The organism is Dyella sp. LX-66 (assembly GCF_018599165.1).
Lineage (GTDB): Bacteria > Pseudomonadota > Gammaproteobacteria > Xanthomonadales > Rhodanobacteraceae > Dyella_D > Dyella_D marensis.
Genome location: NZ_JAHFVJ010000006.1, coordinates 284,959 through 398,382, shown reverse-complemented (window position 1 = coordinate 398,382; position 113,424 = coordinate 284,959). Strand labels below are relative to the sequence as shown.

Annotated in this window: 98 protein-coding genes and 1 riboswitch (2 of these 99 cut by a window edge); of the genes, 57 read left to right on the top strand and 41 right to left on the bottom strand. The window is 68.1% G+C overall.

What is annotated here, in order from left to right; all coding sequences use genetic code 11:
- From KK141_RS14600 to ppa, 5 genes are all read left to right on the top strand, one after another.
- Positions 1-1,774 carry the 3' portion of a sodium-translocating pyrophosphatase gene (locus tag KK141_RS14600; RefSeq protein ID WP_214569813.1) on the top strand. Its footprint begins 278 nt before the window's first position, so only the last 1,774 of its 2,052 coding nucleotides appear in the window; the start codon falls outside the window, past its left edge; it ends in the stop codon at positions 1,772-1,774.
- A 433-nt stretch (positions 1,775-2,207) separates the two neighbouring features.
- The gene (locus KK141_RS14595; RefSeq protein ID WP_214569814.1) at positions 2,208-5,333 is read left to right on the top strand and encodes a TonB-dependent receptor; all 3,126 of its coding nucleotides are present in this window, start codon (positions 2,208-2,210) and stop codon (positions 5,331-5,333) included.
- Positions 5,334-5,544: 211 nt separating this feature from the next.
- Positions 5,545-7,614: a prolyl oligopeptidase family serine peptidase gene (locus KK141_RS14590; RefSeq protein WP_250901774.1), complete on the top strand. Its 2,070-nt coding sequence runs from the start codon at positions 5,545-5,547 to the stop codon at positions 7,612-7,614.
- Positions 7,615-7,723: 109 nt separating this feature from the next.
- Entirely contained in the window at positions 7,724-8,560 is an 837-nt protein-coding gene (locus KK141_RS14585; protein WP_214569815.1) for a 2OG-Fe(II) oxygenase, read from the top strand.
- Positions 8,561-8,675: 115 nt separating this feature from the next.
- Entirely contained in the window at positions 8,676-9,215 is a 540-nt protein-coding gene (gene ppa, locus KK141_RS14580; RefSeq protein ID WP_214569816.1) for an inorganic diphosphatase, read from the top strand.
- A gap of 161 nt (positions 9,216-9,376) precedes the next feature.
- Here ppa and KK141_RS14575 read toward each other — a convergent pair whose 3' ends face one another.
- Together KK141_RS14575 and KK141_RS14570 are read right to left on the bottom strand one after the other, a co-directional pair.
- Entirely contained in the window at positions 9,377-10,168 is a 792-nt protein-coding gene (locus tag KK141_RS14575; RefSeq protein WP_214569817.1) for an SDR family oxidoreductase, read from the bottom strand.
- 96 nt (positions 10,169-10,264) lie between these two features.
- Complete coding sequence (locus KK141_RS14570; protein ID WP_214569818.1) at positions 10,265-10,813, bottom strand: ester cyclase; 549 nt, start codon at positions 10,811-10,813, stop codon at positions 10,265-10,267.
- Between the two features lie 191 nt (positions 10,814-11,004).
- On the opposite strand from KK141_RS14570, the gene KK141_RS14565 reads away from it, so the two are divergent.
- The 3 genes from KK141_RS14565 to KK141_RS14555 all read left to right on the top strand — a co-directional run bounded on the left by KK141_RS14565 (position 11,005) and on the right by KK141_RS14555 (position 13,255).
- Positions 11,005-11,280, top strand: a complete 276-nt coding sequence (locus KK141_RS14565; RefSeq protein ID WP_214569819.1) for a metal/formaldehyde-sensitive transcriptional repressor — start codon at positions 11,005-11,007, stop codon at positions 11,278-11,280.
- A 42-nt stretch (positions 11,281-11,322) separates the two neighbouring features.
- The gene (locus KK141_RS14560) at positions 11,323-12,432 is read left to right on the top strand and encodes an S-(hydroxymethyl)glutathione dehydrogenase/class III alcohol dehydrogenase (protein WP_214569820.1); all 1,110 of its coding nucleotides are present in this window, start codon (positions 11,323-11,325) and stop codon (positions 12,430-12,432) included.
- A 97-nt stretch (positions 12,433-12,529) separates the two neighbouring features.
- A complete protein-coding gene (locus KK141_RS14555; protein ID WP_214569821.1) occupies positions 12,530-13,255 on the top strand; it encodes a hypothetical protein in 726 nt (241 codons plus the stop codon).
- Positions 13,256-13,259: 4 nt separating this feature from the next.
- Here the strand turns inward: KK141_RS14555 and KK141_RS14550 are convergent, their stop codons facing one another.
- The gene (locus KK141_RS14550; RefSeq protein WP_250901756.1) at positions 13,260-13,622 is read right to left on the bottom strand and encodes a glyoxalase superfamily protein; all 363 of its coding nucleotides are present in this window, start codon (positions 13,620-13,622) and stop codon (positions 13,260-13,262) included.
- Positions 13,623-13,937: 315 nt separating this feature from the next.
- Between KK141_RS14550 and KK141_RS14545 the strand changes: the two genes are divergently transcribed.
- Entirely contained in the window at positions 13,938-15,704 is a 1,767-nt protein-coding gene (locus KK141_RS14545) for a chloride channel protein (RefSeq protein ID WP_214570122.1), read from the top strand.
- 3 nt (positions 15,705-15,707) lie between these two features.
- Here KK141_RS14545 and KK141_RS14540 read toward each other — a convergent pair whose 3' ends face one another.
- From KK141_RS14540 to KK141_RS14530, 3 genes are all read right to left on the bottom strand, one after another.
- Positions 15,708-16,604 (bottom strand): PD40 domain-containing protein, encoded by an 897-nt coding sequence (locus KK141_RS14540; RefSeq protein WP_214569823.1) that lies wholly within the window; start codon positions 16,602-16,604, stop codon positions 15,708-15,710.
- Positions 16,605-16,865: 261 nt separating this feature from the next.
- Positions 16,866-17,690: a hypothetical protein gene (locus KK141_RS14535; RefSeq protein ID WP_214569825.1), complete on the bottom strand. Its 825-nt coding sequence runs from the start codon at positions 17,688-17,690 to the stop codon at positions 16,866-16,868.
- Positions 17,690-18,598, bottom strand: coding sequence for a LysR family transcriptional regulator (locus tag KK141_RS14530; protein ID WP_214569826.1), 909 nt, complete (start codon positions 18,596-18,598; stop codon positions 17,690-17,692). The genes KK141_RS14535 and KK141_RS14530 overlap by 1 nt, the downstream gene beginning before the upstream one ends.
- 136 nt (positions 18,599-18,734) lie before the next feature.
- Here KK141_RS14530 and KK141_RS14525 point away from each other — a divergent pair, with 136 nt between their 5' ends.
- Together KK141_RS14525 and KK141_RS14520 are read left to right on the top strand one after the other, a co-directional pair.
- Positions 18,735-19,472, top strand: a complete 738-nt coding sequence (locus KK141_RS14525) for an SDR family oxidoreductase (protein WP_214569827.1) — start codon at positions 18,735-18,737, stop codon at positions 19,470-19,472.
- Between the two features lie 32 nt (positions 19,473-19,504).
- The gene (locus tag KK141_RS14520) at positions 19,505-20,431 is read left to right on the top strand and encodes an SDR family oxidoreductase (RefSeq protein WP_214569828.1); all 927 of its coding nucleotides are present in this window, start codon (positions 19,505-19,507) and stop codon (positions 20,429-20,431) included.
- A 132-nt stretch (positions 20,432-20,563) separates the two neighbouring features.
- Here the strand turns inward: KK141_RS14520 and dkgB are convergent, their stop codons facing one another.
- Together dkgB and KK141_RS14510 are read right to left on the bottom strand one after the other, a co-directional pair.
- On the bottom strand, positions 20,564-21,367 hold the full coding sequence (gene dkgB / locus KK141_RS14515; protein WP_214569830.1) for a 2,5-didehydrogluconate reductase DkgB: 804 nt from the start codon (positions 21,365-21,367) through the stop codon (positions 20,564-20,566).
- Between the two features lie 28 nt (positions 21,368-21,395).
- Positions 21,396-22,607 (bottom strand): MFS transporter, encoded by a 1,212-nt coding sequence (locus KK141_RS14510; RefSeq protein WP_214569831.1) that lies wholly within the window; start codon positions 22,605-22,607, stop codon positions 21,396-21,398.
- 101 nt (positions 22,608-22,708) lie between these two features.
- Between KK141_RS14510 and KK141_RS14505 the strand changes: the two genes are divergently transcribed.
- Positions 22,709-23,599, top strand: coding sequence for a LysR family transcriptional regulator (locus KK141_RS14505; protein ID WP_214569833.1), 891 nt, complete (start codon positions 22,709-22,711; stop codon positions 23,597-23,599).
- Positions 23,600-23,682: 83 nt separating this feature from the next.
- On the opposite strand, the gene KK141_RS14500 is transcribed toward KK141_RS14505, so the two are convergent.
- The 3 genes from KK141_RS14500 to KK141_RS14490 all read right to left on the bottom strand — a co-directional run bounded on the left by KK141_RS14500 (position 23,683) and on the right by KK141_RS14490 (position 27,578).
- Positions 23,683-24,705: a DUF2333 family protein gene (locus KK141_RS14500; protein WP_214569834.1), complete on the bottom strand. Its 1,023-nt coding sequence runs from the start codon at positions 24,703-24,705 to the stop codon at positions 23,683-23,685.
- Positions 24,706-24,811: 106 nt separating this feature from the next.
- Positions 24,812-26,692, bottom strand: a complete 1,881-nt coding sequence (gene thiC, locus KK141_RS14495; RefSeq protein ID WP_250901755.1) for a phosphomethylpyrimidine synthase ThiC — start codon at positions 26,690-26,692, stop codon at positions 24,812-24,814.
- 80 nt (positions 26,693-26,772) lie between these two features.
- Positions 26,773-26,867, bottom strand: a riboswitch (TPP riboswitch).
- 60 nt (positions 26,868-26,927) lie between these two features.
- Positions 26,928-27,578, bottom strand: a complete 651-nt coding sequence (locus KK141_RS14490; RefSeq protein ID WP_214569836.1) for a TetR/AcrR family transcriptional regulator — start codon at positions 27,576-27,578, stop codon at positions 26,928-26,930.
- An 89-nt stretch (positions 27,579-27,667) separates the two neighbouring features.
- On the opposite strand from KK141_RS14490, the gene KK141_RS14485 reads away from it, so the two are divergent.
- The 3 genes from KK141_RS14485 (at position 27,668) to KK141_RS14475 (ending at position 30,184) form a co-directional block, all read left to right on the top strand.
- Positions 27,668-28,003 (top strand): hypothetical protein, encoded by a 336-nt coding sequence (locus KK141_RS14485; protein ID WP_214569837.1) that lies wholly within the window; start codon positions 27,668-27,670, stop codon positions 28,001-28,003.
- Between the two features lie 168 nt (positions 28,004-28,171).
- On the top strand, positions 28,172-28,831 hold the full coding sequence (locus KK141_RS14480; RefSeq protein WP_214569838.1) for a protein-L-isoaspartate O-methyltransferase: 660 nt from the start codon (positions 28,172-28,174) through the stop codon (positions 28,829-28,831).
- A 36-nt stretch (positions 28,832-28,867) separates the two neighbouring features.
- Complete coding sequence (locus KK141_RS14475) at positions 28,868-30,184, top strand: TolC family outer membrane protein (protein WP_214569839.1); 1,317 nt, start codon at positions 28,868-28,870, stop codon at positions 30,182-30,184.
- A 70-nt stretch (positions 30,185-30,254) separates the two neighbouring features.
- Here KK141_RS14475 and waaA read toward each other — a convergent pair whose 3' ends face one another.
- Positions 30,255-31,520: a lipid IV(A) 3-deoxy-D-manno-octulosonic acid transferase gene (gene waaA / locus KK141_RS14470; RefSeq protein ID WP_214569840.1), complete on the bottom strand. Its 1,266-nt coding sequence runs from the start codon at positions 31,518-31,520 to the stop codon at positions 30,255-30,257.
- 104 nt (positions 31,521-31,624) lie between these two features.
- Between waaA and lpxL the strand changes: the two genes are divergently transcribed.
- The gene (gene lpxL, locus KK141_RS14465; protein WP_214569841.1) at positions 31,625-32,551 is read left to right on the top strand and encodes an LpxL/LpxP family Kdo(2)-lipid IV(A) lauroyl/palmitoleoyl acyltransferase; all 927 of its coding nucleotides are present in this window, start codon (positions 31,625-31,627) and stop codon (positions 32,549-32,551) included.
- Between the two features lie 68 nt (positions 32,552-32,619).
- A complete protein-coding gene (locus KK141_RS14460) occupies positions 32,620-33,534 on the top strand; it encodes a DUF535 family protein (protein ID WP_214569842.1) in 915 nt (304 codons plus the stop codon).
- A gap of 12 nt (positions 33,535-33,546) precedes the next feature.
- Here the strand turns inward: KK141_RS14460 and KK141_RS14455 are convergent, their stop codons facing one another.
- The 4 genes from KK141_RS14455 to KK141_RS14440 all read right to left on the bottom strand — a co-directional run bounded on the left by KK141_RS14455 (position 33,547) and on the right by KK141_RS14440 (position 37,089).
- Positions 33,547-34,338, bottom strand: coding sequence for a glycosyltransferase family 2 protein (locus tag KK141_RS14455; protein WP_214569843.1), 792 nt, complete (start codon positions 34,336-34,338; stop codon positions 33,547-33,549).
- The gene (locus KK141_RS14450; RefSeq protein WP_214569844.1) at positions 34,328-35,593 is read right to left on the bottom strand and encodes an O-antigen ligase family protein; all 1,266 of its coding nucleotides are present in this window, start codon (positions 35,591-35,593) and stop codon (positions 34,328-34,330) included. Before KK141_RS14450 ends, KK141_RS14455 begins: the two co-directional genes overlap by 11 nt.
- A gap of 60 nt (positions 35,594-35,653) precedes the next feature.
- On the bottom strand, positions 35,654-36,781 hold the full coding sequence (locus KK141_RS14445; protein WP_214569845.1) for a glycosyltransferase: 1,128 nt from the start codon (positions 36,779-36,781) through the stop codon (positions 35,654-35,656).
- Positions 36,782-36,879: 98 nt separating this feature from the next.
- Positions 36,880-37,089, bottom strand: a complete 210-nt coding sequence (locus KK141_RS14440; protein ID WP_090423602.1) for a zinc-finger domain-containing protein — start codon at positions 37,087-37,089, stop codon at positions 36,880-36,882.
- 185 nt (positions 37,090-37,274) lie between these two features.
- On the opposite strand from KK141_RS14440, the gene KK141_RS14435 reads away from it, so the two are divergent.
- Positions 37,275-38,525, top strand: a complete 1,251-nt coding sequence (locus KK141_RS14435; protein WP_214569846.1) for a Yip1 family protein — start codon at positions 37,275-37,277, stop codon at positions 38,523-38,525.
- Between the two features lie 86 nt (positions 38,526-38,611).
- Here KK141_RS14435 and KK141_RS14430 read toward each other — a convergent pair whose 3' ends face one another.
- Together KK141_RS14430 and KK141_RS14425 are read right to left on the bottom strand one after the other, a co-directional pair.
- Positions 38,612-39,196: a YceI family protein gene (locus KK141_RS14430; RefSeq protein WP_214569847.1), complete on the bottom strand. Its 585-nt coding sequence runs from the start codon at positions 39,194-39,196 to the stop codon at positions 38,612-38,614.
- Between the two features lie 52 nt (positions 39,197-39,248).
- Positions 39,249-39,845: a malonic semialdehyde reductase gene (locus KK141_RS14425; protein WP_214569848.1), complete on the bottom strand. Its 597-nt coding sequence runs from the start codon at positions 39,843-39,845 to the stop codon at positions 39,249-39,251.
- A gap of 132 nt (positions 39,846-39,977) precedes the next feature.
- Between KK141_RS14425 and KK141_RS14420 the strand changes: the two genes are divergently transcribed.
- Complete coding sequence (locus KK141_RS14420) at positions 39,978-40,961, top strand: mitochondrial fission ELM1 family protein (RefSeq protein ID WP_214569849.1); 984 nt, start codon at positions 39,978-39,980, stop codon at positions 40,959-40,961.
- Here the strand turns inward: KK141_RS14420 and glnE are convergent.
- Positions 40,958-43,819, bottom strand: a complete 2,862-nt coding sequence (glnE, locus tag KK141_RS14415) for a bifunctional [glutamate--ammonia ligase]-adenylyl-L-tyrosine phosphorylase/[glutamate--ammonia-ligase] adenylyltransferase (RefSeq protein WP_214569850.1) — start codon at positions 43,817-43,819, stop codon at positions 40,958-40,960. The two genes, KK141_RS14420 and glnE, sit on opposite strands and share 4 nt — an antisense overlap.
- Before the next feature lie 239 nt (positions 43,820-44,058).
- Between glnE and KK141_RS14410 the strand changes: the two genes are divergently transcribed.
- Positions 44,059-45,951 (top strand): LTA synthase family protein, encoded by a 1,893-nt coding sequence (locus KK141_RS14410; RefSeq protein WP_214569851.1) that lies wholly within the window; start codon positions 44,059-44,061, stop codon positions 45,949-45,951.
- Positions 45,952-46,168: 217 nt separating this feature from the next.
- Complete coding sequence (locus KK141_RS14405; RefSeq protein WP_214569852.1) at positions 46,169-46,534, top strand: hypothetical protein; 366 nt, start codon at positions 46,169-46,171, stop codon at positions 46,532-46,534.
- 136 nt (positions 46,535-46,670) lie between these two features.
- On the opposite strand, the gene KK141_RS14400 is transcribed toward KK141_RS14405, so the two are convergent.
- The 3 genes from KK141_RS14400 to groES form a co-directional block, all read right to left on the bottom strand.
- Positions 46,671-47,876 (bottom strand): Fic family protein, encoded by a 1,206-nt coding sequence (locus KK141_RS14400; protein WP_345777555.1) that lies wholly within the window; start codon positions 47,874-47,876, stop codon positions 46,671-46,673.
- A gap of 238 nt (positions 47,877-48,114) precedes the next feature.
- Positions 48,115-49,758 (bottom strand): chaperonin GroEL, encoded by a 1,644-nt coding sequence (gene groL / locus KK141_RS14395; protein WP_214569853.1) that lies wholly within the window; start codon positions 49,756-49,758, stop codon positions 48,115-48,117.
- A 57-nt stretch (positions 49,759-49,815) separates the two neighbouring features.
- Entirely contained in the window at positions 49,816-50,109 is a 294-nt protein-coding gene (gene groES / locus KK141_RS14390) for a co-chaperone GroES (protein ID WP_026634928.1), read from the bottom strand.
- A 218-nt stretch (positions 50,110-50,327) separates the two neighbouring features.
- On the opposite strand from groES, the gene cutA reads away from it, so the two are divergent.
- Positions 50,328-50,651 carry a divalent-cation tolerance protein CutA gene (cutA, locus tag KK141_RS14385; protein ID WP_214569854.1) on the top strand — a complete coding sequence of 108 codons (324 nt, stop codon included), beginning with the start codon at positions 50,328-50,330 and terminating at the stop codon, positions 50,649-50,651.
- Here cutA and KK141_RS14380 read toward each other — a convergent pair.
- The 3 genes from KK141_RS14380 to KK141_RS14370 form a co-directional block, all read right to left on the bottom strand.
- A complete protein-coding gene (locus tag KK141_RS14380) occupies positions 50,615-51,052 on the bottom strand; it encodes a cupin domain-containing protein (protein ID WP_214569855.1) in 438 nt (145 codons plus the stop codon). The two genes, cutA and KK141_RS14380, sit on opposite strands and share 37 nt — an antisense overlap.
- A gap of 11 nt (positions 51,053-51,063) precedes the next feature.
- Positions 51,064-52,077, bottom strand: coding sequence for a TlpA disulfide reductase family protein (locus KK141_RS14375; protein WP_214569856.1), 1,014 nt, complete (start codon positions 52,075-52,077; stop codon positions 51,064-51,066).
- A 97-nt stretch (positions 52,078-52,174) separates the two neighbouring features.
- A complete protein-coding gene (locus KK141_RS14370; protein WP_214569857.1) occupies positions 52,175-53,617 on the bottom strand; it encodes a PLP-dependent aminotransferase family protein in 1,443 nt (480 codons plus the stop codon).
- Positions 53,618-53,725: 108 nt separating this feature from the next.
- On the opposite strand from KK141_RS14370, the gene KK141_RS14365 reads away from it, so the two are divergent.
- From KK141_RS14365 to purH, 12 genes are all read left to right on the top strand, one after another.
- Positions 53,726-54,421, top strand: a complete 696-nt coding sequence (locus tag KK141_RS14365; protein ID WP_214569858.1) for a glutathione S-transferase N-terminal domain-containing protein — start codon at positions 53,726-53,728, stop codon at positions 54,419-54,421.
- Positions 54,422-54,654: 233 nt separating this feature from the next.
- Positions 54,655-55,554, top strand: coding sequence for a DMT family transporter (locus KK141_RS14360; protein ID WP_214569859.1), 900 nt, complete (start codon positions 54,655-54,657; stop codon positions 55,552-55,554).
- Positions 55,555-55,657: 103 nt separating this feature from the next.
- Positions 55,658-57,862 carry a protein-disulfide reductase DsbD gene (locus KK141_RS14355; protein WP_214569860.1) on the top strand — a complete coding sequence of 735 codons (2,205 nt, stop codon included), beginning with the start codon at positions 55,658-55,660 and terminating at the stop codon, positions 57,860-57,862.
- A complete protein-coding gene (locus KK141_RS14350; protein WP_214569861.1) occupies positions 57,862-58,407 on the top strand; it encodes a TlpA disulfide reductase family protein in 546 nt (181 codons plus the stop codon). Before KK141_RS14355 ends, KK141_RS14350 begins: the two co-directional genes overlap by 1 nt.
- A gap of 151 nt (positions 58,408-58,558) precedes the next feature.
- Positions 58,559-59,008, top strand: coding sequence for a type II 3-dehydroquinate dehydratase (gene aroQ, locus KK141_RS14345; RefSeq protein WP_214569862.1), 450 nt, complete (start codon positions 58,559-58,561; stop codon positions 59,006-59,008).
- A 65-nt stretch (positions 59,009-59,073) separates the two neighbouring features.
- The gene (accB, locus tag KK141_RS14340; protein ID WP_214569863.1) at positions 59,074-59,532 is read left to right on the top strand and encodes an acetyl-CoA carboxylase biotin carboxyl carrier protein; all 459 of its coding nucleotides are present in this window, start codon (positions 59,074-59,076) and stop codon (positions 59,530-59,532) included.
- A gap of 19 nt (positions 59,533-59,551) precedes the next feature.
- Positions 59,552-60,922, top strand: a complete 1,371-nt coding sequence (accC, locus tag KK141_RS14335) for an acetyl-CoA carboxylase biotin carboxylase subunit (protein ID WP_214569864.1) — start codon at positions 59,552-59,554, stop codon at positions 60,920-60,922.
- 129 nt (positions 60,923-61,051) lie between these two features.
- Entirely contained in the window at positions 61,052-61,954 is a 903-nt protein-coding gene (gene prmA / locus KK141_RS14330) for a 50S ribosomal protein L11 methyltransferase (RefSeq protein WP_214569865.1), read from the top strand.
- A 93-nt stretch (positions 61,955-62,047) separates the two neighbouring features.
- Positions 62,048-62,842 (top strand): zinc-ribbon and DUF3426 domain-containing protein, encoded by a 795-nt coding sequence (locus KK141_RS14325; protein WP_214569866.1) that lies wholly within the window; start codon positions 62,048-62,050, stop codon positions 62,840-62,842.
- 166 nt (positions 62,843-63,008) lie between these two features.
- Positions 63,009-63,296, top strand: coding sequence for a helix-turn-helix domain-containing protein (locus tag KK141_RS14320; RefSeq protein WP_051548587.1), 288 nt, complete (start codon positions 63,009-63,011; stop codon positions 63,294-63,296).
- Positions 63,297-63,335: 39 nt separating this feature from the next.
- Positions 63,336-63,782 (top strand): GNAT family N-acetyltransferase, encoded by a 447-nt coding sequence (locus KK141_RS14315; protein WP_214569867.1) that lies wholly within the window; start codon positions 63,336-63,338, stop codon positions 63,780-63,782.
- A gap of 60 nt (positions 63,783-63,842) precedes the next feature.
- A complete protein-coding gene (gene purH / locus KK141_RS14310; protein ID WP_214569868.1) occupies positions 63,843-65,453 on the top strand; it encodes a bifunctional phosphoribosylaminoimidazolecarboxamide formyltransferase/IMP cyclohydrolase in 1,611 nt (536 codons plus the stop codon).
- Positions 65,454-65,559: 106 nt separating this feature from the next.
- Here the strand turns inward: purH and KK141_RS14305 are convergent, their stop codons facing one another.
- The gene (locus KK141_RS14305; RefSeq protein ID WP_214569869.1) at positions 65,560-66,558 is read right to left on the bottom strand and encodes a bile acid:sodium symporter family protein; all 999 of its coding nucleotides are present in this window, start codon (positions 66,556-66,558) and stop codon (positions 65,560-65,562) included.
- 95 nt (positions 66,559-66,653) lie between these two features.
- Here KK141_RS14305 and KK141_RS14300 point away from each other — a divergent pair, with 95 nt between their 5' ends.
- Together KK141_RS14300 and KK141_RS14295 are read left to right on the top strand one after the other, a co-directional pair.
- A complete protein-coding gene (locus KK141_RS14300) occupies positions 66,654-67,568 on the top strand; it encodes a LysR family transcriptional regulator (RefSeq protein ID WP_214569870.1) in 915 nt (304 codons plus the stop codon).
- Between the two features lie 43 nt (positions 67,569-67,611).
- The gene (locus KK141_RS14295) at positions 67,612-68,316 is read left to right on the top strand and encodes a glutathione S-transferase (RefSeq protein WP_214569871.1); all 705 of its coding nucleotides are present in this window, start codon (positions 67,612-67,614) and stop codon (positions 68,314-68,316) included.
- Positions 68,317-68,375: 59 nt separating this feature from the next.
- On the opposite strand, the gene KK141_RS14290 is transcribed toward KK141_RS14295, so the two are convergent.
- Positions 68,376-68,807, bottom strand: a complete 432-nt coding sequence (locus tag KK141_RS14290) for an EamA family transporter (RefSeq protein WP_167255230.1) — start codon at positions 68,805-68,807, stop codon at positions 68,376-68,378.
- Positions 68,808-68,814: 7 nt separating this feature from the next.
- Positions 68,815-69,273 carry a DUF2782 domain-containing protein gene (locus KK141_RS14285; protein WP_214569872.1) on the bottom strand — a complete coding sequence of 153 codons (459 nt, stop codon included), beginning with the start codon at positions 69,271-69,273 and terminating at the stop codon, positions 68,815-68,817.
- A 164-nt stretch (positions 69,274-69,437) separates the two neighbouring features.
- On the opposite strand from KK141_RS14285, the gene polA reads away from it, so the two are divergent.
- Positions 69,438-72,167 carry a DNA polymerase I gene (gene polA / locus KK141_RS14280; RefSeq protein WP_214569873.1) on the top strand — a complete coding sequence of 910 codons (2,730 nt, stop codon included), beginning with the start codon at positions 69,438-69,440 and terminating at the stop codon, positions 72,165-72,167.
- A gap of 335 nt (positions 72,168-72,502) precedes the next feature.
- Complete coding sequence (locus tag KK141_RS14275; protein ID WP_214569874.1) at positions 72,503-73,537, top strand: LacI family DNA-binding transcriptional regulator; 1,035 nt, start codon at positions 72,503-72,505, stop codon at positions 73,535-73,537.
- Positions 73,538-73,709: 172 nt separating this feature from the next.
- On the opposite strand, the gene KK141_RS14270 is transcribed toward KK141_RS14275, so the two are convergent.
- The 6 genes from KK141_RS14270 to KK141_RS14245 form a co-directional block, all read right to left on the bottom strand.
- On the bottom strand, positions 73,710-75,254 hold the full coding sequence (locus KK141_RS14270; protein ID WP_214569875.1) for an MFS transporter: 1,545 nt from the start codon (positions 75,252-75,254) through the stop codon (positions 73,710-73,712).
- On the bottom strand, positions 75,251-77,443 hold the full coding sequence (locus KK141_RS14265; RefSeq protein ID WP_214569876.1) for a Six-hairpin glycosidase-like protein: 2,193 nt from the start codon (positions 77,441-77,443) through the stop codon (positions 75,251-75,253). Before KK141_RS14265 ends, KK141_RS14270 begins: the two co-directional genes overlap by 4 nt.
- A 42-nt stretch (positions 77,444-77,485) precedes the next feature.
- Complete coding sequence (locus KK141_RS14260; protein ID WP_250901753.1) at positions 77,486-79,498, bottom strand: glycoside hydrolase family 13 protein; 2,013 nt, start codon at positions 79,496-79,498, stop codon at positions 77,486-77,488.
- 150 nt (positions 79,499-79,648) lie between these two features.
- Positions 79,649-81,928 (bottom strand): TIM-barrel domain-containing protein, encoded by a 2,280-nt coding sequence (locus KK141_RS14255; RefSeq protein ID WP_214569877.1) that lies wholly within the window; start codon positions 81,926-81,928, stop codon positions 79,649-79,651.
- Positions 81,929-81,975: 47 nt separating this feature from the next.
- On the bottom strand, positions 81,976-83,424 hold the full coding sequence (locus KK141_RS14250) for an alpha-amylase family glycosyl hydrolase (RefSeq protein WP_345777556.1): 1,449 nt from the start codon (positions 83,422-83,424) through the stop codon (positions 81,976-81,978).
- Between the two features lie 353 nt (positions 83,425-83,777).
- On the bottom strand, positions 83,778-86,675 hold the full coding sequence (locus KK141_RS14245) for a TonB-dependent receptor (protein ID WP_214569879.1): 2,898 nt from the start codon (positions 86,673-86,675) through the stop codon (positions 83,778-83,780).
- A 449-nt stretch (positions 86,676-87,124) separates the two neighbouring features.
- On the opposite strand from KK141_RS14245, the gene KK141_RS14240 reads away from it, so the two are divergent.
- Both KK141_RS14240 and KK141_RS14235 read left to right on the top strand, forming a co-directional pair.
- Positions 87,125-88,735, top strand: a complete 1,611-nt coding sequence (locus tag KK141_RS14240; protein WP_214569880.1) for an alpha-glucosidase family protein — start codon at positions 87,125-87,127, stop codon at positions 88,733-88,735.
- A gap of 69 nt (positions 88,736-88,804) precedes the next feature.
- A complete protein-coding gene (locus KK141_RS14235; protein ID WP_214569881.1) occupies positions 88,805-89,023 on the top strand; it encodes a hypothetical protein in 219 nt (72 codons plus the stop codon).
- Between the two features lie 84 nt (positions 89,024-89,107).
- Here the strand turns inward: KK141_RS14235 and uvrD are convergent, their stop codons facing one another.
- Positions 89,108-91,318, bottom strand: coding sequence for a DNA helicase II (gene uvrD / locus KK141_RS14230; protein WP_214569882.1), 2,211 nt, complete (start codon positions 91,316-91,318; stop codon positions 89,108-89,110).
- Between the two features lie 128 nt (positions 91,319-91,446).
- Here uvrD and KK141_RS14225 point away from each other — a divergent pair, with 128 nt between their 5' ends.
- On the top strand, positions 91,447-91,782 hold the full coding sequence (locus tag KK141_RS14225) for a hypothetical protein (protein ID WP_214569883.1): 336 nt from the start codon (positions 91,447-91,449) through the stop codon (positions 91,780-91,782).
- Between the two features lie 27 nt (positions 91,783-91,809).
- On the opposite strand, the gene KK141_RS14220 is transcribed toward KK141_RS14225, so the two are convergent.
- The 3 genes from KK141_RS14220 to KK141_RS14210 form a co-directional block, all read right to left on the bottom strand.
- Positions 91,810-93,069: a heme biosynthesis HemY N-terminal domain-containing protein gene (locus KK141_RS14220; RefSeq protein WP_214569884.1), complete on the bottom strand. Its 1,260-nt coding sequence runs from the start codon at positions 93,067-93,069 to the stop codon at positions 91,810-91,812.
- Positions 93,066-94,157, bottom strand: a complete 1,092-nt coding sequence (locus KK141_RS14215; protein ID WP_250901752.1) for a uroporphyrinogen-III C-methyltransferase — start codon at positions 94,155-94,157, stop codon at positions 93,066-93,068. Before KK141_RS14215 ends, KK141_RS14220 begins: the two co-directional genes overlap by 4 nt.
- 75 nt (positions 94,158-94,232) lie before the next feature.
- Positions 94,233-94,997, bottom strand: coding sequence for a uroporphyrinogen-III synthase (locus KK141_RS14210; RefSeq protein ID WP_214569886.1), 765 nt, complete (start codon positions 94,995-94,997; stop codon positions 94,233-94,235).
- A gap of 158 nt (positions 94,998-95,155) precedes the next feature.
- Here KK141_RS14210 and KK141_RS14205 point away from each other — a divergent pair, with 158 nt between their 5' ends.
- The 3 genes from KK141_RS14205 to KK141_RS14195 all read left to right on the top strand — a co-directional run bounded on the left by KK141_RS14205 (position 95,156) and on the right by KK141_RS14195 (position 96,655).
- Entirely contained in the window at positions 95,156-95,623 is a 468-nt protein-coding gene (locus tag KK141_RS14205; RefSeq protein WP_214569887.1) for a YiiD C-terminal domain-containing protein, read from the top strand.
- Positions 95,624-95,683: 60 nt separating this feature from the next.
- The gene (locus KK141_RS14200) at positions 95,684-96,100 is read left to right on the top strand and encodes a hypothetical protein (RefSeq protein ID WP_214569888.1); all 417 of its coding nucleotides are present in this window, start codon (positions 95,684-95,686) and stop codon (positions 96,098-96,100) included.
- A 111-nt stretch (positions 96,101-96,211) separates the two neighbouring features.
- On the top strand, positions 96,212-96,655 hold the full coding sequence (locus KK141_RS14195; protein WP_167255196.1) for a rhodanese-like domain-containing protein: 444 nt from the start codon (positions 96,212-96,214) through the stop codon (positions 96,653-96,655).
- A 64-nt stretch (positions 96,656-96,719) separates the two neighbouring features.
- On the opposite strand, the gene KK141_RS14190 is transcribed toward KK141_RS14195, so the two are convergent.
- Positions 96,720-97,778, bottom strand: a complete 1,059-nt coding sequence (locus KK141_RS14190) for a 2Fe-2S iron-sulfur cluster-binding protein (protein ID WP_214569889.1) — start codon at positions 97,776-97,778, stop codon at positions 96,720-96,722.
- A gap of 63 nt (positions 97,779-97,841) precedes the next feature.
- Here KK141_RS14190 and KK141_RS14185 point away from each other — a divergent pair, with 63 nt between their 5' ends.
- The gene (locus KK141_RS14185; protein WP_214569890.1) at positions 97,842-98,285 is read left to right on the top strand and encodes a hotdog fold thioesterase; all 444 of its coding nucleotides are present in this window, start codon (positions 97,842-97,844) and stop codon (positions 98,283-98,285) included.
- A gap of 199 nt (positions 98,286-98,484) precedes the next feature.
- Positions 98,485-99,435, top strand: coding sequence for a serine/threonine protein kinase (locus tag KK141_RS14180; RefSeq protein WP_214569891.1), 951 nt, complete (start codon positions 98,485-98,487; stop codon positions 99,433-99,435).
- A gap of 24 nt (positions 99,436-99,459) precedes the next feature.
- Here KK141_RS14180 and KK141_RS14175 read toward each other — a convergent pair whose 3' ends face one another.
- The gene (locus tag KK141_RS14175) at positions 99,460-102,417 is read right to left on the bottom strand and encodes a LysM peptidoglycan-binding domain-containing protein (protein WP_214569892.1); all 2,958 of its coding nucleotides are present in this window, start codon (positions 102,415-102,417) and stop codon (positions 99,460-99,462) included.
- A 240-nt stretch (positions 102,418-102,657) separates the two neighbouring features.
- Here KK141_RS14175 and KK141_RS14170 point away from each other — a divergent pair, with 240 nt between their 5' ends.
- The 6 genes from KK141_RS14170 (at position 102,658) to rmuC (ending at position 108,672) form a co-directional block, all read left to right on the top strand.
- A complete protein-coding gene (locus KK141_RS14170; protein WP_214569893.1) occupies positions 102,658-103,218 on the top strand; it encodes a DUF1190 domain-containing protein in 561 nt (186 codons plus the stop codon).
- Positions 103,218-104,396: a glutathionylspermidine synthase family protein gene (locus KK141_RS14165; RefSeq protein WP_214569894.1), complete on the top strand. Its 1,179-nt coding sequence runs from the start codon at positions 103,218-103,220 to the stop codon at positions 104,394-104,396. The genes KK141_RS14170 and KK141_RS14165 overlap by 1 nt, the downstream gene beginning before the upstream one ends.
- Before the next feature lie 142 nt (positions 104,397-104,538).
- The gene (locus KK141_RS14160) at positions 104,539-104,976 is read left to right on the top strand and encodes a hypothetical protein (protein WP_214569895.1); all 438 of its coding nucleotides are present in this window, start codon (positions 104,539-104,541) and stop codon (positions 104,974-104,976) included.
- 46 nt (positions 104,977-105,022) lie between these two features.
- Entirely contained in the window at positions 105,023-106,201 is a 1,179-nt protein-coding gene (locus KK141_RS14155; RefSeq protein ID WP_214569896.1) for a class I SAM-dependent rRNA methyltransferase, read from the top strand.
- Positions 106,202-106,248: 47 nt separating this feature from the next.
- The gene (locus tag KK141_RS14150; protein WP_214569897.1) at positions 106,249-107,160 is read left to right on the top strand and encodes a hypothetical protein; all 912 of its coding nucleotides are present in this window, start codon (positions 106,249-106,251) and stop codon (positions 107,158-107,160) included.
- Positions 107,161-107,220: 60 nt separating this feature from the next.
- On the top strand, positions 107,221-108,672 hold the full coding sequence (gene rmuC / locus KK141_RS14145) for a DNA recombination protein RmuC (protein ID WP_214587346.1): 1,452 nt from the start codon (positions 107,221-107,223) through the stop codon (positions 108,670-108,672).
- 105 nt (positions 108,673-108,777) lie between these two features.
- On the opposite strand, the gene KK141_RS14140 is transcribed toward rmuC, so the two are convergent.
- Complete coding sequence (locus tag KK141_RS14140) at positions 108,778-109,593, bottom strand: shikimate 5-dehydrogenase (protein ID WP_214569899.1); 816 nt, start codon at positions 109,591-109,593, stop codon at positions 108,778-108,780.
- A gap of 156 nt (positions 109,594-109,749) precedes the next feature.
- Between KK141_RS14140 and KK141_RS14135 the strand changes: the two genes are divergently transcribed.
- The 5 genes from KK141_RS14135 to KK141_RS14115 form a co-directional block, all read left to right on the top strand.
- Positions 109,750-110,544: a hypothetical protein gene (locus tag KK141_RS14135; protein WP_214569900.1), complete on the top strand. Its 795-nt coding sequence runs from the start codon at positions 109,750-109,752 to the stop codon at positions 110,542-110,544.
- A 59-nt stretch (positions 110,545-110,603) separates the two neighbouring features.
- On the top strand, positions 110,604-111,203 hold the full coding sequence (gene folE / locus KK141_RS14130) for a GTP cyclohydrolase I FolE (protein WP_214569901.1): 600 nt from the start codon (positions 110,604-110,606) through the stop codon (positions 111,201-111,203).
- Positions 111,203-111,538, top strand: coding sequence for an EF-hand domain-containing protein (locus KK141_RS14125; protein ID WP_214569902.1), 336 nt, complete (start codon positions 111,203-111,205; stop codon positions 111,536-111,538). Before folE ends, KK141_RS14125 begins: the two co-directional genes overlap by 1 nt.
- A 101-nt stretch (positions 111,539-111,639) precedes the next feature.
- Positions 111,640-113,004, top strand: coding sequence for a TCR/Tet family MFS transporter (locus tag KK141_RS14120; RefSeq protein WP_214569903.1), 1,365 nt, complete (start codon positions 111,640-111,642; stop codon positions 113,002-113,004).
- Positions 113,001-113,424: the 5' portion of a DUF1993 domain-containing protein gene (locus tag KK141_RS14115; RefSeq protein ID WP_214569904.1), read on the top strand. The gene runs 83 nt beyond the window's last position; only the first 424 of its 507 coding nucleotides appear in the window; its start codon is at positions 113,001-113,003; its stop codon lies off the right edge, out of view. The genes KK141_RS14120 and KK141_RS14115 overlap by 4 nt, the downstream gene beginning before the upstream one ends.

Here is a 113,424-nt window from a genome sequence, read left to right as displayed (position 1 = left end):
CGGCTATATCGGCATGAATGTCTCGGTGCGCGCGAACGTGCGCACCGCCGAGGCGGCGCGTTCGGGCCTGGCCTCGGCGCTCAACGTCGCGTTCCGCGGCGGCGCCATCACCGGCATGCTGGTGGTCGGCCTGGCGCTGATGGGCGTGGCGGCGTACTACGCGGTGCTGCGCCACCTGGGCTACGAGGGCATGCGTGCCCTGCACGCCCTGGTCGGCCTGGCCTTCGGCTCCTCGCTGATCTCGATCTTCGCGCGCCTGGGCGGCGGCATCTTCACCAAGGGCGCGGACGTCGGCGCCGACCTGGTCGGCAAGGTCGAAGCAGGCATTCCCGAGGACGACCCGCGCAACCCGGCGGTGATCGCCGACAACGTGGGCGACAACGTCGGCGACTGCGCCGGCATGGCGGCCGACCTGTTCGAGACCTACGCGGTAACCCTGATCGCCACCATGCTGCTGGGCGGCGTGATGGCCGAGCAGACCGGCGCCAACGGCGTGCTGTTCCCGTTGCTGCTGGGCGGCGCCTCGATCATCGCCTCGGTGATCGGCACCTTCTTCGTGCGCTCGCGGCCGGGCGGCAAGATCATGAATGCGCTGTACGCCGGCGTGGCGGTGTCCGCCGTGCTGGCGGCGATCGCGTTCTGGCCGATCACCAGCCAGCTGATGTCCGAATCCGCCTACGGCGTGGGCAAGCTCTACGGCTGCGCGCTGATCGGCCTGGCCCTCACCGGCGCCATGGTGGTGATCACCGAGTACTACACCGCCACCGAATACGGCCCGGTGCGCCACGTGGCGCAGGCTTCCACCACCGGCCATGCCACCAACATCATCGCGGGCATCGGCGTGTCGATGAAGTCCACCGCGCTGCCGGTGCTGGCGGTGTGCGCGGCGATCTGGGGCGCGTTCTCGCTGGCCGGCCTGTACGGCATCGCCATCGCGGCCACGGCCATGCTGAGCATGACCGGCATGGTGGTGGCCCTGGATGCCTACGGCCCGATCACCGACAACGCCGGCGGCATCGCCGAGATGGCCGAGCTGCCGCCGGAAGTGCGCGGCGTCACCGACCCGCTCGACGCCGTGGGCAACACCACCAAGGCGGTGACCAAGGGCTACGCCATCGGCTCGGCCGGCCTGGCCGCGCTGGTGCTGTTCGCCGACTACACGCACAACCTCAGCCAGCACCTGGGCGTGAGCGACTTCCGCTTCGACCTCTCCAACCACTACGTGATCATCGGCCTGCTGATCGGCGGCCTGATCCCCTACCTGTTCGGCGCCATGGCGATGGAAGCCGTGGGCCGCGCGGCGGGTTCGGTGGTGGAAGAAGTGCGCCGCCAGTTCCGCGAGATCAAGGGCATCATGGAAGGCACCACCAAGCCGGACTACTCGCGCGCGGTGGACATGCTGACCAAGTCCGCGATCAAGGAAATGCTGGTGCCCTCGCTGCTGCCGGTGCTGGTGCCGGTGCTGGTGGTGTTCGGCTTCAAGTGGCTGGGCGGCGCCGAGGCCGGCGCGCAGGCGCTGGGCGGCGTGCTGATCGGCACCATCGTCACCGGCCTGTTCGTGGCCATCTCGATGACCACCGGCGGCGGCGCCTGGGACAACGCCAAGAAGTACATCGAGGACGGCCACCACGGCGGCAAGGGCTCGGACGCGCACAAGGCCGCGGTCACCGGCGACACCGTGGGCGACCCCTACAAGGACACGGCGGGCCCGGCGGTGAATCCGCTGATCAAGATCATCAACATCGTGGCGCTGCTGCTGATCCCGCTGCTCTGAATCCGGCGCCATCCATTTAGACGTCTAAACTTCGGACGTCCATACACAAGAAGCGGCCCGCAAGGGCCGCTTTTTCTTTGCCCGTCACGTTCACGCAAGCAGCCAGCAAGTCCGGCGTAAGTTTCAACGATCGCCACGCAAGGCCCTACGGTCGCGCATGTCTCTGTAAATCATTGACGTCAAAGCACTGTGAAAAATACCTATACGTTTTTTGTTACGAACGTGTTGACCCATTCGTAAGTCTTCGCTAGAACCGATCTAGGCCGGAAGTCATCCGGCCACGGGGAAAACGCAATCCGACGCGCATTTCTGGTTCCTGGGGAGGAACCGGAGCAGGTTCTTGCGGCCTGCTGCCGCCGGAGTGCGTCCCTTTTTGACCGCGCGGGGCCCGCACCCGCGCCTTTCGAATTCATCTCTGGGGGAGTCTGTTGTAATGACCATCACCACCTTCACGGCGGCGCGTTCGCTGCGCTATTCCGCACTGACGCTCGCCATGGGCCTCGCGTTCGCCAGCACCGGCGCACTCGCGCAGTCCAACACCACCGGCTCGATCTTCGGCCAGATCGCCGCCAAGCAGGGCACCACGGTCGTCGCCGAGAACACCGAGACCGGCTTCAGCCGCACCGTCACCGTGGACGACAGCGGCCGCTACCGCTTCTCCACCCTGCCGGTGGGCAAGTACAAGGTGACGCTGCAGAACAACGGCAGCTCCGTCAGCACCCGCGACAACATCGTGGTGGCCATTTCCAGCGGTACCGAAGTGTCCTTCGGCGCGGCGGCCGCGGCCGGCGGCGACGCGAAGAACCTCGAAGGCGTGTCGGTGGTGGCCTCCGCGCTGCCGGCGATCGACGTGTCCTCGGTCGACACGCGCACCGTGCTCACCTCCGAGCAGCTCAACAAGCTGCCGATCGCGCGCAGCGTCGGCGCCGCCGCCCTGCTCGCACCGGGCGTGGTGGAGAACTCCAGCTACAGCACCACCGGCTTCGGCAACATTCCGAGCTTCGGCGGCGCGGCTTCGTCGGAGAACGCGTACTACATCAACGGCTATGCGGTGACCAACCCGCTGCAGTCGCTGGGCGCCACCACCCTGCCGTTCGACGCGATCGACCAGGAGCAGGTGCTCACCGGCGGCTACGGCGCCGAGTTCGGCCGCTCCACCGGCGGCGTGATCAACATCGTCACCAAGCGCGGCTCCAACCAGTGGAAGGGCGGCGTGTACGCCATCCTGCGTCCGGAAGCGCTGCGCGCCAACCCGCGCAACAACTACTTCCCGAACACCGGCTTCTACGGCGCGGGCAGCACCACGCCCACCGACGGCACGCTGTACTGGTACCGCAACAAGAACCAGTACTCGTACAACACCTACGGCGCTTACTTCAGCGGCCCGCTGATCAAGGACAAGCTGTTCTTCTACGTCGACGGCGAGATGACCAAGCAGGACGGCAACTCCGTCGCTTCGTTCTCCAACTCGTCCACCGCCGTGGCCAAGACCGGCTGGAACGACTACACCTACAAGATGCCGCGCTGGACGGCGAAGATCGACTGGAACATCACCGACAGCAACATCCTGGAGTTCACCGGCGTCCAGGACAACATCGTCTACGACTCCAGCCGCTACGCCTTCAACTACAAGGACTCCTCGCACGGCGACGTCAAGAACGGCGGCGTGCACCAGAAGGACTCCAGCCGCCTCTACATCGCCAAGTACACCAGCTACATCACCGACGACCTGACCGTGTCGGCGCTGGTCGGCAAGCAGAACATCAAGCATCTGCAGGAGCCGTTCGGCTATGACCCGAACTGCCCGTACATCTCGTCCTCGGCCACCGTGCAGGCTCCCGGCCTGACCTACGGCGCCTGCCAGCAGGGCGCGGTGTCCTCGCTGCTGCTGCCGGGCGCGAACGACAAGACCCATGGCTGGCGCCTGGACGTCGAGTACCGCCTCGGCGACCACACCCTGCGCGCAGGCTACGACGCGCAGACCGCCGAATCGCTCACCGGCTCGGCCTATCCCGGCGGCTACGCCTGGGTGTACGGCTGGCAGAAGAACGCCAACATCGGCATCGACGCCAGCCACGGCGTGGCCTCGCCGGCCTCGGCCGGCGGCCTGGGCACACAGGGCTATTTCGTCTCGCGCGCCTACAGCACGCAGAACGCCAAGGTGAAGACCGAACAGCAGGCCCAGTTCATCGAAGACCGCTGGCAGATCTCCGACCGCTGGCTGCTCTCGCTGGGCCTGCGCAACGAGCAGTTCACCAACTACAACGGCAACGGTGAGCCCTATGCCCGCCAGCGCCACCAGCTCGCTCCGCGCATCGGCGCGGCCTGGGACGTCTACGGCGATTCCTCGCTGAAGCTGTTCGCCAACGCCGGCCGCTACCACCTGGCCATGCCGAACAACGTCGCGGTGCGCGGCGCGTCCGGCTCGCTGATCACCAACGAGTACTACACCTACACCGGCGTCGACCCGACGACCGGCGCACCGACCGGTCTCACCCCGGTGGCGGTCAACCGCGCGCTGGGCTACACCTGCGGCAATACCAATGCCGTGTCCACCAACCTGGAGTGCGGCGAAGCTCCCGATCCGCGCACCGTGGCGGCCAAGGGCCTGAAGTCGCACTTCCAGGACGAGTACATCGCCGGCATGGAGCAGCAGCTCAGCCCGACCTATAACTGGGGCGCCAAGCTGACCTACCGCAAGCTGCGCAGCGCGATCGACGACACCTGCACCCCGGCCCTGGGCGGCCGCTGCTTCCTGTTCAATCCGGGCACCGGCAACACCTTCCTGGAAGAGCAGACCGACGGCAGCTTCAAGGAAATCCACTACAGCCGCCAGGAGCTCGGCCTGCCGGAACTGAAGCGCAAGTACTACGCGGTCGACCTGTTCCTGGAGCACCCATTCGCCGACAAGTGGTACGGCCGCGTCGACTACACCTACTCGCGCAACTACGGCAACACCGAAGGCCAGCTGGCCTCCGACCTGGATACCGGCAACGGCGGCCAGGCCGACGTGTCGACCACCCAGGACTGGGACCTGCCGCAGCTGATGGTCGGCTCCAACGGCCTGCTGCCGAACAACCGCAAGCACCAGATCAAGGCGTTCGGCTACTTCCAGGCCACCGAGGAATGGCGTTTCGGCGCGTCGCTGATCGCCGCCTCCGGCCGTCCGAAGAACTGCACCAGCCACTACCCGACGGCCGACAAGGGCCTGTACAGCGGTGCGGCCTACTGGTTCTGCGGCCTGTCCGGCTCGGGCACCACGCCGGGTACGGCGGGTTACGTCGCCCCGTCGGCGGACTACGCCTTCTCGCCGCGCGGCTCGCACGGCTCGGCGCCGTGGACCTACCAGCTGAACCTCAACGTGGCCTATTCGCCGGCCTGGCTGAAGGAGCTGACCCTCCAGCTGGACGTGATCAACGTGCTGAACCGCCAGGTGGCCACGGCCTACAACTATCGCTACGAAACCAGCGCGCGCAATACGCCGAACCAGCTCTACCTGCGCGAACTGAACGTGTCGGACCCGCGCTATTTCCGCATCACCGCGCGCTACGACTTCTAAGCCAAGGCATTACACAACAACCGAGCCCGGCGCCAGGCATGGCGCCGAGGTCTTCGGGTCTCCCCGAGTGCCGCCGGTTCTCCCGGCGGCTTTTTTTTGCGCGGCGGGACGGTTTCCTGTTCCACTGCGACCTGTTTGAATGCCCCGACCGCCGCCCCCACAAGGAACTCCGGTGAACAAGCTTTCCCTTTCCCTGCTGATGGCCTTATCCATGACCGGCATCGCCCACGCCGCCACGCCGCCCGCCACCACCGATGCCAACCTGTGGCTGGAAGACATCGACGGTGCGAAACAGCTCGACTGGGTGCGCCAGCACAATGCCGAGACGGTAAAGAAGTACGCCGACACGCCCGAGTTCAAGCAGCTCGACGCGCGCATTCTGGAAGTGCTCGACTCCAACGCACGCATTCCGTTCGTGGCGAAGATCGGCGACCACTACTACAACTTCTGGCGCGACAAGGAACACCCGCGCGGCCTGTGGCGGCGCACCTCGCCCGCCGAGTACGCCAAGGAACAACCCGCCTGGGAGACGGTGCTCGACCTCGACGCGCTGTCCAAGGCGGAGAAAGAGAACTGGGTGTGGCATGGCGCCGACTGCCTGAAGCCGGCCAATAAGCGCTGCCTGCTGATGCTCTCGCGCGGCGGCGCCGACGCCGACGTGGTGCGCGAATTCGACCTGGCGTCCAGGCAGTTCGTGAAGGACGGCTTCGCCCTGCCCGAGGCCAAGACCCAGGTCACCTGGAAAGACCAGGACACCCTGTACGTGGCCACCGATTTCGGCCCCGGCTCGATGACCGCCTCCAGCTACCCGCGCATCGTCAAGGAATGGAAGCGCGGCACGCCGCTGTCGTCCGCCACCACCGTGTACGAAGGCAAGCACGAGGACATGAGCATCTCCGCCGAGCGCGATCACACGCCCGGTTTCGAGCGCGATTTCGTGCATCGCCAGATTGCCTTCTACGACAGCGAGACCTTCCTGCGCGGCAAGGACGGCAAGCTCAGCAAGATCGACGTGCCCAGCGACGCCAGCACCGACGTGCAGCGCGAATGGCTGCTGGTCACGCCGCGCAGCGACTGGACGCTGGGCGGCAAGACGTATAAATCCGGCTCCCTGCTCGCCGCCCGCTTCGACGACTACATGGCCGGCAAGTACCAGGACGGCAAGCTGCCGCTGACCGTGCTGTTCGAACCGACCGAAAGCACCGCGCTGGACGCCCACTCGTGGACCCGCCATCACCTGATCCTCAACGTGATGGACAACGTGGTGAACCGCCTGGAAGTGCTCACGCCGCAGGCCGGCGCGTGGAAGCGCGAAAGCCTGGGCGGCGCGCCGCAGCTCTCCACCATCGCCGCCACCGGCATCGACGCGGACGACAGCGACGACTACTTCCTCACCGTCAGCGGTTTCCTGCAGCCGACCACGCTGTACGCCGGCACGCTCGGCGGCAGCGAACCGCAGGCGATCAAGCACAGCCCTGCGTTCTTCGACGCCTCCAAATATCGCGTGAGCCAGCACTTCGTCGCGTCGAAGGACGGTACGCGCGTGCCCTACTTCGAGATCGCCTCCAAGGATCTGAAAGCCGACGGCAAGAACCCCACCCTGCAGTACGGCTACGGCGGCTTCGAGATCTCGCTGCAGCCGGCCTACAGCGGCAGCGTGGGCCGCGCCTGGCTGGACAAGGGCGGCGTGTATGTCATTGCCGATATCCGCGGCGGCGGCGAATACGGCCCGCGCTGGCACAAGGCCGCGCTGAAGGCCAACCGCCTGCGCGCCTACGAGGATTTCGCCGCGGTCTCGCAGGACCTGATCAAGCGCGGCATCACCTCACCCGCGCACCTGGGCGCGATGGGCGGCAGCAACGGCGGCCTGCTGATGGGCAACATGCTCACGCTGTATCCGCAGCTGTACGGCGCGATCGTCAGCCAGGTGGCGCTGCTGGACATGCAGCGCTACACGCATCTGTCCGCCGGTGCCTCGTGGATGGCCGAGTACGGCGATCCGGACAAGCCGGAGGAATGGGCCTGGATCAAGACGTTCTCGCCCTACACCAATGCGAAGGCCGGCCAGAAGTATCCGCCGGTGCTGTTCACCACCTCGACGCGCGACGACCGCGTCGGCCCGGTGCATGCGCGCAAGATGTACGCGAAGCTGGCGGGGCTGGGCTACGACGCCGCGTTCTACGAGAACATCGAAGGCGGCCATGGCGCGGCGGCGGACAACAAGCAGTCGGCCTTCATGAACGCGCTGGGCTATACGTACTTGTGGGAGCATCTGAAGTAGGTTGGGTTGAGCCGAAGGCGAACCCCAACGGGCCTAGCACGGTCATCGCCACGTTGGGGTTCGCTGTGCTCACCCCAACCTACCCACCGCCCCGGCCGGCCGATATCGCATGAAATCCTTCCACAAGACCCGCCCCGAACTGCGCGACTGGATCCTCGCCACGGCCCGCGGCGGCCACACGCCGCTGGAAGTGGTCAAGCTGATGCAGGAAGCCGGCTACGACCAGCAGCAATGCCACCGCGCAGTGGCTGAAGTCCTGGGTGTGCCGCTGGCCGCGTTGAACGCGACCATCCCGCGCGCCGGGGCGAAGCGCACCACGCATCCGGCGGCGCCGTCCAGCATCGCGGACGGCCATCCGGTGCGCGTCAGCACCAGCCTGGACAGCCCCGTGGTGCGCGTGCTCGACGGCCTGCTCACCGACGGCGAATGCGAAGAACTGATCGGCCTCGCCTCGCCGCGCCTGGCCCGCTCGCTGACCGTGGACGAAGCCGGCCGCCACCAGACCGACGAGCGCCGCACCAGCAACGGCATGTTCTTCCGCCTCGCCGAGACGCCGCTGATCGAACGCATCGAGCGGCGCATCGCCAAACTGGTCGATCTGCCGATGGACCACGGCGAAGGCCTGCAGGTGCTGCACTACCAGCCCGGCCAGGAATACGAGCCGCATTTCGACTGGTTCGATCCCACCCAGCCGGGCTTTGCCGCGGTGACCGCGCGCGGCGGCCAGCGCATCGCCAGCATCGTGATGTACCTCAACACGCCCGAGGAAGGCGGCGGCACCGGCTTTCCGGCGGCCGGCCTCACCGTCACGGCCCTGCGCGGTTCGGCCGTCTATTTCGCTTACGACACCGGCGACCAGAGCTCGCTGCACGCCGGCCTGCCCGTGCTGAAGGGCGAAAAATGGATTGCCACCAAGTGGTTGCGCGAGCGTCCCTACCAGCGCTGAGCGCGCCGCGGCACTGACGCCGCCCTGAACCCGCCGGCCCGGCCTGCTGCGACGCAGCAGCCTTTGCCGTATGCTTGCGAGCTTTCCCCAAGCCTTATCCAGTCAAGGAATCACCATGGGTCTGCATCTCGTCTCCGCCGGCCGCGACGTGCCGAACGAAATCAACGTCATCATCGAAATCCCCAAGGATTCCGAGCCGGTCAAGTACGAGGTGGAGAAGGAAAGCGGCGCGATCTTCGTCGACCGCATCCTGTCCACGCCGATGCGCTACCCCTGCAACTACGGCTACGTGCCGGGCACGCTCGGCGGCGACGGCGACCCGCTGGACGCGCTGGTGATCCTGCCGCTGCCGCTGGTGCCGGGCTCGGTGATCCGCTGCCATCCGGTCGGCATGCTGAAGATGACCGACGAAGCCGGCGCCGACGAGAAGCTGGTGGTGGTGCCGGTGGCCAAGATCTTCAACGGCTACTCCCACATCAAGGACATCAAGGAAGTCTCCGGCCACTGGCTGGAGCGCATCGGCCACTTCTTCGAGCACTACAAGGACCTGGAGAAGGGCAAGTGGGTGAAGCTCGAGGGCTGGGGCGGCGCCGACGAAGCCAAGGCGGAAATCCTCAACGGGATCGAGCGCTACAAGGCCGAGAAGAAGGGCTGAGTCCCGGTCATTTCAGCCTTGCAAAAAAGCCCCGCATAGCGGGGCTTTTTTTGTGCCGATCTCATCAAAAGCACCTGTCCGCGAGATTCAACCTGGCGCTCCGGCCGGCCCCTCACCCCAGCCCTCTCCCCGGAGGGGAGAGGGAGCAGGTCGGGTTGCCGCTAGATCGTGTCGACCACGCCGCCATCCACGCGCAGCGACGCGCCGGTCGTTGCCGACGCCTGCGGCGAGCAGGTGTACACCACCATGTTCGCCACCTCTTCCGTGCTGGCGATGCGCTGGATGATCGAGCTGGAACGGTGCGCCTTGACGAACTCGTCGCCGATCTGTTCGTAGCTCTTGCCTTCGCGTTCGGCCTGCTCGCGCACGAGGTCCTTGAAGCCGTCGGACAAGGTCGGCCCGGGCAGCACGCTGTTGACAGTAACGCCGCTGCCCGCGGCCACCTTGGCCAGGCCGCGCGCGATCGACAGCTGCGCCGTCTTGGTGAAGCCGTACTGCACCATATCCACTGGGATATTGAGGCCCGACTCCGACGAGATGAACACCACGCGCCCCCAGCTGCGTTCCATCATGCCGCGCATGTAATGGCGCGACAGGCGCACGCCGGACATCACATTGGTCTGGAAGTAGCGCTCCCATTCCGCGTCGTCGATATCGAAGAACGGAATGAGCCCGAAGATGCCGGCGTTATTGACCAGGATGTCGACGCTGGGCACCGCATCGGTCAGCGCCTTCGCGCCCGCGGCGGTGGACAGGTCCGCCGCTGCGCCTTCCACGTTCGCGCCATGCAATTGCTTGCGCAGCTTGTCCACCACCTGCTGCACGGTGCCGGGGTTGCGGCCGTTGATGATCACGTTGGCACCCGCCTGCGCGAGGCCGGTGGCGATGGCCAGGCCGATGCCGGCGGTGGAAGCGGTGACCAGGGCGTTCTTGCCGGAAAGATCGATGTGCATGGGCTTACCTCGAAAGGGAAATCAGCGGGTGATGGAAGCTGCGCGGCAACGGGCCATCCTGTCGCAGGAGGTGTTGCAAAAAGGTGCATGCGGCACTCACGACGACTGGCCCGGCGCCGGCAGCTGCCCCAGCTGCTGCAGCACGGTGAGGTTGTCTTCCAGATGCCAGTTGTCGGTGATGCGGCCGTCGGCCACGCGGTAGATATCGGTGGCGATGAAATCGATCGCCTGGCCCCGGCCCTGCGTGTCCTTGAAGCGCCCGGTGAAATGCCCGCGGAAATGCAGGTGCGTCACCACGCGGTCGCCGGCCACGAGCATCTGCTCGATCTCGCAACTCAGGTCCGGGATCGCCGCGCGCATCGTCTTCGACGCCGCCAGCGGACCGGCCAGCCCCTGCGCGCGGCCCGGCGGCGGCGTGCGGTCGGTGAAGCCCGGTGCCAGCGCGGCCTTGGCCAGCGCTTCGTCGCCGGTGTTCCAGAACGTGTCGTAGCGGCGCGCGGCCAGCATCTGCGCCTCGGCCTGCGCCTTCGGCAGGCTGCCGTCGACGATCAGGGCGCGCGGCTGCAGCAGCGCGGATTCGGCATGTGCACCGACGGCGAGCGAAACGGCGGCGACGGCGGACAGCGCGCAGAGCGAGCGGAGCATGGGATCAACCTCGATAGTCGCCGCCGCGGGACGCGGCTGGCCGATGAGGGACATGCTAGCTTTTCGATTTGCGACGACATAGCGGCCCGAAGCGGAGACAGCTTTTCCAAAACGGAAAAGATCGGCCTCATGTTGACCCTTGCCGCACCGCCCCGGATACTCTACCCCAGTATAGATACCGGACCCCGGGCATGCCCCACTCTCTCCCCGAGAAAAAGCGCGTCCTCGGCCGCGTGCGCCGCATCCGCGGCCAGCTCGAAGCGCTGGAGCGCGCGCTGGAAGCCGGTGCCGACTGCGCCCCGGTGATGCAGCAGATCGCCGCCGTGCGCGGCGCGGTCAACGGCCTGATGGCCGAGGTGATGGAGGCGCACATCCGCGAGGAATTCGGCGCGCCCGCCAGCTCCGACGAACGCCGCGCCGAACGCGTGCGCGAGATGACCGAGCTGGTCCGCTCCTATCTGAAATAAGCCCCGCCCTTTCTTTGTTGCCGTTTGCTGGAGACACACATCATGAAATCACGCGCCGCCGTTGCCTTCGGACCGGGCCAGCCGCTGCAGATCGTCGAGATCGACGTCGCCCCGCCGCGCAAGGGCGAAGTACTGGTCCGCATCACGCATACGGGCGTCTGCCATACCGACGCCTTCACGCTTTCCGGCGACGATCCGGAAGGCATCTTTCCCGCGGTGCTCGGCCATGAAGGCGGCGGCATCGTGGTGAAAGTGGGCGAAGGGGTCACCAGCGTGAAGCCGGGCGACCATGTCATTCCGCTGTACACGGCCGAATGCCGCCAGTGCAAGTTCTGCCTCTCCGGCAAGACCAACCTGTGCCAGGCCGTGCGCGCCACCCAGGGCAAGGGCCTGATGCCGGACGGCAGCACGCGCTTCTCCTACAACGGCGAGCCGATCTACCACTACATGGGCACCAGCACTTTCAGCGAATACACCGTGGTGCCGGAGATCTCGCTGGCCGTGGTGAATCCGCAGGCGCCGCTGGAAAAGGTCTGCCTGCTCGGCTGCGGCGTCACCACCGGCATCGGCGCCGTGCACAACACCGCCAAGGTGAAGCCCGGCGACACGGTGGCCGTGTTCGGCCTGGGCGGCATCGGCCTGGCGGTGATCCAGGGCGCGGTGCAGGCCAAGGCCGGACGCATCATCGGCATCGACACCAATCCGGGCAAATTCGAACTGGCGCGCGAGATGGGCGCCACCGACTGCGTGAACCCGAAGGACCACGCCAAGCCGGTCCAGGAAGTGATCGTCGAGCTGACCGACGGCGGCGTCGACTTCAGCTTCGAATGCATCGGCAACGTGGACGTGATGCGCGCCGCGCTGGAGTGCTGCCACAAGGGCTGGGGCGAGAGCGTGATCATCGGCGTGGCCGGCGCGGGCCAGGAAATCCGCACGCGTCCGTTCCAGCTGGTGACCGGCCGCGTGTGGCGCGGCAGCGCGTTCGGCGGCGTGAAGGGCCGCACGCAGTTGCCGGGCATGGTGGAGCAGGCGATGAGCGGCGAGATCCGGCTCGATCCGTTCATCACGCACAACTTGCCGCTGGAGCGCATCAACGAGGCGTTCGATCTGATGCACGAAGGCAAGTCGATCCGCACCGTGATCCATTTCTGAGACCACCAGCGTCTTCTGACGCGGCAGCCATCACGTTTCTCTTGCGGGCGGGACCACAGCATCGTGGTCCCGCCCTTTTCGTTTCAGGAGTCCCGCGATGTCCGGCAGCCAGCGTTTCCTGATCATCTATTCCGGCGTGCTTACCGCCGTGTTCGCCGTCACCGTGCTGAGCGGTTTCGTCGATGCGCCGAAGAAGCTTTCGATCGAGCAGCTCGACGTGCAGCGCATCAATATCCGCGAACCCGATGGCACCTTGCGCATGGTCGTCTCCAACACCGACAAGGCGCCGGGCATCTACATCAAGAACAAGGAATACCCGCACCCCAGCCGCAAGACCGCGGGCATGATCTTCCTCAATGACGAAGGCACCGAGAATGGCGGCCTGATCTTCGGCGGCGAAAAGAGCGCCGATGGCACCAAGCAGAGTTACGGCCATCTCTCATTCGACGCCTACGAGCAGGACCAGACCATGACCCTGGACGCCAGCCAGGACGGCGACGCGCACAGCAACCGCATCACCCTGATCGACCAGCCGCCCTTCCCTATCCTGGAACTGATCCAGCTGCTGGACCAGATCAAGAACCTGCCGCCGGAAGAACAGACCAGGCGCATCGAGGCGTTCTACGCCTCGCACGGCGGCAAGCCAAAGACGCGCATGTCGATGGGGCGCGGCCAGGACGGCACGGTCGGGCTGGGCATGATGGACGCGCAAGGCCGCACGCGCCTGCTGCTGATGGTGGCGGCGGACGGCACGCCCAAGGTGCAGACGCTGGACGAGAACGGCAAGGTCACCGGCGAGCTGCCCGTCGCCGCCGCGCACTGAGGCGCTACGGCTGCGCGTAGAAGATCAGGCGGTTGCCGAACGGATCGTGCGCCGCCAGCTCGCGCAGCCCCCACGGCATGGTTTCCACGCCGGGACGGCCGTAGCGGTAGTTCTTCGCGCTCAGCTCGGCATGCAGTGCGTCGATATCGTCGATCGCGATACGCACGGTGGCGCCAGGGCTGGCGTCACCGTGATGTTCCGACAGATGCAATGCGCAGTCGCCGCGCGATACCTGCATGTACAGCGGCGTGCCCGGCTCGAAGCGATGTTCCCAATCCACCGCGAAGCCGAGGAAGTCGAGATAGAACTCGCGCGCCTTGGCGATATCGAACATGCGCAGAATGGGAATGACGGGGCCGAGCTTCATGGGCGGCGTCTCGCGGGAGGGCGGAGGCGCCATCGTACGCTCAGCGCTCGGCCTTCTTGCCGGCGCGGAGTTGCCTCTGTCGCATCTGGTTCGCGCAGCAGGGCGCAGGGTGCGAAAGAGCTGGTGCGCAGGAAGTTGCGGCGGCTTGGTTGCCTGTTCATTTTCCAGCCAGCTACGCGCCGCCGTTTTGCGTAACCTTGCACGGCTGCACGCCTTCCTCAGGGTTCTTTCCCCATGCATACGCCTCAAGAACCGCACTCGCGTGCGGCGCTTCCGCTCGCCCCTTCGCTGGACCCGTCGCTCGCCGATGCCCATATGCCGCGCCGGTTCCGGCCGCTCAGCACCCGCGTGGTGTGGATCGGTGCGCTGGCCATGCTGCTGGGCGCGCTCGTCGCCCTGGTGGCGCGCGCGCTTACCGGGCTGATCGGGCTGGTCACCAACCTCGCCTTCTACGGCCGCTGGAGCTTCGAGTTCTCCAGCCCCGCGGATAACCATCTCGGCCTGTGGGTCATCGCCATTCCGGTGATCGGCGGCCTGATCGTGGGCGTGATGGCGCGCTTCGGCTCGCGCGCGATCCGCGGCCACGGCATTCCCGAGGCGATGGAACAGGTGCTGCTCAACGAGAGCCGCATCCCGCCGCGCATCACCTGGCTCAAGCCCGTGTCCTCCGCCATCGCCATCGGCACCGGCGGCCCGTTCGGTGCGGAAGGCCCGATCATCGCCACCGGCGGCGCGCTGGGTTCGCTGGTCGGCCAGCTGCTGCATGTCACCGCGGAAGAGCGCAAGACCCTGCTCGCCGCCGGCGCCGCGGCCGGCATGGCGGCGGTGTTCAACGCGCCGGTATCGGCGGTGCTGCTGGCGCTGGAGCTGCTGTTGTTCGAACGCCGCGCGCGTTCGCTGATTCCGGTCGCGCTCGGCGCCGCGGTGGGCACCGGCGTGCGCTTCGCGCTGGAAGGCAGCGAGGCGATGTTCGCCATGCCCGCGCTGGCCGCGCCCGATATGCGGGCGCTGCTGGCCTATCTGGTGCTGGGGCTGATCATCGGCGCACTCAGTGTTGGCATCACACGCATCGTCTACGCGATCGAGGACGGCTTCGAGAAGCTGCCGATCCACTGGATGTGGTGGCCGGCGCTCGGCGCCGTGGTCACCGGCATCGTCGGCTATGTCCTGCCCACCACGCTGGGCGTGGGCTACACCAATATCAGCGCGGTGCTCGGCGGCCAGCTCGGCCTGGGCGCGATGCTGGCGCTGTGCCTGCTGAAGTTCGTGTCGTGGTCGATCTCGCTGGGCAGCGGCACCTCCGGCGGCACGCTGGCACCGCTGTTCACCATCGGCGGTGCGCTCGGCGGCGTGTTCGGCACGCTGGCCGTTACCTACCTGCCCTGGCTTCACGTGGATCCGCGCATGGCCGCGCTGGTGTGCATGGCGGCGATCTTTGCCGGCGCTTCGCGCGCCTTCCTCACTTCGGTGGTGTTCGCGTTCGAAACCACGCAGGAACCGCACGGCCTGCTGCCGCTGCTGATCGGCTGCGCCGCGGCGTATCTGATCTCCGGCCTGCTGATGCGCAACACCATCATGACCGAGAAGATCGCGCGCCGCGGCGTGCGCGTGCCGGCCGATTACGCGGCCGATTACCTCGACCGCATCCTGGTGCGCGACGCCTGCTCGCGCGAAGTGGTGACGCTGCCGGCGGAGCAGACGCTGGACGCGACGCGCGCATGGCTGGAGATCGGCGGTGTCCAGGCGCAGCACCAGGGCTTCCCGGTCGTGGATGCCAACGGCGCGCTGCGCGGCGTGGTCACGCGCCGCGACCTGCTCGACCGGCAGATCGCCGGCGACCGCACGGTGGGCGAGCTGGTGAAGCGTCCCGCGCTGGCGGTGCGCGAGGACCACAGCCTGCGCGAAGCCGCCGACCATATGGTCGAGGCGAACGTGGGCCGCCTGATCGTGCTGGGCGCGGATGGCGGCCACCGCATGGTCGGCATCATCACCCGCGGCGACCTGCTGGCGGCGCATGCACGGCGCCTGCGCGAAACCCACGTCACCAGCCAGACGCTGGGCCGCCGCCCCGCTACGCCCTGAGGCTTACTTCCGGCGCGGCGCGCCGGAAGTCTTCGCCTGGCCGCACATCGGCGGCCAGGCTTCCGCACCCTGCGGCTGCCACACGAAGAACTCACCCGACTTCGGCTCGCCCGTGTCGCGCGCGAACAGCAGCGACTTGCCGCTGGGCGAGAACGCCGCGCCGATCTCGCTGCCGTTGACGTTCACCTCGGGGCCGAGCTTTTCCTTCTTCGTCCACCGATGGCCATCCCAGTGCGACTGGTACAAGCCGCCGTCGGCCATCACGATCAGGCGCTTGCCGTCCGGCGACGGCAGCGGCTCGTATTCGTCGCCCGCGGTGTTGATGGCGGGGCCGGCGTTCTCCACCGTCCACTGGCCGGGACGGGTTTCCTTCGCGCGCCAGATATCGTTCTTGCCCAGGCCGCCCGCGCGGTTCGAACCGAAATAGAGCCAGCCATCCGGCGCCATACGCGGGAACCACTCCGCCTCGCCGGAATTCACCGGCTCCGGCAAACGCACCGGCTTCTGCCAGCTGCCGTCGGCGTTGCGGTCGGCGCGCCAGATATCCAGGTCCTTGCTCTTCTGGCTTCCGGTGGCGCGGGTGGAGATGAAATAAATGCTGCGTCCATCCGGCGTAAACCACGGATCGGCTTCCGCACCCGGCGCCGCGAACGGCGCATCCACCGGCGCCGACCATTGCCTGCCATCGCAATGCGAAGCGAGGATGCGCCAGCCTTTGAACTCCTTGGAGCTGCGCACGAAATAGAGATCGCCGGTACGCGGGTCGAAGGCGGGGTGGGATTCGAACAGGTCGCTGGAGACGCCGACGGGGGTCCACGGGTGCACCGTCGATGGTGCTTCTTTTGCTGAGGCGCAGACCGGTATCAGCATGGCGAGCAAGGCGGACAGCGGACGCTTCATGGCAAGTACCGTGAGTTCCCCAGAGTGCGAGGATGGTATGCGCTGACGCTGTCGCCTGCCTTGGTACTTCTGGCACATGGGCAACAGCCGGGCGGTGCCGCGGCACTTCCTACACCGTCATTCCGGCGCGGGCCGGAATCCAGTATCGGCGGCGTTCGGTTATCGCGCCGCCGCTGGCTCAGAACCTTCCGCGATTTCGCGACAGCCGAGCGGTGACGCCGCTGGATTCCGGCCTGCGCCGGAATGACGGCGTGGTGGTGCTCAGGCCGACTGGAACAGTGCGAGGCTTTCGGTGCTGACCTTGCCGTCCGCGCGCAGCCACGATTCGGCTGCAACCACCTTGGTGCATGGGCCAAAACTCGCGATGCGCACAGGACGCTGCGCCGCTTCACGCCTGATCGCATCAAGCACGCTGCGCATCACCTCGCCGGTAAACGGCGTGTACAGATAAAACACCGTCGCCTTCGAGAAGTCCGCTTCGCGCGCGTCGCGGCACTCGAACGCGACGCGTGCAACACCGAGGTTTTGCGCGCATCGCTGCGCCGCGTCTATGTACGCTTGCTCGCGCTCGACGCCGATAGCGCGTGCCGCGGTGGTCATGGCGACCAGCATGGGCACGATGCCCAGGCCGGAACCCATATCCATCACCACGTCGTGCTCGCTCAGCTCCGCGCGGCGAATCAGTTCGAAGATATGCCGCGCCGGCGTGGGTTGGTAGAACACCATTTCCGGCGGCAATGGCGCGACGTCGTCCGGCTCGTCGAGCGCCAGCACGCCGCTGACCAGATCGTCGCGATCGTCGTAGCCATCGCCTTCGGGCGCGGCTTCCAGCGCATCGATCCATGGCGCCAGCGCATTCTTTCCAGCGCGGATGCCCTGGCGAAGCGCGGCATAGAGGCTGCGGTTGATCTCTTCGAAGTTCGCACGCAACGCCTCGGCGCGCATAAGCAGCTGCGCGTCGCCGCTGCTTTCCGCATGCAGCTCCAGGCGATCCAGCACATCGAGCCGTTCGCGCAAACGCATCGGCTCGCGCAACGAAACCTCACCCTCGGCGTACGCAATCCACTCCCTCAACCCCGCCGGCATCACCCCATCTCCCCGAACTTCTCGCGATACAGCATCGCCGCCCAATCGACGAACACGCGCACGCGCGGCGACAGCTGCCGGTGGTATGGATACATCGCCGACACCGGCAAACCGGGCGAGCGCCAGCCGGAAAGCACTTCGACCAGGCTGCCGTCATCGAGATGCTCCTGCACGCGATAGCGCGGCAGCTGGATCAAGCCGCAGCCTTGCTGCGCGGCGACCAGGTAGCTCGAAGCATCGTTGACCGACAGCCAGCCGGCCAGCTCGAACTCGCGCAGTTGCCCGTCCACCAGCAGCTCGAACGGATAAGTGTGCTCACGCCCGCTGGCGAAGAAACCCACGGCCTGATGGCGCAGCAGGTCTTCCGGATTCACCGGCACGCCATGCCGCGCCAGATAGTCCGGGCTCGCGCAGATCGCTTCGGGCATCACCGCCAGCCGCCGCGCGACCAGGCTGGAATCCTTCGGCGTGCCGGCGCGGATCACGCAGTCGATGCCTTCGCGCACCAGGTCGACCAGGCGATCGCCGCTGCTGATCTTCAGCTCCATGTGCGGATAGCGCTGGCGGAACTCGTTGATCCGGGGTAGCACGATATGCGTGGCGTGCGCGCCGTGCAGGTCCAGCCGCAGGGTGCCGCGCGGGTTGGCGGCGGTGTGGCCCAGCGCGGATTCGGCGTCTTCCAGTTCGGCCAGCAGGTGCACGCAGCGCTCGTAGTAGGCATGCCCGTCCAGGGTGGGGCGCACCTGGCGGGTGGTGCGCTCCAGCAGGCGGGTGCCCAGGCGGGCTTCCATTTCCTTGATGGCGTAGGTGGCCGTGGCGCGCGGCAAGCCGCGCTCGTCGGCAGCGCGGGAAAAGCTGCCGAGTTCGACGATCCGGGTGAACAGGCGCATGGCGTCCAGGCGGTCCATGGGGCCAATTATTCAATACATATGAATAGATATGCCAGTTCCAGGCGATTTATCCGCGCCAGGCAAAACAAAAGAATGCTCCCACACCAACCACGGCCCGGTCCCGGGCCACCCATCACCCTCGGAGAGCATCCCCATGAGTCAGCAGCAGAAGACAGCCCTCGTCACCGGCGCCTCGGGCGGCATCGGCCGCGCGATCGCCTTGCGCCTCGCCGCGGACGGCTTTGCCGTCGCCGTGCATTTCGCCGGCAACCCGGCCACCGCCGACAAGGTGGTGAAGGAGATCGAGCAGGCCGGCGGCCGCGCCGCCGCCATGCAGGGCGACGTGGCCGAACCGGAAGACATGCGCCGCGTGTTCGATGCCGCCGCCCAGCTCACCGGCGCGGTCGACGTGGTGGTGCACAGCGCCGGCATCATGAGCAACCTGCCGATCGCCGGCGGTGACCTGGCCCAGTTCGACCGCCTGATCCGCACCAACCTGCGCGGCGCCTTCGTGGTGCTGGGCGAAGCGGCGCAGCGGGTGCCGTCGGGCGGCCGCATCATCGCGCTGTCCACCAGCGTGATCGGCAAGGCCTTCCCCACCTACGGCCCGTACATCGCCACCAAAGCGGGCGTGGAAGGACTGGTGCACGTGCTGGCCAACGAGCTGCGCGGCCGCAACGTCGCGGTCAACGCCATCGCCCCGGGCCCGGTCGGCACCGAGCTGTTCTACCAGGGCAAGAGCGAGCAGCAGATCACCCAGATCGCCAACCTCGCGCCGATGGAGCGCCTGGGCACCCCGGACGACATCGCCCGCGCCGTGGCCTTCCTGGCCGGCCCCGATGGCGCCTGGGTCAACGCGCAGGTGCTGCGTGTGAACGGCGGCATGGTCTGAAACCCCCACATCCCGATTCGAGGAGATATCCTATGAAGCAGATCATCTTGATCACCGGCGCCTCCAGCGGTTTCGGCGCTCTCGCCGCCCGCGCCATGGCCCGCGCCGGCCATACCGTCTACGCCAGCATGCGCGACACGCAAGGGCGCAATGCGGCGCAGGTGGAAGCCGTGAAGGCCTATGCGAAGGAGCAAGGCGTGGACTTGCGCACGGTGGAGCTGGACGTCCAGTCGCAGGACTCCGCCGACGCCGCCATCGCACAGATCGTCGCCGCGCACGGCCGCCTCGACGTGGTGGTGCACAACGCCGGCCATATGGTGTTCGGCCCCGCCGAAGCCTTTACGCCGGAACAGTTCGCCCAGCTCTACGACGTGAACGTGCTGGGCACGCAGCGCGTCAACCGCGCCGCGCTGCCGCAGCTGCGCAAGCAGGGCCAGGGCTTGCTGCTGTGGGTGTCGAGCAGCAGCACGCGCGGCGGCACGCCGCCGTATCTCGCGCCCTACTTCGCCGCCAAGGCGGCGATGGATTCGGTGGCGGTGAGCTATGCGGGCGAACTGGCGCGCTGGGGCATCGAGACCTCGATCATGGTGCCGGGCGCGTTCACCAAGGGCACCAACCATTTCGCGCATTCCGGCACGCCGGCGGACAAGGCGCGCGCGGCGGAATACACGGAAGGTCCGTACAAGGGTTTCGAGGATGAGATCCTGCATGGCCTGGCCGCGTGCGAACCGGCGGATGCGGATGTGGCCACGGTGGCGGATGCGATGGTCGATATCGTCAACCTGCCGTTCGGCAAGCGTCCGTTCCGCGTGCATGTGGATCCGGCGGATGACGGCGCGGCCGTGGTGGCGGCGGTGGCGGATCGGATTCGCGTGGATTTTCTGCGGAGGATTGGGCAGGAGGGGTTGTTGTCGCCTCGCGCGGCGGGGCAGTCACTGGACTCAGTTCTCCAAGCTTGAACCCTTCTCCCTCTGGGAGAAGGTGGCGGCAGCCGGATGAGGGTTCGGCCGGAGCGATGCACATCACTCTTGCGCTCCGGCCGAACCCTCACCCCAACCCCTCTCCCGATGGGAGAGGGGCTCAAGCTCGTTTCAATCCCAGGCCGGCGCCAGGCTCGCCGGGTTGGCAAGACGCTCGCCACGATCCAGCGTGGCAATGCGCGCCATATCCTCATCGTCCAGCTTCAGCTTTTCCGCTTCGAGATTACCGGCAAGATTCGCCCGCTTCGTCGACGACGGAATCACCGAATAACCCAGCCGCAGCGCCCAGGCCAAGGCTACCTGCGCAGGCGTCGCGCCGTGGCGCCTGGCGATATCTACGATCACCGGATCCTGCAGCACCTTGCCGTAGGCCAGCGTCATGTACGACGTGAGATGGACACCCTGCGCCTTGGCGAATTCCGCCAGCTTGCGGTTCTGCAGATAAGGATGGATCTCCACCTGGTTGGTGGCGATGTTCGCGGCACCCGCCAGATCGATGCTCTGGCGCAGCAGATCCACGGTGAAGTTGGAAACGCCGAACTGCTTCGTCAGCCCCGCCGCCTGCGCTTCGCGCAGCGCATCCAGCGATTCGTTCAACGGCACCGCGCCCTTGGGCGAGGGCCAGTGGATCAGGGTGAGGTCGACGTGGTCCGTGCGCAGGCGCTGCAGGCTTTCGCGCAGGCTGGGGATCAGGCGCTCGGGCGCGAGATGGTCGGTCCAGATCTTGGTGGTGATGAACAGCTCGCTGCGCGGCAACTGGCTGTCGGCCAGGGCCTGGCCGATATCGGCTTCGTTGTCGTAGATCTGCGCGGTGTCGATGGCGCGGTAGCCGACGTCGAGCGCGTCGTGCACCGAGTCGATGATGGTCTGGCCCTTGAGGCGGAACGTGCCGAGGCCGAAGGCGGGGATGCTCATGAGGAGACTCCGTAACTGGGGAAGGAAATCAATGGCCGCCCGCATAAGCGGAAGCGCGGCTTGCGGTGGCGGCGAACTCGGGGTCGCGGCGGTCCAGCCGCCCACTCCAGGCGGTGAGCGCCAGCGCGCCCAATACCACCAGCGCACCGATCCACGCGGTGTGGATGAGGCCGAAGTGGGCGACGATCAAGCCGCCGCCCCAGGCGCCACCGGCGATGCCGAGATTGAACGCGGCGATGTTCAAACCCGAGGCCACGTCCACCGCCTGCGGCGCATAACGCTCCGCCTGCTGCACCACGTACACCTGCAGGCCCGGCACATTGCCGAACGCCACCGCGCCCCAGGCCAGCACGGTGAGCAGCGCCAGCCACGGCACCTGCGCGGTGAAGGTGAGCACGGCGAGCACGGCGGCCAGGCCGAGGAAGATCACTTTCAGCGCGCCGATCGGGCCGCGCCGGTCGGCCAGCTTGCCGCCCCACAGATTGCCCACCGCCACCGACACGCCGTAGACCAGCAGCACCAGGCTCACCGCGCCTTCGCTGAAACCGGTGACGTTCTGCAGGATCGGCGAGAGGAAGGTGAAGGCCACGAAGGAGCCGCCGTAGCCCACCGCGGTCATCGCATACACCAGCAGCAGACGCGGCTGGCGCAGCACGGCCGCTTGTTGCAGCAGCGAGGCCGGCGCCTTGTGCGGGATATCGCGCGGCACGAAGGCCAGGCTGCCGAGGAAGGCGATCACACCCAGCGCCGACACCGCCAGGAAGGTGGACTGCCAGCCCAGGTGCTGGCCGATGAAGGTGCCCAGCGGCACGCCGGTCACCAGGGCTACGGTGAGGCCGGTGAACATGATGGCAATGGCGCTGGCGGCCTTTTCCTTCGGCACCAGGCTGGTGGCGATGGTCGAGCCGATCGAGAAGAACACGCCATGCGCCAGGCCGGTGAGCACGCGCGCGATCACCAGCGCTTCGTAGCCGGGCGCCTTCCAGGCCAGCAGGTTGCCGATGGTGAACAGCACCATCAGCGACAGCAGCAGCGCCTTGCGCGGCACGCGGCCGGTGAGCGCGGTGAGCAGCGGCGCGCCGAGCGCGACGCCCAGCGCGTACAGGCTGACCAGCAGCCCGGCGGACGGCAGGCCGACGCCGAGGTCGCCCGCGATGGTGGGGATGAGGCCGACGATGACGAACTCCGTCGTGCCGATGGCGAAGGCGCTGATGGTCAGCGCCAGCAGGGCAAGAGGCATGGTTGCGCTCCGGATCTTTGAAAGGATGCGCCTAGTTTCGGCACGCGACTCTTTCAGAAAAACCTGCTAAACAGCGAAAGAGTCTTGCCCAGGGAGCAATAATGAAGACCAGCTTGGACGAGTTGCAGACCTTTGCGACCGTGGTGGACACCGGTTCCATCACCGCCGCGGCCGAGCAGCTGGGCCAGACCGTCTCCGGCATCAGCCGCTCGCTGAGCCGGCTGGAGGGCAAGCTGGACACCACCCTGCTCCGCCGCACCACGCGGCGGCTGGAGCTGACCGAGGAAGGCCGGTTCTTTCTGGATCGCGCGCGGCAGATCGTGGCCGCGGTGGAAGACGCCGAGGACGAGATGACCGCGCGCCGGCAGAAGCCGGCCGGACGCCTGCGTGTGAACGCTGCCTCGCCCTTCATGCTGCACGTGATCGTGCCGCTGGTCGGCGGTTTCCGTGCGCGCTTTCCGGAGATCGAGCTGGAACTCAACACCAGCGACCAGATCATCGACCTGCTGGAGCAGCGCACCGACGTGGCGATCCGCATCGGCGCGCTGCGCGACTCCACCCTGCATGCGCGGCCGCTGGGCCTGAGCCGCCTGCGCATCCTGGCCAGCCCGGCGTATCTGAAACAGCGCGGCCAGCCGCGCCACGTGCGCGACCTTTCGCGCCACAGCCTGCTGGGCTTCACCTTTACCGAAACCTTGAACGACTGGCCGCTGCGCCACGCCCAGGGCGACAGCCTGCGCATCGCGCCCACCCTGCTCGCCTCCAGCGGCGAAACGCTGCGCCAGCTTGCGCTGGCCGGCGACGGCATCGCCTGCCTGGCCGACTACCTCACCGCGCAGGACCAGGCCGAGGGACGGCTGGTGCAGGTGCTGGCGCGCGACACGCTGGACGTGCGCCAGCCGATCAACGCGGTGTACTACCGCAACACGCAACTGGCGTCGCGGATCCGCTGTTTCCTGGATTACGTCGCCGAAACGATGACACCGCCGTAGGTTGGGGTGAGCCAAAGGCGAACCCCAACGGTGCGGACACCTGCAGGTTTGTTGGGGTTCGCTGCGCTCACCCCAACCTACGCCTACGCCGGATTCGGGGCTTTACGCAGCTCTTCGCACAGATCGAACACCGCATCGTCGATGCGTTCGACCGCGCCGGCCAGCGCCAGCGCGTGCTCGGGCAGGCGCACCATCGGCGCGCCGTCCAGCGCCAGCGGATTGGCCGGGCCGGATTGGAGCGCTTCCAGCTCGTGGATCGCTTCGCGCAGGTCTTCCTTCGCCTGCTCGCTCTTCAGGGAGGGGCCGAAGTCGTGCTGGAACGCTTTCATCTGCGTCAGCAGGGTGGTGGTGTAGCCGCGCGCTTCGTACAAGGTCTCGTCGGCATGGCGCCACGGCAGGCCGCCGCGGCGCATGGCCAGGGCGGAGGCGACGATGGGCCAGCGCGGCGGCGTGAATTCGCCCGGGTGCGGCGGGATCATGCCGGCGGCCAGGCGCTCCTGCAGCGTGTCGAGGCGGTCGCTGACCACTTCCAGGTAATCGGCCAGTGCAGCGGCGTTGAGATAGAAGTGCGCGTTGTCCGGGTCGTCGTCGGTGAGGCGGTCGAGATAGTCGAGCAGGTGATCTGCCACCTTGCGGTACTGGCTTTCGGCGCTGCGCAGCGGCAGATGGCCGGGGCGGCTGGCGAGCAGCATGTCGGCGGCGGCCAGGTCCTTGTCTTCCATCAGCGGCGCCTGCGGCCGCGCGAAGTCTTCGCGCAGGGCGTGCAGCAGATCGCGCGAAGCCATCAGCGAACCGCGCTCCCAGCCGGGCGTGTCCTGCATGTCCGCGCCCTGCGGATGATGGTGGCCGCGCAGCGGATGCGCATGCCGGCCGGCCAGGCCCTGCACCGCGCGCATCACGCTGATGGTGGTGGCGGCGCCCGGCGTCATCGGCCGCTTCATCGCCACCTGTTCGGTGCGCGGCGGCGTCGATGGGTTGACCAGGTTCGGCTCGCGGTCCCACCACCACAGCGCGATGCAGGCGATCAGCAGGGGCAGGGCCAGCGCGACCAAGGCCACGCGCAAGACGGCGTGGTTCGGCCTGGCGGTCGGGTCCGTCGCTTGCATCGGTGGATTTCCTCGGGCTCCGGTCGGGGCATGAACGCGCTAAAGGTAGCGCGGGATGACGCGCCGAGACAGCGTGGCGCTTCAGAAAAAAGCCGCGCCTCGCGGCTCAGGCGCGGTGGTAGACCTCCGAACCCTGCTCGCGGAACTCGGCGGCCTTCTCCGCCATGCCCTCGTCCAGCGCGGCGGTCTCGTCGACACCGTGCTCGGCGGCGTAGTCGCGCACGTCCTGGGTGATCTTCATCGAGCAGAATTTCGGCCCGCACATCGAGCAGAAGTGCGCGGACTTGTGCGCGTCCTTGGGCAGCGTCTCGTCGTGGAATTCCTTGGCCTTCTCCGGATCCAGACCTAAGTTGAACTGGTCGTCCCAGCGGAACTCGAAGCGCGCCTTGGACAGCGCGTTGTCGCGCACCTGCGCGCCGGGGTGGCCCTTGGCGAGATCCGCGGCGTGCGCGGCGATCTTGTAGGCGATGATGCCGTCGCGCACGTCCTGCTTGTTCGGCAGGCCCAGGTGTTCCTTCGGCGTGACGTAGCAGAGCATGGCGGTGCCGAACCAGCCGATCATGGCCGCGCCGATGGCCGAGGTGATGTGGTCGTAGCCCGGCGCGATGTCGGTGGTCAGCGGCCCCAGGGTGTAGAACGGCGCCTCGTGGCACTTCTCCAGCTGGCGCTCCATGTTTTCCTTGATCAGCTGCATCGGCACGTGGCCGGGGCCTTCGATCATGGTCTGCACGTCGTGCTTCCAGGCGATCTGGGTCAGCTCGCCGAGGGTGTCCAGCTCGCCGAACTGCGCGGCGTCGTTGGCGTCGGCCACGCAACCCGGGCGCAGGCCGTCGCCGAGGCTGAAGGAGACGTCGTACGCCTTCATGATTTCGCAGATTTCCTCGAAGTGCGTATAGAGGAAATTCTCGCGGTGATGAGCCAGGCACCACTTGGCCATGATCGAGCCGCCGCGCGAGACGATGCCGGTCACGCGCCGGGCCGTGAGCGGCACGAAGCGCAGCAGCACGCCGGCGTGGATGGTGAAGTAGTCCACGCCCTGTTCGGCCTGTTCGATGAGGGTGTCGCGGAACAGCTCCCAAGTGAGTTCCTCGGCCACGCCGCCGACCTTCTCCAGCGCCTGGTAGATCGGCACGGTGCCGATCGGCACCGGCGAGTTGCGGATGATCCACTCGCGGGTTTCGTGGATGTTCTTGCCGGTGCTCAGGTCCATCACCGTGTCGCCGCCCCAGCGGATCGACCACACCAGCTTCTCCACTTCCTCGGCGATGCCGGAGGACACCGCACTGTTGCCGATGTTGGCGTTGATCTTGGTGAGGAAGTTGCGGCCGATGATCATCGGCTCGCTTTCCGGATGGTTGATGTTGGCGGGGATGATGGCGCGGCCGCGGGCCACTTCGTCGCGCACGAATTCCGGCGTGATCAGGCGCGGCAGCGAGGCGCCGAAGGACTGGCCCGGATGCTGGTTGCGCAGCGCGCTCTCGGCCAGCGCTTCGAGCTTCTGGTTCTCGCGGATGGCGATGTATTCCATCTCCGGCGTGACGATGCCCTGGCGCGCGTAGTGCATCTGCGTGACGTTGGCGCCGGCCTTGGCGCGCAGCGGCTGGCGCAGGTGGTGGCGGAAGCGGATCGGGTCCAGCTTGGCGTCGGCGGCGCGCTGGCGGCCGAAGTCGGAGCTCAGGCCGGTAAGGCGCTCGACGTCGCCGCGCTCTTCGATCCAGGCCGCGCGCAAGGTGGGCAGGCCGGCGGCCAGGTCGACCTGGTAGCTCGGGTCGGTGTACGGGCCGGAGGTGTCGTAGACGGTGACGGGCGGGTTGTCTTCGCCGCCGAACAGGGTGGGCGTCTTGGCCTGGCAGATTTCGCGCAACGGCACGCGGAGGTCGGGGCGGCTGCCCTGCACGTGGATCTTCCGCGAACCGGGGATCGGCCGGGTGACGGCCTCGGAGAGTTCCTGCGCGGCGCGCGCGAGATCGTTGGGCTGGGCATTCATCGGCGTGGCGTCCTTCGTGAGGCGGGGAAACACGAAGCGGCGGCGCCGGAGGCACGAACTGCCTGGGTTCATCAGGCTGGGGATCGTGCGGCGAAGCTCCCTACACCGGTGCTAACCGGATCAGGTTCGAAGGGACTCTCTCAGCCGACCGTGGTCGGCACCCCCGCTTCCAGAAGGCTGATATTCAAGCACGAATCACCGGATACGGGCGAGTACGCGGCGTGAAGAGGGGGATTCAGCGCGGCAGGTAGGCGCGCAGGAAGGTGGACACGCCGGCGCGGGCGTTCGCTTCCATCTCGCTGGCGAAGGCGTCCTGGCAGCCGTCGCAGCCGAACATGCGGCGCAGCACGAGGTCGCCCTTGATCAGGGCCAGGAACTGCACGCTGGCCTGGGCGATGTTCTCGATCTCCAGCTTGCCATCGTCAACCGCCTGTTCCAGCAGGCGTTCCATCAGCTTGTGCGTGCGGGTGGGGCCTTCTTCCCACAGCAGCTTGCCGTAGCGCGGATTGCCCTGGCGGCAGTCGCTGAGGATGGCGCGGAAGGTGCCGACGTTCTTCGGGTCGCAGTCGATGTGGGCGTGGGTCATGGCGACGCGCATGAGCAGGTCGCTGATCTCCGTGGCCGGGTCGTACTGGTAGGTGTCTTCCGGCAGCAGGTCCTGGATGTGCGCGCGGATCACCTCGCGGAACAGGTTGTCCTTGTCGCCGAAGTGGCTGTAGACGGTGAGCTTGGACACGCCCGCCTCGGCGGCCACGGCATCCATGCTGGTGCCGGCGAAGGCGTTGCGCACGAACAGGCTCTTGGCGGCCTCCAGGATCGCGGCGCGCTTCTCCATGTCCTTCGGGCGGCCAGGACCCTGGGGCTTGGTTTGCGCGATCGTGTTCATGCCGTTTTACACCTTCACAAAGGGATAACCGGGGTTTAGTATACGCGCCGGTTTACTTATTTTCCACCGCCGTCCTGAACGGCCGACCCATGACCTCTACTATCGCAGAACTCACTCTCAGCGGCCCTTATCGCCATGCCCAGCGCATTCTTGCCGCGTGGCTGGAGCACGGCCAGGCGCTCGCCCGCCGCCGCGCTTTCGCCGTGCGCGTGGCACTGGCCGCACTGAATGCACCCGAGCGCCACCGCATCGCGCGCTGGCTGGCCTGGCTGGCGGTCGCGGCGGAAAGCCGCCGGCAGCCGGCCCTGCTGCCGCGCATCCGGCTGCTGGATGCGGCGCTCGGACAAGCGACCGAAGATGCGTTTGCACGCCTGCCGGTGGACATCGCCGCCAAGCGGGCGGATAACCGTCGTCTGACGGCTTGAGTGTCCGCGGACACCGCGCTGCGCATGACTTCCGTCAGCTCGTCGCGGTGACTTCCGGCACTTCGTGGGGAAGCAGGCAAGCTCCAGGCTTTTGAACATTGTCGGGACTGGTCTAAGCGCTTATCCTTTCTGACCTTTTTTCGACTTTGCACGGGACGTAGGCTGACCATGGCGATGAACTTCGAACAGGCGCGGCAGAACATGGTGGAAAACCAGGTGCGCCCCTGGGAGGTGCTGGACGCGCGCGTGCTCGACGTGCTCGGCCGCCTGCACCGCGACCAGTTCGTCGCCCCGGAGCATCGTGCGCTGGCCTATGCCGACGTCGGCCTGCCGATCGGCCATGGCGAAGCCATGATGAAGCCGGTGCTGGAAGGCCGCGTGCTGCAGGCGCTGGAGCTGAAGGAAGCGGAACACGTGCTGGAAATCGGCACGGGCTCGGGCTTCCTCACCGCGTGCATGGCCAGCCTGTCCGGCCATGTCACCAGCGTCGACATCCATGCCGACTTCATCGCCGCCGCGGCGCAGCGCATCGCGCAGGCGGGTATCGACAACGTGACGCTCGCCACGGGCGAGGCGGTCAAGGCCTGGCAGCCTGCCGGCCAGTTCGATGCGGTGGTGGTCACCGGCGCCGTGTATGAAATTCCCCAGCGTTTCCTCGGCTGGCTCAAGCCGGGCGGCCGTCTGCTGGCGGTGCGCGGCGAGTCGCCGGTGCAGCAGATGGTGCTGCTGACCCACGAGGGCGAAGGCCGCTGTCGCGAGGAGAGCATCCTCGAGACCGACCTGCCTTACCTGGTGCATGCCGAGCCGCCGCGCAAGTTCGTTTTCTGACCTGACCCGATTTCCCAATTCCCCAAGAGGCAACCCATGCGTTTGAAGCTTCTGACCCTTGCCCTGGCCCTGACGGCGCTTCCGTTGTCCGGCCACAGCGAGGATTTGCTGGATGCATACCGAGAAGCCCGCGCTAACGATCCGGTGCTGGCGCAGTCCGACGCGAACCGCCAGGCCACCGGCGAGGGCATCACGCAGGCGCGCGCACTGATGCTGCCGCAGCTGAGCGCGGGGTTGACCTTCAACCAGTACAGCGGCAACGACAGCCGCGACACGGCTGGCGGTCATTCGCGCTCGCGCACCGAGAACGCCACCCTGAGCCAGAGCGTGCTGGACATCAGCAAGTGGACGGGCCTGAAGACCGCCCGCTCGCAGTCCGATGCGCAGGAACAGCTCTACCAGGCCGCGCTGCAGAACCTCTACGTGCGCGTCACGCAGGCCTACTTCGGCGTGCTCACCGCGCAGGACACGCTGACCTTCAACAAGGCCAACGAAGAAGCCTACCGCCAGGCCTACGAGCAGGCGGACCAGCGCTTCAAGGTCGGCCTGGCCGCGATCACCGACGTGTACCAGGCGAAGTCGTACTACGAGCTGGCCAAGGCGCAGACCATCTCCGCCGAGAACACGCTCAACGACTCCAAGGAAGCGCTGCGCCAGATCACCGGCCAGCCGGTCACCGAGCTGAAGAAGCTGCGCGACGACCTGCCGATGGACGCGCCCTCGCCGGCCGACCCGAACACCTGGGTTGAGGAATCGCTCAAGCACAACCCGAACGTGCTCTCGCAGCAGTACACCGTGGAAGCGGCCGAGCACAGCATCGACACCGCGCGCGCCGGCCACCTGCCGACCATCAATGCCACCGTCACGCGCGGCCAGACCAACGCCTGGACCGAGAACGGCGGCCTGGTCACCCCGGGCAACGGCCGCTGGGGCACCACCGCGGGCCTGACCCTGTCGGTGCCGATCTTCGAAGGCTTCGGCACCCAGTCGCGCGTGCGCCAGTCCATCTACAACCGCGACGCGGCGCAGGATTCGCTGGAATCCACCCGCCGCCAGGTCTCGCGCGACACGCTCAACTACTTCCGCTCGGTCGGCGCTGGCATCCTGCAGGTACAGGCGAATCGCGCTTCGGTCGAATCCGGCCAGAAGGCGCTGGAAGCCACCCGCGCCGGCTTCGACGTGGGCACCCAGACCATGCTGAACGTGCTCAACGCGATTCAGACCCTGACCCAGGCGCAGAGCAGCTACTCGCAGGCGCGCCACGCCTTCATCCTCAACAAGCTGCAGCTGAAGCAGTCGGCGGGCACCATCGACATGCCCGACATGGAAGCGGTCAACGCGCTGCTGCAGTAAGCAGGTTCGGCACACGCAAACGAAAAGGCCGGGCATTGCCCGGCCTTTTTTTATGCCCTGAACGAGCAGCTCATTCCTGCAGTTGCTTGTCGATCAGCTCCATCACCCGCTGCACCGCGCCGCGCTCGCGGTCGAACACCACCTGCGCATGCAGGCCCATGCTCTTGCGCCGCTCCGCGTCGCGCAGCAACTGCAGCACGGCGGCGCCCAGCTCGCTGGCGTCGTTGAGGCGCACCGCGGCGCCTTCGCCGATCAGGGTCAGGGTGATTTCCTCGAAATTGAAGGTGTGCGGCCCCACCAGCACCGGCCGCGACAGCGCCGCCGGTTCCAGCACGTTGTGCCCGCCGATCGGCACCAGGCTGCCGCCGACGAAGGCCAGGTCCGCCGCGGCGTAGAACTGCATCAGCTCACCCATGGCGTCGATCACGAACACCTGGTGCGCGGCGGTCGGCACGCGATCGGCGCTGCGCGTGGCCATGCTGAAGCCCAGGCTGCGCACCGCGCTTTCCACCAGCTTGAAGCGCTCCGGATGGCGCGGCGCGATCAGCAGCAAGGCATCGGGCAGGCGCTTGAGCACCTGCAGGTGCGCTTCCAAAACAGGCAGCTCCTCGCCCTCGTGCGTGCTGCCGGCGATCCACACCGGCCGCAGATGGCCCCATTGCCTGCGCAGCTCCTCTCCGGCCTGCACCGCGGCATACGGCACCGGCATGTCGAACTTCAGATTGCCGCTGACCACGATGCGCGCCGGCTCCACCCCCAGCAGCCGGTAGCGCGCCGCGTCGGTACGCGACTGTGCCGCGATCTGCCGCACGCAGCTCAGCGCCGAGCGCACCAGCCCCTGCAGCGGGCGGTAGCCGCGCAGCGAGCGCTCGGACAGGCGCGCGTTGACGATCATCAGCGGAATGCCACGCTTCTTGCAGGCGAAGTAGAGGTTCGGCCAGATCTCCGTCTCCACGATGATCGCCAGCCGCGGCCGCACCCGCTTCATGAACAGCGCCACGGCGAACGGCAGGTCGTACGGCAGGTACACGTGGTACACGCTGTCGCCGAACAGCTGGCGCACGCGCTCGGAGCCGGTCGGCGTCACCGTGGTCACCACCAGCGGCGCATTGACATAGGCCTCGCGCAGCGACTTGATCAAGGGCTCGGCCGCATTCACCTCGCCCACCGATACCGCATGCACCCAGATGCTGCCGCGCAGGGTCGGGCCGCGGTAGAAGCCGAAGCGCTCGCGCCAGCGCCGGTGGTAGTCGCGATAGCGCACGCCGCGCGCCAGCAGCCGCATCACGATGATCGGCGTCACCAGGTACATCGCGAGGGTGTAGAGATAGCGCAACGGCGGGGCTCGGAAGGGCAGGCGCGGCAGTATAGCCAGTGCTCCCGCGCGGGGCAGGCAAACACCCGGCCGCGGCCCGCGCTCTTGCTACAATCGCCGCCCTCATGCCCGGTGCGCCTCGTCCCTCCTTCCACGCCAAGCTGCTCTCGCCGGTCCAATGGCCAGCGTGGCTGGGTGTGGGCATCCTGAAACTGGTCGCGCGCCTGCCGCGCCGCGCACTCATGGCCGTGGGCCGCGGGCTGGGCGTGCTGATCCAGCATTTCCCCTCGCGCCGCCGGCACATCGCCGAAGTCAATATCGCGCTGTGCTTCCCGGAGCTGTCCGCGGCGGAACGGGCCGCGCTGGTGGACGCGCACCTGCGCGACATCGGCCTGATGATGATGGAGTTCGCGCTGGGCTGGATGGGCACCGAGCGCGCGATCGAGCGCGTGCCGGTGACGCTGGAAGGCCTGGAGCATCTCGAAGCCGCGCGTGCACAGGGCAAGGGCGTGCTGCTGGTCGGCGGCCACTTCTCGCATCTGGAGCTGTGCGCGCGGCTGGTGTCGCGGCATATCCGCATCGCCGGCATGTACCGGCGCATGGATTCGGCGGTGTTCGAATGGGCGGTGCTGCGCGCGCGCCTGGACTACGCCGCCGCCATGTTCGACAAGGACGACATCCGCGGCACGGTGAAGTACCTGCGCAACGGCGGCACGCTGTGGTACGCGCCCGACCAGGACATGCGCAGCAAGGACAACGTGTTCGTACCGTTCTTCGGCGTGCCGGCGGCGACCATCACCGCGACGCATCACCTGGCGCGTCTCTCCGGTGCGCTGGTGGTTCCGTTCTTCCATCGCCGCCTGCCCGACGGCCGCGGCTATGCACTGCGCCTGGGTGCGCCGCTGCAGGACTTCCCCGGCAGCGACGCCGCGTTCGACACCGCACGCGTGAATGCGAGCATCGAGCAGATGGTGCGCGAAGCACCCGAGCAATACCTGTGGGTGCACAAGCGCTTCAAGACGCGCCCGCCGCAGAGCCCTGAAGTTTATTGAGCCGCGACAGGCTCAAGACAGAATATTCCAGTACAAGGCAAGCGCGTTTTTCCCCATTCTTGCGCGCCATGTCCATTCGTTTGTTCTTGCGCTCGCTACGCCATCGTCACGACTGGCGCGGCGCCGCGCCAAAACGTATTGCCTCCGGGCTGAAATACCTGCTGCGCTGCGCCCGCATGGCGCGGCGGCAATCCGCGTGGCTGCAGTTCGTGTACGGCTCGCCGCGCCTCAGCGCGATCCTCGCGCCGGATCCGCGCCTGCTGGAGCGCTGGCATCACCACTACATCAATCGCCAGTTCGGCCGCGCGCGCCGGATGGAAATCGTCGCCGATCATTTCCGCTTCGCCTTCGTGCAGTTGCCCGAAGACATGGCCGACGGCGTGTATCTGCACGGCAGCTATCGCATCGGCGCACTCACGTTGAAGGACGGCAGCGAGCTGCGCATCGAACTGCGCCGCCCCACCGGCCGCAGCCGCGAAGGCGAGCTGGCGCTGTGCCTGACCAATAGCAACGACCAGGTACTGTCGTCCGCGGTGTTCACCGTGGCCGACGAAGGCAGCAGCCTGCTGATCGGCTGCATGCAGGGCGCGTCGGCGGAGCTGGGCCGCGAAGCGGTGCGCGAGCTGACCAAGCAGTGCCATGGCCTGCGCCCGAAGAACCTGCTGTTCTCGCTGCTGCTGGCCTTCGCCGCCGAATACGACATCGAGCGCGTGCGCGGCGTCGCCAACCTGGCGCATCCGTTCGCCGGCGAGGCGGACAAGATCAAGGCCGACTACGACGCGTTCTGGCAGGAATGCCAGGGCGAGCCGCTCACCGACGGCTTCTATGCCCTGCCCGCGCAGGAACCGCTGCGCGACGAGACCCAGGTGGAGAGCAAGCACCGCTCCGCCTTCCGCAAGCGCGAGGCGCTGCGGCGCGAGGCCTGCGGGCTGCTGATCACCGCGCTGCGCGGCCAGGCGTGGCCGCTGGATCAAGCTGCGTAAGCAAATGGACGGCTAAACGTCCTTGCGCTCCGGCGCGGGGATACGCGTCTCTTTCTGTTCGGCCCGCGTCGCCTCGTAAAGCTTTGCGTACTTCAGGAACGCATAGAACGCATGGATGCGCGCGGCGATAAAGCCCGCCCAGCCCGAGCGGTAATGCCCGCGCAGCAGGTAATAGCGGAAGAACGCGACCCAGGCGTTGGTGAGCATGCGCAGGCGCAGGCCGCTTGCGCGGCGGCCGGCCAGATCCGCCACCTGCAGGCTGGAATAGCGGTTGGCCTTGTCCACGCGGCCGGCGATATCGCGCTCCCCGTAGTGATCCATCACCAGGTCCAGCACACCGACGCTGCCGCCGACCGTCACTTCCTCATGCACGCGATGGCCGCTCATGCGCGCGCGGCGGCGGTCGAACAGGCGCACGTAGTGATTGAGGCGGCTGCGCGGCGACTGCCATTGCCAGAAGATCCATTCGCGCCGCCACAGCAGGTAGCCGGCATGTCCGGGCTGCTCGAGCACCTGCAGGATGGTCTGCGCCGCGTTAGCCGGCATGGCTTCGTCGGAGTCGAGCAGCAGCACCCAGTCGTGCCGCGCCAGATCGATCGCCGCCTGCTTCTGCGCGCTGTAGCCGGCGAAGGGCTGGCTCTCGATGCGCGCGCCGTAGTGCGCGGCGATGGCCAGCGTGGCGTCGGTCGAACCGGAATCCAGCACCACCACCTCGTCGGCCCAGCGCACGCTGGCCAGGCAGGCGTCGAGCGTGGCGGCGCTGTTGTAGCTGGTCAGCACCACCGACAGGGGCTCACGCGCCATCGGCGGCCTCCGCGACCACGTACAGGCTGGCGCACCACAAGCCCAGCACCCAGGCGAACAGCAGCCCCCACCACGCCGAATAGAAGGCCAGATGCGTATTGAGCGGGAACAGCATCACGCCCAGCGCCACGGTGGCGGGGAAGGCGCGGGCGCGTGCCGCCGCTCCCGCCGCATGCCAGCGGCGTATCGCCAGCACCGCGCCTGCCAGCCACAGCGCGAGGCCGGCCAGGCCGGTTTCGCTCAGCACTTCCAGCACCACCTGGTGCGCGTGGCAGGCGCCCTCGCCCGCGCCGCAGTTCTCGCCGGTGGCCACGAAATGGTCGTCCGGCGGCGCCACCTGGCGGTAGGCATAGCGATAGCCGCGCACGCCGACGCCGTTGAGCGGATGCGCTTCGAACATCCACCAGCTGGTGCGCCAGATATCCAGCCGTCCGCTGAGCGCCGTATCCACCGCGTGGTCCGAAGCCTGGAAGGCGAGCAGGGTCTTTTCCATGCGCGCGTGAAAACGCTCCGAGGTCTTCCACGCCAGCCCGCCGGCCGCCACGGCAACCAGGGCGCCAGCGCAGCCGATCAACACGAAGCGCTTTGCCGAGCCGGCCTCGCGCCAGGCAAAGGCCAGCACCACCAGCGCATAGGTGAGCCACGAGGCACGCGATCCCGAGAGCAGCACCGGCCCGAGCAAGGCCAGCGCGGCCAGCACCAGTCCCAGCCGTCCCCAGCGCCAGCGCGCGGCCCACAGCGCGAACGGCGCCAGCACGGCGAGCGAGGGGCCGAGCTTGAGATTGTCGGCGCCGAAGATGCCGGATACGCGCTCCTCCTCCGCGTGCCCACCCAGGCTCCAGCCGGTCAGCGCCTGCATCCAGGCATCCAGCACCCACACGGCGAGCACGGCGGCGACGGCGATATAAAGCGCGTCGAGCTTGCCGGCGCGACGGATCGCGAAGCAGGCATACAGCCCCAGCGGCACGTAGCGCAGCAGCGCCGCCACCGTCGACCAGCTCTTGCCCGGCGCCACCGCCCCGAAGCACGACAGCAGCGCCGCGCCGATATACGCGCCCAGCAGCCACAGCAGCAGCCGCGCGCCGGCGTGCTCGCCCAGCGCGCGCGGATGCCGCGCGAACAGCAGCACGACGCCGAGCAGGCACAGGAAGGTCCCCAGCTCCGAGCTGCGCCCGAACGGCAGCAGCGCGATCACCAGCCAGAACGGCAACAGCGGCGAGCGCAGGGCGGCCTTGAGCGCAGGGAGAACAGGCATGCGGGAACCCCGTAGGAAAAGCCGGGGCATTGTAGGCGAGCGCCGACGCTCGCGGGCCGCTCAGCCAGCGACCACTTCCTCGTACAGCGCCAGCGTGGCCTGCTGCATGTCCGACAGGCGGTAGCTCTGCAGCATCGGGATCGGCGGCGCCACGCGCAGCAGCTCGGCCGCGCGCTCCACCAGGCGCTCGCGGTCGCCGACCGGCACGCGGCCGGCCGGATACAGCTCGGCCAGCAGTTCACCGACGCCGCCGTGGGCGTAGCCCAGCACGGGGCGGCACAGCGACAGCGCCTCGACCACGGTGCGGCCGAAGGATTCGGGCTTGTTCGACAGCTGCAGCACCAGCGCCGACACGGCATAGATGTCGCGCACGTCGTTGCGCGGCGGGGTCAGCACCACCTGGGACTCGATGCCGCGCGCGCTGATCAGCTCGCGCAGCTCGGCCACGTAGGCTTCGCGGCCCGGCTCGATCACGCCCAGCAGCAGCAGGCGCGCGTCGATGCCGCGGCGCTTGAGTTCCGCGATCAGCTCGATGGCGTCGTGATGGCCCTTCAGCCGCGTGCCGCGGCCCGGCAGGGTCAGCAGCGGCGCGCCGGCCAGGCGCGGGAATTCGGTGAAGAAGGCTTTCTGCCAGGCATCGTCCGGGCGGTGGCCGTACGGAAATGCCTCAGGGTCGATGCCGCGGGGAATCACGCGCACACGCGAGGGCTCCAGCCAGCGGTAGTGGCTGAGCACGTAGTCGCGCAGGGTCTGCGAGACGGCGATCACCCGCTCGCCGCGCAGCATGATGGAGCTGTAGCGCCCGGGCGTGTTCAGACCGTGCACGGTGGTGACGAAATGCGGACGCGGCTGCAGCCCCCGGATCGCCCACCAGCCCAGCCAGGCCGGCAGGCGCGAGCGGGCGTGCACGATGTCCGGCTTCAGCTCCGCCAGCACGCGGCGCAGGGCACCCACCCGCAACAGGGTGCGCAGCGACTTGCGGCCGATATCCAGGCTGATGTGCTCGCTGCCCTCGGCCTCCAGCTGGCCGGCCAGGCGGCCGCCGGCGGAAATCACCACCGAACGGTGACCGGCCTGCACCAGCGCGCGCGCGACTTCCAGCGCCGACCGCTCGGCCCCACCGGACTGCAGGGCCGGGATCAGCTGGACGACGGTCAGCGACCGGGCTGGCGCGGCAACGGCGGACATGGACGGTTCGAGTAAAGCCTTCATCCTTGGGGACAAGCAGCAATCGTGCCGATTGCCGCCTGAAGTTCGATGCGGTGCCTTGCCTGGCCCCGGCCTGCTCAGTCGTTCAGGACGTAACGCGCGCCGCAGTAGGGACAGGTGGATTCGCCGCCGTCTTCGACGATCGGCAGATACACCTTCGGGTGCGAGTTCCACAGCGCCATGCCGGGCAGCGGGCAGGACAAAGGAAGGTCCTTGCGCGTCACTTCATAACGATTTTCGGCATTGGCCAAAATCTGCCGTGCGGGCTCGGCGGGGGAAGCGGGCATGGGGTCAAGCTCCAGACTGGACATCGGGCCGACAATGGTAGCAGGCTGCACCGCCCGGCCGGCGCGGCGGGACAGGGAAGAAACATGCTGTGAACCGGCTCCGGGCCGATTGTCATCGGGCGGCATCATCATCGGCTGCCCCGGCGGACCACCGCCGCATCATCCAGCTTGAAGGGGAACATCCAATGGATTTCGGAAAGATCATGGCCCGCGCGCGGGCGATCCTCACCACGCCCAAGACCGAATGGCCGGTCGTCGCCGCGGAGCCGGCCACCGTCCAGGGCCTCTATACCAACTACATCCTGGTGCTGGCCGCGCTGCCCGCCGTCGCCGGCTTCATCAAGAACAGCCTGATCGGCGTCAGCCTGATGGGCATGACCTGGCGCGCGCCGTTCGGCTCGGGCCTGGCCGGCATGGTGCTGCAGTACGTGCTGTCGCTGGTGCTGGTCTATGTGATGTCGCTGATCGTCAACGCGCTGGCGCCGAGCTTCGGCGGCCAGAAAGAACCCGTACAGGCGCTCAAGGCCGTGGCCTATGCCTGGACCGCCAGCTGGGTCGCCGGCGCCGCGGTGATCCTGCCCTGGATCGGCTGGCTGATCGCCATCGCCGGCGGCATCTACTCGATCTACCTGCTGTACCTGGGCCTGTCGGCCACCATGCAAAGCCCGGTGGAGAAGACGGCCGGCTATACGGCCGTGAGCATCATCATCGGCATCGTACTGGGCTGGATCGTCAGCATGATCGTGGCCGGCGTGGTCGGCACCGCGGCGCTGACCGGCGCCGCCATGAGCGGCGGCCACGTCACCTTCAGCGGCGACAACGGCAGCGTCACCGTCGACAAGGACAGCGCGGCCGGCAAGCTGGCCGAGATGGGTGCGCGCGCCGAGCAGGCCAGCAAGGAGCTGGAGGCCGCGCAGAAGTCCGGCGACACCTCCGCCCAGCAGGCCGCGATGAGCAAGATGATGGGCAACGACGGCAACGTGCAGTCGCTGTCGGCCGACCAGATCAAGGCCTTCCTGCCCGACAGCGCCGCGGGCCTCAAGCGCCAGAGCCTGTCGGCCGAGCGCAGCGCGGGCGTGGGCGTGCAGATCACCGTCGCGCACGGCCAGTACGGCGACGGCAGCCGCAACATCGAGCTGGAAATCTCCGACACCGGCAGCATGAAGGGCATGATGGCGGTGGCCAATGCCTTCGCGGCCGAGTCCGAGCAGCAGACCGACAACGGCTACGAGAAGACCTACAGCAAGGACGGCCGCCTGGTGCACGAGTCCTGGGACAAGGTCAACAAGACCGGCGACTACACCGTGGTGGTCGGCCAGCGCTTCTCGGTGAAGGCCAGCGGCAACGCGGAGGTCGACCAGCTCAAGGACGCCGTCAACAGCGTGGACCTGAGCAAGCTGGAGTCGCTGAAGAACGAAGGCGTCAGCAAGAACTGAACTTCCGCCAGCGGCACCAAGAAAAAGCCCGCGCCATCACGGCGCGGGCTTTTTTCATGCGGCGCCGCGAACGGCGCCGGCAGGCATCAATCCGCCTTCGGCACCGAAGCCTCGGTGGTGATGTGGATCTTGATCTCGTCGCTGACGTTCGGCACGTAGGCGCCCATGCCGAAGTCCGAGCGCTTCACCGTGGTGCTGGCGTCGAAACCCACGGTCTGCACCTTCAGCATCGGGTGCACGCCGCTCTTGTTGAGCTTGGCGTCCAGCACCACCGGCTTGGTCACGCCGTGCACGGTCAGGTCGCCGGTCACCTTGTACTTGCCGCCGCCGAGCGACTGCACCTTGGTGCTCTTGAAGGTGATGTTGGCGAACTTGTCGGCGTCGAAGAAATCCGGCTTCTTCAGGTGCTCGTCCAGCTTGGACACGTGGGTGTCCAGGTTGGCCAGCGGCAGGGTCACGTCGACCGAGGACTTGGACGCGTCCTTCTCGTCGAACACCAGGGTGCCTTCGCCCAGGCCCAGGTTCGCGGTCGGGTTGGAGAAGCCGAAGTGGTTCCAGCTGAACAGCACGTTGGTGTGGCCCGGGTCGAGCTTGTAGGTGACCGGGTCGGCCTGCGCGGTGACGGCGGCGCCGATCAGGCCGGCGAGAACGAGGTAACGAAGTGCACGCATGGGTAGTTCTCCGTGGAAGAGGGGGCTGCGGTTAAAGGCGGACGCATCGCGCTCAGGCGATGCGGCACGCCTCCTCGAACGACAGACGCGGGTTGCGCGGGAACAGGTCGCGGCTGGCGTCGCCGTAACCGAGATTGATCAGGAAGTTGGACTTCACGTTCGGCGTATCGGCGAAGAACGCCTTGTCCACGCCGGCGTTGTCGAAGCCGGACATCGGGCCGCAGTCCAGGCCCGCCGCGCGCGCCGCGATGATCAGGTAGGCGCCTTGCAGGGTGGCGTTGCGGAACGCGGTGGTGTCGATCATCGGCTGGTTGCCGACGAACCAGCTGCGCGCATCGGCATGCGGGAACAGGCGCGGCAGGTGCTCGTAGAACTCGTGGTCGACGCCGACGATGGCGGTGACCGGCGCCTTCATGGTCTTGGCGCGGTTACCTTCGGACAGGTGCGGCTCGAGCTTGGCCTTGGCCTCGGCCGACTTCACGAACACGATACGCGCGGGCGAGGAGTTGGCGCTGGTGGGGCCGAACTTGGCCAGCTCGTAGACCTGGCGCAGCACCTCGTCGCTCACCGGCTTGTCCAGGAAAGCGTTGTAGGTGCGGGCCTCGCGGAACAGCTGGTCGAGGGCGGCCTCGGAAAGCAACTCGCTCATGGGTATCCTTCGATAGAACGCGCCGGGCGGCGCCGTGACCCGGGAGTGTACGGGCACGCAGGGGCGAACAGGACTGGGCCGGACAGAACGTACTGTGGCGAGAATCGAAACAATCCCGGGCCAGCACCCCGCATGACCAGGCTGCATGGCGAATGCTGGGTGGTCACCGACGGCCGCGCCGGCAACGACCGCCAGGCCCTGGCCCTGGCCGAAGCGCTGGGCCTGCCGTTCCGCCATCTGGTGCTGGGACTGCGCGCGCCCTGGTCCTGGTTCGCGCCGCGCCTGCTGCCCGGCGGCCGCTTCGCCCTGCCCGCGCCGCAGCGCCGCGGCATGGTGGTGCCGCCGTGGCCGGCGGTGATCGTCGGCTGCGGCCGTGCGGCGGCGTATTACACGCGGCTGGTGCGCGAACTGTCCGAAGGCGGCAGCTATGCGGTGCAGATTCTCGATCCGCGTATCGATCCTCAGCATTGGGACACGGTGATCGCGCCGCGCCATGACGGCCTGGACGGACCCAACGTGCTGCACCCGCTGGGCTCGCTTAATCCGGTCGACGAAGCCTGGCTGGCCGAAGGCCGCGATGTCTGCCCCGCCTTCGGCGACCTGCCGCAGCCGCGCGTCGCGGTGCTGGTGGGCGGGCCGCGCAAGGGCATTCCGATCGACGCGGCGTATGCCCACGCTCTGGCTGAGCGGCTGGTGGCGCAGCAGCGGCGCGACGGCGGCAGCCTGCTCGTGCTGGCCTCGCGCCGCACGCCGGCCAGCGTGGTCGCCGTGCTGCGCGAACGCCTCGCCGGCATTCCCGGCGTGGTGTGGAGCAGCGAGGAAGACGGTGCCAATCCCTACCCCGCCGCCATGGGCTGGGCCGACCGGCTGGTGGTGACGCCGGACTCGATCAACATGCTTTCCGAAGCCTGCGCCATCGGCTGCGCGGTGCAGACCCTGGTGCGCGCGCCGCTGCCCGGCAAGTTCGCCCGGTTCCACCAGGCGCTGCGCGAAGCCGGGCTGCTGCACGAGCTGGACGACACGCCGCCCGCACGGCAGACACCGCTGCGCGAAACCCGCGCCATCGCCGAGACGGTGCGCCAGCGCATCGCGGCGCGTAACGCCAGCCGCGCCTAGACCGTCGTCGCCTTGGCGGCGAACGCGAAGCCCAGCTCCGCCGTCACGCGCCGCACTTCCTCGCTCAAGCTGTCCAGCGCCGGCTCGCGCGGCGCGATGCGCGAGCGCAGGTCCAGCGTGCAGGCCAGCGCGCGGCGCAGCAGTTCGCCATGCGCGCGCGCGAACACTTCCGCCTGCGCGTCGTCGAGCAGGCCGGTGGTGCGGCAGGCTTCGATCAGCGCCGCGTTCGCGGTGGACAGCAGCAACAGCGGCCGCTCCGCCGCATGCGCCAGCACCAGGCCCTGCAGCGCGAACTCGATATCGAGCAGGCCGCCGTGGCCTTGCTTCAGATCGAACAGGCGCTCGTCGGAACGGTCGCGCTCGGCGCGCCAGCGCCGGCGCATATCGCTGACGTCGGCCAGCACGCGGGCACGCTCGCGCGGCACGGCGAGGATCTCGCGGCGCACCTCAAGCAACTCCGCATTCAACGCGGCATCGCCGGCCACCGGGCGCGCGCGCAGCAGCGCCTGGTGTTCCCACGTCCACGCACGGCTGCGCTGGTATTCGGCGAAGGCTTCCAGGCTGCTTACGAGCAGGCCCTTGGAACCGTCGGGCCGCAGCCGCGTATCCACTTCGTACAGGCGACCGGCGCGGGTCAGCACGGTCAGCCAGTTCATCACGCGCTGCGCCAGGCGCTGGTACCAGCGCGAGCCTTCGATGGGGCGCGCGCCGTCGCTCATCGCATGGGCGCGGCGGGTGTCGTAGACGAAGACCAGGTCCAGGTCGGAGGCGAAGCCCAGCTCCTCGCCGCCCAGGCTGCCGTAGCCGAGCACGGCGAAGCCGCTGCCTTCGCCCGGCAGGCGGCCGTGCTGTTCGGTGAGTTCGCGTTCCGCCAGGGCCATCACCGCGATCACCACGGACTCCGCCAGCGCACCGAGGCGGCGCGCCGTGGCGACGGCGTCGGCGCGGCCGTCGTTGAACGCGAGGCCGAGACGAAACGCCGTGCTGGCCTTGAATTCGTTGATGCGCTCCAGCTCCGCTTCCGCCTCGCGCTCGTCCAGCGTGCCGAGCACGCGGCTGATTTCCGCGCTGATGTCGGCGCGCTTGAGCGGCAATTGATCGATGCGCGGATCGAGCACGTCGTCCAGCAGCAGCGGCTGCGCGATCACGCGCTCGGCGAGGAAGGCGCTGCGTGCGAACAGATCCGCCAGGCGGCGTCGCGCCGCCGGCTGTTCTTCCAGCAGCGCCAGATACGATGAACGGCGCGCCACCGCCTGCACCAGCCGGCACAGGCGCAGCAGGCCCGGCACCGGCGCCGCGCTGTCGCGCGCCAGCGCCAGCAGCTGCGGCATCAGGCGGTCGAGCTGTTCGCGCGAACGCGGCGGCATGGCGCGCACCGCCGCGGCCTGCGGCAACTTCAGCAGCGCCTCGGCGGCTTCGGCGCCGGGCTGGAAACCGGCTGCTTCGAGCGTGCCCGGATCGATCTCCTCCGCGCAGACGCGCCGCCACAGCGCCACGTCTTCCACCGGCACGCTGGCGGTGCGGCCGCCCTGCGGCACCAGCACCTCGGCGAACTCCTCGCTGACCACGGCGCGATGGCGCGCCAGTTCCGCCGCCAGCGCTTCCCACGATGCATGGCCCAAGCCGAGCGCGATGCGCTCGCGGCTCAGTGCGTCCTCGGGGATGTCGTGCGTCTGCGCGTCGCGCAGCATCTGCACGCGGTTCTCCACCCGGCGCAGGAACACATAGGCCTCGCGCAACGCCTTCGCACGCGACGCGGCGATATGGCCGCGCGCCTCGCAGGCGGTCAGCGCCGGCAGCAGGCCGCGCACGCGCAGGCTCGGTTCGCGGCCGCCGCGGATCAGCTGGGTGAGCTGCACGATGAATTCGACTTCGCGGATGCCGCCGGGGCCTAGCTTGAGATTGTCGGCCAGGTCCTTGCGCGCCACTTCGGCGTCGATCAGCGCCTTCATCTCGCGCAGACCGGCGAAGGCGGTGTAGTCCAGGTATTTGCGGAACACGAACGGCCGCAGCAGCTCCTGCAGCTGCTTGCCCGCGTTGCGGTCGCCGGCGACGGGACGCGCCTTGATCCAGGCGTAGCGCTCCCAGTCGCGGCCTTCGCTCTGGTAGTACTGCTCCATCGCGCTGAACGGCAGCGCGAGGCGCCCCGCGTTACCGAACGGGCGCAGGCGCAGATCGACGCGCGCGCAGATGCCGTCCACCGTCGGCTCGGCCAGCAGGCGCACCAGCTGGCGGCCCATGCGCACGAAGTATTCGCTGTTGTCGAGCGGCCGCGGGCCGTCGCTCTGGCCGCTGTGCGGATAGGCCAGCACCAGGTCGATGTCGGAGGAGAAATTCAGTTCGCTGCCGCCGAGCTTGCCGAAGCCGACCACCACCATGCGCTGCAGAACGCCGTCGTGGTCGCGGCTGTGGCCATAGCGCGCGGCCAGCGCGCGTTCGGACCAGCCCAGCGCGGCGCCCAGCAGCACCTCGTAGAGCACGCTGGTGGCGGACAGCGTCTCGGGCAGTTCGTCCAGCCCGTTGACGTCGCGGAACACCAGGCGCAGCGCCTCGGCGTGGCGGAAGCGGCGCAGCGTGGCCATGCAGGCGGCTTCGTCCGGATCGAGCCTGAGCGCTTCGATGCGCGTGCTGGCGTCGCCGCCGGCGCGCAGGCGTTCCAGCCCCTGCGGCGCCAGCAGCTGCGGCTGGCGGAACCAGATGTCGTAGGCGAAATCGCTGGCCAGCAGGGCGCGGCGGATGCGTTCGGCCACGCCGGCGTCGTCGTGCAGCGCAACACCGGCCAGGCGGCAGCGCGCGGCCAGTTCGGCGTAGCGGTCGTCGATCAGGGCGCGTAGCGCCGGGGATTCCTTGGGCTGCATCCGGACATTGTGCCTTCCGCGCCGGTGCGCCGTCTGCGCCCGTCCGCGCGGCGCCAAGATGACCGGCAGATGACCGCGAGATCCTGCACGGCGGGGGTGCGTGCACGCGCCGCTTCGCCATCACGTTGGCACTGCTCGGAAAGTACGCAAGCACCACGAACGCCGAACACCTGGTTCATGCCGGCATCGTTACATTCCGATGTCCGAGCCATGACAGCGCAATCCCCCGAAGGACTGCCATGACCAAGACCCTCCAACCAGCCGCCAGGCCCGGCCTGGCTCGCCGCGTCGCCCTTCCCTTGGTGCTGGCGGTGGCCTTCGTGCTGTTCACCGGCTGGCTCGATGGCGGCGAAGGCGTTGCGCCGCAGCAGTTGTTCCAGCAGCCGCTGTACCTGCTGGCCAATGCGCTGCCGGGGCTGCTGCTGGCCCTGCTGCTGATGGTGCTGAGCCGGCGTCCGCTGCTCTCGTTCGGCCTGGCCTTCCTGCTGCAGGGCGTGCTGTACGGCGTCAATGCGCTGAAGGTGAAGCAGTTGGGCACGCCGCTGATGCCGGCCGATTTCCGCATGGTCGGCCAGCTGCGCAAGGGCGGCCTGCATCTGCTCGGCGGCTATCTGCCGACCACGCCCTGGCCGTACCTGGCGCTGGCCGCCGGCATCGCCCTGGTGGTGCTGGCCTGGCGCAAGGAGCTGCCGCTGTTCCCGCGCCGCACCCGCGGCAAGCGCCTGCTCGCCGGCGCCTCGGTGCTGGTGGTGCTCGGCTCGCTGCTGGGCGGCGCGCCGGCCTGGGGCCACTTCTACGATGGCCAGACGCTGTGGATGGAGCCGTGGTCGGCCTCCTCCACCGCGCAGCATTCGGGCCTGGTCAGCTCGCTGATGATGTTCCACCTGCACTTCGGCCAGCAGCGCAAGAAGGCCGATCCGAACGCGGCGATGCAGCTGATCGGCCAGGCCGACGGCGCGCTGCGCGAACGCATGCGCTCGGCCTCGGGCGATACCGGCGCCATGCCCGACATCGTGGTGGTGCAGAGCGAATCGTTCTTCGATCCGGCCATCCTCAAGGGCTTCGAGCACCACGACCTCACGCCGAACCTGCACCGCCTGGCGCAGCAGGGCTACAGCGGCGCGCTGCACGTGCCGACCTTCGGCGGCGGCACCATCCGCACCGAATTCGAAGTGCTGACCGGCCTGTCGCTGCGCTACTTCGACGACCTGCAGTTCCCGTACCTGCAGCTCAACACCAAGGTGGTGCCGGGCATGGTGCGTACGCTGCGCTCGCACGGCTATCGCACGATGGCGATCCACGGCAACAACCCCGCGTTCTGGAACCGCAGCACGGCGTTCCGCGCGATCGGCTTCGACCGCTTCGTGTCGCAGGGCGGCTTCGTCAACGCCAAGGACCTGGATGGCCAGTACATGGCCGACCGCGCGATGACCGACGAAATCATGGCGCAGTTGAAAGATGCCGGCCCGCCGCAGTTCCTGTTCGCCATCAGCATCGAGGCGCACGGCCCCTACGACGTGACGCCGGCCGATGCGGTCAAGCGCGATGCGATCCCCGTGCCCGACGGCCTTGCCGCGGAGGACAAGACCGAGCTGCGCAACTACCTCTATCACATGCAGCACGCCGACGAAGAACTCGGCCGCCTGGCCAGCCTGCTGGCGCAGCGCGAGCGCCCCACCCTGCTGCTGTTCTACGGCGACCACCTGCCGGGCTTGAGCGGCAGCTTCGAAACGCTGGGCTTCGTCGACGGCAAGGACATGCTGAGCGAGCCGGGCACCTGGCTGCTGGTCGATCCGCGCAACCAGGTGCAGCCGCAGCGCGAGGATCTCGCCTCGTGGATGCTGCCGGGCAAGGTGCTTGAGCAGGCCGGCATCCACGACGATGCGTACTTCGCGCTGACCCAGGTGCTGGCGCCGCAGCTGGCCGCGCTCACCCGCGCCCCGGGCGCACCGCCGCAGGCCGAGGACGGCAGCGAGCGGCGCACCGACGCCGCGATGGAAAGCGTGGCGCTGCTTCGTTTGAAGGGAAAACTCGACCGCATGCTGCCGCGTGCCGATGCGCTTTCGGAACATACGGGCTTCGCGCAGGAAGGCATCGCACCCGCCGTCGCCACCGAAGGCGCGCATCAGTGATGCCGCGCAAGGCGCATTCCCACTAGCAGCGCGAAAGAAAACAAGAGTGCGCGGAACGCGTTTTTTACCAACACGCACCGACGATTCAGCGACATGTCCGCCGGCTTAAGCAAACCGGAGCGGCCCGAAAAAATTCAGGATTCAGCAGGCAAACCGCCTCTAGCGTGATTCCACCGCGGCACGTTGCGTCGCGGCACTCACATCGGAGGTTCACCCCATGCGTAAGTCCCTGCTTGCTGCTCTCGTCCTCTCGGCCACCGTGCTGACCGCCCCCGCCTTCGCCCAGGCCCAGGCCGCCGCCAAGGCTGACGCGAGCGTCAATGCCGGCGCCGCGGTGCAGGACGCCACCAAGACCGTCGATACCGCCGCCACCAAGACCGGCGACACCGTGAAGAAGGCGACGCACAAGGCCAAGCACGCCGGCCACAAGGCAGCCAAGACCACCGAGTCGGAGGCGAGCGATGCCACTGGCGGCGCCGAAGCCGCCACCTCGGTGAAGGCCGACGCGAAGGTCGAGACGCCGGTCGCCGGCGCCGCGGTCGGCGCGAAGACCGACGCCAAGGCGGAAGCCGGCGGCAAGTAAGCGGCAACCGACGCGGCGCCAAGGGCGCGCCCGCATCGAGCAACCCCGGGAGGTGGACTCCCGGGGTTTTCTTTTGGGCAAAGAAAAACCCCGCCGGAGCGGGGTTTTTCTCTCATGGATCAAGCATGCCGCCCGATTACTTCACCGCCGCTTGCGCCGCATCCGCGGATTCGCCGAACAAGTCGATGTAAGTCTGATAGCGGAACAGCCGGTTGCGCCGGTAGCCGGTGGCTTCGGCAAGGATCCCCAAGGCAACCAGCCGCGACACCAGGTTGTTGGCCGCGGTGTAGGTCGTGGCGGTGAGCGCCTGCACGTCGGCCACCGCAACGATCGGGCGCCGATACAGGTATTCCAGGAGCTTGTGTCCATTGCCCGCGGCGCGCCCCAATCCTTCGGTGACTCTGGCGCGATGGTCTTCGCGCAGCAGAAGGATGCGTCGCGCAGTCTCCGTCGCTTCGCGGCTGACGCTCACCACGCCACGCAGGAAGAACGCCAGCCAGCCTTCCCAATCGCCCTTGTCGCGCACGGCCTGCAGTCGCTCGTAGTACTCGGCGCGGTGCTGCTTGAAGAAATGCGACAGGTAGAGGACCGGTTTCCCAAGAATGTCCCGCTGGCACAGCAGAAACGTGATCAGCAGACGGCCGACGCGTCCATTGCCATCGAGAAAGGGATGGATCGTTTCGAACTGCGCATGCGCCAGCCCTATTTGAATCAACGCCGGCAGCGCGCTCTGCGCGTGCAGGAAGGTTTCCAGCGCGCCAAGCGCGTCCGGCACCTCGTGCGGCGGAGGTGGAACGAAGCTGGCTTCGCTCAAGGTGCAACCCGAAGCACCGATCCAGTTCTGCGAATGGCGCAGTTCGCCGGGCGTGAGGCGCATGCCGCGCACGCCTTGCAACAGGCGCTCGTGGATTTCGCGAATCAGGCGCACCGACACCGGCAGTTCCTGCAGCCGGCCCAGGCCATAGTTCATGGCACTGACGTAGTTGACCACCTCGTCGACGTCGCGCGGCCGGTCCGGGGTCAGGATGTGCGCTTCGGCGGCCAGCAGGTCCTGCAATGAACTCTGCGTGCCTTCGATCTGGCTGGAAAGCACGGCCTCCTTGCGTACGTACATGAAGACGAACAGATCGGGGTTGGGCAGGGTTTGAATCGAACCGTCGAGGCGGCCCAGCGCACGATCGGCAAGCGACAGCAAGGCCTGCAGCTCGCCGTCCATCCGCAGCGCGGGCTTCGGCGGCAGGGGGTTCGGATGAAAAGCGCGGTAACCGCTGGGCTGGGCGATATAGCGCCCGGCACGCTGGTTACGATCCCCGGCCGGAGAACGGGCCCTCGGCGTGTTCATGCAAGGCAAACTTGCATAAGGATGGATTCTCTTTCCATATTAAAGCCTACCTACAATATAGAGGCGCTTTGGTGCCATGTACAAGGCGACCAATGATATGGAGTACGGCCGATCCTGCCCCTCGCTGGATGGCCAATATCAGACGACATCCCTCTGCTTCCTGCCGCCGCGCGGCCCCAAAAAAGAAAACCCCGCACAAGGCGGGGTTCTCCTCGAAGCTGACAACAGGTGGGGCGGATCAGAAATCCATGCCGCCCATGCCACCCATGCCGCCGCCCGCACCGTGCGAGTGGGCTTCTTCCTTCTTCGGCAGCTCGGTCACGGCCGCTTCGGTCGTGATGATCGAGCCGGCCACCGAGGCGGCGTACTGCAGTGCCGAGCGGGTGACCTTGGTCGGGTCCAGGATGCCGAAGGCGATCATGTCGCCGAACTCGCCGGTGGCGGCGTTGTAGCCGAAGTTGCCCTGGCCTTCCTTCACCTTGTTGGCGATGACGGAGGGCTCTTCGCCGGCATTGGCCACGATCGCGCGCAGCGGGGCTTCCAGTGCGCTGATGGTGATCTTGATGCCGTGGTTCTGGTCTTCGTTGACGCCCTTCAGGCCGACCACGGCCTTCAGCGCACGGATCAGGGCGACACCGCCGCCCGGCACCACGCCTTCTTCGACGGCCGCACGGGTGGCGTGCAGGGCGTCTTCGACGCGGGCCTTCTTTTCCTTCATCTCGACTTCGGTGGCGGCACCGACCTTGATCACGGCCACGCCGCCGGCCAGCTTGGCCACGCGCTCCTGCAGCTTCTCGCGGTCGTAGTCGGAGGAGGTCTCCTCGATCTGCGCCTTGATCTGGCCGATGCGCGACTGGATCTTCTCCGCTTCGCCGGCGCCGTCGATGATCGTGGTGTTTTCCTTGGTGACCACGATCTTCTTCGCGCGGCCGAGGTCGGCGATGGTCGCCTTCTCAAGCTGCAGGCCCACTTCCTCGGAGATCACCTGGCCGTTGGTCAGGATGGCCATGTCTTCCAGCATCGCCTTGCGGCGGTCGCCGAAGCCCGGGGCCTTCACGGCGGCAACCTTGACGATGCCGCGGATGGTGTTGACCACCAGGGTGGCCAGCGCCTCGCCTTCCACTTCCTCGGCGACGATCAGCAGCGGCTTGCCGGCCTTGGCCACGCCCTCGAGGATCGGCAGCAGCTCGCGCACGTTGGAGATCTTCTTGTCGTACAGCAGGATGAAGGGGTCATCCAGTTCGACCTGCTGCGACTGCTGGTTGTTGATGAAGTACGGCGACAGGTAGCCGCGGTCGAACTGCATGCCCTCGACCACGTCCAGCTCGTTGTCCAGGCCCGAGCCTTCCTCGACGGTGATCACGCCTTCCTTGCCGACCTTCTTCATGGCGGTGGCGATGATTTCGCCGATGGCCGAGTCGGAGTTGGCGGAGATGGTGCCGACCTGGGCGATCGCCTTGTCGTCGGCGGTCGGGTTGGAGAGCTTCTTGAGCTCTTCCACGGCCGCGACCACGGCCTTGTCGATGCCGCGCTTCAGATCCATCGGGTTCATGCCCGCGGCGACCGCCTTCAGGCCGTCCTGGATGAAGGCCTGGGCCAGCACGGTGGCGGTGGTGGTGCCGTCGCCGGCCACGTCGGAGGTCTTGGAAGCGGCTTCCTTGACGATCTGCGCGCCGATGTTCTCGTACTTGTCGGCCAGCTCGATTTCCTTGGCGACGGAGACGCCGTCCTTGGTCACGGTCGGGGCGCCGAAGCTCTTCTCGAGCACCACGTTGCGGCCCTTGGGACCCAGGGTCACCTTGACCGCGTTGGCCAGGGTGTTGACACCCTTGAGCATGCGGGCGCGGACGTCTTCACCGAAGCGGACTTCTTTTGCAGCCATGTCTGTATTCCTTTGAATGCTTGAATGGGGGATGGGAAGAGAAGCGGGAGAGGCTGCTTAGCCTTCGATCACCGCAACGATGTCGTCTTCCTTCAGGAAGACCAGCTCTTCGCCGTCGATCTTGATTTCCTGGCCGGCGTACTTGCCGAACAGCACCACGTCGCCTTCGTTCACCGACATCGGACGGACCTTGCCGTCTTCCAGGATGCGGCCGGCGCCGGCGGCGATGACCTTGCCGCGGGTCGGCTTCTCGGTGGCGCTGTCGGGGATGACGATGCCGCCGGCGGAAACGCGCTCTTCTTCGAGGCGCTTGACGATGACGCGGTCGTGCAGCGGACGCAGCTTGCTCATGGTGATGGGCTCCAGCTTGGGTTTGAGTGGATCGAAAGAGGGGTTTCCGGAACGGCGCCTGCGGCGCTGTTAGCACTCCGGGCAAACGAGTGCCAATACTAGCGGCGCAGGAATCCCCCGCAAAGAGGCTTTGTTCCGAAGCTCAGACGCTAATGGGGAAGCCCGGCGGGGCTTTCAAGGGCTGCGGGGCGGGCGGGGCCCGCGCTAGGCTCCCCGCCATGACCGACCCCGTCCTGCTCTGCTACTGCACCTATCCCGAGTCCCCGAAGTCCGCCGGCTTCGCCAAAACCCTGGTGGAAGAAGGGCTGGCCACCTGCGTGAACCGCCTGCCCGGGGTGCGCTCGACCTACCGCTGGGAGGGCAAGGTCACCACCGACGTCGAGGAATTGCTCCTCATCAAGACCACCGCGGCGCGCTTCGAGGCTCTCAAAGCGCGCCTGCTGGAACTGCACCCCTACCAGCTGCCGGAGCTGATCGCGGTGCCGGTGGAACGCGGCCACGAGGCTTATCTGGACTGGGTCCGCGCCGGCGTGCTGATCTGATCTGGCGCCGCCTGATCCGGCACGGTCAGCCGGGCATCCGGCCGGGCCACGAACACCACCAGGAAGGTCGCCGGCTCCGTGCTGCTGACATTCGCCGTACCCAGGTGATGCGCCCCGGCCGGCTCGAACCAGCTCTCGCCGGGGCCGTATTCCCGCGCCGGCTCGCTGTCGACCTGGCTGCGCACATGGCCGGACAGCATGTAGACGAAGGCATCGGCCTCGTGGTGGTGCGGCTTGGACTGCTGGCCCGGGGCGAAGGTGACGGTCAGCGCCGTCAGTTGCGTGCCGGGCGCCTGGGTGAGCGCTGCGGTGAGCAGCGGATGTTCCTCGGCGGCCAGGGCCGGCATGGCGATGCCGGCGGCGAGTCCGAGTGCGAACGCACAACGAAGCAGGCTGGACATGACGGCCTCCCTCAACGCGCAGTCAAAGTCTTGAGCGCCTGATCCAGCGGCGCCCCGGCCTGCTCGACGCGGGCCGTCATGCGCCCCTGCGCATCGAACAGCAGCACCGTCGGCACGTGGGTCACGCGGAAGCGGCGGAACAGCGCACCCGAATCGTCCAAGGTCAGCGGCATGCCGATGCGGTGCTCGTCGCGGTACTTCACCAGCTCGTCGTGCGCAGCCCACAGGCCGGAGGCGACGCCGACCCAGCGCAGCTTCGTGTCATGCGCCGACAGCGCGCTGACCTGTTCGCGCATCGCGCGGCAGCTCTTGGAAAGCTCGGGCCGGCTGGTCGCCAGGTAGGACTCGCACCAGGGCGACAGGAATACCAGCGCCGTCGGCTTGCCCGCTTCCGGCAGCGTCAGATGCTTGCCGTCCAGCATGGCGGCGTCGAAGGCGGGCACGCGGTCGCCGGTGTCGTAATGCGCTTCCTGCTTCGGCGCCGCCGCGCCGGCCGCGGCCACGCCGGTGCTGCTGCGCGCCGCCTGCAGCGCGGCATCGAGCTTGGCGTTCGCCTCGTGGCCGACGTAGAGGATGCGGCCGTCGCGCCCGATCACCACGTGCTGCGGCGTCACGCGCAGATGGAAGGCCTCGCCCAGCGAGCCATCGTCGAACACCAGCGGCATCTTCAGACCCATCTCGTCGCGGTACTTGCGCACGTCCTCGATGGTTTCGTCGAAGCCCACGCTGATGGCGATCACCGCCAGGTCGGGGCCGGCTTCCTCGTAGGTCTTCTTCAGATGCGGCATCTGTTCGCGGCAGGGCACGCACCAGGTGGCCCAGAACTTCAGGTACACCGCCTGCTTGCCGTACAGGCTGGCCAGGTCGATGGTCTTGCCGTCGATGGTCTTCACGGTGACGCGCGGCGCCGGCTGGCCGACCAGGCTCTTGCCGGCGGCTTCGGCGCGCTGCTGGCCGGATTGCGCCCAGGCCGGCGCGGTAGCCAGGCCCAGCAGGAGGAAACAGCAAAGAAGGAGGCGATGCATGGCGGGGCAATCCCAGGGTGAGAGTGGGTGCCATGCTCCGCTTCCGGTGGTCCGGTTTTAAGGACCACTTCCAGGCAATACTACGGGACCACTTCGCTCAGCCCGGCAGCAGCCGCACGATGCGGCGCACCGCATCCTCCATGCGCTGGGCCTCCATCAGCCCGTACCCCAGCGCCAGGCCGTTGGAGGCCACGCGCCCGAACGTATAGCCATCCAGGCCTTCGATGCGCACGCCCTGCCCGGCCGCCTGTTCGACCAGCACATCGGTACGCACCTTGGCCGGCAGCCTGGCGGACAGATGCAGCCCGGCGTCGGAAGGCCAGGCTTCCAGTCCGTGGCGCGCCAGCGCGTCGAGCAAAGCCTCGCGCCGCTCCGCGTAGACGTTGCGCATGCGCCGCACATGGCGCGCCAGATGTCCCTCGGCAATGAAGGCCGCCAGCGTGTCCTGCGCCGGCACGTCGCAATGCCAGTCGGCCAGTTCCTTCGCCGCCGCCAGCGCCGGCAGCAGCCACGGCGGCGCCACCACGTAGCCGATGCGCAGTGCGGGGAACAGGCATTTGGAGAAGGTGCCGACGTAGCAGACTGAGCCTTCGCGATCGAGCGTCTGCAGCGCATCCAGCGGCCGCCCGCCGTAGCGGAATTCGCCGTCGTAGTCGTCCTCGATCACCGTGGCGCCGCGCGCCGCGGCATGCGCCAGCAGTTCCGCGCGGCGGCGCGGCGACATCGACATGCCCAGCGGGAACTGATGCGACGGCGTCACGTAGATCACCCGCGCCTCGGCGGGAATCCGTTCCACCACGATGCCTTCGTCGTCCACCGGCACCGGCACCACCTTGGCGCCCGCCGCGGCAAACGCCGCGCGCAGTGGCGTATAGCCGGGATCCTCCACCGCGACCACGGTGCGCCCCGGCGTCACCAGCACGCGCGCCAGCAGGTCGAACGCCTGCTGCGCGCCGCTGGTCACCATCACGTCGTCCGGATCGCAGGCCACCGCGCGCGCGAACGACACATGCTGTGCGATCGCCTCGCGCAGCACCGGCCGCCCGCGCGACTGCCCCGACATCGACGGCAGCCGCGACACGCCGCGCAGCGCGCGCGCCGACAGCCGGCGCCACACCTCGAACGGAAACTGCCGCGTATCCGGTACGCCCAGGCGGAAATCGTGGGCGAACGCACCGGGCGGCGGCGACGGCGTGGGCGGGCGCGCCTCGCGCCAGTACGGCGCCAGCCGGCGGTCGCCGCCTTCTTCGGCCGCGGTGGAGCGCGCGCGGGCGCGGCGTTCCATCAGGTCGGCCACGTAGTTGCCGGCGCCGCGCCGCGCGACCACATAGCCCTCGCTCAGCAGCAGGTCGTAGGCCGCCACCACGGTGTTGCGCGACAGCTGCAGCGCCTCGGCCAGTTCGCGCGTGGCGGGCAGGCGCAGGCCGGGTTTCAGGCGGCCGTCCAGGATCGCCGCGCGCAGCTGCGCATGCAGCGCGGCCTGCCGCTGGCGCGACCCCTTGGCCGGCAGCTCCAGGGGGAACTCGAACGGATGATCCATGGCCTGCCCCGCAAAGTGGACCCCAATAATTGTCGCATTGTGGCCCTTTTGCCAGACCATCGAACGACCTAGCCTGCACCCATCGCCCTTCCCACCGGACCGCCCGCCATGATCGAGCTCTACTACGCCGCCACCCCCAATGGCCTGAAAGCCCGCCTGTTCCTGGAAGAGGCCGGCATCCCGTACCGCCTGGTCCCGGTCAGCCTGAGCAAGGGCGAGCAGTTCAAGCCGGAGTTCCTGGCCGTGTCGCCGAACAACAAGATCCCGGCCATCGTCGACCACGAACCGGCCGACGGCGGTGCGCCGCTGACCATGTTCGAGTCGGGCGCGATCATGCTTTACCTCGCCGAGAAGACCGGCCGCCTGATCCCGTCGGACCTGCGCGGCCGCACCGAGGTGCTGCAGTGGCTGTTCTGGCAGATGGCCGGCCTGGGTCCGATGGCCGGGCAGATCGGGCACTTCAATGTGTACGCGCCGGAGAAGGTGCCCTACGCGATCGACCGCTACACCCGCGAAGTGCACCGCCTGTACGGCGTGCTCGATCGCCAGCTGGAAGGCCGCGACTACATCGCCGGTGCGTTTTCGATCGCTGACATCGCCTGCTACCCGTGGATCGTGCCGCACGAAGCGCATGGCCAGAGCCTGGCCGATTTCCCCAACGTGGAACGCTGGTTCCGCACCATGGCCGCCCGCCCCGCCACGGTGCGCACTTACGAAGGCGTGGAAAACGCCTACGCGCCGAAGCAGGCGCTGACGGAAGCGGAACACCAGGTGCTGTTCGGCCAGGGCAAGTCGGCCAAGTAACGAACTTCACGAAGGAACTCCTTCTCCCGCCGGCGACCCGAAGGTAGTCCCCGTGGGAGAGAAGGTGGCGGCAGCCGGATCAGGGTTCGGCCGGAGCGGTGAACATCACTCTTGCGCTCCACCCGTACCCTCACCCCAACCCCTCTCTCCCACGGGGACTACCTTCGGGTCGCCGGGGGGAGAGGGGCTCCCGCTATCGACCTAGCGCCCCTTTCACCATGAGCACCCACGCCATGAAGAAGTCCGATCTCGCCGCGCTGCTCTTGCTGGGTGCTCTGTGGGGCGCGTCGTTCCTGTTCATGCGCATGGGTGCGGACCAGTTCGGCGGCATGGCGCTGGCCGGGCTGCGCGCGATCGGCGCGGCGCTGTGCTCGCTGCCGCTGCTGGCTTCGCGCGAGCGGCTGGCCGAGATGCGCCGGCACTGGCGGCCGATCGTGGTGGTGGGCATGAGCAATTCGGCACTGCCGTTCGTGCTGTTCTCCTACGCGGCGATGAGTCTGCCGGCAGGCGTGTCGGCGATTTCCGACGCGATCGGTCCGCTGCTGGTGGCGCTGTCGGGCTGGCTGTGGCTGGGCGAGAAGCTGGACGGCGCGCGCACCGCCGGCCTGGCCGTGGGCTTTGCCGGCGTGGTGTGGCTGATCGCCGGCAGCGTGGGCTTCGGCCATGGCGGCGGTTCGGCCTGGGCCATGGCGGCCTGCGTCGGCGCCAACGTCTGCTATGCCTTCGGCGCGCATTACGGCCAGCGCCGCCTGCGCGGCGTGTCGCCGCTGGCGGTGGCTACCGGCAGCCAGCTGGCCGCGGCCATCGCACTCCTGCCGCTCACCGTGTGGCTGTGGCCGGCCAAGATGCCGGGCGCGCAAGCCTGGTTCGCCATGTTCGGCCTGGCCGCCGCCTGTACCTCGCTGGCCTACGTGCTGTTCTACCGCCTGATGGCGCGCGTCGGCCCGACCCGCACGCTGGCGGTGCTGTACCTGATTCCGGTGTTCGGCGCGCTATGGGGGCTGATGTTCCTGGGCGAGCCGGTCACCTTGTCGATGGCTGGCGGTTGCGTGGTGATCCTGCTCGGCGTGGCGCTGACCACGGGGCTGGTACGCCCGCGCAACATGCCCGCGGCCACGCCGGAACAAGCCTGACTTCCCTGCTGTCCTCCCCCAGCCGGCGCTGCGCAGGCCGGCTGCGCCATAATCCGAGATCGCCCGCGTCCCCGCGCCGGGCACTCCCTTCGCTGGAGCCGCAATGCAACCGATCCGCCTGATCCGACCGACGGCGCGCTTCCCCGCCCTCGCCTGGCCCGCTCTTATCTTGCTTGGGCTGGCCCTGATGCTGTCCGGCATCGGCAGCGCCTGGGCGCAGGACGACGACGGCATCCTGCCGGTGACCGAGGCCTACAAGCTGAAGGCCGACGCTTCCACGCCGGGTGTGCTGAAGCTGCACTGGGATATCGCGCCGGACTACTACCTCTATCGCGGCCGCATGAAGTTCACCGGCGCGGACGGCGTTACCGCCGGCGAGGCGAAGCTGCCCGACGGCGCCAAGCATCACGACGAATACCTCGGCGACGTGGAGATCTACCACCACGAAGTGGACGCCACCGTGCCCTACACCGTGGCCGCCGGCACGCAGCGGCTGAAGATCGCCGTGCGCTACCAGGGCTGCCACGAAGTAGAGCCGAAGATCTGCTATCCGCCGCATACCGAACAGCTGGACCTGCCGCTGCCCGCCGGCACCGCGCAGGCCGACGCCGCCGCGCCGCAGACGCTGGGCGCCGCACTCGCGCAACTCGGCGGCACGCCGCCCGGCGCCACCCCCGGCACCGACAGCGCGCCGCTGCCGGCCGAGCAGGCGTTCCGCTTCGAAGCCCTGGCCCGCTCGCCGAACCAGCTGCTGCTGCGCTGGACCATGCCCAAGGGCTATTACCTGTACCGCGACCAGACCTCGCTGCATCTCAATGCCGCGGGCCTGAAGCTGGGCCAGCCGCAGTGGCCGCAGGGCACGCTCAAGCAGGATCCGCACTTCGGCAACGTCACCGTGTACTTCGACCAGGTCGAGCTGCCGGTGGCGATCGAAGGCGACACGTCGAAGCTCAAACAGGTGGCGGTCGAAGCCAGCTTCCAGGGCTGCCAGGACGGCGGGCTGTGCTATCCGCTGATGTCGCGCGCGGTCACCGTGGAACTGGCCGGCGGCGCCGTCGCCACCGGCGAAACCGTGTCTGGCCCCGCGCCGGAAACGCGTCCCGCCGCCGCGCTGGACGTCAGCCTCTGGGCGGCCTTGCTGCTCGCTCTCGGCGGCGGCCTGGTGCTGAACCTGATGCCGTGCGTGCTGCCGGTGCTGTCGATCAAAGCAGTCGGCCTGATCGAAAGCGGCGAGAGCCCCGCGCACCGGCGCCGCCATGCGCTGGCCTATACCGCCGGCGTGCTGGTGAGCTTCGTGGTGCTGGGCCTGGTGATCCTGTCGCTGAAAGCTGCCTGGGGCGCGCAGCTGCAGAAGCCGCTGGTGGTGGCCACGCTGTCGCTGGTGATGCTGGCGGTCGCGCTGTCGATGTCCGGCGTGGTGCAGTTCGGCGCCTCGCTGGGCAATACCGGCAGCGGCCTTGCGAGCCGTGCGGGCCTGGTCGGCGACTTCTTCACCGGCGTACTCGCCGTGGTGGTGGCCAGCCCCTGCACCGCACCGTTCATGGGCAGCGCGCTGGCTTATGCGCTGGCCGCGCCGACCGCGCAGGCGATGCTGGTGTTCGTGATGCTGGGTCTGGGCCTGGCCCTGCCCTTCCTCGCCGTGGGCTACGTGCCGGCGCTGGCGCGCCTGCTGCCGCGGCCCGGCGCGTGGATGGACACGCTCAAGCAGGTGCTGGCCTTCCCGATGTACCTGGCCGCCGCCTGGCTGGCCTGGGTGCTGGCCAACCAGCGCGGCGCCGACGCGGTGGGCCTGCTGCTGGTGGCGGGCGTGATGCTGGCGATGGCGCTGTGGTGGTTCGAGCGCGCCCGCTATCGCAGTGCCGGCGCGCGTGTCCTGGCCGTGCTGCCGCTGCTGCTTGCGCTTGCCCCGCTGTATTACCTGGCGCACCTGCCACCGCCGGTGGCCGCCGCCACCGCCGCGGAAGGCACCGTGGCCTTCACCCCAGCCAAGCTGGCGGAGCTGCGCAAGGCCGGCACCCCGGTGTTCGTGGACATGACCGCCGACTGGTGCATCACCTGCAAGGCCAACGAGCACGCCGTGCTCGCCACCGACGCCTTCCACGACCTGCTCAAGCGCACCGGCGCCGTCTATATGAAGGGCGACTGGACCAACGAAGACCCGGACATCACCGCCTTCCTGCAGCAGTACCGCACGCCCGGCGTGCCGCTGTACGTGGTGTTTCCGAAGAACGGCGGCGACGGCCGCAAGCTGCCGACGGTGCTGACCTCTTCCCTGGTCGAGCAGGCACTGACCGAGGCGGCGAAGTAATGCTCAGCCGCAGCAACTGGCTGATCCTCGGCGCGGCGGTGCTGGTCGCCGCGCTGGGCGGCTGGCTGCAGCACGCCAGCCGGCAGGCGCATGCCCCTGCTGGTGTGCAGGCGGCGAACGTGGGCGACACGCGCCCGGACCTGGCCCTGCCGGGGCTGGACGGCAAGGAACATCGCCTGTCCGAATTCCATGGCCGCCGCGTGCTGCTCAACTTCTGGGCCAGCTGGTGCGGCCCTTGCCTGGACGAGATGCCGGCACTGGCCAAGGCGCAGGCGAAATTCGGCGAACAGGGCGCCATCATCATTGGCATCGCCATGGACGAACCGGGCCGGGCGCGCGAGTTTCTGGCCGCCCATCCGGTGAACTACCCCATCCTGCTCGGCCAGCTGGAAAGTCCCAGCACCTCGCTGCGGCTGGGCAACGTCGGCGAAGTATTGCCGTACAGCGTGCTGCTGGACGGCAACGGCCGCATCCTCGATGCACGCCGCGGCGCCCTGGACGCCGCCACCCTGGAACGCTGGCTGGCAGCCCCGGCCGCGCCCTGAGGCCATTCCGGCAGCCATACGGCCTCGCACGGTTTAACGCGAACTTCTCCGCCGAACATCGCCGATCTGCGCCGAACTGGACAACATTGCCGACTGCGCGCACACTCCCGCCGGTCGCCGGGTCCTGCCCGGTCCCGTTGAAGGTTTCGGCGTGGCGAAGATCCTGGTCCTGCACGGACCCAATCTCAATCTGCTGGGCGTGCGCGAACCGGACATCTACGGCCGCGCCACGCTGGCCGACATCAACGCCGCCCTCGCCGCGCGCGCCCAGGCCGCCGGCCACGAACTGGCCTGGTTCCAGTCCAATGCGGAGCACGAGCTGATCGGTCGCATCCACCAGGCTCGCGACGAGCAGGTAGCGATCATCCTGTTCAATCCCGGCGCCTTCACCCACACCAGCATCGCCCTGCGCGACGCGCTGGCCGGGGTGGCGATCCCGTTCGTGGAAGTGCACCTCTCGAACGTGCATGCGCGCGAACCGTTCCGCCGCCATTCCTACCTGGCCGACATCGCCGTGGGCGTGATCTGCGGCTTCGGCGCGGACAGCTACCGGCTGGCCCTGGAAGCGGCGCTCAGCCGCCTGGAGCGGGCCGCCTCCTGAGCGCCCGCCACACACAGCATTCCCTTCCCTGCCGCAGCGGCGGCACCAACGAAAAGGTTTGACCGATGGACCTGCGCAAGATCAAGAAACTGATCGACCTGCTCGAGGAATCCAACCTCGCCGAGCTCGAGATCAAGGAAGGCGAGGAAGTCGTGCGCCTGTCGCGCGTGCCGAAGGGAACCGTCAACGTGGCGGCCGCCCCCGTGATGGCGCCGGTGATGCAGGCCCCCGCTCCGGTCGCCGCTCCCGCGCCCGCCGCCGACGCCGCTCCCGCCAGCACCCTGCCGGCCGGCCACGTGGTGAAGGCGCCGATGGTCGGCACCTTCTACGCCTCGGCCACGCCGGGCGCCGCTGCGTTCGTCAAGATCGGCCAGCAGGTCAAGGCCGGCGAGACGCTGGGCATCATCGAAGCCATGAAGATGTTCAACCAGATCGAAGCCGACGTCGGCGGCACGGTGCAGGCCATCCTGGTCGAGAACGGCCAGCCGGTGGAGTTCGACCAGCCCATGTTCGTGATCGCCTGAGCGGCCGACGACCATGCCCATGCTGGAAAAAGTCGTCATCGCCAACCGGGGGGAGATCGCGCTGCGCGTGCTGCGCGCCTGCCATAGCCTCGGCATCAAGACGGTCGCCGTGCACTCCACCGCCGACCGCAACCTCAAGCACGTCGGCCTGGCCGACGAGTCGATCTGCATCGGCCCGGCGCCGTCGGTCGACAGCTACCTCAATATCCCGCGCATCATCGCCGCGGCCGAGATCACCGACGCCCAGGCCATCCACCCCGGCTACGGTTTCCTGTCCGAGCGCGCCGACTTCGCCGAGCAGGTGGAGCAGTCGGGCTTCATCTTCATCGGCCCGACCGCGGACGTGATCCGCCTGATGGGCGACAAGGTGGAAGCGATCCGCGCCATGAAGGCCGCGGGCGTGCCCTGCGTGCCCGGCTCCGGCGGCCCGCTCGGCGACGAAGTGGACGAGAACATCCGCATCGCGCGCGAGATCGGCTACCCGGTGATCATCAAGGCCGCCGGCGGCGGCGGCGGCCGCGGCATGCGCGTGGTGCGCACCGAGGCGCACCTGGGCAACGCCATCACCATGACCAAGCAGGAGGCCAAGGCGGCCTTCGGCAACGATCAGGTGTACATGGAGAAGTTCCTGGAGAATCCGCGCCACGTGGAAATCCAGGTGCTGGCCGACGGCCAGGGCCATGCCATCCACCTGGGCGAGCGCGACTGCTCGATGCAGCGCCGCCACCAGAAGGTGGTGGAAGAAGCACCCGCGCCGGGCATCACGCCTGAACTGCGCGAGCAGATCGGCAAGGTCTGCGTCGACGCCTGCCTGCGCATCGGCTACCGCGGCGCCGGCACCTTCGAGTTCCTGTTCGAGGGCGGCCGCTTCTACTTCATCGAGATGAACACCCGCATCCAGGTGGAGCATCCGGTGACCGAGCTGATCACCGGCATCGACCTGGTGCGCGAGCAGCTGCTGATCGCCGGCGGCGAGAAGCTGTCGATCCGCCAGGAAGACATCAAGATCCACGGCCACGCCATCGAGTGCCGCATCAACGCCGAGGACCCGGACAGCTTCCTGCCCTCGCCCGGCACGGTGAAGCGCTTCGAGGCCCCGGGCGGCCCGGGCGTGCGCGTCGACACGCATCTGTACGACGGCTACAAGATCCCGCCGAACTACGATTCGATGATCGGCAAGCTGATCGTGCACGGCCCCGACCGCGAGACCGCCATCGCGCGCATGCGCCTGGCCCTGGCCGAGACGGTGATCGAAGGCGTGAAGTGCAATATCCCGCTGCAGCAGCGCATCATGGCCGACGTCGGCTTCCAGCACGGTGGACAGAACATCCACTACCTGGAAAAGCGCATGGCCGAGCAGAAGGACCAGCAGCACCCGCCGGCACACTGACGGGAACGCTGCCTCAAGGCGGGGACGCAGGTTGTCCGACTTGCGTCCCCGCTGTCGTTTTGCCGCCCCGCCGCCTGCCTATACTCGACTCTTCCGGCCGCCCGCGGCCCACCAACGCGTTGCCGATCCATGCCCTTTCTCGAACTGACCCTCACCATCCGCTCCGAACAGCAGCCGCGCGTGGAAGAAGCGCTCGAGGACATCGGCGCGCTGTCCGTGACCCTGCAGGACGCCGATGCGGAAACGCCGGACGAGCAGGCCATCTTCGAACCGGGCGTGGGCGAGCTGCCGCTGTGGCCGACCATCACCTTGAACGCGCTGTTCGACGAGCACGCCGACCGGCGCGGCCTGACCGAGGCGCTGGGCGAACTGCTGCCGTGGCTGGAGCCGGACCAGGTGCAGTACCGCGACGTCGCCGACCAGGACTGGGAACGCGCATGGATGGATACCTTCAAGCCGATGCAGTTCGGCCGCCGGCTGTGGATCTATCCGTGGAACATCGAACCGCCCGTCGATGACGAAGCGGTGGTGGTGCGCCTCGATCCCGGCCTGGCCTTCGGCAGCGGCACCCATCCCACCACGGCGCTGTGCCTGGAATGGCTGGATGCGCAGGCGCTGCAGGGCCGCACCGTGGTCGACTACGGTTGCGGCTCGGGCATTCTCGCCATCGCGGCGCTGAAACTCGGCGCCGCCAGCGCGGTGGGCGTGGACAACGACCCGCAGGCGCTGACCGCCTCGGCCGACAATGCCGAACGCAACGAAGTGGCCGAACGCCTGGCGCTGTTCCTGCCCGAAGACCACGACGCGGAAGCCGCGGACGTGTTCATCGCCAACATCCTGGCCGGCCCGCTGGCGGAACTGGCTCCGACCTTCGCCGCCGCGGCGAAGCACGGCGCGCCGTTCGCCATCTCGGGCATCCTCAAGGGCCAGGAAGAAGAACTGCTCGAGCGCTACGCCGAATGGTTCACGGATCTGCGCGTGGACGTGCGCGAGGACTGGGTGCGCATCAGCGGACGCCGCCGCGCCGCGTGAAGCCGGCGCCAAAGCGCCGATGCGGTTGCACATTCGCCGGCGCGTTTGCGGCTACCCTTTACAGGTCGACGCGCCACCGACTCTACTTGCCGCATGTACGCCCAATGCCCCGACTGCCTGACCGTGTTCTCGATGGATGCGGAAACCCTTGCGCAGGCGCGCGGCCGCGTCGTGTGCGGACATTGCCACGGCGAGTTCAACGCGCTGGACAATCTCAGCGGCCAGCTGCCGCCGGAACCGTTCCAGCGCCTGCCTGAGCGCGGCGCCTCCAGCGCGCCGCCGCGGGTGGAAACGGCGGTGTACCGGCCGCGGCCGGAGCCGCAAGCCTTCGCGGCCGATGCCGGCGCGCCGGCCTCCGGCGAAGATTTCGCCCAGCTGAAGTTCTCGCCGCGCTTCGCACGCGAAGCGCGCAGCAGCGGCGCGCGCCGCTGGCCGTGGCTGGTGGCATGCCTCATCTTGCTGTTGCTGCTATGCGCGCAGCTGGCCTGGGCCAAGCGCGAGGATCTCGTCGCCGATCCCACCACCGGCCCCTTGCTGCGCCAGCTCTGCGCAGGCGTCGGCTGCAACCTGCCGCTGGTGCAGGACACCGCGCACCTGCGCCTGCTGGCGCGCGACGTGCAAGCCCACCCGTCGGTGCCCGGCGCGCTGCTGATCAGCGCCACCGTGCACAACGACGCCAGCTTCGACCAGCCCTGGCCGGTGGTGGTGGTGACCTTGTCCGACGTGGACGGCAAGCGCCTCGCCATGCGCCGCCTGCGTCCGTCCGAATATCTCGGCGACGGCGCCGCGGTCGCGCAGGGCCTGGCCGCCGGCAGCAACGCCGCGCTGGTGCTGGAAGTCGAAGACCCGGGCAACAAGGCGGTGGCCTTCGAGATCGGTTTCGAATGAACCGGGCCGTCCGCTAAGAAAATCAGTACTTAAAATTCTCCGGTCACAGGGGTAAACTCTCACCCCTTCGACTGCTGTTCGGCGTTCCATGCGAGCCGCCGCCCGCGGTACCAGCCAAAGCAACATGTGGCGACCCATGCAGTCGCCGCGAAGTCATGTGAGGGAGATGTCCGTGAACGCCGTCAGACTGCCTGCTGCCGAGGCCGCCAAGGAGTCCTCGTCGCAGAGCGCGTTGAGCGAATGCGTTACCCGCACCGTCCGTCGCTATCTCGCTGATATCGGCGACACCGAGTGCGCGGAAGGTCTGCACGCGCTCGTCATCCGCGAAGTGGAAGGTCCGCTGCTGCGCGAAGTACTCGCCTGGCACGACGGCAACCAGAGCCGCGCCGCCACCGCGCTCGGCATCAATCGCGCCACGCTGCGCAAGAAGCTCGCCGCCCACGGCCTGCTCTAAAGACTCGACGCGGCGCGCTGCCGCATCGAGGGGTCAAGGATGTCCACCGCTGTAATCCGCCCCGTCACCGAAGCCGACCACGCAGCGATCGTCGCCTTGTGGGAAGCCGCCGTGCGCGCCACGCACGATTTCCTCACCGAAGAAGACATCGTCTTCTTCCGCGGCTTCCTGCCCGGCATCTTTGGACATCTAAACGTCCAGGTCGCCGAGCTCGAAGGCCGCATCGCCGGCTTCATCGGCATTTCCGAGCGGCATATCGAAGCGCTGTTCGTCCATCCTTCGCTGCACCAGCGCGGCATCGGGCGGCAGCTGCTGGATGCGGTGGTTTCCAGCGATCCGCGCGTGCCGTGGACCGTGGACGTGAACGAGCAGAACCCCGGCGCCACGCATTTCTACGAGCGCTACGGCTTCGTGCGCATCGGCCGCTCCGAGCTCGATGCAAGCGGCCGTCCATTTCCCCTGCTGCACCTGGTGCTGCGCCGCTGAGCGCGCCAACCCGGGGACCCGCGGCGCTATAATTGCGCCTTTCCCGCAGGAACCCGCCTCATGTCCGCAGCTTCCACGGCGCCGATCCGCCGCGCCCTGCTCAGCGTCTCCGACAAACACGGGCTGATCGACCTGGCCCGCCGCCTGTCCGCCAAGGGCATCGAGCTGCTCTCCACCGGCGGCAGCGCCAAGGCGATCCGCGAGGCCGGCCTGCCGGTGCGCGACGTGAGCGACCTGACCGGTTTCCCGGAAATCATGGACGGCCGCGTCAAGACCCTGCACCCGAAGGTGCATGGCGGCCTGCTCGGCCGCCGCGGCACCGACGACGCGGTGATGGCGCAGCTGGAAATCGCGCCGATCGACCTGCTGGTGCTGAACCTGTATCCGTTCGAGGCCACCGTGGCGCGCGCGGACTGCACGCTGGAACAGGCCATCGAGAACATCGACATCGGCGGCCCCGCCATGCTGCGTTCGGCGGCGAAGAACTGGAACGACGTCGGCGTGCTCACCTCGCCCGACCAGTACGAGGAAGCGCTGCAGGAGATCGAGCAGCACGGCGGCCTGTCGCGCGCCACGCGCTTCAAGCTGGCGGTGGCCGCGTTCAACCGCGTGTCCAACTACGACGGCGCGATCAGCGACTATCTCTCGTCCATCCATCTCAACGAGACGCAGGACGCGATCGCCGGCAAGGACCTGTTCGGCGCCCAGGCCAACGGCCGCTTCGTCAAGCTGATGGACCTGCGCTACGGCGAGAACCCGCACCAGCACGCCGCGTTCTACCGCGACCTGTATCCGGCGCCGGGCACGCTGGCCACGTTCCGCCAGATCCAGGGCAAGGAACTCTCGTTCAACAACATCGCCGACGCCGACGCGGCGTGGGAATGCGTGCGCAGCTTCGCCAAGCCGGCCTGCGTGATCGTCAAGCATGCCAATCCCTGCGGCGTGGCGGTGAGCCTGGAAGGCGTGGGCCGCGCCTACGACCTGGCCTATCAGACCGACCCCACCTCGGCCTTCGGCGGCATCATCGCCTTCAACCGCGAGCTCGACGGCGCCACCGCGCGCGCCATCGTGGAGCGCCAGTTCGTGGAAGTGGTGCTGGCCCCGGCCTATGCGGAGGACGCGCTGCTGGCCTTCGCCAAGAAGGGCAACGTGCGCGTGCTGCTGATCCCGCCGCCGGCCGACGGCGACCTGCGCAGCCCGCATCCGGGCGCCGACGTGCGCCGCGTGGGCTCGGGTCTGCTGATCCAGACCGCGGACCGCGGCATGGTCACCGCCGAAGACCTCAAGGTCGTCACCAGGCGCGCACCGACCGAAGCCGAAGTGCACGACCTGATCTTCGCCTGGAAGGTGGCCAAGTACGTCAAGAGCAACGCCATCGTCTACGCGCGCAACCGCCAGACCATCGGCATCGGCGCCGGCCAGATGAGCCGCGTGTACAGCGCGCGCATCGCCGGCATCAAGGCGGCGGACGAGAAGCTCGAAGTGCGCGGCTCGGTGATGGCCTCCGATGCGTTCTTCCCGTTCCGCGACGGCATCGACGCCGCGGCGCAGGCCGGCATCACGGCGGTGATCCAGCCGGGTGGTTCGATGCGCGATGCGGAAACGATCGCCGCGGCGGACGAGCACGGCATGGCGATGGTGTTTACGGGGATGCGCCACTTCCGGCACTGATCGGTAAACCGACGCAGGTTGGGGTGCGCCGAAGGCAAACCCCAACATCGCCACCTTCAAGCGCATCGCACCGTTGGGGTTCGCCTTTGGCTCACCCCAACCTACGCTAAGCGCCGCGCGTCTCCGCGGCGCCCTTCCACTCCGTCGAACGCGCCGCATACCGCCGCGCCAGCACCGCGCAGGTCATCAGCTGGATCTGGTGGAACAGCATGATGGGCAGCACGATCGCGCCCAGCGGATGGCCGGCGAACAGCACCTTGGCCATCGGCACGCCGCTGGCGAGGCTCTTCTTGGAGCCGCAGAACACGATGGTGATCTCGTCCGCGCGGTCGAAGCCCAGCGCGCGTGCGCCATAGCGCGTGACCAGCAGGGCGATCGCCAGAAGCACCGCGTTCACCACCAGCAGTCCGCCCAGCACCGGCAGCGGCACCTGCTTCCACAGGCCTTGCAGCACGGCGGCGCTGAAGGCGGTGTACACCACCAGCAGGATCGAACCCTGGTCCACGTAGGACACCAGGCCACGGTGCTTCGCCACCCAGCCGCCGATCCAGCGCTGCGCGACCTGGCCGGCCACGAAGGGCACGAACAGCTGCAAGGTGATCGAACCGATCGCCTCCCAGGACATGCCGCCCTGCCCGTGCGATTCCAGCATCGCGCCCACCAGCAGCGGCGTGATCACGATACCCAGCAGGCTGGAGGCCGAGGCCGAGCAGATCGCCGCGGCGACATTGCCGCGCGCGATCGAGGTGAACGCGATCGACGACTGCACCGTCGACGGCAGCGCGCACAGGAACAGCACGCCCAGATACAGCTCCGGCGTCACCAGCGGCGCCAGCAGCGGACGCAGCAGCAGGCCCAGCAGCGGGAACAACATGAAGGTGCTGGCCAGCACCGTCAGGTGCAGCCGCCAATGCGTGGCGCCGGCCACCACCGCTTCGCGCGACAGCTTGGCGCCGTGCAGGAAGAACAGCAGCGCGATCGCCACGTCGGTCAGCACCTCGAACACGCTCGCCGCCCCGCCACGGCAGGGCAGCACGGTGGCCAGCGTCACGGTGAGGATCAGCGCGCAGGTGAAACGGTCGGGGAGGAAGCGGCGGAGGGACATGGCCGTGGGTTTGTCGGGCGGGATGGGCGCCTATTGCAGCGGCGGCCGATTGATAAATCAAATCGTTTTATCTTATTCACTGATACGATCAGCGCATGAATGTCAGCCTGCGCCAGCTCCGCGCCTTCCTCGCCGTGGCCCGCCTGCAGCACTTCCGGCGCGCCGCCGAGAGCCTGCACCTGACCCAGCCGGCGATCAGCCGGCATATCGCGGAGCTCGAGGCCGAGCTGGACGTGCGCCTGTTCGACCGCAACACCCGCGAAGTCGTCCCCACCGAAGCCGGCCGTTATCTGCAGGGCGCGGTGGAGCGCGTACTGGACGAACTGGAAGGCGTGCTCGCCCACGTGCATTCGGAAAGCGAGCGACGGCGGGGCAAGGTGCGCGTGGCCTCGGTGCCCACGCTTTCCGCGGGCTTGATGCCGGCCAGCATCGCCGCCTGCGCACGCGACTATCCGCAGCTCACCGTGCAACTGCACGATCAGGCGCAGACCCTGGTGCTGGACAGCGTGCGCAGCGGCGAAGTGGATTTCGGCCTGGCCATCGAACCGGCCGACCGCGAATCCTTCGATACGGAAACCATCCTGCGCGACCCGTTCGTGCTGGTCTGCCGCGCCGATCATCCCTTCGCCGCGCTGGCCGAGGTGCCGTGGAAGAAGCTCAAGGGCCAGCCGCTGGTGCTGCTCGACCAGACCTCCGGCAGCCGCCGCCTGATCGACCGCCAGCTCGCCGCGCAGCGCATCGATCCGCAGGTCGCGCAGCAGGCCGGCCACACGCTGACCGCATTCCGCATGGTGGAAGCAGGCCTCGGCGTGAGTGTTGCGCCGCAGTTGTCGCTGCCGGCGCCGGGCGCGCTGGTGGCGCGGCCGCTGGTGCCGGTGGTGCATCGCGAAGTCACCCTGATCCGCCGCCGCCATCGCTCGCTGTCGCCGGTGGCGGCGCTGGTGTGGGAACGCATCCACGATACGGCGTCGGCGCTGGCCGGCACACGCCGGAAGATCACGCCGCGTTGAGCCGCGCCCGCCTAGCGTCGGCGGTTCCCCGCAGGAGAACGCCATGCGCTATCAGCTCTATTACTGGACCGGCATCCAGGGCCGCGGCGAATTCGTGCGCCTGGCGCTGGAAGATGCCGGCGCGGATTACGTCGATGTTGCACGCGAGCAGGGCGACGACGCCATCATGCCGTTCCTGCGCGGCGAACAGCCCGGCGCGCGGCCGTTCGCGCCGCCGTTTCTCAAGGCGGGGCGCCTGGTCATCGCGCAGACTGCGGAAATCCTGTTCTGGCTCGGCCCGCGCCACGCGCTGGTACCGGACAGCGATACTGGACGCCTGTATGCGCACCAGCTGGAACTGACTATTTCCGACCTGGTGGTGGAAGCGCATGACACGCATCACCCCATCGCCGGTGGCCTGTATTACGAGGACCAGCGCCCGGCCGCGAAGCAGCGCGCGGAGGATTTCCGCAAGCACCGCATGCCGAAATATCTGGGCTATTTCGAAGATGTATTGGACAAGGCGGGCGGCCAATACGCAGCAGGCCGCCACTCGTATGTCGACCTGTCGCTGTTCCAGGTGATGAGCGGCCTGGCCTATGCGTTCCCGGAAGCGATGAAGCGCATCCGCAGGAAAGTGCCGCTGTTGAGCGCACTGGCCGAAAGAGTCGCCGAGCGCCCGCGTATCGCCGCTTATCTGGATTCGCCGCGGCGCATTCCCTTCAACGAGATGGGCATCTTCCGCCACTACGCCGAACTCGATGGCTAACCGTAGGTTGGGGTGAGCCGATGGCTCACCCCAACCTACGCCGTGCGTCGACCGATGCTTCAGAAGATCGCGATCACCAGCGCACCCGCAAGAATCAGCGCGCCGCCAAGCAAGGTCGGCCAGCTCGGCTTCTCGCCCAGCACCAGCAGCCCCAGCACGATCACGAAGGCCACGCTGAGCTTGTCGATCGGCGCCACCTTGCTCACCGGCCCCAGCTGCAGCGCACGGTAGTAGCACAGCCACGACAGGCCGGTGGCGATGCCCGACAGCACCAGGAACAGCCACGCCTGCCACGACAGGCCGGCGGGCCGCGCCCACTCGCTGCGCAGGCTCAGGATGCCGGCCGTCACCACCAGGATCACCACGGTGCGGATGAAGGTGGCGAGGTTGGAATTGATCCCTGCCACGCCGAGCTTGCCGAACAGTGCGGTCAGCGCGGCGAAGAACGCCGAGCCGAGCGCAAACAGCAGCCAGCTCTCGCGCAGGTTCATGCCGGGCTTAGGAGCCGCAGGAAGGCTCGCCCTCGGCCGGGCGGCTCTTGCCCCACTCCAGCACCTTGTACATCACCGGCTTCACCGGCTCGCGCGGGCCGCTCTGGCTGACCTGGCTGTAGTTGCCCTTGGGGTCGACCAGGTAGATCTGCTCGGGTCCGAACTTCGGCTTCACCACCACCTGGTACAGCGAGCCGCTGCGGCGGTATTCCTGGATGGTGTTGTCGTCCTTGGTGCACTCGGTGACCTGCGGCTCGTCGGCCGGCTTGGCGCCCGGCTTCACGGGCGTGGCGGGCGACTTGGGCGAACTCTCCGCCGTGGCCGGCTTCGGCGGCAGAGTGGCCTTGACGCCCGGGTCGTTCATGCCCGGCGGCGGCGGCGCCGGCGGCAGGGACTGGGCCGACTGCGCGAACACCGGCGCGGCGGCGAAAACACCCAGGGCAATGAACAAGGCGGCAGGCTTCATGTCGGATCTCCTCGCGAAGTCCCGAGCATAGCAGCGGGGCCGCGCCGCACCGTGAAGCGCGGCAACACGGCACATCGGCGCTACACTCGCGCTTCCCTTCCGGCCGGCGACCGCCCCGCATGGCGCGCGGCCTGCCTCCCTCTCCCAGGCTTCCCGTGGCGTCCATGTCCAAGCTCATCCTCATCGACGGCTCTTCGTATCTCTACCGCGCCTTCCACGCGCTGCCTCCGCTGACCAATTCGCAGGGCGAGCCCACCGGCGCACTGTTCGGCGTGGTCAACATGCTGCGCGCCACCTTGAAGGCCAGGCCCGACTACGTGGCCTTCGTCAGCGATGCGCCAGGCCCCACCTTCCGCGACGCGCTGTACGACCAGTACAAGGCCAACCGCCCGTCCATGCCGGACGAACTGCGCGCCCAGGTCGACCCGATGCTGGCCATCGTCGGCGCGCTGGGTTTTCCGATCCTGCGCGTCGACGGCGTGGAAGCGGACGACGTGATCGGCACGCTGGCCGTGCAGGCGCATGCGCGCGGCATCGAGGTGGAGATCTCCACCGGCGACAAGGACCTCGCACAGCTGGTGCGCCCCGGCGTAACCCTGGTCAACACCATGACCAACACCACCATGGACGACGCCGGCGTCATGGAAAAATTCGGCGTGCGGCCGGAGCAGATCATCGACTACCTCACCCTGGTGGGCGATTCGGTGGACAACGTTCCCGGCGTGCCCAAGTGCGGTCCCAAGACCGCCGCCAAGTGGCTGGCCGAATACGGGTCGCTCGATGGCGTGATCGCACAGGCCGACAAGGTGGGCGGCAAGATCGGCGAGAGCCTGCGCGCCGCGCTGCCGCAGCTGCCGCTGTCGCGCGCGCTGGTGACGATCAAGCTGGACGTACCGCTGGACCGCGGCGTGGAAGAACTGCAGCTGCGCGACCGCGACAATGAGCAACTGCGCGAGCTGTACGTCCGCTACGAGTTCAAGGCCGCGCTGAAGGAAATGGAAGGTGGCGAATCCGCCGCGCCCGCACCCGCCGCGGCAGCCGTCGCCTCCACGCCGGTATCGGCGCAGCCGACAGGCGATCTCAGCGGCCCCGGCCGCTACGAACTGGTCACCACCGAAGCGCAGCTCGACGCCTGGCTGGACAAGCTGCGCACGGCCGAACTGATCGCCTTCGACACCGAGACCACCAGCATCGACTCGATGCGCGCGGAAATCGTCGGCCTGAGCCTGTCGGTGGAAACCGGCGAAGCCTGCTACGTGCCGCTGACGCACGACTATCCCGGCGCACCGAAGCAGCTGCCGCGCGACGAAGTGCTGGCCAGGCTGAAACCCATCTTCGAAGACCCCGCGCGTCCCAAGCTCGGCCAGCACGCCAAGTACGACATCAACATCCTGTCGCTCTACGGCATCGTGCTGCAGGGGCTGAAGCACGATTCGATGCTGGAGTCGTACGTGTGGAACGCCACCGCCACGCGCCACGACATGGATTCGCTGGCGCGCAAATACCTCGGCTACGAAACCGTGAAGTACGAGGAAGTGGCCGGCAAGGGCGCCAAGCAGATTTCCTTCTCGCAGGTGGACCTGGACACCGCCTGCCGCTACGCCGCCGAAGACGCCGACGTCACCCTGCGCCTGCACCGCGCGCTGTGGCCGCTGCTGCAGACCGAGCCGAAGCTGCTCGGCGTGTACGAGGACATCGAGATCCCGCTGGTGCCGGTGCTGGCCGGCATGGAGCAGCGCGGCGTGCTGATCGACGTATCGAGCCTGCGCCTGCAGAGCCAGCAGCTGGGCAAGCGCATGCTGGAACTGCAGCAGCAGGCGTGGAAAGCCGCCGGCCACGATTTCAGCCTGGACTCGCCCAAGCAGCTGCAGAACGTGCTGTTCGACGAACTCGGCCTGCCGGCCAAGCTGCGCACGCCGACGGGGCAGCCGTCGACCAACGAGGAAGCGCTGGAAGCGATCGCCGACGAGCATCCGCTGCCGCGCCTGATCCTGGACTACCGCGGCCTGGCCAAGCTGCGTTCGACCTACACCGAGAAGCTGGCCGAGATCGTCAACCCGCGCACCGGCCGCGTGCACACCAGCTATCACCAGGGCGCGGTGGCGACGGGGCGCGTGTCGTCGTCCGACCCCAACCTGCAGAACATCCCGGTGCGCACCGAGGAAGGTCGGCGCATCCGCCAGGCCTTTATCGCGCCGCCGGGCTGGAAGGTGATGGCGGCGGACTACTCGCAGATCGAGCTGCGCATCATGGCCCACCTGTCCGGCGACGAAGGCCTGCTGCGCGCCTTCCAGGAAGGCGGCGACGTGCATCGCGCCACCGCAGCGGAAGTGTTCGGCCTGCCGCCGGAAGAAGTCAGCGCCAACCAGCGCCGCGCCGCCAAGGCGATCAACTTCGGCCTGATGTACGGCATGAGCGCGTTCGGCCTGGCGCGCCAGCTCGGCGTGGACCGCGGCGAAGCCAGCGACTACATGGCGCGCTACTTCGCCCGCTATCCCGGCGTGCACGCCTTCATGGATGCCACGCGCGAACAGGCGCACCGCGACGGCTACGTCGAAACCATCTTCGGCCGCCGCCTGTACCTGGAGAATCTCAGCAACCGCAACCAGGCCCTGCGCGCCGGCGCCGAGCGCGCCGCGGTGAACGCGCCGATGCAGGGCAGCGCGGCCGACATCATCAAGCGCGCCATGATCTCGGTGGCCGCGTGGCTGAAGGGCCGCGACGACGCCCACATGCTCATGCAGGTGCACGACGAACTGGTGTTCGAAGTGCGCGCGGACGCCGTGGACGAAGTGCGCGCCGCGGTGGTGGAGCGCATGTCCGGCGCCGCCGAACTGCGCGTGCCGCTGCTGGTGGAGGCCGGCGTGGGCGCGAACTGGGACGAGGCGCACTGAGGTTTTGCGGCATTTGGAATTTCCAAATGAACAGCCAATGAATTTTTTTCGGAAACTTGCTGCAACTTTTCCTGCCTCGGACGTTCTATAGACACGGACGTACGCAACGGCGTCCGCGGCTCACCACCTCCCTGGATGAGCCATCGGCAAGGCGGACCTTCCCCTGGGATCCGCAGCCACGCCCCGAGGGTCCCCCCCTGACCCTCGGGGCTTTCTTTTGCCCGCGGTCTTTTCCCCATCGTCTTTTCCCCCTGGCGAAAAGACGGCGTAAGGCCAAAACCGCTAGCATCCCCGCCTGACCCGGCCCATGCGTCCACCGGGCGAGGTCGCGCCACGTGCAGAAGAAAGGCAAAGCCACTTCCTTCGATATCGCCCACCTGGCGGGCGTCTCCCAGTCCACGGTGTCGCGCGCCCTGCGCGGCAGCCCGCTGGTGAGCGAGGAAACGCGGCTGCGCATCCAGGAGGCGGCCGACCAGCTCAAGTACAAGGTCGACAAGAACGCCTCCAACCTGCGCACCCGCCACTCCGGCACGCTGGCCCTGCTGCTGTTCGAGGACCCCACGGCGGACGACTCGCACATCAACCCGTTCTTCCTGTCCATGCTCGGCTCGATCACCCGCGCCTGCGCCCAGCGCGGCTACGACCTCCTGGTCTCGTTCCAGCAGCTGTCGCACGACTGGCACGCCGACTACGCCGACACCCGCAAGGCCGACGGCATCCTGCTGCTCGGCTACGGCGATTACCTGGCCTATCGCGACAAGCTGGAGAAGCTGGTGGCCCAGGGCACCCACTGCGTGCGCTGGGGCGCGGTGCTGCCGGACCAGCCCGATGTCTCGATCGGCTGCGACAACTTCCGCGGCGGGCAGGACGTCACCACGCATCTGCTCGCCCAGGGCTGCAAGCGCATCGCCTTCCTCGGCGACGCGTCCAGCCATTATCCCGAATTCTTTGACCGCTACCGCGGCTATGCCGACGTGCTGGAGAAATCCGGCCTCAGCGTCGACCCCGCGCTGCAGGTGAACGGCGAGAGCACCGAGCAATCCGGCTATACCGCGCTCGAAACGCTGCTGGCGCGCGGCGCGCAGTTCGATGCGGTGTTCGCCGCCAGCGACCTGATCGCCATCGGCGCGATGCGCGCGCTGGCCGACCAGGGGCTCAGCATCCCGGGCGACGTCGCCGTGGCCGGCTTCGACGACATCCCGATGGCCAGCTTCGTCAATCCGCAGCTGACCACGGTGCGGCAGGACACGCGGCAAGCGGGCGAGGCGCTGGTGGATAACTTGCTGCGGCTGATCCGCGATGAGCCGGCGGAGAGCGCGATGTTGCCGGTGAAGCTGGTGGTGCGGAAGTCGAGTCTGCGGGGACGCTGATCATGGGAACTCTTCGCCCCTCCGGGGAGCACGCGGGGAGGGCACAGGGATGTGCCCGGCTTTGAGGAGCGAGGAAGATGCCGGCAGGCAGATGAGGGGCCGGGGCTCGCGGCAAAAGATCGACAGCGCGAGGCGCGCTTACCGCCTTCCCTTCATCGCTCCGTAGCTCCCCTCACCCCAACCCTCTCCCCGGCGGGGAGAGGGGCCTGACTGAGGCGGCTTTCAGTTCCGCGCCGGGCTCGCGCACCCGCAGCACGCACAACCCCGACACGAACAGGCTCGCCCCGCCCAGCACCAGCGCATAAATCGGCTGACCGTGGAAGAACGCGCGCAGCAGCAAGCCCAGCACGCTCGCCGCGAGCAGCTGCGGGATCACCACGAAGAAATTGAAGATGCCCATGTACAGGCCCATCTTGTGCGCCGGCAGGTTGTCCGACAGCAGCGCGTACGGCAGCGACAGGATCGAGGCCCAGGCAAAGCCCACGCCCACCATCGACAGCAGCAGCCAGCGCGGATCGTGGATCAGCAGGAAGGACAGAAAGCCCGCGCCGCCCAGCCACACGTTCACCAGATGGCTGATGCGGATGCCCCAACGCCGCACCATCCACGGAATCACGATCGCCGCGATCGCGGCAAAACCGTTGTAGGCGGCGAACAGCACACCCACCCAGTTGGCGCCCTCGTTATACGCGGCCGAACGCGGATCGCTGCTGCCGAAATGCACGGCGGTGACGCCGGCCGTGGTGTACATCCACATCGCGAACAGCGCGAACCACGAGAACAGCTGCACCCAGGCCAGCCGGCGCATCGCCTCGGGCATGCCGAACAGATCGCCCAGCACCTGCGCCGCCGGCCCGCGGCTCACCGTGCGGCCCAGCCACAGCAGGGCCAGGCCGAACAGGCTCATGCCGCCGGTCAGCAGGAACAGCTCCTTCTCCAGATGCAGGCTCGCCACCACCAGGGTCAACGCCAGGCCCGCGACCAGCCAGCGCAAACCCCAGCGCGAGGCAGAGGGGCGATCCACCGCGGTCTCCTCGACCGGCTCGTGCTCGAACGCGCTCAGCTGCTCCGGCGGATATTCGCGCGTGGAGCACACCGTCCACAGCACGGAACCGAGCAGCACCGCGCCGCCGGCATAGAACGCATAGCGCACCGTGTCCGGAATGCCGCTGGCGCCCGGCGCATTGCTCACGCCCAGCCGTTCCAGGATCCACGGCAGCGCCGAGGCCACCACCGCGCCCAGCCCGATAAAGAAGCTCTGCATCGCATAGCCCAGCGGACGCTGGCGCGGCGGCAGCTGGTCGCCGACGAAGGCGCGGAACGGCTCCATCGAGACATTGATCGACGCATCCAGGATCCACAGCAGCCCCGCCGCCACCCACAGCGCCGGCGCATTGGGCATCCACAGCAGGCCCAGCGTGGCCAGCACGGCGCCGACCAGGAAGTACGGGCGGCGCCGGCCCAGCGGCGTCCAGGTGCGGTCGGAGAGATAACCGACGATCGGCTGCACGATCAGCCCCGACAGCGGCGCCGCCACCCACAGCATGGGGATGTCGCCCACGTCCGCGCCCAGGGTCTGGAAGATGCGGCTGACATTGGCGTTCTGCAGCGCGAAACCGAACTGGATGCCGAGAAAGCCGAAGCACATGTTCCAGATCTGCCAGAACGATAGCGCGGGTTTTGCATTCGTCCTGCTCGTCGTGGGGCTGCTCGTCATGGGGCAGTACTTCCGGGCGCCAGAGGAGCGATCAGCATATCGCCGACCTCGGCCCGGTTCAGCGGTCCGCCATCGCCGCCCTGCCCGCCGGTGTAATGGGCGAAGTGGCTCAGGTACGACATGTTGAAGCCCGGCGCCAGTTCCACGCTGCAGTGCTGGCCCTGCTTCGCCTCGAAACTGCCGCTGGTGGAACGCTGCTTTCCTGCGCTGTGCGGCAGCACCAGCACCACCGGCTGCGCCTGGGCGCCTTCGCAACTGACGGTGGCGATCTGCACGGCGGCGGTGATGCCGGTGTTGATCGGGCCGTGGTCGTTGGCGTAGTCGAGCGACAGCTGGAAGCGGCCGCTGGATGGCGCCGTCCATGCGCGTGGCCAGGCGCCGCCGATGCGGGCTTCATCGCCCTTGCAGACGGTGGGGCTGTGCAGCGATTCGATGCCATGCCCGTCCACCCGCGTCAGGCTGAGGCACTGCTGCGCGGCGGTGCGTTCCAACGCAGCATCGCGCACGGCGCCGCGCCGCTCGCCGTTGACATACAGCACCAGGTCGCCATCCGCCTGGATACGCCATTGCTTGCCATCGGCCATGACCTTGGGCGCGGCGGGCGTGGCAGGCGCATACAGCGGCGCATCCCGCCGCAAGGCAGGCGCATCCACGCGCACCGCCTTGAGCGCCACCTCGATGCTGTTGCCCTCGCGCTTCTCGCCGCCGGCCACCAGCAGGTTGCCGTCCAGCACTGCGGGCCGCACCAGCACGATGCGCCGGCCGCCGAGATCCAGGCTGATGCGCTGCCCGTCGCCGAACAGCATCGGCACCAGCGCCACCGGCAGCTTCGGCGTGACCTTGCCGTCCTCGCCCAGGCCGAACACGCCCTGGATCACCATGTCCAGATACGCACCCACCGACCACAGCTGCCGCGGCGAATCGACCACCGGCCCGCTGAGCGGACCTTCGTCGACGTGCACCGACTGCGTGGCCAGCTCGACATTCTCCATGTTCGATCCGGCCAGCGCGGCACCGCGCATCAGCGAGCGCAGCTCGTGCTCGATACGCGCCGGGTCGTTCACCAGGCGCGCCGCGCGCAGCGCGTACTCGCTGACGAAGGGCCAGATCGCGCGGTTGTGATAGATCGGCTGGTCCTTGCGCTCCGGCCAGATCACCGGGCTGCCGGCTTCCCAGGTTGGATAAGCCGCCAAGGCCTCGCGCGCCCGCACGGGGTCCGCCACGCCGCTGGTGATCGCCAGCGAAAGACCCAGCAGATCGTAGGCTTCGTACGGCACCGGATGATCGGCGCCGCCGATGTAGCTCATATACATGTGGCGATCGGCACGCCAGAAGTGCGCATTGATCGCCTGCTTCAGCGCCTCGGCCTGGGCTTCGTACGTGGCAGCGGATTCCCCGCGCCGCGGCGCCAGCTTCGCCGCCAGGCGCAGCGCTTCATAGTGCAGCACGTTGGTGGACAGCGAGAACGACTGGCCGATAAAGGCCACGTTGTTCTGCGTCCACTCCGGATAGGTCTGCTCGCGCCAGTCGAGAAAGGAAGTCTCGCCGCGATACAAACCGAAGGATTCATCGAAGGCATAGCGCCGGTCTTGCGCCAGCGTATCCAGCAGCGCGCGCCAGGTTTCGTCGGCGAAGGCCGCATCGTCCAGCAGATGCCGCGCGCCGAGGAACCACACCACGCGATCCGTGCTGATCGGCCAGCTGCCGCCGGAGCCGGTGTCCTGCATCGCATACAGCCCGTTCGGCACGCCCGGTGCGCGCACGTCGGAAAGCTTGAAGCGCAACGAAGCCTTCGCGCGCTGCGGATCCAGCCGCCACAGCGACAGATCCACTGCGTACGAGAGATCGCGCGTCCACACGTAATGCCACTTCTCGCCGGTCTCGAAGCAAGCGCAGGGAATCGCCTGGCCGTGGTCGAAGGCGTCGTCGCGGATCGCCTGCACCGAATCCAGCCGCAGATCGTCCTGCGCCATCGCGAACAGGCCGTCGAACAGCGGGCTGGCGGTATGCGAAACCAGCTTCTGCGCGCCGATGCGGCGCTGGCCGAACGGGCCGTGCAGCATGTAGCTGCCGTCGGAGGCGGTCGTGACGACCGCCTCCTTGTCCTGCCAGTCCAGCTTGTCGCGCCAGTTGTCCGCCGCTCCCGGGCCGGCGGCGAGCATGCCGGCCAGGAGTGCCACCGTCAGCACGCGAACACCTTGCGCTTGCTCTGCATTGTCATCTGCCTCTGGTCATTGCGCGAGGATCGCGCCGTAGTGTCCATTGACGGACACCACTACGTTGCCGCCGCTCACCGTGTACGTGTTGCCGCTCAGAAGGTCGGTGACGGTGCTCCCGTTCGCCATGCTGAGCTGCCAAACCGGAACGGTGACCGAATGAGCGCTGCTGTCATTGTTAAGCGCCACCGCGATGCGATGGCTGGCATCGAAGCGGCCGTAGGCGTAGAGCTTGTTGCCATCGTCCGTAAGCAGACTCATGAACGAACCCGTGCGCAGCGCCGCGTACTGGTTGCGGATGGCGATCAGCTTCTGCGTCAACGCCACCGCTGCATTGGTGGTCGTGCCTTGCGTCCAATCGAACGTGCGACGATTGTCCGGATCGTTGCCGCCCTGCATGCCGTACTCGTCGCCGTAGAAGATCGTCGGCGTGCCCACGTAGGTCATCTGGAAGATCAGCGCCAGATAGGTTTTCCAGATATCGCCGCCCGCGCGCTGGCCGAAACGCTGGATATCGTGGCTGCTGAGGAAGTTGGCCATGGTCTGCTGCACGTTGCCGGGATAATTGGCACGCGTGCCGTGCAGCCAGCTGTCGAACTGGCTCGAAGGGATGCTGGCGGCGTTGCCGCTGTAATCCTGGCCGGTGATCCACTCCGACACCGGCTGCGTGAAGCCGTCATAGTTCAGTGCGCTGTCCCATTCCTTGCCATTGCCGGTCCACGGGTTGGCATTGCCCCAGAACTCGCCCAGTATTTCGGTGTTCGCATTCACCGATTTCACCGCCGTGCGCAGCTCGGCCATGATCTGGTGGTTGGTGGCGTCGCTGCCGTTATTGCCGCCGGCGTCGATGTATTGCGGCGCGTCCAGGCGCCAGCCGTCAATGCCGTAGGGCGAAGCAAGCCAGGTCTTCACCACCGAGGTCGAGCTGCCATAGATCTGGTTGCGCACCGCCGAACCGCTGGCGGCGTAGTCCAGCTTGGGCATGGTCGAGTAGCCATAGAAGCTGGAATACGTGTTCGGCCACTGCTGGAACGTGTAGTAGCCATACCACTGGCTCGACGTCGATTCGTACGCGCCCTGCGTGCTCCACCAGTTGTAGCGGTCGAACCACTGGCTGGTATCGCCGGTGTGATTGAACACACCATCGAGCATGACGTAACCCTTCGGACCGTTGCTGCTCGAGTGCACGTCGGCGATCAGCGTCTGCAGCGTCGTATTGCTGCCGAAGGCCGGATCGACGTGGTAGTAGTCCTCGGTGTCGTACTTGTGATTGGTGGGCGAGGTGAACACCGGATTGAGATAGACGATGTTCGCGCCCAGCGTCTGCTTGATATAGCCGAGCTTCTGGTCCACACCGGCCAGGTCGCCGCCGAAAAACACCAGGTTGTTGGAACCACTGCCGGTGGCGAACACGCTGCCGCCCCAGGCCACTTTCTGCGTGGACTGCCCGCCGTAGGTGTACTGGCCGGTCTGCACGTCGTTGCTGGTGTCGCCGTTGTAGAAGCGGTCGGGGAAGATCTGGTAGATCACGCCATTCTTCATCCAGTCCGGCGTCTTGAAGCCCGGGATCAGATAGAAGTCACCGGAGGAAGGCTCGCTGCTGCTGGTGCCGGCGGCGTTGTACCAGGCGGTGGAACTGCCGTCGTTGAGCTGGAAGCGGTAGTACTTCTCGGACGAGCTGGCCGGCACGGTGCCCTGCCAGTAATCGAAGGTGCCGGTGGCATCGTTCGATGCCCAGTGCATCGCCACCCAGTGGAACGCACTGTCCGCGCTGTCGTAGTACTTGATATTGGCGCTGGTGATGTCGCCCTTGTAGGTGCGGAAGGTGAGCGTGACGGTCTGCGCGGCCGTGGGCTCGGGGTGATCGATAAACAGCGGACCCTGGTCGTGGAACAGGCCGGCCCACTCGACATTGTTGTCGTTGCTGGCCGCCTGCGCCGCCATGGGCAGCGCGAGGATGGCGCTGGCCAGAGCGGACAGCGCAAGGCCGCGTGCGGAACGGTGCATCGCTACGATCGAACGCATCATGTTGCCCCTCTCATCGGTGGATGGAACAACCCCCTTTCACTTGAACACCATCGCGCGGCACAACGGCGTAGGTTGGGGTGAGCCCCAGGCGAACCCCAACGCAACGCCACGTTGGGGTTCGCCTGGGGCTCACCCCAACCTACGCCGCATTCATCGCAACGCGATATGCGCGACTTGCCCCGCCGGCACGCGCACCCAGGTCACTGGACCGAAGCGGTCGCTGCCTTGGGCCCAGCCCGCGCCGTCATGCTTGCGCAGCGCGGCTTCGCCGCCCAGGTCGCGCAAAGGCTTGCCGTCTTCGCTCACCGCAGCGGCGGCGATGCCATGCACCTTCAGCAGATACCAGCCCAGCGCAGGCTTGAAGCTTCCTTCCGGAGCGGCGGTTTCGAAACTCACGCCTCGATCCGCACGCTGTACCGCCAGCGTCTGCAGGAAGTAACCGCCCTGCTCGTAGGCATAGGTGGCCCCGTCATCGTCGTAGTAGGGAAAGCTGGTGCGCTGCGCGGACGGAAACACTTCCAGCTCCACCTCGCGCAGCGGCCGCTGACCCACGTAATCCTCCGGCGCCTGCATCGGCACGATGGCGCCGTCGCGCACGAACAGCGGCAGGTCCGACCAGTTTTTCGCATCGAGCGCGTAGTGGACTTTCTGCCCACCGTCATAGGCCTTGCCGCTGGCGTAGTCGAACCAGCGCCCGGCCGGCAGATAGATATCCTTCGCCACCTGGCCCTGCTCCACCACCGGCGAGGCCAGCAGATAGTCGCCGAACATCCACGCGTCCACGTCCTCGCGCACGTTCGCATCGTCCGGCCACCCGAACAGCAGCGGCCGCACCAGGCCGACGCCGGTGGCGCGGCGCTGATACTCGTAGCTGTAGATGTACGGCAGCAGCGCATAGCGCAGGCGGATCGCCGCGGCCGCAGCCTGTTCCGCCACCGGCCCGTAGACCCAGGGCTGGCGCTTGATGCCCAGCTCGCCGTGCACACGGAAGATCGGCGTGAACGCGCCGAACTGGATCCAGCGCGCGTAGTTCTCCGGCGTCAGCCCGCCCGTTACCGGATCGGCCTTCTTGCTGCTTTTCTGGAAACCGCCGCCATCCATGCCCCATTGCATGGCGCCGGCATTGATCGCGCTGAGCATGCGCTGGCGCTGCGCCTTCATGCTGGCGAAGCCGGTGGCGATATCGCCCGACCACAGCCCGTAGGCATAGCGCTGCGCGCCGAGATAGAAGTTGCGATTGATCGACCACACGCGCTGCCGGCTGTAGGCGCGCTGCCCGTCGTACAGCGCCCGCTGCATGTTGAGGAACTGCGTGTCGCTGTCCAGCGTGTCCGCCTCGTCGTTCCACCAGCCGGCCATGCCGGTATCGAAGGCGTGCTTCAGTGTGTCGTTGAAGAACCAGGTGCGCGCCGCGGGCTGGTCGAAGTCCAGGTCGCGCACGGTCTTGTGCGAGAAGTAATCCGGCGCCGGCTTGCTCTTCGCCGACCACAGGCCGTGCTCGGTGGCGTAGCGGCCTTCGACCGTATCCACATGCAGGCGCGGCTTCATGATGCCGGTCACGTGCATGCCTTTCGCCTCGAGCACCGTCTTCAGGCTGCCGTCGGCGCCGCCGGGAAACTTGTCGGGGTTCCAGCGGAATTCGCCGTACGAGTCCGCGCCCCAGGCCTTCCAGTCGAAATCCAGAGTGAAGTTGTCGAGCGGAATGTGCTTGGCGCGATACGTATCCACCAGCTGCAGCAGTTCGTGCTGGTCGATGCCCCACTGGCTGTTGGTAAAGCCCATCGCCCACTTCGGAAACAGCGGCGAACGCCCGCTCACCCGGGCCAGCGCGGCGAACAAGGCCTTGGGTTCGCCGAGAAATACGTAGACCGTGCGGATCGGCTGCTGCTTGCGTCCGCGCACGCGAAGCTCGCCGCCGTCCAGCGCGAAGTTCGCACCCTCCGCATCCGCCAGCAGGCCGTAGCCGGCCGTGCTCCACACGAACGGGGCGCCGGCAAAGCCCTGCTCGCCCGCCTTGGCCACCTGCTTGCCGGCACGCTGCAGGCCACCGTCCGCGCGCTCGAACACGCCATAGCCGCGGATGCCGTACAACGGATCGGCCGCGGCATGGCGCGCCTGCACTTCGCCGCGGCCCAGCGCGGCGAGATCGACGCTGAGCAGCTCATGGCCATCGCGCAATGCCACCAGGGCGCCATCGCGCAGCCTCCAGTGCAAGGCCAGGTTGGCATCGCTGCCGGCTGGCGCGCGGTCGTCGAGTGCGGGATCGATCACCACGGTGGGCGTGGGCTTCGCGCCATCGTTCGGCAGGAAGGAAATCCTGGCGATGTCGGGCGCGAGGTAATGCACGGTCACGGAGCCCTGCGCCAGCTGCAGCGAAGCCGGCGTCGGCGCCTGTCCTGCTGCGTCCGTAGGTTCCGCCGCCACCGTCATCGCGAACGCTCCAAGCAAAGCGAAAACCACAGCACCTCGGCGCAGGCTCACTGCAACACCACCGTCGCATAGGCCGGCAGCGTGAGCTGGCCGTTCGCCAGCGTCGCGCCCGGCGCAGTATGCAGACGGATCGCGGAGAACGCCTTCGCGCTGTCCGCATCGAGCTTGAAGCTGACGGCCTTGCCCGACAGGTTGTGCACCACCAGCGCGCGGCTTTCCGCGGTGGCACGCTCATAGGCCACCAGCGACGGATGGCCGGTGGCGACCACGCGCAGGCCGCCATCGCGCAACGCAGGCACGTCCACGCGCCAATGGATCAGCGTGCGATACAGGTTGAGCAGCGAATCGGGCTGGTCCTGTTCGGCCTGCACCGACACGTCGCCGCCCTGCTTCACGCTGTAGGCCTTCCAGCGGCTGTCGCCCGGCGCCCCCGGCGTGCGCTGCCAGCGCATCGGCTCGCGCAGGTTCTCGTCCGGCTTGCGGCCGAGCATGCCCAGCTCTTCGCCGTAGTAGATGTACGGACGTCCGGGCAGGGTCAGCAGCATCGCGGCCGCCGTGCGCATGTGCTGCTGGTTGCCCTGGAGCTGGCTCAGCACGCGCACCTGGTCGTGATTGGAGAGGAACGGTGCATCGGCGTAGTCATCGCCGGCCGCTGCATGGAACGCGGCATAGGTGTCGGTCAGCAGCGCGGGCAGCTTGCCGGCCTGTTCCTGCCTGGCGCTGGCGATCATCTGCTTGGCCAGCGGGAAATCGAACACCGAACCCAGCGCCGGCAGATACGGCGCCAGTTCGCCAGGCACCGTCGCCGACACTTCGCCGACCAGGTACACGCCCGGATGCGACTGCCGCAGCCCCTGGCGGAATTCACTCCACCATTGCGCGTTCTTGCGGATCGGCTCCGGCTTGCCGTTGTCGCTCTTGAGGTCGTCGTAGATATGCCGCGCGGCATCCAGGCGGAAACCGTCCGCGCCCTTGTCCAGCCAGAACTTGCCGATCGCGATCATCTCGCGGCGCACGGCCGGCTCGTCGTAGTTGAGGTCGGGCATGGCGCCGGTGAAGTCGCCCAGGTAGTACTGCTTGCCGTTGGCATGCCAGGCGGGACTGAGCACCGCGCTGATCGCTTTCAGATCGGTGTTCTTGCCGGCCCAGGTGTACCAGCGGCGGTATTCGCTGTTCGAGTCCAGCGCGGATTTGAACCATGGATGCTGGTCGCTGGTGTGATTGATCACCAGGTCCAGGATCACCTCGATGCCGCGCTTGTGCGCCTCGCTCACCAGCCGCTCGAAGTCGGCCATGCTGCCGTACTGCGGGTTGATGCCCTCGTAGTCGGTGACGTCGTAACCGTGATAGCTGGGCGAGGGGTTGATCGGCATCAGCCAGATGCCGCTGACGCCCAGCGACTGCAGATAGTCGAGCTTGGCGGTGACGCCGTTGAGATCGCCGATGCCGTCGCCGTTGGTGTCGTACCAGGCGCGCACGAAGATCTCGTACCACACGCCGGAGCCTTGGCTTTTCGGTGCGGTGGGGGTGGCGGCGGGTGGGGTGGAGTCGGCGGCGTGCGCGACACAGGTGCCAAGCGCTAGAGCAAAAGCAAAGGTCAGACGACTTAGTACGCGAAACGACGGCATAGCTTGCTCCAAATCAATACGCCAGGCCGAACCTCGACGCCTGGCTAAGGAATCCCTCTCCTTTTGGGAGAGGGTGCCGGCAGGCGGGTGAGGGTTCGGCCGGAGCGGTACGTTGAGGCTTCGCCGCACCCTCATCCGCCTGCCGGCTCCTTCTCCCGGAGGGAGAAGGGAGTCACTCGAAGAGTGCGCGCCAATAGACGCGCCACTCTTCCCAACGTTGCTTACAGCTTGAACTCCACGCCCAGATAACTGGTGCGCCCAAAGTACTGGATGGTACCCGTCTGCGACGGATCGGCACCGAAGTACGTGCGCGTCGGCTGGTTGCTGATGTTGAGCATCTGGTAGACCACGCGCCACTGCTTGTTCACGTCGTACGAAGCCTGGAAGTCGTACACCGTCTCGGCCGCGAACGTCACCATCTGGTTGGTCACCGCGATCTGCGTGTCGGAGGCGAACTTCGAGCGGTAGTTGCCGGACAGTCGCGCCGAGAACGGACCGTTGTCGTAGAACACCGCCACACTCGCCACGCGCTTGGACAGGCCCGGCAGGCCGATGTACGAGGTGGGGCCGCCCAGCGTGGTCGGGTTGCTCACCGTGCTGGAGGTCAGCGCGAAGTTACCCTGCACGCCCAGCCCCTTCCACATGCCCGGCAGGAAACCGGTCTTGGAGAAGGCCAGCTCCAGGCCGCGCACCTTGCCGCCCTTGGCGTTGTAGGCGGTCTGGTAGTCGCCGTTGAGATAGGGCTTGCTGGTGGTCGGATCGATCGGCACCGGGATGCCGGCCGAGGCGAAGTCGAAGTTGTGGTAGGTCACCTGCTGGATGAACGACTTGATGTCCTTGTAGAACACGCCGGCGCTGATCACGCCGCTGGAGTCGTCGAAGTAGTGCTCGTAGCCCAGGTCGTACTGCGTGGCACGCAGCGGATCGAGCAGCGGGCTGGTGCCGCCCCACACGTTGTACTGGCCGCTGGACACCCAGGAGCCGGAGCCGGCGAGCATGGTGTTGATCGGCGGGCGCGCCAGCACCTTGGCGGCGGAGAAGCGCAGCTGGTCGTCGTCGGTCAGGTGGTAGATCAGGTTCATCGACGGCAGCCAGTCGGCGTAGGTCTTGCCTACGGTGAGCGGCGCGTAGTCGGTGCTGGTGTAGCCGTTGCCATCGGTGATCGGCACGCCGGCGCCGTTGCCCACCTGCTGCAGGCCGTGGCTGTACTGCGACTGGTGCGAGTAGCGCATGCCGATGTTGCCGGTCAGCTCGTGGCCACCCACCTGCGCGTCGATGTCGGCCATGAAGAACAGGTCGCGGGTCTTCTCGTCGACCTGGCCGCTCTGGATCATCGACCAGTTGTTGTTGTGGATGTCCTTGACCGGATTCGCCGTGATGCCGTGCGCGGCAAGAATGGCCGGGCCATTGAGCTGCAGGAAGCACGGCAGGCCGGCGAAGTCGCCCTTCCAGCAGCGCACCTTGGCGGCGCCCGCCGGAATGCTCAGCGCCTGCTGGCCGTAGCCAGCGGAACCGGGGTTGCGGAAGTCCGTGCCCCACTCCGAACCGTAGACATACACCTCGCGGTCGGCGTTATAGGTGTGGTTATTCACGTACACGCCGGCTTCCAGCGCCGAGAACCACGAACTGTTGGGCAGGTCGTACTTCACGCTGGTGCGGAACGCCTTCATCTTGTCGTGATAGATGTAGGGATACACGCCATAGCGCGACAGGCCCATCTTGCTCAGGTCGGTGTACTGGTTCGGGTTGGCGTACGACACCGTGCCGATATCGCGCCCGCGCAGCTGGTAAGTAGCCGACTGCGCCATCAGCTGCTGGCCGGCGGTGCCCAGGCCGCTGTACGGATCGGCCGTGGTGTCCACGTTGATCTCGTTGCTGGAGGCGCGCGACAGCGAGATGTCCGAGTCGATATGCCAGCGGTCGTGGTTCCACTTCAGGTTGATGCCGCCGGAGAACACGCTGGTCTTGGTCGTGTAGTTGTCCGCGGTGGTCTCGTTGGAGAACTGCGTGGTGCCGTCGCCGCTGACCGTGCCGCCGGTCATCGTGCCCAGGGGGCCGAGCACCGCATTGTTGATCTGGGTGTTGTTGCCGTAGATCGACTGCGTGCGGTAGCCGTAGCCGAACGAGGTGTTGTTGAACTTCGAATAGAACGCGTCGCCGGAGACCTGCAGCTCGCTGGTGGGTTTCCACACCACGGTGGCCATTTCGCCGGTGCGGCGCTCATTGCCGCCGTTCTGCTGCATCTGGAAGCCGCGCGTCAGGTAAGCCTTGCGGCCGTCAGCCAAGGTGACCTGGTTGCCGTCGCTCTCTTCGCCCACGAACTGCTCGGACACGTGCGGCTGGTACATCTGCGCCACGCCCACGCCGATGCCCAGCGTGTTGTCCAGGAACTTGCCCTGGTACGCCGCGCTGATGCGGTAGCCCTTGGCGCTGGCGCCGGCCACGTCGCTGGCCTGGCTGTTGTAGCTGCCGCGCGCGTCGACATTGAGGTTCTGTTCTTTCGGCGCTTCCAGCGGATTGGCCGTCTGCAGGCCGATGGTGCCGCCCACGCCGCCGGTGACCAGCGAAGCCTGCGAGGACTTGTACACCGTCGCCATGTTGATCAGCTCGGACGGGTACTGGTCGAACTGGATGTAGTTGCTGCCGCTGGTCGACGGCTGCTCGCGGCCATTGAGCGTGGTCTGGATGAAGTTGCCCGACAGGCCGCGGATATTCACCTGCGAGGCCTGGCCGGCGATGCGCTCGGCGGTCACGCCGGGCAGGCGGGTCAGCGCGTCGGCGATCGACTGGTCGGGCAGGCCGCCGATGTCGGCGGAGGTGATCACGTTCTGGATGGTGTCGGCGTAGCGCTGGTAGTCGATCGACTTCTGCACGCTGTTGCTGTAGCCGGTGACCGTGATGCCGGCGAGGCTCTTGGCCAGTTGCTCTTCGCTGCTCTTCTTGCGGCTGTCCTGGTCGGAGGACGCCGCCTGGCCGGACTGCTGCGCATCCTGGGCCGGAGCAGCGGCGGCAGCAGCCGCGCCGTTATCGGTGCCGGCCGGAGCCGCCTGGATGCCGACGGTAAAGCACAAGCCGGCCGACGCCAGCGCCATGGCCAATACGTTGCGTTTCAGGATCACCTTGTCCCCTCCCCAGGGCTTGAATCGTCACTACGGGTGCTGGCTCGCGCGGATGCTGCGGCCGGCTTGTCTTGTGAATCGCGTTTTCACGTGGCGGCCATGGTAGGACCGGCTTTCCGGAGGGGATGCAGTTATGCATACGTATTCATGCGGCGGTTTTTTTGTGCACCCATGACAAAAAACGGATGGCGCGGGCGTGGCGCGTCACGCATATCTGGCGTTTCTTCGACTGCGCCCGGTGACACGCCACCCGCTACTTGCCACGATCCAAGCGATGGCCGGGCACACGCCGCGCGTGCGGCGCACGCGTGCTGCTGCGCTGCAAAATCCTCGTTTCTTGAATACGTATGCATGAAACCCGTCGCCGCCATGGCCTGCCTTTAAGCTGCCCCGCAACCTGCGCACCGCCTTGCCGCCACGTGCGCGAAAGAGCCTCGGGATTACGGGACATGAGTGAAACACCCTGGTGGCGCGGAGCCGTCATCTACCAGATCTACCCGCGCAGCTTCCTGGACACCGACGGCGACGGCGTGGGCGACCTGCCCGGCATCGTCGACCGCCTGGACTACATCGCGGGCTTAGGCGTAGACGCGATCTGGATCGCGCCGTTCTTCCGTTCGCCGATGGCCGACTTCGGTTACGACATCGCCGATTACCGCGCGGTGGATCCGCTGTTCGGCAGCATCGAGGACTTCGACCGCCTGCTGGCGAAGGCGCATGCGCTGGGCCTGCGGGTGATGATCGACCAGGTGCTCAGCCACACCTCGGACCAGCACGCATGGTTCAAGGAAAGCCGCGGCAGCCGCGACAACGCCAGAGCCGACTGGTACGTGTGGGCCGACGCGAAGGACGACGGCAGCCCGCCGAACAACTGGATGTCGCTGTTCGGCGGCGTGGCCTGGCAGTGGGAGCCGCGGCGCGGACAGTACTACCTGCACAACTTCCTGACCTCGCAGCCGGATCTCAACTTCCACCATCCGGACGTGCAGCGCGCGGTGCTGGACAACGTGCGGTTCTGGCTGGACAAGGGCGTGGACGGACTGCGCCTGGACGCGATCAACTTCTGCTTCCACGACCGCCAGCTGCGCGACAACCCGCCCAAGCCGCAAGCGATGCGCGTGGGCCGCGGCTTCAGTCCCGACAATCCGTACGCCTTCCAGTACCACTACTACAACAACACGCAGCCGGAGAACCTCGCGTTTCTCGAAGAGCTGCGCGAGTTGCTCGACCGCTATCCCGGCGCTGCGGCGCTGGGCGAGATCTCGTCGGAGGACTCGCTCGCGACCATGGCCGAATACACCAGCGGCCATCGCCTGCACATGGGCTACAGCTTCGAACTGCTCACCAACGATTTCAGCGCGGCGCATATCCGCGGCACGGTGGAGCAGCTCGAAGCGCAGATGACCGAGGGCTGGCCGTGCTGGGCCATTTCCAACCACGACGTGGAGCGTGTGCTCAGCCGCTGGGGCAACGGCGATGCGTCGGTGCGCCTGGCCAACATGCTCACCGCAATGGTGTGTTCGCTGCGCGGCTCGGTGTGCGTGTACCAGGGCGAGGAACTGGCGCTGACCGAAGCCGAGGTTCCCTACGAAGCACTGCAGGATCCTTACGGCATCACCTTCTGGCCCACCTTCAAGGGCCGCGACGGCTGCCGCACGCCGATGCCCTGGGACGAAACGGCCCATGCCGGTTTCAGCAGCGGCGCGCCGTGGCTGCCGGTGCCGGCCTCCCATCGCGCCTTGGCGGTGTCGCGGCAGGAGCTCGATCCCGCCTCCGCCTTGCATGGCTTCCGCGGCTTCATGCAGTGGCGGCACGCGCAGGCGGAACTGCGTTGGGGCGACATCCGTTTCCTCGACGCGCCGGAGCCGGTGCTGGCCTTTACCCGCACGCATGCGGGGCAGACGGTGCTGGCGGCCTTCAATCTCAGTCCGTCGCCCGCAACGATCGCGCTCCCCGTGGCCGGCGAGCGCATCGGCGGCCACGGGCTGGCCGAAGGCACGCTCGAAGGCGGCGAACTGCGCCTGCCGCCGCACGGCCTGCTGTTCGCGCGGCTGGCCTGAGCGGGGCGGCTGTTGCGTTCACGCGGCGCCGCCTATGATCGGCGGCACCGTGTCGAAAGGAGTTCCCGCATGCGCGCTGTTCTGATCGTTCTTGGACTGATCCTGGTCGCCGCCGGCATCTGGGTGCTGGCCGGACAGGCCACCTACCAGCAGACCGACACGCTGGTGCAGCTGGGCTCGGCGAAGATCACCGCGACGCATGACAAGGCGGTGCCGACGTGGATGGGGATTGCCGGCATCGTGGTCGGTGCGTTGCTCGCCATCGGCGGCTTCGTCCGCAAGGGCTGAAGCGAAAACGCCAGGCGTGGGGTGGGGGGGGGGGGGGGCGCCCCCCCCCCCCCCCCCCCCCCCCCCCACCCTACGCCGGCGCTTCTACAAAGGGGTCAGGTTGGCGTACGCCGCGACCAGCCACTTGCTTCCCGCCCCTTCGAAATTGATCTGCAGCCGCGTATGCGCGCCGCTGCCCTCGGCGCTCACCACTACGCCTTCGCCGAAGCTCGGATGGCTCACGCGCTGTCCAAGCTTCACCGGCAGATCTTCCTGCAGCGACGACGATGCCGATTCGGCGAAACGGCCGGCATACAGCGGCCGCGTCACCTGCACGCGCGGGCGCACTTCGTCGACCAGGTCCGGCGGCACCTCGGCCAGGAAGCGCGACGGGCGCGCCAGCATTTCCACACCGTGCATGCGGCGCGATTCGGCGTAGGTGATCACCAGCCGCTCGCGCGCGCGGGTGATGCCGACATAGGCCAGGCGGCGCTCCTCTTCCAGGCGCCCTTCGTCCTCGACCGAGCGCTGGCTGGGGAACAGGCCTTCTTCCATGCCGACCAGGAACACCACCGGAAACTCCAGGCCCTTGGCCGAATGCAGGGTCATCAGCTGCACGCAGTCGTCCCAGGATTCGCCCTGCCCTTCGCCGGCTTCCAGCGCCGCGTGCGAGAGAAACGCCGACAGCTCGCTCAGGCCGGCCTCGATATCTTCCGCGGTCGGCTCGAAACGGCTGGCCACGTTGACCAGTTCGTCCAGGTTCTCCACCCGCGATTCGGCATTGCCGCGGCTGTCCTTCTCGTAGAAGTCGCGCAGGCCGGTATGCGCGATGGCATGTTCCATCTGCTCGGCCAGCGCCAGCGCGGTGGCTTGGGCATCGCCGTCGGCCTTGCCGGCGAAGGTGCGCGCCATCTCGTCGATCATCTGCAGGAAGGCCTTCACCGCGTTCTTCGCGCGGCCGGCCAGTTCGCGGCCGCCGGTCAGCTCGTTCAAAGCCGCTTCCCACAGCGAGGTGCCTTCGCCGCGCGCGCGCTTGCGCAGCGCGTCGAGCGTGCGGTCGCCGATGCCGCGTGGCGGCGTGTTCACCGCGCGCTCGAAGGCCGCGTCGTCGTGGCGGTTGGCGGACAGGCGCAGATAGGCCAGCGCATCCTTGATTTCCGCGCGCTCGAAGAAGCGCAGGCCGCCATAGACGCGGTACGGGATGTCGCGCTGGATCAGCTGCTCTTCGAAGTTGCGCGACTGCGCGTTGGAGCGGTACAGGATGGCGCAGTCGCGCGCATCGCCATGCTCGGCGATGTATTCGCGGATGCGCTCGATCACATAGCGCGCCTCGTCCTGCTCGTTGTACGAGGCATACACGGCGATGCGCTCGCCGTCCTCGCCATCCGTCCACAACTGCTTGCCCAGGCGGCTGCCGTTGCGCGCGATCACCGCGTTGGCGGCCTTGAGGATGGTGGAGGTGGAGCGGTAGTTCTGTTCCAGCTTGATGGTCTTGGCGCCGGGGAAATCGCGCAGGAACTGCTGCACGTTCTCCACCTTGGCGCCGCGCCAGCCGTAAATCGCCTGGTCGTCGTCACCCACCACGAACACTTGTCCGGTGCTGCCGGCGAGCACGCGAATCCACGCGTACTGCAAGGTGTTGGTGTCCTGGAATTCGTCGATCAGCAGATAGCGCCAGCGCTGCTGGTAGTGCTCAAGAACCGCGGGGTTCTTCAGCCACAGCTCGTGCGCGCGCAGCAGCAGCTCGGCGAAATCGACCAGGCCGGCGCGCTGGCAGGCTTCTTCGTAGGCCTGGTAGATCTGCACGAAGGTGCGCGTGACCGGATGGTCGCGATGCTCGATGCCATCCGGCCGCTTGCCTTCGTCCTTCCAGCTGTTGATCTGCCAGGTGGCCTGGCGCGGCGGGAACTTGGCCTCGTCCAGGCCCAGCCCCGCGACCACGCGCTTGACGATGCGCTGCTGGTCGTCGGCGTCGAGGATCTGGAAACCTTCCGGCAGCCCCGCCTCGCGCCAGTGCCGGCGCAGCAGGCGGTGCGCGATGCCGTGGAAGGTGCCGACGGTGAGGCCTTGCGTGCCGGCGCCGATCAGCGCATCCAGGCGGCCGCGCATTTCGCCCGCGGCCTTGTTGGTGAAGGTCACCGCCAGGATCGCCCACGGCGGCACCTGCAGTACCTGGGTCAGCCAGCCGATGCGGTGGGTGAGGACGCGGGTCTTGCCGGAACCGGCGCCGGCCAGCACCAGATAGTGCCCGGGTTGCGCGCAGACGGCTTCGCGCTGCGCGTCATTGAGCTTGTCGATCAAATGCGAGACATCCATCGGGCAATTGTAGCCGGCCCGGGTCTCGTTGACTGGAATGTGGGCGCCCGCTGAACGCAAGAACCTGTCCGCGAACCGAGGCGGCGGAGCGCCGGTCTCCAGCATGTCCCCACCTGCAAGCCGCCGCCATGAACTGGTCGCCCAAGACGAAGCCGCTGGACCGCGATATCTGCGTGCATATCTTCACCGCGTCGGCCGCGATGGTCGGCGTGTGCATCACGGTGATCGGCATCCTGCACGTGGCGGTGTCGATGCACCGCGTCGACACGGTCGGCAACGACCTGCTCGCGCTCAACACCATTCTTTATCTGCTGGCCTGCCTGCTTTCGTACTGGGCGCTGCGCACGCGCAGCCTGGCGCGCAACCACCGGCTGGAACGGATTTCCGATGCGCTGTTCCTGCTGGCCTTGACGCTGACCACGGTCAACGCCGGCTTTCTTACCTGGGCGGTGTCGAAAGGCTGAGATGGCCTTGTTGAAGCGGCGCCTGGCTTACTCGGGCAGGCGCGGCACGCCGTGTTCGCTGCGCTCTTCCACCGCCACCGGACGCGTGTCCAGGCGCGGGCCGCGCAGCTTGTCCTGCGGCAGCGGCAGCACCGCGGCGCCACGATGGAACGCCAGCGCGTTGCGGTAGCACTGCTTGGCCAGCGCGTCGTCGCCTTCGCCGGCATAGGCATCGCCCAGCGCTTCCCACACTTCGGCGGTGGGCTTGAGCGCGAGCGAGCGCTCCAGGTACGCATGCGCCTTGCTCCACAGCTTCAGCCGCACGCACATGCGGCCCAGGGTGAGCAGCAGGTAGGGATCGTTCGGATGCGTGTCGAGCCAGCCTTCGGCGCGGCGCAGGCGCGCATCGAGGCTGTCGTCGCCGAGCACGCCATAGGTTTCGATCAGCAGCGGCGACCATTCGCGGCGCAGCGCGGATTCCACTTCGTCCATCGCCGCCAGCGCCATGCCGAAGCCGGACGCGGCGCGCGCATAGGCGTCGATCGCGGCCGGCGCGCGGCGCTGCGATTTCGGCAGCTGCGACCACAGCTGGTTGAGCGCGGCGCCATCCGGCGCGGCGCGCAGCGAGGCGGACAGGATCTGGCCTTCCAGCACGGCGTAGTTCTTCGAACCGAGCGCACCGCTTTTCTGCAGCGGTTCCAGCGCCTCGCGGGCGCGGCGGAAATCGCCGGTGTCGAGCGCGGCGATGGCGAGCTCACGCCAGCCGCCGGGGCTGAGCGTGCCGGCATCCGCTTCCGGCGCCAGCAGCGCCAGCGCTTCGGCGGCCTTGCCGTCGCGGCGCAGCACGCGGGCACGCAGCACGCGCGCCGCACGCGGCGAGGACTGGCCGGCTTCGGCCAGCGCTTCCAGCGCGCGGCCATGTTCACCGCGGCGCGAAGCCGCTTCCGCCGAGGCGAGCAGCGCGGGACCGCGCAGGCTGTCCAGGCGCGAGGCGCGGTTGAGGTCGCGCTCGGCGTCGCCGTGGCGGCCTTCCATCAGCGCGACCAGGCCGTCGCCGAGGCGCTGCCGGCTGATCCGGCGATGGCGGCGCGACAGCGCGCCGAACGGCCAGCGCGCCAGCCGCCACGCCAGCCCGAGCAGGCCCCAGATGACCAGCAGCGCGACCACGGCCGCGACCACCGACATCTCCGCCTGCCAGCCGCGTAATTGCACGAGCATATAGCCAGGGTCCGCGGCCACCCAATGCCAGCCGAACGCGGCGACCGCGGCGACGGCCACCAGCAGCAGGATCCAGCGCCACAGGTTCATGGCTTGGCCCCGGCTGCGGGCTTCGCTTCCGCTTTCGTTTCCGCCGTGGGACGCAGCGCATGCACCGCGCGCAGGTTGCGCAGCTCGTTGAGCGCGGCGCCCAGCTGCACCGGCGCGACCACCGGCAACTGGTGCTGCAGTTCGGCGAGCTTCGCGCGCGCCTGCTGCACGGCCGGTGCGTTCGCATCGAACTGCGCGGCGAGGTTGGCATCGGCGCGCTTGAGCGCGTCCGCGTAGCCCTCGGCGTCGTAGGCCAGCAGCGCGGCCTGCGCCTGCGCCAGGTCCAACCCGACCAGCTCGCGCGCAAAGCGCGCATCGGCCACGGCCAGCGGCGCGGTGTTGGTGCGCTGTACGCGGATCACGTCGCCGAGCGAGCGGCGCACGCGCGCCCATGCGGTGTCGGCGGCGGCGGCATCCTCGGCATGATCCAGCGGCTTCAGCGGCCACGCGGTGGAAGCCGCGCGCAGCCCGGTGAGCGCATCGAGCGCGGCGGCCTGCCCGGCCGGCTGGCTCTTGCCCAGCGCTTCGCGTTCGGCGCCGACGCTCTGGCGCAGGCCGGAGAAGGCGCCGTCGTTTACCGCGGCGAGGGTCTGGTCGGCCAGCGCGTAGGCCGCGGCGGCGCCCTGCGCGTCGTGGAACAGCGCATAGCGTTCCTTGCCCATGCGCAGCAGGGTTTCGGTTTCGTCCAGCAGCATGCCGTCGTGGCCGGACAAGGTCTTGTCCGACAGCTTGGCGACGGCGTCTTCGAGATTGCGCGTGCGCTCGGACTGGCCGAGCAGTTCTTCGCGCAGCGAGCGGTTGACCTGGTCGGCGTCGCCCAGGCGCTGGCGCAGCAGGCCGCGCTCGTTCTCCATCGCTTCGAGCGCACGCTCCATGTTGGCGACGCGCGTCTCCAGTCCCGCGGCGGTCTGCGTGGCGCCGCGTACGCCGGTTTCCTGCACGTACTGGCGCCAGCCCACGTAGCCGGTGCCGCCGAGGGCGACCAGCGCGAGCAGCGTGGCAAGGGCGACGGTGCCGCCGCGGCGCGGCGCGGCGGAAGGGGCGGGCGCGGGCGCGCCGCTCGATGACATGGCGTTGTCCTGGCTCATGCGCGCCATGCTAGCAGCCCGCGTGCGCCGGTTCGCATCAAACGGGCGTGAAAAGCGTGCGTTTCGCGCCGAGGACTAGCGCCGCGCCGCGGCGGCCAGCAGATCCGCGGCCATCGCCGACGCGGCGATGCGCACGCGCGCGAAACCCGCAGCCCGCGCCGCCGCGGCCAGCCGTTCGCTGCTCGCAATGGCGGTGGCGGTGCACAGGCGGCTCCAGACGGCGGGCGGCAACAGGGCGCGCAGGTTGTCCAGCGCCTCGACGCTCGACAGCAATACGCGTGCCGAGCGCGGCAGCGCCGCCACCGCGTCGACATGCCGGCGCAGCAGCCGCGGCGCCACGCGGCGATAGACATGCAGCTCGCGCAGTTCCGCACCGCGCACCGCGAACTGTTCGCGCAGCAGGCCGCGGCCGCCAGGCGCGCCGATCAGGGCCACGCGGCGTCCACGCAGATCCTGCAGCGCCGGTTGTTCGAGCAGGCCTTCGCTGTCCTGCCGCCGCGGCGCGATCGCCGCGATGCCGTGCCGGCGCAGCGCGCGTGCCGTGCCCTGGCCCACCGCCAGCACCGTGGCGCGCGTGCGCAGCGGCGCGAGCTGCGCGGCGAAGCGCACCGCGGCGGGACTGGTGAAGACCAGCACTTCATCGCGCAGCGCCGCGCGCAGGGCGGTGGTGGCGCCTCGCACATCCTCGGCGCCGCGCAGCGACAGGCCCGGCAGTGACAACGGCTCGCCGCCGAGCGCGCGCACCTGGCGCGCCAGCGCGCCAGCGGTGCCGGCGGGCCGCGTGATCACCACCACGCGGCCGGCGAGCGAAGAGGGAACACGGGCGCTGGCTCGGCTCATGGCTTGCCTGACAAGGAAACACCCGGAGTGTACCGAGGCCGCGCATGGCGCGCGTTCTTGCGGGGCCGCCCCGCGACTTGCGGCCCATCCCACGCCGCCCGGGCCACGCTAAACTTGGCGGCTCCCCATCCCCCGTTTCCCCGCGCGGCATCTTTCGTATGAGCATCACCGCCTCGTCCGCCCAGGACCTGATCGCGTTCATCCGCGACTCGATTCCCCTCGCGCACAGCATGGACCTGCGCCTGCACAGTCACGACGAGGAGCACCTGGCCGTGCTCGCGCCGCTGCCGCCGAACATCAACGACAAGGGCTGCGCCTTCGGCGGCAGCCTGGTCAGCCTGATGACGCTCAGTGGCTGGGGCCTGGTGGAACTGGAACTGCGCCGCCGCGGCTTCGATTGCGATGTGTTCGTCGCCGAATCGAACGTGCATTACCTGGCGCCGGTGTGGGAGGACTTCCTCAGCGAGGCGCGCCTGGCCCACGGCGCCAGCTGGGACGCGTTCTTCCACACCTTGCGCACGCGCGGCCGCGCACGCATCGAAGTGGCCTGCCGCGTGCCCGGCGAGCAGGCGGACAAGCCCGCCGCCACCTTGAGCGCGCGCTTCGTCGCAAAACGCCGGGACTGAGCGAGCGGGCCGGCGCCCGCTTGCGGCAGAATGGGCGGGTCTTCCTTGGGGGAATGCGCCATGCGCCGCCTGCTCGTCCTTGCTGTCCTGCTCTGTACCTTCCTGTTGTCCGGCTGCGCCAGCGACAAACGCAACGAGGCCCTCACCAACACGCTCAACGCCTATGCCAGCGTGGTGCGCTGGGGCGATTTCGGCAGCGCGCTGCAGTTCATCGACCCCAAGGTGCGCGACCAGCACCTGCCGACCCAGCTGGAAATGGCCCGCTTCGACCAATTCCGCGTGACCGGCTACGACGACGGCGGCGGCCCGGCGGCCGGCGGCGAGAACGAGGTGCGCCAGGTGGTCGCGATCAGCATGGTCAACAACAATACCCAGGCCGAGCGCACCGTGATCGACCGCCAGACCTGGCGCTACGACCCGCAGACCAACCACTGGTGGCTGCTCACCGGCCTGCCGGACCTCACCGCCGAGCAGTAATCCCCGTCCCCCGAATTGGAGCCCCTCTCCCTCGGCGACCGGAAGGGAGAGCGGCTTTACCCCCTATAATCGCCGGCTCACTCTCATCGCCGCACCCGCGGAAACCATCGAATGAACGATTTCCTGCACAAACTGCCCCAGTTCATCGGCAACCATCTGGCGCTCGCCGCGCTGTTCGTGATCCTGCTGGTGGCGATCATCGTGCTGGAAATCATGCGCCTGCTGCGCAAGTACAAGGAGCTGACGCCGGCCGGCCTCACCCTGCTGATCAATCGCGAGAGCCCGCTGCTGATCGACCTGTCCGCCTATGCGGACTTCGAGAAAGCCCACGTCCCCGGCGCCCGCCACGTGGCGATGAGCCAGTTCGACCCCGAGCAGAAGGACCTGGCCAAGGCCAAGGAGCTGCCGGTGGTGCTGATGGACAAGGACGGCCGCAGCACGGACAAGGCCGCGCAGCGCCTGATCAAGGCCGGTTTCGGCAAGGTCTACACCCTGGGCGGCGGCGTGCTGGCCTGGCAGCAGGCGCAGCTGCCGGTGGCCAAGGGCGGCAAGTAAGGTCCGCGCCCATATCCGGGTTCGATGCGGAAAGCGCGCCCCAGGGCGCGCTTTTTCGTTTGGCTCAGGCGTGCACCAGGCCGGCGCGGCCGGCCAGGATCTGCGCCAGCACGTCCGGCGCGTACTCGAAGGAGTCGTAGTACAGCCGCTCTTCCGGCAGGCCGGCATCGAGGAACAGCTTGCGGCCAGCGTCGATCATCGCTGGCGGCCCGCTCATGTAGACGTCGTGGCCGGACAGGTCCGGCAGGTCTTCCAGCAGCGCCTCGTGCACCAGGCCCGCGCGCAGGCCGCTGGCGGCGGCCTGTTCCGGGTCGGACAGCACCGGATGAAAGCGCAGCGCATGCGCCGTGCGTTCCCAGCCGCGCGCCAGCTCCATCAGATACAGGTCGGCGGCGTTGCGCGCGCCCCAGTAGATCTCGATCGGGCGGCGCGTGCCCAGCGCGACGAAGTGCTCGACGATCGCCTTCACCGGCGCGAAGCCGGTGCCGCCGGCCATGAACACCATCGGCCGCTCCGAATCCTCGCGCGGCACGAAGGTGCCCAGCGGCGCCTCGATGCGCAGGGTGTCGCCCACGCGCAGGCCGTCGGCCACCCACGAGGTGAAGCCGCCGCCGGCCACGTGGCGCACGTGCATGTCGATCGAACCGTCCGCGCGTGGCCCGCCGGCGATGGAGAACGGACGGCGCCGGCCGTCCTCCAGCAGCACGTCCAGGTACTGCCCCGGCAGCCAGTTCAGCCGCGCCTCGCCCTGCGCGGGCTCCAGGCGCAGGCCGACCACATCCGGCGCCAGCGCGGTTTTTTCCGCTACCACCACGTCCAGGCGGCGGCGCGCGATGTCTTCCACCGAAGTCACTTCGCGTGCGGCGATCACCAGGTCGCCGCACGGCACTGCCTGGCACAGCAGCACCGCGTGCTGGGCCGGCGAGGTGCCGCTCAGGGCCAGCGGAGGATTGCGCGGATATTCGCAGCGCCCATCCAGCAGGGTGGCCTTGCAGCTGCCGCAGACGCCCGCGCGGCACGAATACGGCAGCGCGATGCCGGCGCGCTGTGCGGCTTCCAGCACGGTTTCGCCGGGCTCGACCGGGAAACGGCGGCCGGACTGCTTGAGGGTGACGGTGAACACGGATCGATTGTCGCGGCGACAGCGGTCGACCGACAATGCGGTCTGAACCCGGGAGTATCAACCATGACAGCCATCTGGAAGCAGGACACAAACCTCGAGCGCCTCAACGGCTGGAGCCCCGACACCATGATGGAAGCGCTGGGGATCCGCTTCACCGCCGTCGGCGACGACTGGCTGCAGGGCACCATGCCGGTGGACCGGCGCACCCACCAGCCCTATGGCCTGCTGCACGGCGGCGCCTCGGTGGTGCTGGCCGAGACCCTGGGCAGCACCGCCGCGATGCTCACCCTGGACCCGGCGCAGGAAGCCGCGGTGGGCCTGGACATCAATGCCAACCATATCCGCGGCGTGCGCAGCGGCATCGTAGTGGGCACCGCGCGCAAGGTGCATATCGGGCGCAGCACCCAGGTGTGGGAGATCCGCATCGAGACGGAGGCCGGCGAGCTGGTGTGCATTTCGCGCATCACCATGGCGGTGATTCCGTCGCGAGTGGTCGGACTGAAGTAATCGTGGAGCCCTTCTCCCCGCCGGGGAGAAGGTGCCGGTCCCACGGGGACTCCCTTCGGTCGCAGCGGATGAGGGGCGGGTGCTCGCGACGGAGGATCGACGGAGCGTCGCTCGCTTTTGCGCTCCCGCTTCACCGCTCCGTAGGTCCCCCTCACCCCAACCCTCTCCCCGCCGGGGAGAGGGAGCAGAGATGCCTCGCATGTCCCAAGACGCCCCGTATGCAGCCCTCACCCCCGATCACGTCCTCGATGCCGTCGCTGCCTGCGGCCTCTATCCCGACGGCCGCCTGCTCGCGCTCAACAGCTACGAAAATCGGGTGTGGCAGGTGGGCATCGACGATGCGCAGCCGGTCATCGCGAAGTTCTACCGTCCGCAGCGCTGGAGCGATGCGGCCATCCTCGAAGAACACGCCTTCGCGCAGGAACTGGCCGAGGCCGAACTGCCGCTGGTCGCGCCGCTGGTCGTCGGCACACGCACGCTGCTGCATCACGCCGGCTTCCGCTACGCGCTGACGCCGCGCCGCGGCGGCCGCGCGCCGTCGCTGGAATCGGCCGACCAGCTCGAATGGCTGGGACGGCTGATCGCGCGCATGCATCTGATCGGCGCGCGCACGCCGTTCGCGCAGCGCGGCCGCATCGACCGCGCCACCCTGATCGAACAGCCGATGCAGGCCGTGCTGGCCTCGCCGCTGCTGCCGGCGCATGTGCAGTCGCGCTACCGCGTCGCCGCGCAGCGCGTGGACGAAGCGGTCGCGCTGCGCATGGAAGCCGTGGGCCCGGTGCGCCAGCTGCGTCTGCATGGCGACTGCCATCCGGGCAATGTGCTGTGGACCGATGGCGGCCCGCACTTCGTCGACCTCGACGATGCGCGCATGGGCCCCGCGGTGCAGGACCTGTGGATGCTCGCCAGCGACGACGCCGGCATGGAAGCGCTGCTCACCGGCTACGAGCAGTTCCGCGAATTCGACCGCATCGAACTGGCCCTGGTGCCCGCGCTGCGCGCGATGCGCCAGTTGCACTACGCCGGCTGGATCGCCGCGCGCTGGCACGATCCGGCCTTCCCCGCGGCCTTCCCCTTTGCGGGCGAAGCGCGCTGGTGGGACCAGCACGTCGACGATCTGCACGAACTGGCGGACAGCCTGGGCGCCTGAGCGGCGCCCGGCTGTCGCCGGGCTTCAGTGATACGGCGGCGGATCGACACCCAGCACGTTCTTCAGCACCACGTCGAGCTGATGCGCCGAGGCCGGCTTCTCCTCGCTGTTCACCGGGAACGGATTGCCCGCGATGATGCTGCCCCGCATCAGCACGCCGGGGCCGCTGCCGAACAGGCCGTGATCGACGTTGCCGGCGACCAGGCCGTTGTGGTTCGCCAGGTCGTCCCAGTTGCCGTCGTTGCGGTCGGTGCGCTGGAACTTCGCCGGGTCGCCGCCCACCGTATCGAGCGAGGACACCATCGCGCCGGCGAAGGTCTTCTGCTGGTCGGCGCCCAGGCCGTTGAACCAGGCCATGGTCTGCTGCGCATTCATGCCGTGCAGTTCGCCGTAGCGCATCAGCATGTTGGCCGCCGGCTGGTCGTCCTTGCTGTGCCAGGCGCCCAGCGCCTGCGAGGCGCTTTCGTTGTAGCCCAGGCCCTGCAGGAAGGCTTCGCGGCCCGGCACGGCGGCGTCGTTGTCCTTCTTGCTCTGGTAGGCGATCAGGCCGATCGTGCCCAGCGCGACCAGGCCGATGCCGATCGGGCCGGCCCAGGTGCCCAGCTCCGCCCCGCCGGCCAGCGCCGCGCCGAGCATGCCTTCGCCGCCCGCCGCCGCATTGCCCGCCGCCCACATGATCGAACCCACGCCGGTGGTGGCGTACAGCGCGCCCTCGGTGCCGTCGCCCTTGCCGAAGGCGTCGACCGATTTCCAGATATCGATGCCGCCGGACAAGATGTTCACCCAGTGGTCCACCGAACGCTGGCCCACCGTGCCCCACAGGCTTTCCTTCGGCGCCCAGCCCACGCTGGTCACCAGGCCCGCGGTCTTCTGGCTGAAGCCGGCGGCGCCGATCAGCGCGGACATGTCGTTGCGCAATTCCTCGGTGCCGGTCTTGCCGGTGCCGACTTTGTCGAAGGCATTGGCCAGGCTCAGGCCCGCGGCGCCGACACTGAAGGCGCGGAACAGCGTGCTGACCGCCGTGCCGTTGTCGAAGCCCTTGATCTTGCCGAGCTTGCCGTCGGTGTCCTTCAGGCCGGACTTCAGCGACTCGTTCAGCGCGTCCGGTGTCTTGGCGTCCTTGGCCAGCGCGTCGAAGTCGGAAAGATTGCTCTTCAGCACGTCGGTGGCTTCTTTCAGGCTGCCGACCTTGTCGCCGTCAAAGCCCAGCACCGCCGCCAGCGACTTGTTGTTGCCCAGGTCGTCGAGCTGCTGGATTACTTTGGTGCGCGTCGCAACGTCATTACTCTTGGACAGCTGCTCGCGCAGGTCGTCCAGACGGCCCTTGACGTAGTTGGTGCCCAGCTCCTGGGTCAGCTTGCGGCCGGCCTGGTCGGCGACCTTGCCGTACTGCGCCCACTGGTTGAGCAGGGCCTGGCCCGGTTCGCCCTTGAGGATGGTCGGGTCGTTCTGCACGGCCAGGCGCATCGCGGCGGCGTTGTTGTCGCTGCCGAGCAGCTTGCCGATGGTGTCGTTCACCGCCTTCTGGTCGCCCGGATGATTGGCCGCCCACTGCGCCAGCGCTGTCTGCTGCGAGAGCAGCAGCTTGCCGTCGTCGGCGATCAGCTGCTGCGCGTCGGCCACCTGTTTTTCCCAGCCCGGGCCCTTCATCTGCTTGTACTTGTCGATCGCCGTCTTGAGCTGGTCGGCCGTCATCGACTTGCCTTCCTTGGCGATCAGGCTGTTCAACTCGCCGGTGAGTTTGACGTAGGAGTCGATCGCGCCGTCCACGCGGTAATGCGTGTTCGCCACCGTCTTGAACAGCTCGGCCTTGGTCTGCTCCACCCAGGGGCCGGTGATGCGCTCGTAGCCGCCGTGGCTGACCTTGTCGACGAAGCTCAGCGCCAGGGTCGGATCGTCCGACTGCGCCGCCATCGAGGTAAGCATCGACTGCGTATTCATGCCGCCGGCGACGATGCGCGGGTCGGGCAGCTGGCCGGCGAGATCGTCGGCCAGCGACTGCGCCGCGGCCGGATCGCTCTGCCGCAGCGTGCCCACCACGGTGGACAGGCTGGTGAGGATGTTGCCGGAGTGGCGCTGCTCGTTGTCGTAGAGGAAAGCGAAATGGGTGAGCTGCTCCATCTGCGTGCGTCCCTGCGCGGCGATGGACGCGCGCGCGGCGGGCGAGCTTAAGCCCGCCATCAGTTCGGCGTAGCGGCCGGCGGATTCGTCCGCCTGCTTGGCCTTCGGCTCGATCTGGTTGCTGTTGGTGAGCTGCTCTTCCTTGTACGGCTGGGCGGCCCAGTTGGCGGCGTCCTGCACGGTCTTGGCGAAGCCGGGGTTCGCTTCGGCCAGCTTGCGCACCTGGTCGGAGCTGGCGTTCTTCAGCGAGGTGTCCAGCGCCAGCAGCTTGTCCTTCGGCGAGGTGTAGCCGGCACGGTCGTTGGCGGCGACCAGGCTGTCGGCTTCCTGCTTGTCCACCGCGTGCTGGATCGCGGCATCGCCCTGGTAGCGGCCCAGGATGTCGGTGCGCGCGGACTTCTCGCGCTCGGCGAGGCTCGGCGGCTGTTCGCCCAATTGCTTGCGCTGTTGCGGGGTCAGGCCGTCGTTGACCGGCTCCTTCAGGCGTGCCTGCACTTCGTCATTGACAGCCTGGTCGAGCTTGTCCTGCAGGCCGGGCAGGTCCGCGCTGCGGTTGTCGGCCACCGCCTCGTTGTAGTTGTTGAGCGCCCGGTTCACCTGCTGCTGCGGGGTGGGCACCGGGGTCGGCACGCCCGCCACGGCCGGCGCATTGGCCGGGGGCATCTTCAGCACGTCGCCGGGCATGATGCGGCCGCCGGAAACGGCCGGATTGGCCTGCTGCAGCGCCTCCACGCTGGTGCCGAACTTGTTGGCGATGCCGTCGAGCGTGTCGCCGTGCTCCACGCGGTACTTTTCCGGCGGCGGCGGCGGGGGCGGCGGCGGGGTGTAGGCGGGGATGCCGAGATCGCGCGGGATCGCCATGGTCGTAAGCCTTTGCGAAAGGAACAGGGGAGGCGCTATTGGAAAACCCCGCGCCCGGAGCCGCCTACTGGGGCTAACCCTAGGTCCGGACTGGACTTCGCCCTGTCATGAACGCGGTCGCATTGTGACCGCCCCATGTCGCCCGCCATCGAAAGAACTTGCCGGGCGGAACTTCCTTCCGTCCCTTGGCACGGGCATGCTTGCCGCTTCGACACCGCGATATTGCAAGGGAAAGCCGGGATGAAACGCTCAAGGACCGCCGCCCTGCTGCTGATGAGCAGCGTGCCGCTCTGCCTCACCGCCTGCGGCGACGACGAGGCCACCCGCGAGGGCCTGTACACCTCGGTGGACGCCTGCGTGGCGCAGACCAGCGACCGCGCCACCTGCGAACAGGCCTTCGCCAAGGCCAAGGCCGACGCCGCCGAGAACGGCCCGCGCTTCGCCAACCGCCAGGAATGCGCGGCCACCTACGACTGGGACCGCTGCGAGGAACGCCGCGACAGCGGCGGCCATTCCTTCTTCGGGCCGATGATGGCCGGCTTCTTCGTCTCGCAGATGCTGCGCAACGGCAACGTCACGCCGGGCTTCACCGGCGGGCCGGCCTTCCGCAACACCGCGGGCCAGTGGCAGCAGCCGGATCCGAACGATCGCCGCACCACCCCAGGCAGCGGCACCGGCGGCTATAGCGCCTACAGCGGCGGTTCGCGCGCCATGGTGCCGGTGAGCGCCACGCCCGACCGCGCCGTCACCGTGAGCCGCGGCGGCTTCGGTTCCTCCTTCCGCGGCCGGGCCGGCAGCTGATGCGCCGCATCGCCATCCGCGAGCGGCCGGACTGGCGCGCCCGCGCCGAGGACTGCGGCTTCGTCTTCCACACCATCGATGGCGAGCCGTACTGGGACGAGTCGGCCTACTACGCCTTCTCGCTGCGCCAGATCGAAGACGACATCGAAGCGCCGACCGAGGAACTGCACGCCATGGCGCTGGACCTGGTCGACGGCATCGTCGCCAGCGAACAGCAGCTGCGCCGGCTGGCCATCCCCGAGCCGTACTGGGACTGGATCGCGCGCAGCTGGCGCGAACGCCAGCCGCATCTCTACGGCCGCATGGATTTCGCCTACGACGGCCGCGGGCCGGCCAAGCTGTACGAGTTCAATTACGACACGCCGACCTCACTGTTCGAGGCCGCGTTCTTCCAGTGGGAATGGCTGGAAAACCAGCTCGCGCGCAACGGCCTGCCCGCCGGCGCGGACCAGTTCAACTCCATCCAGGAAGCCCTGATCGAAGCCTTCGGCGCGATCGCGCGCGACATCGCGCGGCCGTTCCTGTTCGCCGCGCTGCGTGAATCGGCGGAGGACCAGGGCACCGTCGGCTATCTGCGCGACTGCGCGCTGCAGGCCGGCATCGACAGTGGCGAGATCGCCATCGAAGACATCGGCATCAGCGCGGACGGGCGTTTCACCGACCTGGACGACCGCGTGATCGGCGCGCTGTTCAAGCTGTATCCGCTGGAGGATCTGTTCCGCGAGGAGTTCGGCCGCCATCTGCCCGGCTCGCGCCTGCAGCTGATCGAACCGCCGTGGAAAGCCGTGCTGAGCAACAAGGGCATCCTGCCGCTGCTGTGGGAACAGCACCGCGGCCACCCCAACCTGCTGCCGGCCGCATTCGACGACGGCGCCGCACTGCAGCCGGGCTGGGTGCGCAAGCCGCTGCATTCGCGCGAAGGCGCCAATGTCGCCATGCATCTGCCGGATGGGCGCCGCGTGGAAACCGGCGGCCCCTACACCGGGCCGTGCATCCGCCAGGCCTGGCATCCGCTGCCGGATCTGGGCGGCGCCTTCCCGCTGATCGGCAGCTGGGTGGTGGCCGACCGCGCCTGCGGCATGGGTATCCGCGAGGACCGCTCGCTGGTCACGCAGGACGGGGCGCGCTTCGTGCCGCATGCGATCGTGGATGAACCGCGCGGCGTGCTGATGGCGTAGGTTGGGGTGAGCGCCAGCGAACCCCAACAGCCACCCGCACCTTAGCGACGCCCATGTTGGGGTTCGCTGGCGCTCACCCCAACCTACGCACTGCCGTTCCGTCCGGCTAAGCTTGCCGCTCTTTGGCAAACGGAACCCCCGCGTGCGCAGCTTTCTTTTCCGCCTGATCGGCATCCTCGAAGTCGCCGGCGGCTTCTACGGCCTGGTGACCATGCTGCGCCGCCTGCTGCCGCTGGGCAGCACGCACGATTCGATCGTGGCGGTGATCGGGCTGGCGCTGTACGGCTTCGTGCTGGTGGCGGGCTTCGAGCTGCTGGGCAATACCGAGCGCGGCGTGACCTTCTCGCGCATCGCCCAGCTGCTGCAGCTGCCGCTGATCGCCATGCCGGTGCTCAGCTACGGCCTGCACTGCGGCGCCTTCGTGAATATCTTCGCCACCCTGCAGTCCTCGCCGCACCTGGGCCTGGACTGGCATATCGGTTCGCAGGGCTTCGTGCTGGCGGTGGCCGGGCCGGCCGTGTCGCGGCTGGGCATCAACCTGCTGGCCCTGCTGTCCTGGCTGGCGCTGCGGCTGCGCTGAGCGCCGTTTCGGCGGGAAAGCGCGGCGCAGCCGCTATCATGGGCGGATGAACAGCCTCGCTTCCCCCGCCCTGCCCGTCATCCGCCTGAAGTCCGACCGCATGCCCGGCCACCCCTGGGTGTGGTCCGCCCAGGTGCACAAGCCCGCCGAGCGGCTGCCGCCCGGCAGCGTGGTGGAGGTGGTGGACGCCAAGGACCGCTTCGTCGGCCGGGCTTTCTGGAACGGCCATGCGCGCATCGCGCTGCGCCTGCTTACCGCCGACGCGGACCAAGCCATCGACGCCAGCTGGATCGCCGCGCGCATCGCCCGCGCCGTGCAGCTGCGCCGCGACTGGCTGGCGCTGGACCAGGCCACCGACGCCTGGCGCGTGGTGCACAGCGAAGGCGACGGGCTCTCCGGCCTGATCGTGGACCGCTACGCCGACATCCTGGTGATCGAATACTTCGCCGCCGGCATGTGGAAATTCCGCGAGGCGATCCACGCCGCGCTGCTGCAGCACTTTCCCGGCGCGCGCCTGTACTGGTTCACCGAAAGCCACGTGCAGAAGCAGGAATCCTTCGACTGCCGCGCCGCCGAGGCGCCCGCGCCGGTGGAAGTGCACGAGCACGGCCTGCGCTTCCATGCCGCGCCGGGCCTGGGCCACAAGACCGGCTTCTTCGCCGACCAGCGCGACAACCGCGCCCGCTTCGCCGAACTGGCGCGCGGCCGCCGCGTGCTGGACCTGTGCTGCAACGCCGGCGGCTTCGCGGTGCATGCATTGGCCGGCGGCGCCAGCGAGGCCACCGGCGTGGACATGGACGCGGGCATCCTGGACGTGGCGCGCGCCAATGCGGCGGCCAACGGTGTGGACGCGAAGTTCGAACAGGCCGACATCTTCGACTGGCTGCGCGCGGCCGTCGCGCGCGGCGAGCAGTACGACGCCGTGGTGCTGGACCCGGCCAAGCTCACCCGCGACCGCAACCGCGTGGTCGATGCGCTGAAGAAATACTTCGCCATGAACCGCCTCGCGCTGGACGTGATCCCGCCGGGCGGCCTGCTGCTGACCTGCTCGTGCACGGGGCTGGTGAGCGAGGCGGATTTCCTGGAAATGCTGCGCCGTGTGGCGCTCAACGCCGGCCGCGAGATCCAGGTGCTGGAAGCGCGCGGCGCCGGCCCGGATCATCCGGTGCGCAGCGACGTGCCGGAAGGGCGTTATCTGAAAGCGGTGTTCTGCCGGGTCTGGTAAGGCCCGTCAGCCAACGGACACAAAAGGATCGAAGAGGAATCGACCGTATGCGCAGGATCGCCGCCAGCTTCGCGCTCGCTTGTCTTTCGTTGTGCGCCGTCCATGCCCAGGACAATCCCGGCGCAAAGCCGCGCGTTCCCATCGAAGACACCTACATCATCGTGCCGAAGTACACCTCGGAGTACACGCTCGCGCGCGCCGTGAACCACGGCGACGAAGGTCAGCTGGCTGGCGGCGTGGCCCTGACGTTCAACGATTCGGTGGCGCCCTCGCTCAGCACCGACGTGATGATCTATCCCATCGGCGGCAGCGCCAGCGTCGCCACGATGGAGGCGAAGTTCCGCGCCGACGTCAGCATCGCCGAAGACAAAGGCGCGTACACCGTTACGCAGTGGCGCGATTCCACCGACTACGCGCTGCGCCGGAGCGACGGCAGCAGCTGGACGGGACGCGTCATGTCGCTGCGCATGAAGACCGAGCACGGCGAAGTCGACTCGCACACCTATCTGTTCCACCACGGCATCTACGCGTACATGGTGCGCATCGACATGCCGGCCGGCCAGGCGGGCGGCGACCTCATCACCGTCGAAGACACGCTGTTGCGCACGCTGATGGCGTCGATCCAGGTGGTGAGCGTCGGCAGCTGCGGCAGGCAGATGGCCATCAGCCTGCGCCCGCCGGGCATGCCGGTTCCCGCCGGCTACACGGATGGCATCTCGCCCGACGGCTTCAGCATCTCGGTGGGCCAGGAAGACGTGGAGACCAACGGCAGGGAGGTGGTCGCCGACCAGCAGTCCGGCCGCGGCATGTTCGGCCGCATGCGCCTCGCTGCCGCGCGCCAGATCGCCAACGGCTGCACCTCGACGCCCTACGCGCCGCCGGCCGCCTCGGACGAGCTGGCCGTGCTGCGGCTGCATTTTCCCGCGGATTACTGGCAGCTCACCCCGGTTCCGCACTGAGCGGTCCCGGCGGATGAGACGCGGGCGCGTACACTTGGCGCCTTGCCGTGTGGAACCGCCATGTCGCTTACCGAAGTCCTGCTGCTTGTCCTGATCCTGCTCGTCCTGGCCGCGCTGGCCTTGCTGGCCGTGCTGCTGCGTTCACGCGACGGCGGCGGCCTGCACGCGCGGCTGGATGCGCTGAAAGACGACGGCGAGCGCCTGCAGCGCAGCCTGCGCGAGGAACAGCGCTCCGGCCGCGAGGAACTGCAGCAGGGCTTCGACCGCTTCCGCGTGCATATGGGCGAGCAGCTCGGCGGCATGAGCCAGCACCAGGCCGAGCGCATCGACGGCTTCGGCCAGCGCCTGAATCTGCTGACCGAACGCACCGACGCCGGCCTGCAGGCGCTGGCCCAGCGCTTGGCCGAAGACGCGCGCCACAGCCGCCAGGAACTCACGCTCGCTCTCAACCGCTTCGGCGAACAGCAGCAGCAGCGCCTGGCCGCGCTCACCGCCGACAACGAAAAACGCCTGGGCGAAGTGCGCGCCACCCTGGAGAGCAAGCTCAAGGCGATCCAGGACGACAACGCCGCCAAGCTCGAACAGATGCGCGCCACCGTCGACGAGAAACTGCAGAACACGCTGGAGACGCGCCTGGGCCAGTCCTTCCAGCTGGTCTCGGAGCGGCTGGAAGCGGTGCAGCGCGGCCTGGGCGAGATGCAGAGCCTGGCCACCGGCGTGGGCGACCTCAAGCGCGTGCTGACCAATGTGAAGACGCGCGGCACCTTCGGCGAAGTGCAGCTCGGCGCGCTGCTGGAGCAGATCCTGATTCCCGAGCAGTACGCCGCCAATATCGCCACCGTGCCCGGCTCCGCCGAGCGCGTGGAGTACGCCATCCGCCTGCCCGGCGGCCAGGACGAGCAGCCGGTGTGGCTGCCGATCGACGCGAAATTCCCGGTGGAGGACTACCAGCGCCTGCTCGACGCACAAGAGGCGGCCGATGCCGACGCCGCGCTCGCCGCCGGCCGCGCGCTGGAAGTGCGCGTGCGCGAAGAGGCCAAGCGCATTCACGGCAAGTACGTGGCGCCGCCGCACAGCACCGACTTCGCCATCCTGTTCCTGCCCACCGAAGGCCTGTACGCCGAAGTGATCCGCCGTCCCGGCCTGTCCGACCTGCTGCAGCGCGACTACCGCATCACCCTGGCCGGCCCCACCACCCTCACTGCCCTGCTCAACAGCCTGCAAATGGGCTTCCGCACGCTGGCGATCGAGAAGCGCAGCAGCGAGGTGTGGCAGCTGCTGGCGGCGGTGAAGACGGAGTTCGGCAAGTTCGCCGGCGTGCTGGAGAAGACGCGCAAGAAGCTTACGGAAGCGAGCAACGTGATCGATCAGGCGGGCGTGCGTACGCGTGCGATCGAGCGGAAGCTGCGGCATGTGGAGACGCTGCCGGGGGAGCAGGTGCAGCAGTTGCTGGGGGAGGCGCCGAGCATCGAGGCTGACCACCCCCCCCCCGCGCGCCCCTCCCTGGCGTAGGTGGGGGTGAGCGCAGCGAACCCCAACACAGGCGCATCCGGGCGCATCGCACTGTTGGGGTTCGCTGCGCTCACCCCAACCTACGCCGAGCGATGAACCCGCCGCTTATGCCAGCGCGTGCGCCGCCGCTTCCGCGATCAGCCGATCCTCCGGCCGCACGCCCGTATACAGCACGAACTGCTCCACCGCCTGCAACACGATCACCTCCGCCCCGGTGATCACCTGCTTTCCCTTCGCCCGCGCCAGCCGTATCACCGGCGTCTCCGGCGGCAACGCCACCACGTCGAACACCACGCTGGCGCGCTCCACTTCCGCGTCGGTGAAAGCCAGCGCATCCACCTCCGGCCCTTCCATCCCGATCGGCGTCACGTTGATCAGCAGCTGCGCCTCGACGCCGCGCATATCCGGCGCCCACGCATAACCGCAACTGTCCGCCAGCGCCCGGCCCGTGGCTTCGTTGCGCGCCACGATATGCCCGCGCTTGAAACCCTTGTCGCGCAACGCGCACGCCACCGCCTTCGCCATCCCGCCGCTGCCACGCAGCGCCAGCGTGAGATCGGGCGAAACCCGATGCTGCTCGATCAACCGCGCCACCGCGATGTAATCGGTGTTGTACGCACGCAGCTGTCCATCGTCGTTGACGATGGTGTTGACCGAATCGATCGCCTTGGCCGAGGCATCGATCGCATCGACCAGCGGAATGCAGGCTTCCTTGAACGGCATCGACACCGCGCAGCCGCGGATGCCCAGCGCGCGGATGCCGCCGATGGCCGCGGGCAGGTCGCGCGTGGTGAAGGCCTTGTAGACGTAGTCCAGGCCGAGCGCTTCGTACAGGTAGTTCTGGAAACGCGTGCCGAAATTGCCGGGGCGGCCGGACAGCGACATGCACAGCTGGGTGGTGCGGGAAATGCGCAGGGTCATGGCGTACTCGCTACTCGAATCGTCAGCGGGACCATAAAGAGCCGGGATGCGATCGATCAACCCCATATCCATCGACCGCAGACCCATCAACCCCATCGGCCGCGGCAAGGCGTTCCATCCCACGCATCGAGCCGCGATGCCTGCCGGAGCCTCCCCATGAAAACCCTGCTGATCGCGCTGGCCATCGCCGCCGGCCTGGCCCACGCCGCCCCTGCGCACGCCCGCTCTGTCGACAGCGTGGGCCGCCTGCTGGACCTGAGCGTGTACGACCGCGACACCCAGCGCAGCCTGCCCGTCTACCAGCACCAGGGCCGCTACTACGTGGCCGGCGAACCCGGCCACCGCTACCGCATCGCGCTGCGCAGCCGTAGCGGCGAGGACCTGCTGGCGGTGCTGTCGGTGGATGGCGTCAACGCCGTCTCCGGCCAGACCGCCGGCTGGTCGCAGGCCGGCTACGTGCTCGATCCGCGCGCGAACACCGACGTACTGGGCTGGCGCAAGAGCCTCAGCCACGTGGCCGACTTCGTGTTCACCGATATCGGGCAGAGCTATGCCGCGAAGACCGGGCGGCCGGACAACGTCGGCGTCATCGGCGTGGCGGTGTTCCGCCGCAAGCCGCAGCCGGTCTATGAGCCGCCGATGGTGAGCGAGATAGCGGCCTCGCCCGCGGCGCCTGCCGCTGCCGATGCGGCCGCCGCTCCGTCCGCAATGCGCGGCGAGGCGCAGCGCGCGGCCAAGGCCAGCTCTCCGCTGGGCACCGGCCACGGCGAGCGCGAGTATTCCGCGGTCAGCGAAGTGGAATTCGAACGCGCCTCCAGCTCGCCGGACGAAGTGGTGACGCTGTACTACGACACCTGGAACAACCTCGCCGCACAGTGCGTGATCCCCTGCGAACGGCCCCGCCCGGTGCGCCCCGAGCCCTTCCCCGGCCGCTTCGTCCCGGACCCCTGAGCCGCCGGGGCTTGACGCTGGCGCTACACTTGACCGCCTGCGCCACGTAAGGAACCCCCATGAGCGATCAGCACCCCAGCGACGTCACCCCCGAGCAGGCCGAGGAAGCGGTACGCGTGCTGCTGCGCTGGGCCGGCGAGGACCCGTCGCGCGAAGGCCTGCTCGACACGCCCAAGCGCGTGGTCAAGGCCTACCGCGACTGGTTCTCCGGCTATCAGAACGACCCGGGCGAGTACCTGCGCCGCACCTTCGAGGAAGTGGCCGGCTACGACGAAATGGTGGTGCTGCGCGACATCGAGTTCGAAAGCCACTGCGAGCATCACATGGCGCCGATCGTGGGCCGCGCCCACGTCGGCTACCTGCCGACCAACCGCGTGGTCGGCATCAGCAAGCTGGCGCGCGTGGTCGAAACCTATGCGCGCCGCTTCCAGGTGCAGGAAAAGCTCACCGCGCAGATTGCGCAGTGCATCCAGGAAAACCTGCACCCCGCCGGCGTCGCCGTGGTGATCGACGCCAGCCACGAATGCATGACCACCCGCGGCGTGCACAAGCGCGGCGTGTCGATGGTCACCAGCCAGATGCTGGGCTCGTTCCGCGACGACGCGCGCACCCGCGCCGAATTCCTGCAGTTCATCGGCATCCGCGGCGGCGTGCGCTGATGCGCGCCGCGCTGGCGGCGGCCCTGCTGGCGCTGCCGTGCCTGGCCGCGGCGCAGGGCTTTCCTCGCACGCCGGCCGAATACCTCAAGCTGATGGACACCGACGGCGACGGCCGGGTCAGCGAGCAGGAATACGTCGATTACCTGAGCGCCGGCTTCCGCCGCATGGACACCAACGGCGACGGCGTGCTGGAGCCGGAGGAACTGCCCGGCGGCCATGGCAAGCCGATCACCTTGCGCAGCCACCAGGACAACCTGCGCCGCCAGTTCCACAAGCTGGACCGCAACCACGACGGCTACCTGGACGCGAAGGAACTCGCGGCGCCTCCGGCCTGAGGGTTTTCCCCCGGACGGGCGCAAACGGCGGATGATGCGCCGCTACAACGCGCGTCACGCACCTTGCGCTATCGTTCGCGCTTTCATCCCGCCGGCCGACCATGGACCAGCCAGTCACCACCGTCACCGAACCGCGGCGCCGCGCGGCGGTAGCGTTTATCTTCGTTACCGTCCTGCTGGACATGCTGGCCTTCGGCATCGTGATCCCCACGCTGCCGCATCTGCTCGAACAGCTCGCCGGCGGCGGCATCGCCGCGGCGGCCTCGTGGGTGGGCATCTTCAGCACCGTGTTCGCCGTGGTGCAGTTCATCTTCGCGCCGATCCAGGGTGCGCTGTCGGACCGCTTCGGCCGGCGCCCGGTGATCCTGATCTCCAACCTCGGCCTGGCCGTGGATTTCGTGGTGCTGGCGCTGGCGCCCACGCTGTGGCTGTTGCTGCTGGGGCGCATCCTGCTGGGCATGACCGCGGCCAGCTTCACCACCGCCAATGCCTATATCGCCGACATCACGCCGAAGGAAAAGCGCGCCGCCGCGTTCGGCATGCTCGGCGGCGCCTTCGGCCTGGGCTTCATCATGGGCCCGGGCGTGGGCGGCGTGCTGGGCGAGATCTCGCTGCGCCTGCCGTTCTGGGTGGCGGCCGGCCTGGCGCTGTGCAACTTCATGTACGGCCTGTTCGTACTGCCCGAATCGCTGCCGAAGGAACACCGCACGGCGCGCTTCGAACTGCACAGCGCGCACCCGCTGGGCGCGCTGAAGCTGCTGCGCCGCGACCCGACCCTGCTGGGCCTGGGCACGGTGATGTTCCTGGTCTACCTGGCGCACTACGTGCTGCAGACCACCTTCGTGCTGTACGCCGACTACCGCTACGGCTGGGGCACGCGCGCCGTGGGCCTGGTGCTGATGCTGGTCGGCGCCTGCGACGGCTCGGTGCAGGCCTTCCTCACCGGCAAGCTCACCCCGCGCTGGGGCGAGCGGCGCGTGCTGGTGGCCGGCATGCTGTGCGGCATCGGCGCCTTCCTGCTGATGGGCCTGGCCAACGTGGGCTGGGTGTTCCTGCTCGGCATTCCGCTGCTGGCGCTGTGGGGCCTGTCCGGCCCGCCGGTGCAGGCGATCATGACCCAGCAGGTTGACCCCAGCGAACAAGGCCGCCTGCAGGGCGCCATCACCAGCCTGGGCAGCTTCGCCGGCATCTTCGGCCCCACCCTGTTCGCGCAGATCTTCTCCTTCTCGATCATGCCCGGCACGCCGCTGCACCTGCCCGGCCTGGCCTTCGTGGTGGCGGCCGCGCTGCTGGTGATCGGCACGGTAATCGCCGCGCGCACCACACGGCGTGTGACCGACCCCTCGCTGGTGCCGCACGAAGAACCCACGCCCTGCTCCGCCGCCGTACCCCATGACCTTTCGCCGGTTGCCGCCACGCAGCCGGCCGATGCCGACCCCGTCCACTCCTCGGAGCCATCCTCATGACGCTTTCCATGTACCAGGCCTCGGTCCCCGTGTTCCTGCGCGCGCTGGCCAACCTGCAGCACGTGCTGAAGAAGGGCGAAGCCCACGCGCACGCCAAGGGCATCGCCTCCGACGTGCTGCTGCAGACCCGCCTGATCCCCGACATGCACCCCCTGGTGCGCCAGGTGCAGATCGCCACTGACATGGCCAAGAACGGCACCGCCCGCCTGGCCGGCGTGGAGCCGCTGAAGTTCGAAGACACCGAAACCAGCTTCGAACAGCTGCATGCGCGCATCGAACGCGCAGTGGAATACATCAAGGGCTTCAAGACCGAACAACTCGACGGCAGCGAAGGCCGCACCGTCACCATCAAGACCCGCACCGGCGAACAGCAGTTCGAAGGCCAGGCCTATCTGCTGCACTTCGTGCTGCCGAATCTGT

What these genes read in the sequence shown, in the direction of transcription:
- KK141_RS14595 (WP_214569814.1), top strand. Translation starts at nt 2,208, where the DNA reads ATGACCATCACCACCTTCACGGCGGCGCGTTCGCTGCGCTATTCCGCA.
- KK141_RS14590 (WP_250901774.1), top strand. Translation starts at nt 5,545, where the DNA reads ATGACCGGCATCGCCCACGCCGCCACGCCGCCCGCCACCACCGATGCC.
- KK141_RS14585 (WP_214569815.1), top strand. Translation starts at nt 7,724, where the DNA reads ATGAAATCCTTCCACAAGACCCGCCCCGAACTGCGCGACTGGATCCTC.
- ppa (WP_214569816.1), top strand. Translation starts at nt 8,676, where the DNA reads ATGGGTCTGCATCTCGTCTCCGCCGGCCGCGACGTGCCGAACGAAATC.
- KK141_RS14575 (WP_214569817.1), bottom strand. Translation starts at nt 10,168, where the DNA reads ATGCACATCGATCTTTCCGGCAAGAACGCCCTGGTCACCGCTTCCACC.
- KK141_RS14570 (WP_214569818.1), bottom strand. Translation starts at nt 10,813, where the DNA reads ATGCTCCGCTCGCTCTGCGCGCTGTCCGCCGTCGCCGCCGTTTCGCTC.
- KK141_RS14565 (WP_214569819.1), top strand. Translation starts at nt 11,005, where the DNA reads ATGCCCCACTCTCTCCCCGAGAAAAAGCGCGTCCTCGGCCGCGTGCGC.
- KK141_RS14560 (WP_214569820.1), top strand. Translation starts at nt 11,323, where the DNA reads ATGAAATCACGCGCCGCCGTTGCCTTCGGACCGGGCCAGCCGCTGCAG.
- KK141_RS14555 (WP_214569821.1), top strand. Translation starts at nt 12,530, where the DNA reads ATGTCCGGCAGCCAGCGTTTCCTGATCATCTATTCCGGCGTGCTTACC.
- KK141_RS14550 (WP_250901756.1), bottom strand. Translation starts at nt 13,622, where the DNA reads ATGAAGCTCGGCCCCGTCATTCCCATTCTGCGCATGTTCGATATCGCC.
- KK141_RS14545 (WP_214570122.1), top strand. Translation starts at nt 13,938, where the DNA reads ATGCCGCGCCGGTTCCGGCCGCTCAGCACCCGCGTGGTGTGGATCGGT.
- KK141_RS14540 (WP_214569823.1), bottom strand. Translation starts at nt 16,604, where the DNA reads ATGAAGCGTCCGCTGTCCGCCTTGCTCGCCATGCTGATACCGGTCTGC.
- KK141_RS14535 (WP_214569825.1), bottom strand. Translation starts at nt 17,690, where the DNA reads ATGCCGGCGGGGTTGAGGGAGTGGATTGCGTACGCCGAGGGTGAGGTT.
- KK141_RS14530 (WP_214569826.1), bottom strand. Translation starts at nt 18,598, where the DNA reads ATGGACCGCCTGGACGCCATGCGCCTGTTCACCCGGATCGTCGAACTC.
- KK141_RS14525 (WP_214569827.1), top strand. Translation starts at nt 18,735, where the DNA reads ATGAGTCAGCAGCAGAAGACAGCCCTCGTCACCGGCGCCTCGGGCGGC.
- KK141_RS14520 (WP_214569828.1), top strand. Translation starts at nt 19,505, where the DNA reads ATGAAGCAGATCATCTTGATCACCGGCGCCTCCAGCGGTTTCGGCGCT.
- dkgB (WP_214569830.1), bottom strand. Translation starts at nt 21,367, where the DNA reads ATGAGCATCCCCGCCTTCGGCCTCGGCACGTTCCGCCTCAAGGGCCAG.
- KK141_RS14510 (WP_214569831.1), bottom strand. Translation starts at nt 22,607, where the DNA reads ATGCCTCTTGCCCTGCTGGCGCTGACCATCAGCGCCTTCGCCATCGGC.
- KK141_RS14505 (WP_214569833.1), top strand. Translation starts at nt 22,709, where the DNA reads ATGAAGACCAGCTTGGACGAGTTGCAGACCTTTGCGACCGTGGTGGAC.
- KK141_RS14500 (WP_214569834.1), bottom strand. Translation starts at nt 24,705, where the DNA reads ATGCAAGCGACGGACCCGACCGCCAGGCCGAACCACGCCGTCTTGCGC.
- thiC (WP_250901755.1), bottom strand. Translation starts at nt 26,692, where the DNA reads ATGAATGCCCAGCCCAACGATCTCGCGCGCGCCGCGCAGGAACTCTCC.
- KK141_RS14490 (WP_214569836.1), bottom strand. Translation starts at nt 27,578, where the DNA reads ATGAACACGATCGCGCAAACCAAGCCCCAGGGTCCTGGCCGCCCGAAG.
- KK141_RS14485 (WP_214569837.1), top strand. Translation starts at nt 27,668, where the DNA reads ATGACCTCTACTATCGCAGAACTCACTCTCAGCGGCCCTTATCGCCAT.
- KK141_RS14480 (WP_214569838.1), top strand. Translation starts at nt 28,172, where the DNA reads ATGGCGATGAACTTCGAACAGGCGCGGCAGAACATGGTGGAAAACCAG.
- KK141_RS14475 (WP_214569839.1), top strand. Translation starts at nt 28,868, where the DNA reads ATGCGTTTGAAGCTTCTGACCCTTGCCCTGGCCCTGACGGCGCTTCCG.
- lpxL (WP_214569841.1), top strand. Translation starts at nt 31,625, where the DNA reads ATGCCCGGTGCGCCTCGTCCCTCCTTCCACGCCAAGCTGCTCTCGCCG.
- KK141_RS14460 (WP_214569842.1), top strand. Translation starts at nt 32,620, where the DNA reads ATGTCCATTCGTTTGTTCTTGCGCTCGCTACGCCATCGTCACGACTGG.
- KK141_RS14455 (WP_214569843.1), bottom strand. Translation starts at nt 34,338, where the DNA reads ATGGCGCGTGAGCCCCTGTCGGTGGTGCTGACCAGCTACAACAGCGCC.
- KK141_RS14450 (WP_214569844.1), bottom strand. Translation starts at nt 35,593, where the DNA reads ATGCCTGTTCTCCCTGCGCTCAAGGCCGCCCTGCGCTCGCCGCTGTTG.
- KK141_RS14445 (WP_214569845.1), bottom strand. Translation starts at nt 36,781, where the DNA reads ATGTCCGCCGTTGCCGCGCCAGCCCGGTCGCTGACCGTCGTCCAGCTG.
- KK141_RS14440 (WP_090423602.1), bottom strand. Translation starts at nt 37,089, where the DNA reads ATGCCCGCTTCCCCCGCCGAGCCCGCACGGCAGATTTTGGCCAATGCC.
- KK141_RS14435 (WP_214569846.1), top strand. Translation starts at nt 37,275, where the DNA reads ATGGATTTCGGAAAGATCATGGCCCGCGCGCGGGCGATCCTCACCACG.
- KK141_RS14430 (WP_214569847.1), bottom strand. Translation starts at nt 39,196, where the DNA reads ATGCGTGCACTTCGTTACCTCGTTCTCGCCGGCCTGATCGGCGCCGCC.
- KK141_RS14425 (WP_214569848.1), bottom strand. Translation starts at nt 39,845, where the DNA reads ATGAGCGAGTTGCTTTCCGAGGCCGCCCTCGACCAGCTGTTCCGCGAG.
- KK141_RS14420 (WP_214569849.1), top strand. Translation starts at nt 39,978, where the DNA reads ATGACCAGGCTGCATGGCGAATGCTGGGTGGTCACCGACGGCCGCGCC.
- glnE (WP_214569850.1), bottom strand. Translation starts at nt 43,819, where the DNA reads ATGCAGCCCAAGGAATCCCCGGCGCTACGCGCCCTGATCGACGACCGC.
- KK141_RS14410 (WP_214569851.1), top strand. Translation starts at nt 44,059, where the DNA reads ATGACCAAGACCCTCCAACCAGCCGCCAGGCCCGGCCTGGCTCGCCGC.
- KK141_RS14405 (WP_214569852.1), top strand. Translation starts at nt 46,169, where the DNA reads ATGCGTAAGTCCCTGCTTGCTGCTCTCGTCCTCTCGGCCACCGTGCTG.
- KK141_RS14400 (WP_345777555.1), bottom strand. Translation starts at nt 47,876, where the DNA reads ATGAACACGCCGAGGGCCCGTTCTCCGGCCGGGGATCGTAACCAGCGT.
- groL (WP_214569853.1), bottom strand. Translation starts at nt 49,758, where the DNA reads ATGGCTGCAAAAGAAGTCCGCTTCGGTGAAGACGTCCGCGCCCGCATG.
- groES (WP_026634928.1), bottom strand. Translation starts at nt 50,109, where the DNA reads ATGAGCAAGCTGCGTCCGCTGCACGACCGCGTCATCGTCAAGCGCCTC.
- cutA (WP_214569854.1), top strand. Translation starts at nt 50,328, where the DNA reads ATGACCGACCCCGTCCTGCTCTGCTACTGCACCTATCCCGAGTCCCCG.
- KK141_RS14380 (WP_214569855.1), bottom strand. Translation starts at nt 51,052, where the DNA reads ATGTCCAGCCTGCTTCGTTGTGCGTTCGCACTCGGACTCGCCGCCGGC.
- KK141_RS14375 (WP_214569856.1), bottom strand. Translation starts at nt 52,077, where the DNA reads ATGCATCGCCTCCTTCTTTGCTGTTTCCTCCTGCTGGGCCTGGCTACC.
- KK141_RS14370 (WP_214569857.1), bottom strand. Translation starts at nt 53,617, where the DNA reads ATGGATCATCCGTTCGAGTTCCCCCTGGAGCTGCCGGCCAAGGGGTCG.
- KK141_RS14365 (WP_214569858.1), top strand. Translation starts at nt 53,726, where the DNA reads ATGATCGAGCTCTACTACGCCGCCACCCCCAATGGCCTGAAAGCCCGC.
- KK141_RS14360 (WP_214569859.1), top strand. Translation starts at nt 54,655, where the DNA reads ATGAAGAAGTCCGATCTCGCCGCGCTGCTCTTGCTGGGTGCTCTGTGG.
- KK141_RS14355 (WP_214569860.1), top strand. Translation starts at nt 55,658, where the DNA reads ATGCAACCGATCCGCCTGATCCGACCGACGGCGCGCTTCCCCGCCCTC.
- KK141_RS14350 (WP_214569861.1), top strand. Translation starts at nt 57,862, where the DNA reads ATGCTCAGCCGCAGCAACTGGCTGATCCTCGGCGCGGCGGTGCTGGTC.
- accB (WP_214569863.1), top strand. Translation starts at nt 59,074, where the DNA reads ATGGACCTGCGCAAGATCAAGAAACTGATCGACCTGCTCGAGGAATCC.
- accC (WP_214569864.1), top strand. Translation starts at nt 59,552, where the DNA reads ATGCTGGAAAAAGTCGTCATCGCCAACCGGGGGGAGATCGCGCTGCGC.
- prmA (WP_214569865.1), top strand. Translation starts at nt 61,052, where the DNA reads ATGCCCTTTCTCGAACTGACCCTCACCATCCGCTCCGAACAGCAGCCG.
- KK141_RS14325 (WP_214569866.1), top strand. Translation starts at nt 62,048, where the DNA reads ATGTACGCCCAATGCCCCGACTGCCTGACCGTGTTCTCGATGGATGCG.
- KK141_RS14320 (WP_051548587.1), top strand. Translation starts at nt 63,009, where the DNA reads ATGTCCGTGAACGCCGTCAGACTGCCTGCTGCCGAGGCCGCCAAGGAG.
- KK141_RS14315 (WP_214569867.1), top strand. Translation starts at nt 63,336, where the DNA reads ATGTCCACCGCTGTAATCCGCCCCGTCACCGAAGCCGACCACGCAGCG.
- purH (WP_214569868.1), top strand. Translation starts at nt 63,843, where the DNA reads ATGTCCGCAGCTTCCACGGCGCCGATCCGCCGCGCCCTGCTCAGCGTC.
- KK141_RS14305 (WP_214569869.1), bottom strand. Translation starts at nt 66,558, where the DNA reads ATGTCCCTCCGCCGCTTCCTCCCCGACCGTTTCACCTGCGCGCTGATC.
- KK141_RS14300 (WP_214569870.1), top strand. Translation starts at nt 66,654, where the DNA reads ATGAATGTCAGCCTGCGCCAGCTCCGCGCCTTCCTCGCCGTGGCCCGC.
- KK141_RS14295 (WP_214569871.1), top strand. Translation starts at nt 67,612, where the DNA reads ATGCGCTATCAGCTCTATTACTGGACCGGCATCCAGGGCCGCGGCGAA.
- KK141_RS14290 (WP_167255230.1), bottom strand. Translation starts at nt 68,807, where the DNA reads ATGAACCTGCGCGAGAGCTGGCTGCTGTTTGCGCTCGGCTCGGCGTTC.
- KK141_RS14285 (WP_214569872.1), bottom strand. Translation starts at nt 69,273, where the DNA reads ATGAAGCCTGCCGCCTTGTTCATTGCCCTGGGTGTTTTCGCCGCCGCG.
- polA (WP_214569873.1), top strand. Translation starts at nt 69,438, where the DNA reads ATGTCCAAGCTCATCCTCATCGACGGCTCTTCGTATCTCTACCGCGCC.
- KK141_RS14270 (WP_214569875.1), bottom strand. Translation starts at nt 75,254, where the DNA reads ATGACGAGCAGCCCCACGACGAGCAGGACGAATGCAAAACCCGCGCTA.
- KK141_RS14260 (WP_250901753.1), bottom strand. Translation starts at nt 79,498, where the DNA reads ATGATGCGTTCGATCGTAGCGATGCACCGTTCCGCACGCGGCCTTGCG.
- KK141_RS14255 (WP_214569877.1), bottom strand. Translation starts at nt 81,928, where the DNA reads ATGACGGTGGCGGCGGAACCTACGGACGCAGCAGGACAGGCGCCGACG.
- KK141_RS14240 (WP_214569880.1), top strand. Translation starts at nt 87,125, where the DNA reads ATGAGTGAAACACCCTGGTGGCGCGGAGCCGTCATCTACCAGATCTAC.
- KK141_RS14235 (WP_214569881.1), top strand. Translation starts at nt 88,805, where the DNA reads ATGCGCGCTGTTCTGATCGTTCTTGGACTGATCCTGGTCGCCGCCGGC.
- uvrD (WP_214569882.1), bottom strand. Translation starts at nt 91,318, where the DNA reads ATGGATGTCTCGCATTTGATCGACAAGCTCAATGACGCGCAGCGCGAA.
- KK141_RS14225 (WP_214569883.1), top strand. Translation starts at nt 91,447, where the DNA reads ATGAACTGGTCGCCCAAGACGAAGCCGCTGGACCGCGATATCTGCGTG.
- KK141_RS14220 (WP_214569884.1), bottom strand. Translation starts at nt 93,069, where the DNA reads ATGAACCTGTGGCGCTGGATCCTGCTGCTGGTGGCCGTCGCCGCGGTC.
- KK141_RS14215 (WP_250901752.1), bottom strand. Translation starts at nt 94,157, where the DNA reads ATGAGCCAGGACAACGCCATGTCATCGAGCGGCGCGCCCGCGCCCGCC.
- KK141_RS14210 (WP_214569886.1), bottom strand. Translation starts at nt 94,997, where the DNA reads ATGAGCCGAGCCAGCGCCCGTGTTCCCTCTTCGCTCGCCGGCCGCGTG.
- KK141_RS14205 (WP_214569887.1), top strand. Translation starts at nt 95,156, where the DNA reads ATGAGCATCACCGCCTCGTCCGCCCAGGACCTGATCGCGTTCATCCGC.
- KK141_RS14200 (WP_214569888.1), top strand. Translation starts at nt 95,684, where the DNA reads ATGCGCCGCCTGCTCGTCCTTGCTGTCCTGCTCTGTACCTTCCTGTTG.
- KK141_RS14195 (WP_167255196.1), top strand. Translation starts at nt 96,212, where the DNA reads ATGAACGATTTCCTGCACAAACTGCCCCAGTTCATCGGCAACCATCTG.
- KK141_RS14185 (WP_214569890.1), top strand. Translation starts at nt 97,842, where the DNA reads ATGACAGCCATCTGGAAGCAGGACACAAACCTCGAGCGCCTCAACGGC.
- KK141_RS14180 (WP_214569891.1), top strand. Translation starts at nt 98,485, where the DNA reads ATGTCCCAAGACGCCCCGTATGCAGCCCTCACCCCCGATCACGTCCTC.
- KK141_RS14175 (WP_214569892.1), bottom strand. Translation starts at nt 102,417, where the DNA reads ATGGCGATCCCGCGCGATCTCGGCATCCCCGCCTACACCCCGCCGCCG.
- KK141_RS14170 (WP_214569893.1), top strand. Translation starts at nt 102,658, where the DNA reads ATGAAACGCTCAAGGACCGCCGCCCTGCTGCTGATGAGCAGCGTGCCG.
- KK141_RS14165 (WP_214569894.1), top strand. Translation starts at nt 103,218, where the DNA reads ATGCGCCGCATCGCCATCCGCGAGCGGCCGGACTGGCGCGCCCGCGCC.
- KK141_RS14155 (WP_214569896.1), top strand. Translation starts at nt 105,023, where the DNA reads ATGAACAGCCTCGCTTCCCCCGCCCTGCCCGTCATCCGCCTGAAGTCC.
- KK141_RS14150 (WP_214569897.1), top strand. Translation starts at nt 106,249, where the DNA reads ATGCGCAGGATCGCCGCCAGCTTCGCGCTCGCTTGTCTTTCGTTGTGC.
- rmuC (WP_214587346.1), top strand. Translation starts at nt 107,221, where the DNA reads ATGTCGCTTACCGAAGTCCTGCTGCTTGTCCTGATCCTGCTCGTCCTG.
- KK141_RS14140 (WP_214569899.1), bottom strand. Translation starts at nt 109,593, where the DNA reads ATGACCCTGCGCATTTCCCGCACCACCCAGCTGTGCATGTCGCTGTCC.
- KK141_RS14135 (WP_214569900.1), top strand. Translation starts at nt 109,750, where the DNA reads ATGAAAACCCTGCTGATCGCGCTGGCCATCGCCGCCGGCCTGGCCCAC.
- folE (WP_214569901.1), top strand. Translation starts at nt 110,604, where the DNA reads ATGAGCGATCAGCACCCCAGCGACGTCACCCCCGAGCAGGCCGAGGAA.
- KK141_RS14125 (WP_214569902.1), top strand. Translation starts at nt 111,203, where the DNA reads ATGCGCGCCGCGCTGGCGGCGGCCCTGCTGGCGCTGCCGTGCCTGGCC.
- KK141_RS14120 (WP_214569903.1), top strand. Translation starts at nt 111,640, where the DNA reads ATGGACCAGCCAGTCACCACCGTCACCGAACCGCGGCGCCGCGCGGCG.